The organism is Streptomyces sp. SAS_270, from assembly GCF_052543295.1.
The window spans coordinates 1-97125 of the sequence record NZ_JBMNDS010000033.1 but is presented as its reverse complement, the minus strand read 5'-3'; the positions used below and the strand labels follow the sequence as shown (position 1 = coordinate 97125).

Sequence of the window (97125 nt, the reverse complement as noted above, 5' to 3'; positions counted from 1 at the left end):
TCGCCCCGGACCCTCCCGACAGGGTCCGGGGCGAAGGGCTGTGCGGTGCGCCGTCAGGAGTCGTCGGCGGTGCGTCGGCGCGACATGCGCCACGCCACCCCGACGGAACCGACGATGAGCACGGCTCCGATACCGATCTCCTTGATGTCGAAGCCGGCGATGCTGCCGCCGACACCGGCGCGGACACCCCGCTGAACGGGCGGGATGGGCACCGGCGTCGGGTTGGTCGGGCGCCCGGTGGCGATGGTGAGGTCGGTGTGGCCGCTCTCGCTGCCGCACTGGAAGGTGACCTCGTACAGCGCACCGGGCTTGGCGTCCCAGTCGACCATGGTCGTCGCCGAGGGCTGCCCCTTGGGGATGGTCACCGTGTCGAAGACCCCCGAGGAGACCTTGGCGTCGTGCCCGCAGCCGTCCACGCTGAGCGTGACTCTGCCTCCCGCGGCGATGGTCGAGGGCTGCACACTGAAGCCGAACGACGTGATGTTGTTGTTGCCGTCACCGTGGCCGTCACCGTGGCCGTCCCCGACGACGGCCACGGGTGCGGTGAAGGTCAGGGCGGTCATGCCCAGCAGTGCGGCCGAAGCGACGCGTATCGCGCGCATGGTGAGCCTCCGGGTCCCCGAGGAGCCTTGCCGCGGACCGGTTCCGCTTGCGTCAGAAATGCACCTCGATGATCGAAACGCTAGGAAAGGGCGCGCGGGCGCGCGATCGCTGTCGCGCGAATGGGGCAACCGTGTGGTCCGCTCAGGGGAAGCCGTACGTACACCCGGGGGACGGACGCGGTGTGGCGTCCGTCCCCCGGGTGTCGAGGCCTCGCGAGGGGCCCTGCGTCGAGAAGGCCCCGCGTCCGGGTGAACCCTGGTGAGGGCCCGTCACCCGTGCAGATGCGGGAACAGGACTGTGAACGGCTCAGCCGATGCCGTGATGCCCCGGCTGTAGGGGGCGTCGAAGTCCCAGATCAGGAAGAGCAGGAAGGCGATCAGGGCGGAGAAGAGGCCGGCGAGGATCAGCTCGCGTTTCGTGCGCCGGATCTGCAGGGCGAAGATCATGCCCACGGTGACCACGGCGCCGGTGATCAGCCCGAACCACACCACTCCGGGCATGGTGGCCCCGGTCGCGTCGGCGCGGGCGTTGCGGGCGGCGTCGGCAGCGGTGACCTGGTCGAGAAGCGGCTGGTAGGCCTGGGCCTCGAAGTCCGTCTTCGGCTGGTAGTCGGTCACGTCCTGGCGGATGCGGTCGAAGAGCCTGCCGCCACTGGCGGTGACACGGCCGTCGTCCGCCATGGTCTTCCACTCGGTGGTGACGACGTGGCTGACATAGGTGTTGACGTCGTTGCGGATGCGGTCGCGCACGTCGGGCGGGTAGACGCGGACCCGCTCGGAGATCTCGTGCAGAGCCTGCGCTTCCGCCTGTACGTGGTCCTGGGCGCCGCTGCGGGCCTCCCAGACACCCGCGATGGCCAGGCCGAGAACGATGGCGTACACCACGCCGATCATCATGGTGATGTACTCGATCACGTCCGGGGTCTCGGACGGATCCTCGTCCTCGGGGGCCGAGCGGTGGCGTACGAGAGTCACGATGAGGACGACGGCGCACGCCGCCGCCATCGCGAGGGCGAGAACAAGCCAATCCGACAAGGGATGTCTCCAGGAGTCAGCGCGGGCGCAGCGCCGCGACGGCGAACACCGCGGGCACGGTGAGGATCAGGGTGAGCGAGACCAGCGACGGTCCACTGGGGGGCGTGTGCCGGTGCGCCGTGGCGCGGTACGGCGGATAGCTCACCGGGGGCGGTGACGGCTCGGGGCCCGCACGGGGAGGAGCCTTGGGTTTCGGCTTCGGTTTGGGCGTCGGGGTTGGTCTGGGTGCCGGCGTGGGGACGACGGCGGGTGCCGGGCGCGGCGCCGTGGTGACGGGCGGAGGGGGAGGCGGGGGCTTGGGCCTCGGGGTCGGTGTCGGGGTGGGTGCCGGCTTCGGCGGTGGTTTCGGTGTCGGCGTCGGGGTGGGCGTCGGTGTCGGTGTGGGGCACGGCGTCGGGGGCGGCGGGCTCGGGCAGCCGTCGCCCGCGGTGGCCACCGCGCTCGCCCCGTCGCCGCCGGGGTCCACGGAGGCGTACGCGCAGGCGTCGGCGACCGCCGCCCCGCCCGGCGCACCGCCGAGGAACCACGTGAGGGTCAACACCGTCAACACCCTTATGAGAACGGCGGATCGGGTCGATTCGGGTACATGCACGACGAAGATCATGAGTGGTACGGCACCGGCGCACGCGGTAGTGACGTGGGATTGGACCCGAACGGGGGACGCGCCCCCTCAGCCGGTTTGACGCGCCGACGTGCAGACGTCCCCATAGGGGCACAAACGTGCGAAGCGCGAAGGTCGCGGCGAGGGCGCCGCCGGCGGCGTCCACGACCTCTGTGTCACAGGGTTCGGAAAGAAATTTGCGGGTCGGTTGAACACATCCGCCACTCCCGCCCGTACCTAGGACCATGCGTGGCGCTGTAGGGCGCTGCAACACCTAAGCAGACAGCGGGAGTTATCCATGAAGACCTCCTGGCGGAGCGCCTCACTCGTGGCGACAGCTGCGGCCGTGCTGGCGTTGACGACGGCGTGCGGTCAGGACGGCGGCACTTCCACGGGCAGCCAGAACGTGGGCGCCGCCGCGGCGGCCGACGGTTACGGCTCCAGCACCAGCCCCACGGTCGGTGCCGGGGCGGGCAACGGCTACGGCGCCGATTCCAAGGACGAGCAGGGTGCGGCCCAGTCGGCGACCGCCGGCCAGCTCGCCGTTTCCGAGAACGTGAAGCTCGGGAAGGTGCTTACCGACAGCGCGGGGATGACCCTCTACCGCTTCGACAAGGACACGGCCGAGCCGCCGAAGTCGAACTGTGACGGCGACTGCGCCACGGCCTGGCCGGCAGTGCCCGCCGACGGTGCCACGGCCGTCACCGGCGTGGACAAGTCGCTGCTCGGCGAGGTCACCCGTACGGATGGAAGCAAGCAGCTGACGGTCGCGGGCTGGCCGATGTACCGGTACGCCAAGGACACGAAGGCCGGGGACACCAACGGCCAGGGTGTGGGCGGCACTTGGTTCGCGTCCGCCCCCGACGGCAAGAAGGCGGCCGTCAAGGCCGACCTGCCGGGTCTGTCCACCCGCAACGACCCGAAGCTCGGCGAGATCATCGTCGACAAGAACGGCATGACGGTCTACCGCTTCATGAAGGACGAGGCGTGGCCGAAGCCGGTCTCGAACTGCACCGGAGCCTGCCTGGAGAAGTGGCCGGTCGTCGCGCCGGTCGAAGCGAACGACACCAAGGGCGTTCAGAAGAAGGGCCTGATGGGCTTCACCCGCCCGGACGGCGCCAAGCAGATGACCGTCAACTGCTGGCCCATCTACACCTTCTCCGGTGACAAGGCCGCCGGGGACACCAACGGTCAGGGCGTCGGCGGCACCTGGTACGCCGTCTCCCCCGACGGAAAGCCGGTCGGCGCGCCGAAGAAGTAGAGGGTCACCTCCCCAGGGTTGATCGCCTCACTCGCAGCACACCGGCAACGGAACGCGGATGGGAGGGGACGAAGCCAGGCACGTGTGCCGGACGAACAGAACAGCGCGTACGACCTACGGTCCGCCCCCTCCGCACCGCACGGAGGGGGCGGGCCGCTGGGCGTTCCCGCACGTCGGCGTACGGACCGACTTTGCCCGGCCGGCACCGGGCCCTTTTGGAGTGCTTCGGAGGGGTTTCGCGGGGGCGCACGGGACGCGCGTTCAAGGGGCGTTCATCGGGCGCCCGTTCCGCATGTGCCGGAGGCAGTGACCGGGAACGGACGGTCAATTTCCGTTTTGGCTCGCCCGTTTGGCGGACGATCAGTAGCCTCAGCTCGAACACCGGATCGCCTCGCCTGCCCCCTACGCCGTGGAGACATAGATGGAGCGTCCCGCCTGGGCCCCCCGGAGCATCGACATCTCGGTGCCGAGTGTTTCCCGCATCTACGACTACTACCTGGGCGGTTCGCACAATTTCGAGATGGACCGCGAAGCGGCGCGCAGGGCCATGGAGTTCATGCCGGGACTCCCGAAGATCATGCAGGCGAACCGGGCGTTCATGCGCCGTGCGGTGCGCTTCGCGGCCGACGAGGGCATCACGCAGTTCCTGGACATCGGTTCGGGCATTCCCACCTTCGGCAACGTCCACGAGATCGCCCAGAGCGCGCGCCCCGGCGCACGCGTCATGTATGTCGACCACGACCCGGTGGCCGTGGCCCACAGCAAGGTGGTTCTGGAGGGCAACGAGGACGCGGACGTGCTCGCCGCCGATCTCCTCAAGCCACAGGAGATCCTTTCGAGCCCCCAGGTTCAGCGCCTGATCGACCTGAACCGGCCGGTCGCCCTCCTCCTCGTTGCCATACTTCACTTCGTGGAGGACGCGGACGACCCGTACAAGGCGGTGGCCGAGCTGCGCGACGCGCTCGCGCCGGGCAGCCTGCTCGTCGTCACGCATGCCTCCTACGAGGGAATCCCGCTCCCGCAGGAGCGGGCCGAGGGTGCGGTCGACGTGTACAAGAACATCCGCAACCCGCTGATCATGCGCTCGCGCGAGGACATCGCGCGGTTCTTCGAGGGGTACGACATGGTGGAACCCGGACTGGTGCCGATGCCGAAGTGGCGGCCCGACACGGCATCCGAGGACGAGGATCCCTATTCCTTCTCCGGGTTCGCCGGCGTGGGGCGCACGGCGTGACCGCCGAGCCGGACGGGCCGGAGGACAGACTGCGCAGGTTCGCGACGATCTGGAGCCGTGCGGTCTTCCCCGTCACCTCCACGTCGCTGACCCGGCCGGAGTTCGAGCTGCGCCTCGTGCCGCTCGCCCGGCGGCTGAGCGAGGCGCTGCGGGCGAGGACCTTCGACGCGGCCGAGGGCCAGGCGGTCGGCGCCGCCCTCATCACGGCGCACTGCACCGACCCGGAGGCGCTCAGCCGCACTCTCGACTGCGTCGACGCCTATCTGGTGCTCTACTGCGGCGACGACAGCCCCCAGGAGGCCCTGCGCGCCCGCTCGGCGCGGCTGCAGCACGCCATGGCCGCCGGGTTCGCGCACGCGCTGCGGGAGCGGACGCTCGCCGAGCAGGAGGCCATCTCCCGGGCGGCGTTGAACGCCCGCAGCGCGGTCGCCGAGGCGCTGCACGCGAGCGAGGCCCGCTTCCGCGCGGTGTTCGAGGGCGCGGCGATAGGGATCGGCATCGCCGACCTCGACGGGAACATCCTTCAGGTCAACGGCGCGCTGCTGCGTATGTTCGGCATCTCCGAGCAGAGTGTGCGCGGCCGCAAGGTCGTCGAGTGGACCCACCCCGACGACGCCCCCCAAGTCTGGCGCCTTTACGAGGAGTTGGTACGCGGCGAGCGCGAGCACTACCACGTCGAGAAGGCGTTCTACCGCCCCGACGGGACCGTGCTGTGGACCAATCTGACGGTGTCGCTGCTGCGCGACCCGGACGGCCGGCCGCAGTACCAGCTCGCGCTGATGGAGGACACCACCGAGCGCCGGCTGCTCAACCTGCGGCTGCGCTACGAGGCCACGCACGACGCGCTCACCGGTCTGCCCAACCGGACCCTGTTCTTCGAGCGCCTGGAGAAGGCGCTGTCCGCGGGCGAGGGCCAGCGCTTCGGTCTGTGCTACCTCGACCTCGACGGCTTCAAGACCATCAACGACAGCCTCGGGCACGCCGCCGGCGACCGGCTGCTCGTCGAGGTCGCCGACCGCCTGCAGTCCTGCGCGACCGCCCCCGGCGAGATGGTCGCCCGGCTCGGCGGCGACGAGTTCGTGGCCCTGACCACCGGTACCGACACCGAGCGCGAGGTCGACGAGCTCGCCGGGCGCATCATGAACGCGCTGGTCACCCCGATCAGCATCGACGGCCGCGAGCTCACCGTGCGCGGCAGCATCGGCATCGTCGAGGGTCCGGCGGGGGAGCGCGGCCCCGCCGAGGTGCTGCGCAGCGCCGACATCACGATGTACCGGGCCAAGTCGGCGGGAGGCAACCGCTTCGAGCTCGCCGACCCGGAGGCCGACGCCCGCGCCATCACTCGGCACGGCCTCACCACCGCGCTTCCGGCGGCCCTGGACCGGGGCGAGTTCTTCATCGAGTACCAGCCGCTGGTGCACCTCGGCGACGGCAGTGTGCGGGGCGCCGAGGCCCTGGTGCGCTGGCTGCACCCGCAGCACGGCGTGCTGGGCCCGGACCGTTTCATCCCGCTCGCCGAACACACCGGTCTGATCGTCCCGCTCGGGCGCTGGGTCCTGGAGCAGTCGGTGCGCCAGGCCCGCGAGTGGCAGGAACGGCACACCGACGCGGGCCCGTTGCGCATCAACGTCAACCTGTCGCCGTGCCAGTTGTCCCACCCGGGCCTGGTCCAGGACACCGTCGACATCCTGGAACGGGCCGGCCTCGGGGCGGAGGCGCTGTGCCTGGAGGTCACCGAGTCCGCGCTGATCGGCGCCGACGACGACCTTCTCAAGCCGCTGCGCCGGCTGGCCGAGATGGGCGTCGACATCGCCCTCGACGACTTCGGCACGGGCTACTCCAACCTCGCCAACCTGCGGCGCCTGCCGGTCAGCATCCTCAAGCTGGACCGTTCCTTCACCCAGGGCATGCAGCAGTTCCCGGCGGACCCCGTCGACCTCAAGATCGTCGAGGGGATCGTGTCGCTCGCCCACAGCCTGGACCTGGCGGTCACGGTGGAGGGCGTGGAGACGGGAGCCCAGGCGGAGCAGCTGCGGATACTGGGCTGCGACACGGCCCAGGGCTGGTACTACGCCCGCCCGGGCCCGCCGGAGCGGCTGCACGAGCTGGCATTGGTGGACGCCACGGCCTGAGCGCCCGCGGGCCCGCTACCGCCCACCGGCGGCCCCGCCGGTGGGCGTTGGCCGCCGGACCGGACCGGAGAGGACCCCGGCATGCTCAGGCCGGGCCGACCAGACGGTTCAGCGCCGGTGCGAGGACCGGGGTGAGGGCCTCGACGTAGGCCTCGGAGAGGTGGCTGTCGTCGCGGTAGACGGCGACATTGCCGACGACCACGGGACAGGTGCCGGTGCGCGTGGCGCAGACCCAGGGTTCGGGGTCGATGACCGAGGCGCCGGTCGCGGCGGCGGCGCTGCGCACGGCGGTGTGCCGGGTCCCGTCGTGGATCGCCTCCGGCAGGTGGTTCGCGCAGACGCCCAGGTGCAGGGAGTTCCTGGCGGCGCAGTCGACCGCGTCGACCTTCGGCCACGGGGTGTCGAGCACGACGGCGAGGTGCGCGCCGGAGGCGGTCAGGCCTCGGAAGGTTTCCTCGAAGCCGGCGGTCCACTGCTGGAGAGGGTCGTCGGCGGGCCGGGCCGGGTCGCCCGCGTCCGAGGAGGAGACGACGACCAGGGCAGGGTGCAGGGTGTTGATCCTCGCGACGGCGTGGGAACGCCAGGTGTCGCAAGCCGTGTACGGCTTGTGCCGGCTGATGATGGTCACGTCGGCGACCTTGCAGGAAGCCTTCGTCAGCGAGACCAGCTTCCACCCGCGCGCGATCGCGAGCCGGTGCAGGGCCGGGAACCACTGGGCCGCATGGGAGTCGCCGAAGAGCACGACGGTCCGGGAGGAGGCGCGGTCCCCGTAGACGCAGGACGGGGTTTTGGTGCTGCCGTAGCTGACATGGCAGCCGTCCCGGTAGACCGCGGACCGGGAGGCCTTCACCTGCGGCAGGGCCGGGACGAGGTTGCTCGGCAGCCCGGCGCCGGAGGACTCCAGGAGTTCGGCCAGCCGCGCCTGCGGGTCCGGCGCGCCGGCCAGTGCCTGTGCCAGGACGGGAGCGGGCCCGCCGACCTCGATCGTCGGCGGGACCGCCGCCGCCGTGAGTGACAGCACCGTGGCCCCCGCCGACAGGCCGGCGCCCAGTACCAGGGCCCGGCGAGGCCGCCCCCGGAACGCCCGGTGGAAGCGCACCGGGTTCTCGACGAGGCGCAGCGTCAGCCACGCGAGGCCCAGTGCGACCGCGCACAGCGCGAGCGAGAGCGGTACCTCGGCGATGCCGTCCGCACGGCCCAGCGCCGCCGGGACGATGACCAGCAGCGGCCAGTGCCACAGGTACCAGCCGTACGAGAGCCCGCCGAGCCGAACCAGTGGCCGCCGCCCGAGCAGCCACCCCGCGCCGTGCGGGGCGGGTGCGCAGCCGCCGGCCAGGACGAGTGCGGCGCCGAGGACCGGCAGCAGGGCGCGGTAGCCGGGAAACGGCGTCGCGTCGTCGTACCGGACCGCCGCCAGCGCGACGCAGGCCAGCCCGAGCCAGCTCAGTGGCCCCACGAGGGCGGCGGGCAGTCGTTCCAGCCGGGCCGCGGCCAGCGCCAGCAGCGCCCCTACGCCGAGTTCCCAGCCCCGGCCGGCGAAGCCGAAGTACGCCCAGGGCGCCGAGGAGTTCGTCTCCAGGACGCTGTCCGCGAACGACCCCAGGCACAGCACCACGAGCGGCACCATGACCAGCCCGCGCCGGCCACGGGCGACGCGCCAGCAGAGCAGCAGGAGCAGTGGCCACACGAGGTAGAACTGCTCCTCCACGGCGAGCGACCAGAAGTGCTGGAAGGGCGACGGCGGACTGTCCTGGGCCAAATAGTCCGTACCGGCCGCCGCCAGCCGGAAGTTGACCGCGTACAGCGCGCTGGCGAGGGCGTCGCCCGCGTACTCGGCGAGCCGCACCTTCGACAGGAACAGCCATGACCCGGCCAGTGCGGCGGCGATGACCAGGGACGACGCGGGCAGCAGCCGCAGCGCCCGGCGAGCGAAGAAGGAGCGGACCGACAGCCGCCCGGTGGTGGTGAGTTCACGCAGGAGCAGGGACGTGATGAGGAAGCCGGAGATCACGAAGAACACGTCGACGCCGACGTAACCGCCGCTGACCTGTGACACTCCTGCGTGGGAGAGGACCACGAGCCCGACGGCCACCGCGCGCAGTCCCTGGATGTCGAGCCGTAGGGAGTGGCCTCCGCGTGGCGCGGATCTGCTGCTCGCCGGGAGGGTGCAGACCTCGGCGGGCCCGGTGCTCGGCATCAGGGTCCAACTCCTTGCGGGGACGGGCATGGTCGACTACGTACTGTCCATCCGCCACTCAGGATTGAGGTGGCCACCGCCTCAACTTCACGAGAACTCCCGGCGCTCACGCGTGTGCCACGCCGTTCCAGGCGGGCGACCGGGTGCGCTCAGTGCTCCAGCAGCATCCGCTGAAGCTCCCTGGCCGCCCGCGGCGGAGCCACGTCGCTGCGGTGCGCCAGGGCGATCGTGCGGTGCAGACCGGGCTGCGCGAGCGGGGTCACGCGCAGCCCGCGTCCCGACCGGGTAGCCACCATGCGTGGGACGACGGCCACGCCCAGGCCCGCGCGGACGAACCCCAGCACCGCGTCCATCTCGCCGCCCTCGACCGCGAAGTCCGGCTCGAAGCCCTCGGCGCGACATGCGGCGACCGTCAGTTCCCGCAGGTCGTAGCCGTGCCGGAACATCACGAGACGTGCGCCCTCCAGGTCCGCGATCCGCAGGGCGCGGCGCCCGCGGCCCGGCGCGGGCGCGTCCGGCGACGACACCACCACCAGGTCCTCCGTGAGCAGCTCCAGCGTGGTCAGTGCCGGGGACGGGGTGGGCAGCGGGAGCACCAGCAGGGCGAGGTCGAGAGCGCCGCGCGCGAGTTCTCGTACCAGATCATGCGAGCCGCCCTCCTCGATCAGCAGCCGGATGCCGGGATAGCGGTCGTGGAAGGCATGCAGCACGTCCGGGAGCAGACCCGTGCACAGGCTCGGAGTGGCGCCCAGCCGCACCCGCCCGCTGCGCAGCTGGGCCAGTTCCTGCACCTCGTGGCGGGCCGTGTCGGCGTCGGCCAGGATGCGGCGGGCCAGCGGCAGCAGCGCCTCGCCCGCGTCCGTCAGCGTGATGTTGCCGCGCGCCCGCAGGAACAGATCCGCCCCCAGCTCCCGCTCCAGCGCCTTGATCTGCTGCGAGAGGGACGGCTGCGCGACATGGACCAGATCGGCGGCCCGGGTGAAGTGCCGGGTCTCGGCGACGGCCACGAAGTACTGGAGCTGCTGGAATTGCACTCGACCCACGATAGGGCATGCCTATGGAAACGAGCCGAACCATGTCTTGGACCGATTGGCCCCTTCGGCCCTAGCGTTCTGAGACATGGCTCTGGCAACGCGGACGGACCGACGACCGTCGATGACACGCACCGTGTGGGACAGCTCGGTCGGCAAGAAGACGGTCATGGCCGTGAGCGGCCTGATCATGCTGCTCTACCTGGTCGTCCACATGATCGGAAACCTGAAGATCTTCTTCGGGCCGGGCGAGTTCAACCACTACGCACACTGGCTGCGCACCCTCGGTGAGCCCTTCCTGCACTACGAATGGGCCCTGTGGATCATCCGGGTGGTCCTGGTCGTCGCCGTCGTCGCGCACGCCACCGCCGCCTACCAGCTGAGCCGCCGCGACCTGCGGGCCCGGCCCAGCAAGTACGTCCACAGGAAGCCGCGGGCGAGCTACGCGACACGCACCATGCGCTGGGGCGGGATCATCCTCGGCCTGTTCATCGTCTGGCACCTCCTCGACCTGACGACCGGCACCGTGCACACCGGCGGCTTCCAGGCCGGACACCCCTACCAGAACGTCGTCGACACCTTCTCGACCTGGTACGGCGACGTTGTCTACATCGTCGCGATGCTCGCCCTCGGTCTGCACATCCGGCACGGCTTCTGGAGCGCCGCGCAGACCCTGGGCGCCGGCAGCCGCAGCCGCGACCGCGCCCTGAAGACCGTCGCCAATGTTCTCGCGTTGCTGCTCACGGCCGGCTTCATCGCCGTACCCGTGGGCGTCATGACCGGAGTGGTGAGCTGACATGACTTCCTATGCCGAGTACGCGACCGGAGAGCCGGTCGGCGACACCAAGGCGCCCGACGGCCCGGTCCACGAGCGCTGGGACACCCGCCGCTTCGAGGCCAAGCTCGTCAACCCCGCCAACCGCCGCAAGCACACGGTGATCGTCGTCGGAACCGGCCTCGCGGGCGGCGCCGCCGGTGCCACGCTCGCCGAACAGGGCTACCACGTCGTCCAGTTCTGCTACCAGGACTCGCCCCGCCGCGCCCACTCGATCGCCGCGCAGGGCGGCATCAACGCCGCGAAGAACTACCGCAACGACGGCGACTCGGTCCACCGGCTGTTCTACGACACCGTCAAGGGCGGGGACTTCAGGGCGCGGGAGTCCAACGTCCACCGCCTCGCGCAGATCTCGGTGGAGATCATCGACCAGTGCGTCGCACAGGGCGTGCCCTTCGCCCGCGAGTACGGCGGACTCCTCGACACCCGCTCCTTCGGCGGCGTCCAGGTGTCCCGCACCTTCTACGCCCGCGGCCAGACAGGGCAGCAGCTCCTGCTCGGCGCCTACCAGGCACTGTCGCGACAGATCGCGGCCGGCAACATCGAACTGCACGCCCGGACGGAGATGCTCGACCTGATCGTGGTCGACGGGCGGGCTCGCGGAATCGTCGCCCGCGACCTCGTCACCGGCCGCATCGACAGCTACTTCGCGGACGCGGTGGTGCTCGCCTCCGGCGGCTACGGCAACGTCTTCTACCTGTCGACGAACGCCATGAACTCCAACGCCACCGCCATCTGGCGGGCCCACCGGCGCGGCGCCCACTTCGCCAACCCCTGCTTCACGCAGATCCACCCGACGTGCATCCCGCGCACCGGCGACCACCAGTCCAAACTCACCCTGATGAGCGAGTCGCTGCGCAACGACGGCCGCATCTGGGTGCCCAGGGCCAAGGGCGACGACCGGCCGCCGAACAAGATCCCCGAGGACGAGCGCGACTACTACCTGGAACGCATCTACCCGTCCTTCGGCAACCTGGTGCCGCGCGACATCGCCTCCCGCGCCGCGAAGAACGTCTGCGACGAGGGCAGGGGAGTCGGCCCCGGCGGCCAGGGCGTCTACCTCGACTTCGCCGACGCCATCCAGCGGATGGGCCGCAAGGCCGTCGAGGAGAAGTACGGCAACCTCTTCGACATGTACGCGCGGATCACCGCCGAGGACCCGTACACCGTCCCGATGCGGATCTACCCCGCCGTGCACTACACGATGGGCGGACTGTGGGTCGACTACGACCTGCAGACCACCGTCCCCGGCCTGTTCGCGATCGGCGAGGCCAACTTCTCGGATCACGGCGCGAACCGCCTGGGAGCCTCGGCCCTGATGCAGGGGCTCGCCGACGGCTACTTCGTCCTGCCGTCCACGATCAACGACTACCTGGCCCGCAACCCGCACCACGAAGAGGTCACGCACGAACACCCGCTCGTGCAGGAGGTGTTGGCCGAGACGGAGGACCGGCTGCGGCTGCTCCTCGCCGTCGACGGCGACCGCACCCCCGACTCCTTCCACCGCGAAGTCGGCGAACTCATGTGGGAGTTCTGCGGCATGGCGCGGACGGAGACCGGGCTGCGCAAGGCACTTGAACGCATCCCGCAGATCCGCGAGGAGTTCTGGCGGCGCATCAAGGTCCCCGGCACCGGCGAGGAGTTCAACCAGTCGCTGGAGAAGGCCAACCGTGTCGTCGACTACCTGGAGCTCGCCGAGCTCATGTGCCTCGACGCGCTGCACCGAGCCGAGTCCTGCGGCGGCCACTTCCGCGAGGAGTCCCAGACCCCCGACGGCGAGGCGGCGCGCAAGGACGACGAGTTCTCCTACGCGGCCGCCTGGGAGTTCACCGCCACCGGCGACGCCCCCGTCCTGCACAAGGAAGACCTCGTCTTCGAGTACGTCCACCCCACTCAGCGGAGCTACGCATGAAGCTCACCCTGCGCGTCTGGCGGCAGCAGAACGCCGACGCCCCCGGCGCGATGTCCACGTACGACGTGGACGGCATCTCGGCCGACATGTCCTTCCTGGAGATGCTCGACACCCTCAACGAGGAGCTCATCCTCAAGGGCGAGGACCCCGTCGCCTTCGACCACGACTGCCGCGAGGGCATCTGCGGTGCCTGCTCGCTCGTCATCAACGGCGACGCGCACGGCCCGGAGCGCACCACCTCCTGCCAGCTGCACATGCGGTCCTTCAAGGACGGCGACACGATCGACGTCGAGCCGTGGCGCGCCTCGGCCTTCCCGGTCGTGAAGGACCTCGTGGTCGACCGGTCCGCCTTCGACCGCATCATCCAGTCCGGCGGCTACATCACCGCCCCCACCGGCGCGGCGCCCGAGGCCCACGCCACTCCCGTCCCGAAGCCGGACGCCGACTTCGCCTTCGAGCACGCCGAGTGCATCGGCTGCGGCGCCTGCGTGGCAGCCTGCCCCAACGGCGCGGCGATGCTCTTCACCTCCGCGAAGATCAACCACCTGAACGTGCTGCCGCAGGGCGCGCCCGAACGCGAGACCCGCGTCCTCGACATGGTCGCGCAGATGGACGAGGAGGGCTTCGGCGGCTGCACCCTCGCCGGCGAATGCGCCACCGCCTGCCCGAAGGGAATCCCGCTGGTCTCCATCACCGGCATGAACAAGGAGTGGCTGCGCGCGACCCGCAGAGCGGGAAGGCGTTAGCCGTACGTCGTTCGCCGTTACGGTGCGGACGGGCGGGACCGGGAGTGGTGCTCATTCCCGGTCCCGTCTCGCTTTCCCGGGCGCCCCTGGCATTCAACATCCCCACATCCGGGCTCTCGGCGCCGGTCACGTACACGCCAATCGGCATCGGAAGAACAGAAGTGGCGGCGAACGCGCACACCCGGCCGCCGCCGCACCGCCGACCCGGCCCGTGACCAGGAGAGTGCCATGACCGGCGTATCCACCCTCGACAGCCCGCCGCAGCCCGTTGCCCCCACCCGCTACACCGTCACCCTCGCCCGCGACGAGGCCGACGTCCGAGCGGCCCAGCGGCTGCGCCACGACGTCTTTGCCGGGGAGATGGGTGCCCTGCTGGCCACCCCGCAACCTGGCCTCGACATCGACGCCTTCGACGCGTACTGCGATCACCTGCTCGTCCGCGACACCGTGACCGGCCAGGTCGTCGGCACCTACCGGCTGCTGCCGCCCGAGCGGGCCGCGGTCGCCGGGCGGCTCTACTCGCAGAGCGAGTTCGACCTCGGCCCGCTCGACGCGATCCGCCCCGGGCTCGTCGAGGTCGGCCGCTCCTGCGTGCACCCCGACCACCGCGACGGCGCGGTCATCGGCCTGATCTGGGCCGGTATCGCCCGGTACATGGTGCAGGGCGGCCACGAGTGGCTCGCCGGCTGCTGCTCCATCCCGCTCGCCGACGGCGGCGCGCTCGCCGCAGGCACCTGGGACCGGGTCCGGGCCAAGTACCTGGCGCCCGAGGAGTACCGCGTACGTCCGCTGCTGCCCTGGAGCGCCGAGGGTGTGACCCGGGCGGCGCGCACCGAGCTGCCTCCGCTGCTGCGCGGGTATCTGCGCCTCGGTGCCTGGGTCTGCGCGGAGCCCGCGCACGACCCGGACTTCGGCGTCGCCGACCTGTACGTGCTGCTGTCGATGCGCCGCGTCGACCCGCGCTATCTGCGGCACTTCCTGTCGCTCATACCGGCGTCATGAGCGTGTCGAGCGCGACGGGCGCGGCGGGCACAACCCGTATCCGCGTACCGGTGGCGCCCTGGACCCGCCGAACGTCCGTGGCCGGTACGGCTGTTGGGGCGAGCGCGTGGCTGCCCAGTGCTCCCTGCACTCCGCAGGTCTGCGTGCAGTCCACGCGGTCGGCCGCCGCGGCGCCGCGCGCCGTGCTGCGGCTGGTCGCGGTCCTGGTCACCGTCGTCGTCGGGGTCGTGCTGATGCCGGCCGTCGCACGGATCGCCGCCGCACGGCGCGACCGGATCATCCGGGCGTGGTGCCGGACGGTGGTACGGGCCTCGGGAGTGCGGATCAGGATGACCGGCGACGCCCCGCCCACCGGCGGCCTGCTGCTGGTGGCCAACCACATCTCCTGGCTGGACATCCCGCTGCTCGCCGCCGTGCGACCCAGCAGGATGCTCGCCAAGGCCGAGATCCGCCAGTGGCCCGTGGCGGGCGCGCTCACCGCGCGCAGCGGAGCCCTGTTCATCGAGCGCGACCGGCTGCGCGCCCTGACCCGCACCGTCGAACGGATCGCGGACACACTGCGCGACGGCGCCGCGGTGGTGGTCTTCCCCGAGGGCAGCACGTGGTGCGGCCGGGCCCAGGGCCACTTCCGGCGGGCCGTCTTCCAGGCCGCGCTCGACGCCGGTGTCCCCGTCCAGCCGGTGCGCCTGCACTACCGCCTCGACGGCGGAGCGGTGAGCACCGCACCCGCGTTCGTCGGGAGCGACTCGCTGCTCACCTCGGTGTGGCGGGTCGTGTCGGCGCGCGGGGTGGTGGCGGAGGTGGGGGTGCGACCGGTGCTCGCGCCGGGCAGCGCACCCGACCGGCGCGCCCTCGCCCGGGCAGCCGAAACGGCCACCGGCCTGCGGACCCGCGCCAACGCACAAGGAGGCGCGTGCCACTGACGTACCGTCAACTGTGCGCGGTACCGTCCCCGCATGTATCCCGGAGCGTACGACCCCACCAGGCCGGCCGTCGTCACCGCGGACGGCGGCCGGACCCTCACCTACGGACAGCTCGAGGAGCGCTCCCTGCGCCTCGCCGATCACCTGCGCACCAGCGGGCTGCGCCGCGGTGACCACGTCGCGATCCTCTCGGGGAACGACCCGCGGTTCCTGGAGGTCTACTGGGCCGCCGCGCGCTCCGGCCTCTACGTCACCGCCGTCAACCACCATCTGACCGCCGACGAGGCCGGCTACATCGTGCGCGACTGCGGCGCCTCCGCGCTGATCGTCTCGGGGGAGCTGGGTGAACTCGCCGACCATGTGGCGCAGTTGATGCCGTCGGCTACCCTGCGCTTCGACGACGGCTCCTACGAGGCCGCCCTCGCCGCCGCCTCACCCGAGCCGCCCGCCGAACAGCCGCGGGGCAGCGACATGCTGTACTCCTCCGGAACCACCGGCCGCCCCAAGGGAATCGAACCGGCCCTGCCGGAAGGCGACATCCGAGAGGTGCCGAGCACGTTCCAGCTTCTGTTCCAGCCGATGTACGGCTTCGACGAGGACACCGTCTATCTCTGTCCGGCCCCGCTCTACCACGCGGCCCCACTCCGCTTCTCCTACGTCGTCACCGCCACCGGCGGCACAGTCGTCCTGATGGACTCCTTCGACGCCGAGGCCGCGCTCGAAGCCGTGGAACGGCACCGGGTCACGCACAGCCAGTGGGTGCCGACCATGTTCGTACGGATGCTCAAACTGCCGCCCGAGACGCGGACGTCGTACGACGTGTCGTCGCTGAAGGTCGCCATCCACGCCGCCGCGCCCTGCCCCGTCGAGGTGAAGCGGCGGATGATGGAGTGGTGGGGGCCGGTCCTGTACGAGTACTACGCGGCGACCGAGGCCAACGGGATCACTTTCATCGACCCCGAGGAGTGGCTGCGCAAACCGGGGTCGGTGGGCCGGGGCGGACTCCTCGGTGACGTGCGGATCTGCGGCGAGGACGGCAAGGTGCTGCCCGCCGGCGAGACCGGCACCGTCTACTTCGAGCGCGACGAGCTGCCCTTCACCTATCACAACGACGACGGCCGTACCCGCGCCGCGCAGCACCCCGACCACCCCACCTGGACGACCACGGGCGACATCGGGCATGTCGACGAGGACGGCTACCTCTTCCTCACCGACCGGCGGGCGTTCACGATCATCTCCGGCGGCGTGAACATCTACCCGCAGGAGACGGAGAACTGCCTGATCCTGCACCCGAAGGTCGCCGACGTCGCGGTCGTCGGGGTGCCCGATTCGGAGATGGGCGAGGCCGTCAAGGCGGTCGTGCAGCCCGCGCCCGGTGTCGCGCCCGGCCCCGAACTGGAGCGCGAACTCATCGACTTCGCCCGGCAGCACATCGCGCACTACAAGACCCCGCGCAGCGTGGACTTCGCGGACACGCTGCCACGGACACCCACGGGCAAGCTGGCCAAGTCCGCGCTCAGGAGGGCCTATTGGGCGTGAACGGGTGGGTCGGCTGCCACGTCGACATTACGCAGGTGATTACCTGAATAATTGACCCGTGAGCGGCGAGCCGGCCGGGTCGGCGCGTCCCCGAGGAGCGGGTCCGGCTTTCGGAGAAGATCTGGCCATGACCGATGTGACGAAAGCAGTTCTCCAGGGCGGCCCTGACGATCTCACCGAGCGGATCGTCTCCGCCCCGGAGCCCGGGCTCGACATCAAGCTCCTGTTCCGTGGGGGATATGAGCACTTCAGGGCCACGACGCGTCAGCAGGAGACCTCGGAGGGCCTGTTGCCCGTGTACGAGTGGTGGGAGCGCACGGAACTCCCGGGGTAGGCGCCGTACCCGGCGGTCCCGCTGATCCTGCGCGGCTCGCAGGAGCCCGCTTGCGGGAACTCCGACGCTGAGCGCTATCCGAACAGGCGGCGCTGGATCTCCCGCCGGTAGTCCTCGAGTGTCCTGTCGAGATGTGTCGCCGTGGCCTCGGCCGCCTCGTCGGGCCGGCCGTCGCGGATGGCCCGGTAGATCTGCTCGTGCTCCACGACCGCGGACTCGGTGCCTTCACCGAGCGTGTCGTGGATCCCTATCGCGCTGGACTGCCGCTGCAGTCGTCGTGCGTCACGCACGGCGCTGACGAGGAAGGTGTTGTGCGAGGCGACGGCGACGCCCATGTGGAAGTCCTCGTCCGCCTGGTTGAACACCTCGACCTGCCCGTGGGTGAACCCGTGCCGGCACTGCTGCATGGCCACCTCGATGGTCCGCAGCTCGGCGGGCGTGGCCCGGGTGGCGGCCAGGCTGCTCGCGGCCGTTTCCTGGACCCGGCGGAACTCGAACAGCATGAGCACGTGATCGATGTCGACCGGGCGGAAGAAGCCGCCCCAGCGGCTGGTGATGAGCATGCCCTCGTCGTCCGCGACGAACAGTCCACGCCCCTTGTGCGCCCGGACCCGGCCGAGCGCCGAAAGGATCTTCACGGCTTCCCGAACCACCGCCCTGCTGGTGTCCAGCCTCTGGGCCAGGTCGTTCTCCGTGGGCAGCCGATCACCTGCCACCAGACGGGCCTCGGCGATGAACTCGAGGATCCGCTCCGCCACGACCTCGTAGCCGGGCCGGTACTCACTCCGCGCGCCCGCGCCGTTCACCGCTGCGGTCGCAGCCGTGGGTGCCTGCGTCGGCAAGGCCGCCTGGGCCGCGGGCGTGTCGTTCATCTGTCCTGCCTCCTGGCTGGCGCAACTGGGGCGGCTGATCGCTGTGGAGCCGCGCTCATCGTATCCCAAGCATCGATTAGTCGTACTCATCTGAGGCGTAGATCTACAGCATGAGGCGGGTAGGTCAAGGTGTAGATCGTGATCTATCTGCACATTTCGGGCTCATACTTGGCATCAGTACCCGCATATTGCTGGGAAAAGGGCGCACAAACTCTTGACTGGATCCCAGATGAGGCGCCTAATTTCTTCCGCGACGGCAAGCGAGACGGCCGTCTGCGGTCCCTGACGCCCGGCCGGTACGGCCACGTCGCCCGATCCTCGCGCGCCACCAGTCCATCTGCTCGGGGCGCCCTGTGAAACCAGTGGAGTCGCACATGACCGTCTACAAGCCTTCGTCCAGCCCGAAGAGAGCGATCAGCAAGAGGCGTGCGGCGTTGCTGGCCGGGTGCGCGGTCACGGTGTTGCTGACCGTGACGGCCTGTGGCGGCGGCGGCACGGCCGGTACGACGACCAAGGACGGCTTCGCTCAAGTGCCGCAGAAGGACGGCGCGTTGACCGTCTGGGTGGACGCGACCCGTATGGACGCCGCGAAGCTCTACCAGAAGCTGCACCCCGAGGTGAAGCTGAACATAGTCAGCTATGACGGCGACGCCAACGGCTCCAACTACCTCCAGACCAAGGTCCAGCTGTTCAACCGCACCCACAAGGGCTGGCCGGACGTGGTGTTCAGCTCGCAGAACAACGAGGCCTCCTGGGCGGTCGACGCGGGCTTCGCCGCTCCGCTCAACAAGGGCCTGATCCCCTCGGCGTCCCTGGGGCAGTTCGCGAAGGGCGCCAACGACGTCTGCACGGTGGGCGGCACCCTCTACTGTCTGCGCAACGACCTCTCCCAGGCGGTGCTGTGGTACAACGCCCCGCTGCTGAAGAAGTTCGGCTACGCGGTGCCGACGACGTGGGAGGAGTACCAGAAGCTCGGCGAGAAGGTGGCCAAGGACCACCCGGGCTACCTCGTGGGTGACGCCGGCGACTCCTACACGCCTGAGATCTACCTGTGGGCGAGCAAGTGCGGCGCCAACCACATCACCGGCCCGAAGGCTGTGTCGGTGAACACCTCCAGCGAGGCCTGCACCAAGATGGCCAAGCTCATGGACGTGCTGATCAAGAACAAGTCCATGTCCATCAGCGGGGTCTTCAGCACCGACTTCGGCAAGAACCAGGCCGACAAGGTGCTGCTCATGCCCGGCCCCGCCTGGTACGGCGGCGCGCTGTTCGAGGGCACCTTCAAGACGCCGGCCAAGCAGATCGCGGCCGCACCCATCCCCCAGTGGCAGGGGGAGACCTCGCCCTCCACCGGCAACGTCGGCGGCGGCACGTGGCTGCTGTCCCAGCACTCCGAGCACGTCAAGGCCGCTGCCGACTTCCTGAAGTGGGTCACCACCGACAACGCCTACCAGGGTGAGAAGGCGCCGGGCTTCCCCGCGTACGCGCCGGCGGCCGAGGCGTGGCTGAAGGGACAGGACGCCTCGGGCTACTTCGCCGGCGACCTGGGCGCGCTCAAGGCAGCCTCCTCCCAGGTCTGGAACGGGTGGGGCTCGGGCCAGTTCAGCCAGGAGGCGATCTGGGCCGCCACCGTCAAGCCCGGCATGACCCAGGGCAAGAGCGTCGTCTCGTTGCTGCCGGCCTGGCAGGACTCCATCGTCAAGTACGCCAAGTCCAACGGATACAAGGTCTCCCAGTGACCCTCGCCCGCTCCTCGACCGGCTCTGCCCGCCGGAGCCCTCGCGGCGCCGGCCGGCAGAGCCGGGCCGGCACGGCCTTCGTCGCCGCCTACGTGGTCCTGCTGATCGCCTTCGGCGTCCTTCCGACCGCTTACGCGATCTACTTCGCCTTCACCGACGCCGGGGGCAGGGTCACCGGCTTCTCCAACTTCGTGACCACGGCGCAGGACTTCCGCTTCCTGGACGCCGTGAGCCATGTCGCCATCTACCTCGCCTTCTGGCTCCTGTCCCTGGTCGTGTTCGTGGTGGCGCTGGCGCTGCTGCTGCACCGCCTGGCCTCGGGTTCCGCCGGCAAGGCGCTGCGTTTCCTCTACTACATCCCGGGAGCGCTCGCCGGCGCCGCGAGCGTGCTGGTGTGGCTGTTCATGCTCGACCCGACGGTGAGCCCGGTGAGTTCGCTCCTGGGCGTGCTGGGATTCCACACCTTCGGCGAGGTGATCGCACCCGGCAACCTGCCCGTGCTGTTCACGATCATCGCGTTCTGGACCGGTGCGGGCGGCTGGATCGTCGTCATGTACGGCGCACTCAACAACATCCCCACGGATGTGATGGAAGCCGCGCGCATCGATGGCGCGGGCGCCTGGCAGACCGCCTGGCACGTGCAGATCCCGATGCTCCGCAAGTGGATCGTGTACATGGTGATCCTGGCGTTCGCGGGCGGCGCGCAGCTCTTCGTCGAGCCTCAGCTGCTGTCCCTCGCCAGCGTGGGCGTGGCCGGACGCGACTACTCGCTCAACCAGTTGACGTACGACTTCGCCTTCCAGATGAACAACATCAACGGTGCCGCCGCGGTCTCGGTGGAACTCCTGGTCGTCAGTGTGTCGGCCGCCGCCGTCTTCGTCGCACGGTCGGGGTTCTTCGATGCCGACTAAAACCTCTGGTGGTCGAGTCGCCGCCGCAGCGAGCCCGGAACGGGAAGCGCCCCTCATGAGCCGATCTCACCACCACCGGCCGCCGCACCGCCGGCCCGTACGGCACCTGGGCTCCCGGCTGCTGACGGGATCCGTACTGGCCGCGTTCCTCGCCTTCTTCGTGCTGCCGGTGCTGTGGCTCGTCCTCGCGGCGACCAAGACCGACCAGCAGCTGGTTCACGACAATCCGCTGTCCTTCGGCTCCTTCCACGCGCTGAAGTCGAACTGGCACTCGCTCACGGCGTTCCAGGACAACGCCGTCATGCAGTGGCTCGGCAACTCGGCCCTCTACGCGGTGATCTCGCTGGTCATCACGCTCGCTGTCGCCATTCCCGCGGGATACGCCCTGGCCATGACCGAGTTCCGTGGCCGGCACACCCTGCTGATCGCGACGCTGGTCGTGATGCTCATGCCGAACGCCACGCTGGTGGTGCCGCTGTTCCTGGAGATCAACGCGGTGCACCTGATCGGCACGATGTGGTCGATCATCCTGCCGTACTCGTTCTACCCGTTCGGCGTGTACCTGACGTACATCTACTTCACCACCGCCGTACCGAAGGACCTGCTGGCGGCGGCCCGGATGGACGGCTGCTCGGAGTTCCGCGTCTTCTGGCACATCGCGCTGCCGCTGGCGACACCGGTCATCGCGCTCGTGGGCTTCTTCAGCTTCGTCGCCAACTGGACCAACTACTTCCTGCCGTACGTGATGCTCCCCGAGAGCAGCCAGATGCCCATCCAGGTGGGGGTCGGAAGCCTGCTCAGCAACGTGCCGTCCTTCAACCCGGCCGTCGGCGACCTCGCGATCGAGCGGCCGCAGCTGGCTCTGGCCACCCTCGTCGCCATCACGCCCGTGCTGGTCGTCTTCCTCTTCGCCCAGCGCTTCCTGGTCAGCGGAATGCTCGCCGGCGCCACCAAGGAATAGCGGCCCGTCCCGGCCGCCGTCTCCGGCCTGCGCCGCCCCGCCGCCCACCCCGAACGGAGATCCCCGTGCCCTACAGCTCTGCCGACCGCACCTCGGCCAAGGACGCCCCCCACGACCAGCCGGTCCCGCCACCCGAGATAGAGGCGAGGGTGCCGCTGCTCGAACCACCCGGCTGGGCCGTGGCGCAACGGTCTCTGTTCGATCTCCTCGACCACGCCTGGCGGCGCTTCGCCCGCGACTTCACCGGACCGGACGGACGACTGAACTACTCCGGCCCGCTGACCACCCGCGACGGTGTGGACGACTTCTACGAGGTGTTCTTCAACTGGCCCCAGCTCTACCTCCTGGGCGGCGCCGACGACCTGCTGCCCGCCAGTGAGAAGCACTGGGAGGGCGTGACCCGGCAGCTCACCGAACTGGACATGCTGCACGACGAGTTCGAGCGCGGATACGACTGGTTCCACCAGGGCGAGAGCCTGCTCCTGCTCTACTTCCTCAGCATGGCCGCGCCCGACCGCTGGTCGGAACGCGCCCTGCGCTTCGCCGAGTTGTACGTCGACCCGGCCAAGGGCAACTACGACCCCGAGCACCGCGTCATCACCCGCCCGCACAACGGCAGCGACCCCGAGCGCACGGGCCTGTTCGACGGTGACGTCTATCCCTGGATGCTCAAGGAAGCAGAGACGTACGGCTTCCCGCTCGACTGGATCCCCGAGGCCGAAGGCGGCCCCTACCCGCTCTCCGCGGACCCGCGTCTCGGCGCGCAGATGCGGGACCGGACGGGCGTCGGTGACACCGCGGTCAACCTCGCCGCGGCCGGCCTGGTCCTCAACGCCTGGATCCTGTCCGGCGAGGAGCGCTACCGCGACTGGATCGTCGAGTACGTCGGCGCGTGGCGGGAGCGCACCGAGGCGAACCGCGGTCTCATCCCGGACAACGCCGGCCCGGACGGCGTCGTCGGCAGCCTGCTGGAGGGCCGCTGGTACGGCGGCCACTACGGCTGGTCCTGGCCGCACGGTTGGCACAGCGTGGGCCACGCGGCCTGTGTGGCGGCGCTCGCGGCGGCCACGGCGACCGGCGACGACAGCTACCTCTCCATGGTCACGACTTCGCTGGACACCCTCATCGGCCACGGCAAGGTGATGCCCCACACCGAAGCGGACTCCAGCCTCCCCTCCAAGTGGGCGGTCGAACTCGGCCCGGACATCCACACACCCACGCCGCACCTCCCCTTCCGCCACAACGACTCGGGCTGGTTCGACTACAACCCGGCCACCCCGCCCGTCCCGGTGGCGCTGTGGCATCACACCGCCTCCGAAGCCGACCGCGCCCGGCTGGAGGGGCTGCGCGAAGCCGACGGCATCGACTGGCGCACCGTCCGGCCGTTCAGGGCCAAGGAGGAGTCCGGGCACGAGAAGGCCTGGTTCGCCTTCCTCGCCGGAGACGACCCCGGCTACCCCGAGCGGATCCTGGCCACCGCCCAGGCCCAGGTCCGCCACCGCCTGCGGCGCATCGACCGCTACCGCGAACTGGACGTGCCCGAGGCCGACATCCATGTGTGGCAGCAGTCCAACCCCGTGGTCACCGAAGCCCTGGTCCAGCTGACGTGGGGCGGCCCGCAGGTGCTGTACAACGGCGGTCTGCAGCAGGCCCGGCTGCGCTACCACGACGCCGAGGCCCGCCGTGCCGGTCTGCCGCCGGACGTGGCCGCGCTGGTCACCTCCATCGACCCCGAAGCGACCACCGTCGAGCTCGTCAACCTCTGCCCCGAGTCCACGCGCACGGTGATCGTGCAGGCCGGCGCCTTCGCCGAGCACACCATCACCACCGTCAGGTACACCACCTGCGAGGACGACACCTGGATGGGGGACATGTACGACTACGGTCACACCGAGCCGGTCGTCGCCGAGGCGGAGGAGGCCTGTGACAGTGCCTTTCTGACGGTCCGGCTGCCCGCGTCCACTCGTATCCGGCTCACCCTCCGGCTCGACCTGCGCACGAACGCTCCCCGCTACCGCACACCGTTCGACGCTCCGGTCGGTCGGCCCTCCCCGGGCAAGGAGGAGAGCACGGCATGAAGCGCGTCGCGCAGACCATCAGGCTCCGACCCGAGCACCGCGAGGAGTACCTCGAGCTCCACTCGGCCGTCTGGCCCGGCGTCGAAGCCGCCCTGCACCGGTCGAACATCCGCAACTTCAGCATCTACCTCCAAGGCGATGTGCTGTTCGCCTACTTCGAGTACCACGGCGACGACTTCGAGACCGACATGGCCGTCCTCGAAGCCGACCCCGAGACCCAGGAGTGGTGGAAACTGACCGACCCCTGCCAGGAGCCCTGGCCCGACCAGGGCGACGCACGCCAGTGGACGGAGCTCGCCGAGATCTGGCACCTGAACCCGCCAGGTGACACCACCAGCGCCTGACACACCTCGCCCCATGCCACATGGACCCCACCCGGCGTGGACCGACCCGACTTGGACCACCAGTGACCCGCACCACCGCCCCACTCATCGACGCCCACCACCACCTGTGGGACCTCGACCAGCGTCCGCAGCACTGGCTCGACGACCCCGCCCTGGCAACGATCCGCCGCACCTTCACCCCCGACGACCTGCGTACGACCGCCACCCGGCCCGTCGCGGGCCGCCGTCTGCACAGCACGGTCGCCGTGCAGTGCGTGCCGGACGTTCCCGAGACACAGGACCTGCTCGCGCTCGCGGAGCGGGAGCCGCTGATCGCAGCCGTGGTCGGCTGGGCGGATCTCACCTCCCCGGAGATCGGCGACGTGCTCGACAGGTTGCTCGCCGGGCCGGGCGGCACCTACCTGCGGTCCCTGCGTCATCTCGTACAGGGCGAGACGGATCCGGAATGGCTGCAACGCCCCGATGTCGAACGCGGGTTGGCGGCGGCCCGGGACCACGGGCTCTGCTACGACGTACTCGTCCGCAACCACCAGCTCGACCAGGCGATCCGGCTGGCCGAACGCTTCCCGGACCTGCCCCAGGTACTCGACCACGCCGGCAAGCCGTCGATCGCCGACGGTGAACTGACCGAATGGGAAAGCCAGTTGCGCCTCCTGGCCGCACACCCGCATGTGGTGTGCAAGGTGTCGGGGCTGATCACCGAGGCGAACCACGAGAGGTGGACCGTCGACGACATCCGCCCGGTGTGGGACGTCCTGCTCTCCGCCTTCGGTCCCGACCGCCTGATGTTCGGCTCCGACTGGCCGGTGGCTAACCTCGCGGGCGGCTGGAACCGCTGGGCCGCCACGGTGGACGAACTGCTCGACGGATTCTCCGCCGACGAGACCTCGGCGATCCTCGCGGGCACCGCGACCACCTTCTACCGCCTCACTCGTACGTACTGAACGGGCCTGTGGGCCGGCGCCGACGCCTCCCGCGAGGTGGACCTGCGACTCGCCCGGCACGCCGACGTCACCGTGGGCGCCCTGGGCGTGGCCGGAACCTACCCGGGTCAGGCGCGCTTCAGTGCCGACGAGGCGGCGGACGCGCTCGCCGAGGTGGCGGGCCCGCTGCCCGGCGCACGGGTGCCGGCAACGGCCTTGCGCGAGGTCCCCTCGGCCGGAGTCAACGACTGGTCCTCAGCCGCCTGGTCCGCCGAAACGGGCTTCGTCGCCGGCCCCCGGACGCCCGGACTGCACGTCCTGGACCGCATCGGCTCCGGCGACGGCTTCGAGACCGGCCTGATCCACGGCCTGCTCAGCAACACCGGCCTGAAGCAGGCATCCGCTACCAAGAACATGATCTTCCATAAGGAGTCGCAGGCATGACGACGACAGACCTCGAAGGACTCACGGCGTTGGTCGCCGGAGGCGCCCCCGGGATCGGCATCGGTGCTACCGGAAGCATCGAGGACACCGGCACCGCCCTCGCGGTCGACGGCGGCATGGCGGGCCTGCGCGTGCGACCCGAGGTAAGGCCATGACGATGCGCCAGAACATGCTCGGGCCCGGGCCGGTGCGGGTCAGTGAACTTGCCTTCGGCGCGGCAGCGATCGGCAATCTGTTCACCCCGGTCACCGACACCGAGGCCGAGGAAGCCGTCGTCGCCGCGTGGGAGTGCGGTGTCCGGTACTTCGACACCGCTCCGCATTACGGCCTCGGCCTGTCCGAACGCCGGCTCGGCGCCGTATTGCGCGGCATGCCCCGCGAGGAGTACACGATCTCGACCAAGGTCGGCCGTCTCCTGGAGCCCACTGGCTCCGACGACGGGAACGGTGATGACCTGGCCCACGGCGGCTTCGCCGTCCCCGCAACGCACCGTCGCCGATGGGACTTCAGCGCCGAGGGCGTACGCCGCTCACTGGAGGGCAGCCTTGAGCGCCTGGGCGTGGACCGGATCGACATCGCCTACCTGCACGACCCGGACGACCACGCCGAATGGGCCCTCACCGAGGCCTACCCCGAGCTGGAACGCCTGCGCGCCGAGGGTGTGCTCGGCGCGATCGGTGTCGGCATGAACCAGGCCGAGCTGCCTGCCCGGTTCGTCCGTGAGACGGACATCGACGCCGTGCTGCTGGCCGGCCGCTACAGCCTGCTCGACCAGCGAGGCCTGGCCGAGCTCCTGCCGCTCGCCGCCGAACGCGGCGTCGGCGTGGTCGCCGGCGGGGTCTTCAACTCCGGCCTGCTCGCCGACCCGAAGCCCGGCGCCACCTTCGACTACGCCGCAGCCCCCACCGAACTTCTCGCCCGGGCCACGCAGTTGAAAGAGGCGTGCGAGCGGCACGGCGTCCCGTTGCGTGCCGCCGCGCTCCGGTTCCCCTTCGGGCACCCGGCCGTCGCGTCGGTCCTGGTCGGCACCCGCAGCGGCGGCGAGGTGCGGGACGCCGCCGCGATGGTCGACCACCCCATTCCCGGCGCGCTCTGGGCAGAGCTCAAGGAACGGGGACTGCTGCCCGCCGATGTACCGACCCCGGCCGAGGAGAAGTGAATGCCGAAGCCGCCCCTTCGCGAAGGGGCGGCTTCCACATTCCGGGATCACCCTGTCACTGGATCGTCCAAACCTGGTTGGACTGGTTCAGGGGCATCCACTGATCGATGGCGGCCCCGTTCGCCGTCGATGCGTTGCTCACCTCCAGGGTCTGCCTGTTCTCGAAGTTGCGGATGAGGTACCCACCGCTGGTCTGCTCGAAGTACCACAGCTGGTTGTTCCCGCCGCCGTAGGCGTACTGCTGCAGCGTGGTCCCCTTCCAGTGGCTGCCACCGTTGATATCGAGGGCCTTGCCGCTGTTCCTGCTCACGATCTTGTAGAGCTGTCCACTCACCTGAACGATGTTCCACTGCTGGTTGGCTCCACCGGTGCTCGGCCACTGCAGGACGCTCGCGCCGTCGGCGGTGGACGCCCCGTTGACGTCCATCATCTGCCCGCTGTTGACGTTCTTGATCGTGTAGTACGTCGACGGGTTGACGGTCGGCGTGCCGGTCGCGTCCTCCAGCGCACCGCCGGCCTGCTGGACACTGAAGTCCGCGATGAAGAAGTACGCGCCGTCGGTCTTGGCGACCCGCACGTAGCGGAACTTCTGCCGGACGTCGATGTTGCTCGTGAGCGTCGAGGCGAGCGGCAGGGTGTCCGTCTGACGTCCCAGGACGGTGTAGGTGCCGAAGGACGGGTCGTTGGAGGCCCGGACCTCGAAGTTGCCCCGGGTCTCGGACTGGTCCAGGTCCTGACGGGTCGTCAGTGAGAACTGCCCGAGCTGGTAGGCCTGCCCCAGGTCGACCTGCCACCACGCCGAGGAGTCACTCCCGGTGGGAGACCAGCCGGTCGAGCCGTTGTTGTCGACGGCGTTGGCGGCCGGCGTGCCGGAGCCGTAGACCGTGGAGGAGGACGCCGACTTGTTGTAGGCGAGGTTGAGCTTCGCCGCCGGCCCCTGGTAGGCGGACTCAAGACCGGAGGCCTTGATCACCGAGTCGCCGGACGTCGTGTTGTTGGTGAGCGTGACGTTGGAGCCGTTGCGGTTCTGGTTGATGAATCCGTCGGTGTGCGACAGCACGTTGTTCGAAAGGGTCATGTTGTTCGACCCTTCGTCCAGGTAGAGGCCGTGCACGGGCGAGCCGCAGGCGGACGGCACGCGTATCACGTCGTGGATGTAGTTGCCGTTGAAGACGGTGCCCGGGTCGTTCGAGAGGTGGTAGATACCGGCGGAGTCGCACAGCCGGTTCATCACGTTGCCGATCCGGTTGTAGCTGATGCTGTTGTTCCCTTCGGCGTTGGCCGCCGACTGCCAGCCCCAGCCGAGCGAGATGCCGGCCCACGGAGTGTCGGAGATGTCGTTGTGCTCGATGGTGGTGCTGTTGACGAAGCCCGCGTTGATGCCCGCGGTTCCCAGGTAGTCCTCACCGATCCGGGTGATCAGGTTGTTCTTGACGGTGACGTTCTTGACCACCTCCCGGGCGTCCTCACCGGCCGGTGTGGTGGGCGGGTTGTAGACGCTGTGGTACTCCACGGTCGGGTCGGAGAACTTGCCGACCATGATTCCGTTGCCGGCGATGTCGGAGATGAGGTTTCCGGTCACGGTGCTGTCGTGCACGCCGTGGGACAGGTCGAGGGCGGTGGAGCCCATCTGCGTGAACGTGTTGTTGGTGAAGGAGACGCGGTCGGCGTTCGCGGCCTGGACCCCGGCCGGCGGACGGCCGACGTACTGGTTGTTGGAGTTGTCGGCCGAGATGTTGTAGTTGCCGCCCTGGGCGTTGAGGTAGCCGTTGTCGGTCGCCTCCATCCAGGTGGTCCGGGTGAAGGTGATCCCGGAAAAGCGCAGGTCGTGGGCGGGGCTGTCGAGGTTCGTGCCCTTGACGTCGAAAAGCGTCTTCAGTGTCGGCGCCTGCACGGTGGCCGTGGACATGTCCTCGCCGGGGCGGGGCTTGTAGTAGACGGTCTGCGCGGCCGTGTCGACGTAGAACTCGCCGGGTTCGTTGAGGAACTCGTGGGCGTTCTCGTAGTGCAGGGGAGAGCCGTCCGAGAGCTGGGGCCACGGGCGCTGGAACAGGATGCCCGCCTCGTGGTCCTGGATCGACACGTTGGCGGTGCCGTTGCTGGAGCTGATCGACTTCAGCCGCAGGAAGCTCTCGCCCCACTGCGTTTCCAGCGCCATCTCGACCTGGCTGAGGTGGTCCCAGTCGGAGACCTGTGAACTGAGCACCTTCAGCAGCTTGTTGGGCTTGTCACTGCCCTGCAGCTGGAAGTCCGAGCCGACGTCCGGGAAGCGGGCCCGGGTGGCGCGGACCCCGTTGACGTACAGCTGCCGGAAGTTCAAGGTGCCCACGGACGCCTTGTACTCGCCACCCGCGGTCGAGGTCCAGCCGGTGACCGCCTTGCCGCCGGTGATCACCGGCGTCTCACCGTTGTACGCCTGGTAGACGACCGTGTGGCCGTTCGTGCCCGAGTCGCTGGTGCCGAAGGTGATCGGGGTGGTGAGGGGGTAGGTACCTCCTCGCAGGTTCACGACAATGTCGTCGGACATGTTCGAGTTGGCGGCTCGGACCGCGGACTTGGCGGCCTGGACGGTCTTGAACGCCGCGGCGGTGCTGGTTCCCGAGTTGCTGTCACTGCCGTTGACAGGGTCGACGTAGAAGTTCGTCGTGGCCGCGTAGGCGGGTTGAGCGGGCAGCACGGCAGCGAAGACGACGGTTGCCGCTGCGAGCGCCTGGACCGTCCCCGCGCCGATGCGTAGGGGTCTCATCTGTGGTGTCCCTCCTCGAACCCCCGCTACTTATGAGTTGCATTTATCGATGCAGGAAGGCAGTTGAGTCAAGGTGATAGGCATACTTATTTTTCACTGGCGCAACACCGATGACATGCGGACGCATCGGGCTCGGCGCCGTACGCACCCTCGGCGGTAAGGAGATTCCCCAGGTGAAAGCATGGTTGGTTGACGGGATCGGCATGCTCGCTGCGGCCCGCTCGACTTGGCCGCCGAAATTGACGTCGAAATGAGTACTACTCATTTAAGGTGCCCTGTCGCTGTCATCCGCCAGGCGACGGCCCCACCACCGGTCGTCTCGGCTATTGGCCGGGTGGGAGCGTGCGGGCAAGGTAGGGAGCCGTCGCGCTCCCGGTCGTCCGGGCCACCTCGCCCGGCGGTCCCGTGGCCACGATCCGTCCGCCCGCGTCGCCGCCGCCCGGGCCCAGGTCGATGACCCAGTCGGCGCCCGCGACCACCGCCATGTCGTGCTCGACCACGACGACGGTCTGGCCCGCGTCGACGAGGCCATGGAGCTGGCGCATCAGTACTTCGACGTCGGCCGGGTGCAGACCGGTCGTCGGTTCGTCGAGGACGTAGAGAGTGTGGCCGCGGCGCACGCGCTGCAACTCCGAGGCCAGCTTGATGCGTTGGGCCTCGCCGCCGGACAGCTCCGTCGCGGGCTGGCCGAGACGCAGATAGCCGAGGCCGACGTCGATCAGCGTGGTCAGGCTCCGGGTGACGACCGCGGTGTCGGGGTCGGCGAAGAACTCCGCCGCGGCCTCCACCGTCAGGTCGAGCACCTGGGCGATGTTGCGTCCGTGGTAGGTCACTTCGAGGGTCTCGGGGTTGTAGCGCGCACCGCCGCAGTCCGGGCACGGCGCGTACGTGCTGGGCAGGAAGAGCAGCTCCACGCTGACGAACCCCTCGCCCTGACAGGTCTCGCAGCGCCCGCCGGCGACGTTGAAGGAGAAGCGCCCCACGCCGTAGCCGCGCCGCTGCGCCTCCTTCGTCGCGGCGAACACCTTGCGCACGACGTCGAAGAGGCCGGTGTACGTCGCCAGGTTCGAGCGCGGGGTACGGCCGATGGGCTTCTGGTCCACGCAGACGAGCCGCCCGACACCCGGCAGCTCCTCCGTCACCTCGCCGATGAGGGTGGACTTGCCGGAGCCGGAGACACCCGTGACGGCCGTGAGCACGCCGAGCGGGAACTCGGCGGTAACTCCGCGCAGGTTGTGCCGGGTCACCGGGCCGACCTTCAACTCGCCGCGCGGGGCCCGGACTTCACGTACAGGTGCGGGGGAGCGGTCGAAGAGGAAGCGGGCCGTCGCGGACCCCTCGACCGCCGCGAGCGCGGCCACCGGGCCGCTGTGCAGGACGCGTCCGCCGTGCTCGCCCGCGCGCGGGCCGACGTCGACGAGCCAGTCGGCGCCACGCATGACGTCGAGATGGTGCTCGACCACGAACACCGAGTTGCCCGCCGCCTTCAGCCGGTCGAGGACCGTGAGCAGGGCCTCCGTGTCGGCCGGGTGCAGTCCGGCGGACGGTTCGTCGAGGACGTAGACGACACCGAACAGCCCGGAGCGCAACTGCGTGGCCAGCCGCAGCCGTTGCAGCTCACCCGCCGACAGGGTCGGCGTGGCGCGGTCGAGGCTGAGATAGCCGAGACCGAGCTCGGCCACGGGCGCGATGCGGGACTTCAGATCGTCGGTGAGTACCCTGGCGGTCTCCGAACTCCCGTGCAGGGTCCCGGCCAGTTCGGCCAGCGGAAGCGCGGCCAGCTCCGCGATCGTGCGGCCCGCGAACGTCACGGCCAGCGCCTCGGGCCGCAGCCGCCTGCCGCCGCACGCCGGACACGGCGAACTGGTCAGGAACCGCTCGGCCTTTGCCCGCAGGGTCGGGCTCTTGGTGTCGGAGAACGTCTTCAGCACATAGCGCTGGGCGCTCATGTACGTTCCCTGGTAGGGGCGTTGGATGCGTCCGGCATCCCGCACCGGGTGCACGGTGACGACCGGCTGCTCGTCCGTGAACAGGATCCACTCGCGCTCCTTCGCGGGCAGCTCGCGCCAGGGCCGGTCCACGTCGTACCCCAGTGTGTCGAGCACATCGCGCAGGTTCTTGCCCTGCCAGGCGCCCGGCCAAGCGGCGATGGCTCCCTCACGGATCGACAGCGAGGAATCAGGGACCAACAACTCCTCGGTCGTACGGTGCACTTGACCGAGACCGTGACACTCCGGGCAGGCCCCGACCGCCGTGTTCGGCGAGAAGGCGTCCGAGTCGAGGCGGGCGGCACCCGCCGGGTAGTCGCCGGCCCGCGAGAACAGCATCCGCAGCGAGTTGGAGAGATTGGTGACCGTGCCGACGGAGGACCGCGATCCGGGAGCCGACCGGCGTTGCTGCAACGAGATCGCCGGCGGCAGCCCCGTGATCTCCCCGACCTTCGGCGCCCCGACCTGATGGATCAGCCGCCGCGCGTACGGCGCGACCGACTCGAAATAGCGCCGCTGCGCCTCCGCGTAGATCGTCCCGAAGGCCAGCGAGGACTTGCCGGAGCCGGAGACGCCGGTGAAGACCGCGAGGACGTCGCGCGGGATGTCGACGTCCACGCCCCGCAGATTGTGCTCGCGGGCGCCCCGGACGCGGACGTAGGAGTCATGGGGGCTGGGCATCGACGGGGCTCCTGGGGCACGGGTGGTGTGAGGCCGGGGCAAACCCCACGATTCTAGGCCGCGGCCGGTCCCGCGACCCGGGCCAGCCTCCGATAGGAGTCCAGCAGGGCGTCGCGGTCGTACGTACTGGTCGTGACCAGCACCTCCTGCGCGCCGGTTTCCTTGATCACCGTCTCCAGCTCGTGGGCGACCTGCTCCTCGGTTCCGGCGATGTGGCCGGTCAGCCCGGACTCGAAGAAGCCCCGCTCCTTGGCGCTCAGCGTGAGGTTCTCGACGCGCTCGGCGGGCGGCAGCGGCGGGAAGGTGCCACGGGTACGGGAGTGGGCCATCGACCATGCCTCGGGGAGCAGCAGGCGGTGCGCCGCCTCGGGGGTGGCGGCGACCGCGACCGTGCCGGAGATGACGACGTACGGCTGGGACGCCCAGGGGGAGGGGCGGAAGGTCGCCCGGTAGTGCTCGATGCCGCGCTGCATCTTCTCGCGGTTCCTGAGGTCCCCGATGACCATGGGGAGGCCCGCCTGAGCCGCGATCGTGGCACCCTCGCCCATCGCGAGCACGAAGGGCGGCACGGCCAGACCCTCCGAGGGACGCGCGTGCACGCCGGTCGGCGAGGTGCCGCTGAACCAGCCGAGCAGCTCGGCCAGCTGCGCCGCGAAGTCGTCGGCGTCGTCCCGGTCCCGGCCGAGCGCCTTGCGCACCCCGTCCGTGAAGCCGACGGAGCGGCCCAGCCCCATGTCGATCCGCCCGGGGAACAACGACTCCAGGACCCCGAACTGCTCGGCGACGACCAGCGGTTGGTGGTTGGGCAGCATCACGCCGCCGGTGCCGACCCGGATCGTATGGGTGGCGGCTGCGACCGCGGCAGCCAGTACGGTCGGCGCGGAGCCGGCCACACCGGGCACGCCGTGGTGCTCCGAGACCCAGATCCGGTGGTAACCGAGCCCCTCCAGGTCCTGGGCCAGACGAACGGTGTCGCGCAGCGCCTCGGCGCCTCCGTGCCCCTCGCGGGTGCGGGAGCGGTCGAGCACGGAGAAGCGGGTCCCTGCGATCACTGAGCTCACATGGGATTCAACACCTGCGGCGCGCGAAGATTCCCCGGCCCCGGCCCGGCGGGATTCACCGGGCTTCGCCGTCCGCCTGGCGGGCAGGGATCAGGGCGTCGGTGTCGATCGTCACGGGAGGCAGCAATGAGCATGCGGTACGTGAAGCTCGGGGCGACGGGCCTGGAGGTGTCCCGGATCTGTGTGGGCTGCATGAGTTTCGGCGTCCCCGACCGCGGCCCGCACGAGTGGACCCTCGACGAGGAGGCGTCGCGGCCGCTGATCCGGCGGGCGCTGGATGCCGGGATCAACTTCTTCGACACGGCGAACGTGTACTCCGACGGCACCAGCGAGGAGATCGTCGGCCGCGCGCTGGCCGACTTCGCCCGCCGCGACGAGGTCGTCCTCGCCACGAAGGTGAACGGCGCGATGCACCAGGGCCCCAACGGCCGTGGCCTGTCCCGCAAGGCGATCATGGCGGAGATCGACCACAGCCTGCGCCGTCTGGGCACCGACTACGTCGACCTCTACCAGATCCACCGCTTCGACCCGGCCACCCCCGTCGAGGAGACGATGGAGGCCCTGCACGACGTGGTCAAGGCGGGCAAGGCACGCTATATCGGGGCGAGTTCGATGTATGCCTGGCAGTTCTCCAAGGCGCAGTACACGGCCCGGATGAACGGCTGGACGCGGTTCGTCTCCATGCAGAACCACTACAACCTCCTCTACCGCGAGGAGGAGCGCGAGATGCTGCCGCTCTGCCGGGACCAGGGTGTCGGCGTGGTGCCCTGGAGCCCGCTGGCGCGCGGCCGTCTCACCCGCGACTGGGACACGGCCACCGCGCGCAGCCGGACCGACGGGTTCGGCAGGAACCTGTACCAGGAGGGCGACCGGGAGATCGTCGACGCCGTCGCCCGGATCGCCGCCGAGCGGGACGTGCCGCGCGCCCAGGTCGCCCTCGCCTGGCTGCTGCACCAGGACACGGTCACCGCGCCCATCGTCGGCGCCACCAAGCCGGAGCACCTCGACGACGCCGTCGCCGCGGTGGACCTGGAGCTGACCGAGAAGGACGTCGAACAGCTGGAGCAGCCCTACAAGCCGCACGCCATCAGCGGCCACTGACGCCGACGGTGCACGGGCACCGGCGCGTCACCGCAGCCGGCGCCCGTGCGCCGCCGTCAGGCCTGCTTCGGCCGCTCGGCGGCATACGCGGCGAGCCAGGCCAGCGGCGCGTTCCAGTTCACGGCCACCTCGTTCGTCGAGTACGAGCCGATGTCGTCGATGTAGCAGGCCGCCGGCGCGCAACCGGGCAGGTTCTCCTGCGCGACCGGGTCCTGCAGCCCGCTGTTGGGGCCGCCCGCCAGCGAGCCGGCCGGGGGATGAGGCAGCGAGGCGTCGTACTGGTGCGACCAGAAGCGGTGGTGCTCGTTCTGGGAGTACTGCTCGCCGTACCCGGTGACGTACGACTGGTTCAGGGCGTTGCGGCCCAGCAGGTAGTCCATCGACTCCAGCACGCCGGCGCGATACCGCTTCTTGCCGGTCAGCTCGTGGGCGACGGCCATGACGATCGCGTTGTCGGTGACCGCGCTGTTGGAGCCCCACACGTACCCGGTGGAGGGGATCGGGACCGCGTAGCCCTGGCCGGCCATCGTCGAGAGATAGCCGTCCGCCGCGGCCGTCACCGAGGAGCGCACGCGCGCGATGTCGGACGCGGGCAGCTTGGTGGGGACGGTCGCCAGGGTGAGGCGGCCCAGCGCGGCGGTGTCCGCCCAGCTGAAGCCCCCGGGGGTGAAGGCGTCGTTCGACGTGTGCCAGGGCGAGGAGGTGACCGCGCTGCGGTAGGTGCGCTCGCCGGTCGTGGCGTACAGCTCGGCGGCGGCCCAGTAGAACTCGTCGGTGACGCGTGTGTCGCCGTACGCACCGCCGCCCGTGCTGTCCGAATCGGGCGCGTACAGCGCCGGGTTGGCCTGCGCCGCGCTCCAGGCCCGGCGGGCTGCGGTCAGGCACCGGTCGGCGAACTTGGCGTCGTAGGCCCGGTAGACGCGGGCGCACTGGGCCGCGGTGGCCGCGAGGTTGAGGGTGGCCGCGGTGGACGGAGGGTGCAGTTCGCGCGGCTGGGAGTCCTGCTCGGGACGGGTGGGCAGACCGGTCCAGGCGGCGTCGTGCACCTTGTGGAAGGCCATTCCGGCGTAAGGCTTGCCCGCCGGTATCTGCATCCGCATCAGGAAGTCGAGCTCCCAGCGTGCCTCGTCCAGGACGTCCGGTACGCGGTTGCCGCGCTCGGGGACGCGCAGGGTCGAGTCACCGAGTGCCGAGGCGTGTCCCGCTCTCTTCGCCCGCTCGAAGGAGTTGACCACCAGCCAGGTGGAAATACCGCCGTTGACCACGTACTTGCCCTGGTCTCCCGCGTCGTACCAGCCGCCCCTGACGTCCTGGGTGTAGTCGCACACCCCGGTCTGGCAGGGCACGTTCGTGTCGCCCTGGTTCGGGGCGACACCGAGATGACCGGCCGGGCGCGCGTACGCCGGGCCGACCAGCGACGCCTCGATGGGGATGCCGCTGCGCTGGTGATAGAAGAAGGCCAGCGTGTCGGAGCGCAGCCCGTCGTAGAGGTCGGTGCGGATGTCGAAGGGTTCGCTGCTCTGCCCGTCGACCACCAGGACGTATCCCGTGCCCGCCCGCCGGTACGCGGAGAAGTCCGCCTCCTGGGTCGACTGCCCGGAGGCGGCGTCCGCGCCGTGGCTGACCGTGGAGCCCGAGGCGACCGTCGCGCCGGTCGCGTTGACCAGTCGCCAGGTGAGCGGCTGGGCGGCTGCGGTCACCACCGTCGCGCGCTTGGGGCCGTCCGGCAGATAGCCGACCTGGTTGACCCGCACAGGAGTCGGCGTCGTGGCGGCGGCGGGCGCCGCGGGGAGTGCGGCCGCTCCCGGGGCGAGCGCGAGACCGCCGGAGAGCACGGCCCCGGTCAGTAAGGCGATTGCGATGTGCGTGAAGCGACGGCGGGGCAAGGGGAATTCGGGCATGAGCGGCTCCCGGCAGGAGTGAGGTGAATAAGGCGGACACCGAACACGCGTGCGGCTGCTGCTTGGGAGCGCTCCCATAGCGGAGGATTGCATGAGCATGCCATGGCGTCAATGAGGAGTGAAAGGCCTTTTCCGGTCGGCGGAGTGTTCGCCTGGTGGGCGGCCGGCCGGCGACCTCGGACGGCCGAACAGGCAAAGGGTGCACCCGAACGTCGACGGACAGGGGAACGCGGCAGGATGCGTCCCTTCCGTGACCACCCGGAGGGATTGGGTATTTCTTTTCGGGGTGCCTTCGCTGACGTACTGTCAATGTCCACGCGTGGGGTGGGAATAGGAAATTGACAGCATCTCTTGTTTCGCCTCGGTGGCCTGTGCAAAGGTGTGCCCTGTCGGCGCGCAGTCGAATTTCTTCTCTCTGCGCGCGCGTGAAGCGCCCGTTCCCTCCTTGCTCCAAAAGGGCTGCGGAAGGGGGGAGTTCAAGGCGTCAACCCCCCATGGGTAGTCCTTCCGTCTCGTCGGGCGGGCTACATACCCATTGGTATGGACTAATTCTTGCGTTACCTTTGGGAGGAAATCGAACGTGAATGACCCAGCCCAGTCGGATTCCCCCACCCCCGGCCGGACGTTCGACATGACGGACGGACAGCTCGCGGCCGACTTGAAGAAGAACCCCGGGAAGCGGCCGTCGCACTATCCCGTGGGGGAACTTCTGGACCGGCACTGGGAAGCCGTCTTCTGCTACGCACGACTGTGCACCGACGGCGTACGCTCCGCCGGAATCCTCACCACGGCCGCATTCACCCGCCTGTTCGGGGACACGCTGCGGCAGAGCGGCCCGGCGACGGCATGGCGGCCGCAGCTGCTGGTCACCGCGCGCCGGATCGCCGCCGAATGGGACGCGGACAAGCGACAGACGCTGCTCCACCCCGAGCTGCAGTCCGGCTCGGGCGGCGAGCGGGCCGCGGACCGTCTCCTCCCGCGCGAGAACAGGCGCCTGCTGGCCCGGGCGTTCCAGCGGCTTCCGGAGCCCAGCCGCTGCCTGCTGTGGCACACAGAGGTCGAGGCCGAGCAACTGGACATACCCGCCGCGCTGTTGGGTCTCAGTGTCGACGACGCCGCCGTGGAGCTGCGGCGCGCGCGCGAACGCCTGCGCGAGGCCTGCCTGGAGGTCCATCGCGAACTCGCCCCCGAGCAGGAGTGCCGCCGCTACAGCCGCATGCTGGACGTGTCCGTACGGCGCGGCGGCGTCGACCTCGATCCCGACCTGCGGGCGCACATGGACCGCTGCGAGCACTGCCGGCACGCCGCCGACCAGCTGAACCAGTTTCACGGCGAACTCGCCGTCCCGCTGGCCGAGTCGGTCCTCGGCTGGGGCGCGCGGGCCTACCTCACCGCTCGGGCGGCTCGCGCCTCCGAGATCGTGGAGGTGACGCCGACCGCGGCCGCCGAGCCGGCCGACACGGGCACCGACCCGGGTACGGACGCGGGCACCGGCATACCCGCCGGCGCGGCCACCGCCGTACACCACACGCATGCGGATCGACGCCCACCGCGCGCCGAAGGGCGAGGAGAGGCCCGCCCGCCTGCCCACAAGGCCCCGCGTCGCTCCGCGCGCCGTCGCAACCTCACCCTGGCCGTGCTGACGGTGAGCGGCCTGGTGCTGGTCCCGCTCGTGCTGTGGTCGGCGCTCGGTTCGGGTGGCGAGGACGGGACGTCAGGCAACGCGCGCACCGGCACGGCCAGTTCGGACGGCAGCCGGCAGCCCGGCGCCAACCCCTCCTGGATCGGCAGCGGTGACTCGGCGGACGGCACCGTGCGCGGCCGGCTGCGCAACGCCGCGACCGGGCTGTGCATCGGCCTCGTCGGCAACAGACCCGTGGCCGGCGCGCAGACCGAACTCGCCTCCTGCAACTCGGCGGCGAGCCCGCAGTGGGCGTACGAGTCCGACGGGCTGCTGCGTCTGCAGGACACCCCCGACCTCTGCCTCGACTCCCACCTCGGCTACTCGGTCCAACTGGAGCCGTGCACGGGCCCGTCCAAGCCGGACACGAAGAACGTGCGCTACGACCTCACCCTTCAGGGCCTCCTCGTACCGCGCTGGAACCAGGACCTGGCGCTGACCCCCACCTCCACCAAGGAGAAGGCGTCACTCGTTCTCAAGCCCCGCGACGACGAGGCGCCGCAGAGCTGGACGCTCGACACGTCGGCCCCCGCGCTCCAGATGGAGGTGGTCAACTGGGACGGCGACGACGAGCCGGCGCCCGCGGCCTCCAGCGCCCCCCGGCCCTCGACCACACCGTCGCCCACCGCCTCCAGGGCCAAGCCCGCTCCGACCCCGTCGACGCCGAAGCCGACGGCCCCGTCCACGAGTCCCGCCTATCCCACCTATCCGGCGTATCCCTCGTATCCCGGGGGAAGCAGCAGCTGCTACTACCCCAACTACTGCTCAGGGACCGGCCAGTACGGCGGACCCGGTTACGGCGGCGGGTACGGGGGCTACGGCTATGGATCCGGTTACGGCTACTAGGGCGGGGGCCAGGGCTGACGCGGGGGCGCTCAGGCACCGGTTCCTGAGCGCACGACCGTCAGGAAGACGGACGAGGAGTTGCCGGACACGGGGACCTCGCCCTGTGTCCACGGCACCCTGAGGGAGTCCCGTTCGTCGGGCGGCGTGACGAGCAGCGCGGCGGGCGTCGCCGTACGGGCTCCGCTGATCTGCGGGTTGGAGAACGTCAGCCCGGCCGAGGCGCTCCGGCCGGGTGCCAGCGTGAGCGTGGTGGGCGTCTCCGGCGACCGTTCGGGGTCGGGGCCCAACTGCTTGCCGGACGCGTCGACGAAGGCCGCTCCGGGGTAGCCGTGCACCGTGCAGGTGCGCTGGGAGCGGTTGGTCAGGACGAGAGGGAAGTTCTCCTGCCCGGCGCCCGGATTGTTGCGGCCGACCGAGGCGCGCAGCTCGGAGGTGTGGCAGCGGGCGCCGGCGGAGCCGCGGGTGGGTGAGGCACCGGGCGGCTGCGAAGAGCCGGCGCGGGACGAGGTGAGGCTGCTGCCGGTGAGCGGTGCGGCGCTGCTCGGCGTGCGCGCGGACGTGGTCGGCGTCTGCGCGGCGGTGGCCGGCTCGCCTGTGCCGGGAAGCTTCTGAGCCTGCCCGCCCGAGCCGTCTTCGGTTCCGCAGCCGCAGAGCAGACCCAGCACCGCGGCCGCGCAGACGACGAGCGCGGTCCCGTGTGCACGGCCGGGGTCGTGGTGGGTGGTGGCCGACGCGCCGGGCCGGAAGATCGCCATGTCTTCACTCCTCGGGAATCACCGTACGCCTGTGGCGTGTGCGCACGTTCCCGTGTGCCCCGTCACCGGCTTCCGATGCGCGGGAGGGCCCGGGGAAAGAGCGGATCCCCGGGCCCTCCCGCGCTCGCGTCGGCCTTCGCTCAGCGCTGCGTGTAGATCAAGCCGATCTTGTCGACCTCGTCACCCGTACGACCGTGGAAGCCGGCGATCTGCCAGCCGGACGGCGCGGTGCGGGTCACGCAGTCGGAGGTGGTCGTTCCGGTGGCCAGGGTGCGGCCGAGGTTGGTGGTGAACTTCGCGTAGAAGATCCGCGTGCGGTTGTCCTTCGAGCCCTGGCAGAGCTGGCCGGACGTCACGTATTCGTTGCTGCCGAGGGTCAGCGAGGAGGCGGTGCCGCCGGTGCCGCCGTGCGTGAGCGTCGTGCCGTTGCTCAGGGTCAGGCCCATCTGGTCGACACGCGAACCGCCGCGCAGGGAGAGGGTGGTGGCGCGGGCACCGGCCGGGACGCGGTCGATGTCGTTGAAGTAGTCGCCGTGCGGCCCGCCGTACTGGTCGCTGAGCTGGAAGGCGGAGTTGCGCGACCAGGAGAACTTCGCGGTGATCGGGTCGTGGTCGGAGAGCATCTTGCCCTCGGAGTTGAGGAACGCGGCGTGCTCGTTGTTGTACGACGTGGCGTTGAGGGTGACGAGCTTGCTGCCGCGGTAGAGGATCTTGTCGACGACCTCGCAGGTGTTGGGCACGGTGGGCCCGGTCTGGTCGCAGACCAGCGCGTCGCTGCCCTTGGCGGGCGCGCTGCCGCCGCGTATCAGTTTCACCCAGGCGTCGGTCAGCCCGTTGGAGGCGGCGAACTCGGCGATGGTGTCCGCGGACCGGGTGTAGCGGGTGTTGGTGTCACCCATCACCACGACGGCGTTGCCGGCCGAGTGCGTGCCGATGAACGAGGTGAGCTGGTTGAGGTTGTCTGCGCGGGAGGCCTCGTCGCCGTCGTTGGTACCGGCGTTGGTGTGCAGGTTGTAGAAGTCGACGTAGACACCCTCGGCGAGGCGTTCACGCATGAAGGTGAAGCCCTTGGGGGTGAGACAGTCGCCCGAGTCGAGCTGGCAGGAGTTCCAGTGGGCGCGCTCGAAGTCGTCGCCGTCCCAGGCGTAGTTGGAGACGGTGTTGAGCCCGCTGCCGATGCCCGCGCCGCCGCTGGTCGCGGTGCGATTGGCGTGGGTGTCCGTGGAGTACAGGTAGGCGTGGTAGTTGAAGTCCTCCTGGACGTTCACGATGTCGTACGGCGCGATACGGCGGCCGATCTCCGTGGTGCTGGTGTCGCGCGGGGTCGAGGCGCTGGACAGCGACTCCGGCAGACCGGCGACGTTGTAGCTGAACACGCTGAAGGTGCCCGAGTCGGCGGCTGCAGCGGTGGGAGCGGCCGCTGTGAGGCCGCCGAGGGTGGCGGCTGTCGCCGCCAGGGTGGCGAGGAGTCTGCGAACGCGAGGCATGGAGGAGGCTCCAGGGGGTGCGGGGGGTGGACTTGAGGGCGAACCAAGGTTCAGTGGCCGACCCGGAACACGGCGTCGGACTTCTCGGTGGCCGTGGAGATCACGTCGAGGCGCAGCACGTAGTCTGCGCGCCGGACGTAACGGTCCGGGTGGTTGCGGGAACGGGAAGATGACCATGAGGCGTCGGCCGTACCCGCCGTCCGATGGAACGGCACATCCTGCGCGAACGCCGTGATGCCGTAGGGCATACGGGCCCTGGGCGTGCGGTTCGGGCTGTCGTTCATGTGCGCTCCGGGGACGTGGAGATGCTGAACGGTTGGTCGATATGTCGAACAAAGTTCGGAAAACCGGTCGGACTGTAGGGGGTGAGTGTGTGCACGTCAATAGATTGCGTGCGTGTGCCTGGCAATGAACCTCCATGGGGCAGGCGGGAGTTGGGTGGAGGGTGGTGTACGTGGTGGCGCCGCCGGCTGAGCCGGGAAGCGTGACGCTCCGCTCGGAGTGCGTGCGGTGCACCTGACGGTGAACCTCCTTGGTGCGGGCGGGAGATCGGCGGGGGAGTGGCGTAGGTAGTGGGTCCGACGGCTGCACGCCGGGAGGGGTGGCGTTCCGCTCGGAGCGCGTGCCGTGCGCCCGGCATGAACCTCCTTGGTGCGGACGGGAGTTCAGCCGGAGAGCGGTGTACGTCGCGGCGCCGTCGGCTGCACGTCCGAAGCGTGGTGCTCCGCCGGCCGTCGCGGGCGCCGAGCCGCAGGGCCCGCCTCGGCTCCCGGCGCACGGGCGTGATGGCGCGGTGCGGCGCAGGTGCGCGCTCGTCGGGGGCGCCCGCCGAGAGTCCCCGGCCCTGTCTAGGCTGGCCCGCGTGACGGAGAACAACAGGACCAGACCGCTCGCCGTGTTCGACCTCGACGGCACGCTCGCCGACAGTGCGCACCGGCAGCGGTTTCTGGAGCGCAAGCCGCGGGACTGGGACGCGTTCTTCGCGGCGGCACCGCAGGATCCGCCGCTCGCCGAAGGCGTCGCGCTGGCGCTGGAGAGCGCTCAGGAGTGCGAGGTCACGTACCTCACCGGCCGCCCCGAGCGCTGCCGCCGCGACACCGTCGCCTGGCTGGCCGCGCAGGGTCTGCCCGAGGGGCAGATCTGGATGCGGCGCAAGGACGACCGCAGGCCCGCCCGCCGCACCAAACTGGAGATCCTGCGCCGGCTCGCCCGGAACCGGGAGATCCGCGTCCTGGTGGACGACGACGAACTCGTGTGCGACGAGGCGGAGCGGGCCGGCTTCACTGTCGTACGCGCCCGCTGGGCGGCGGCGTCGGCGGCGCTCAACGTCGCGCAGGAGAGGGACGGGCGGACCTGAGGGCGTCGCGCGGGTGGTGGCGCGGCACGCCTCTGGGTGCTGTGGCGCCTTGACGCTTGCCGGCCTGCGAGGCCCTGTCGGCCGCGGGCCGGCTTCACTGTCGTACGCGCCCGCTGGGCGGCGGCGTCGGCGGCACTGAAGGTCGCGCAGGAGAGGGACGGGCGGACCTGAGGGCGTCGCGCGGGTGGTGGCGCGGCGCACCTCTGGGTGCTGTGGCGCCTTGACGCTTGCCGGCCTGCGAGGCCCTGTCGGCCGCTCTCGGGGCGGCGAGCGACAGTCGTGGCCGGGGCGATCCGCACCGGCGGGCGGCGGGCGCAGCGAAGGCTGACCCACGCGGTCGGCCGAGAAAGGCCGGCCATGTCCGCGTGGGTCATGCCCTACGGAGTCACGGGTCGTCCGCAGGCCCACCGGCGCGTGCGTCAAGCACCCGGCCGTCGAGCCGCCCGCCGCCCCGCCCTCGTCCGATCAGCCGGCGTCCTCCAGCCGGAAGCCCACCTTCAGGCCGACCTGGTAGTGCTCGACCTGTCCGTTCGCGATCTGCCCCCGAACCTGGGTGACCTCGAACCAGTCGAGGTTGCGCAGGGTCTCCGAGGCGCGGGCGATGCCGTTGCGAATGGCCTGGTCGATGCCCTCGGGTGAGGTGCCGACGATCTCGGTGACCCGGTACGTGTGGTCGGACATGCGGGAACTCCTCTCCGCCGTGGCGGGTGTGCCACGCGTCATTCCACGGTGCCCCACTGCGCGGCGGTCCGCGAGATGTCGGAGGAAATGGCGGAGACACCGGAGGCGACTTCCCTGCCGCCCCTTGGCCTGTACGGTGCCCGCGCAGGGCTCGAACGTGCGCACAGCGCCCGTACGCGGCGGCTCCACGGTGCCCATTCCGTCCCGGTGGCCGGATCCACCCTTGACGACCGGATTGGTCCATACCAAAATCCAGCACACCCGTACGAGCACCGAGCTCGTCCCCCACGTCGGGCCTCCCTTCCCCTGTCCGCACGGCGGACAAGGCAGAACAGGACCGCTCGTGAGACGTCGACTCCTCGCCCTTCTCTGTGTATCCGCCTCCCTGCTCACCGCGTGCGGTGTCCTGCCCGGAGAGGGGGCCGAGCGGCGGACCGTCACGGTGTGGCTGATGAAGGACAGTGCCTCCCCGGAGTTCCTGGACCGGTTCACCAAGGCGTTCGAGCAGGAGCACGGGGACGTGGACCTCGACATCCGTATCCAGCAGTGGACCGGGATCGGGGAGAAGGTCGAGGCGGCGCTCAAGCGTGACGACGCGGGGGCGCCCGACGTCATCGAGGTGGGCAACACCCAGGTCGCGCAGTACGTGGACAAGGGCGGCCTGGACGACCTGACCCTGGAGTCCGTGCGCGACTGGGGCTCGGACGGCTGGCTCCCCGGCCTGGCCGATCCCGGTCAGGTCCGCAACCACCAGTACGGCATCCCGTGGTACGCCGCCAACCGCGTCGTCATCTACCGCAAGGACCTGTTCGCGCAGGCCGGCATCAAACGGCCGCCGGCCACCCGCGAGGAATGGCTCGCGGACACCGAGCGGCTCAACTCCGGCGGGAACCAGGGGATTTACCTGGCCGGACAGGACTGGTACACCCTGGCCGGGTTCATCTGGGACGAGGGCGGCGACCTCGCGAAGGAGAGCGTCGGGCACTGGGAGGGCACACTGCAGACGCCGGCCGCGCTGCGCGGCATGGACTTCTACCGGCGGCTCCAGGCCCTCGGCGACGGGCCCGCGAAGGCCGACGAGGAACACCCGCCGCAGGCCGGGGTGTTCGCGCGGGGACACGTGGCGCAGCTCGTGGCCGTGCCCGGGCTCGCGCAGGCAATCGTCGGGCAGAACCCCGACCTCAAGGACAAGTTGGGCTTCTTCCCCGTGCCGGGCAAGACGGCTGCCGGGCCGGGCGCCGTGTTCACCGGCGGTTCCGACCTCGTGGTGCGCAAGAAGACCGACAACCGGCCAGGAGCCGTGGCCGTCGTCGCCGCGCTGGCAGGCGCAAAGTGGCAGACCGAGCTGGCCCGGACGATGAACTACGTGCCGAACAAGACGAGCCTCGCGGGTGCGGTGGCAGGGGAGGAGGGAGTCGCGGCCATGGCGGCGGGCGCCGCACAGGGCCGGGCGACCCCCTCCTCACCCGAGTGGGCGGCCGTCGAGGCCGACAACCCGATCAAGGACTACATGACGAAGGTCCTCACCGGATCCGACCCGGCGACCGAGGCCCGACGCGCCTCACGCCGGATCACCGAGACACTGAAGGGCAACCCGGAGTGAGCGCGGGCCCTCGGCGGCGTCGGCGGGCGCGTCACCCGGCCACGCTCAGCGACAGCGCGAACCGGCCTGCCTCATCCGTCCACCAATGGGTCAACTCCAGTCCGGCCGCCGCCAGTTCGGTGCGCACGCCCTCCTCGCGGAACTTCGCCGAGATCTCGGTGCGCAGTTCCTCGCCGTCCGCGAAGTCGACGGCGAGGTCGAGGGCCGGGATCTTCACGGTCGCCGCGGTCCGTGCGCGCAGCCGCATCTCGATCCACTCGTGCTCGGCGTCCCACAGGGCGACATGGTCGAAGGTGTCGGGGTCGAAGTCGGCGCCGAGTTCACGGTTGACGACGGAGAGCACGTTCTTGTTGAACGCGGCCGTCACCCCGGCGGCGTCGTCGTAGGCAGCCACCAGCACCGACTCGTCCTTGACCAGGTCCGTGCCGAGCAGCAGGGCGTCGCCCGGTGACAGCAGGGACCGTACGGAGGAAAGGAACGCGGCGCGTTCGGCGGGCAGCAGATTGCCGATCGTGCCGCCGAGGAACGCCACGAGCCGCGGCCCGGGCGTGCCCGGCAGAGCCAGACCGCCGGTGAAGTCGGCGATCAGCGCGTGCACGGCCAGCTCCGGGTGCTCGGCGATCAGGACATGCCCGGCCTGTGTGAGCGCGCTCTCGCTCACGTCGACCGGCACGTACGTGTGCAGTCCCGGCAGTGCGTCGAGCAGGTACCGGGTCTTCTCCGACGAGCCGGAGCCCAGCTCGACGAGCGTGCGGGCGCCCGTCGCCGCGGCGATCTCGGCGGCCCGGGCGATCAGGATCTCGCGCTCGGCACGCGTGGGGTAGTACTCGGGCAGTTCGGTGATCTTGTCGAAGAGCTCGCTGCCGTGCGCGTCGTAGAACCACTTCGGCGGCAGCGTCTTGGGCGTGCGGGTGAGGCCGTGCAGGACGTCGGCGCGCAGGGCCGCGTCGGTGGCGTCCTCGGGCAGGGTGCGGGTGAGGAGGAACGGGCTCACGTACGGGGCTCCTTGGGTGTGACGGGTGCCGTGCGCGCGTGCGGGGCGCCTTGGTGGGGCGTGTCGCCGCGCCGGTGCGGGCCGTTCGGTTGGTACGGCTCCTTGAGCGGGGTGAGCAGGACGTCGGTGCGGCTCGCCGCGAGCAGCGTGCGGTCCGGCACCTCCTGCCAGTGCGGGTCGTCGTCGTAGGGCTCGGAGGCCACGACGGTGCGACGGCCGGGCTCGGAGAGATACCAGAGGGTGTCGCCCCAGGCCGTCGCGGTGATGGTCTCGCCGTCGGTGAGCAGCAGGTTGAGCCGGGAGCCCGGGGCCGCCTCGGCGACCTCGGTCACCGTGTCGGCCAGCGCCTGCCCCGCCTCGTCACCGCCGCGCAGCCTGTGCAGCAGCAGCGCCCACACGAGCGCCGAGTCGCAGCGGGCCTCCAGCGAGAGCAGCTCGCCGGACGGCAGGGTCGCCGCGAGCGGGGCGAGGGAGCGCGGCCACCCGATGATCGCCCCGTTGTGGCTGAACAGCCAGGGGCCCGCGGCGAACGGAGCCGCCGCCGCCTCCCCGTCCGCGCCCGCCACGGTCGCGTCCCGCACCGCGGCGAGCAGCGCCCCCGAGCGCACCACGCGCGCGAGGTCGGCGAAGGACTGGTCACCCCAGATGGGCCCGGTGCGCCGGTAGCGGGCCGGAACGGGGTCTCCCTCGGCATACCAACCCACCCCGAAACCATCGGCGTTGACGGTCCCGTACCGCTGGCGTCGAGGTGCCCAGGACTGCCGGAACAGGCTGTGCGGCGGCTCCGTGAGAAGTCGGCCGAGCGGCTCCTGCGGTCCCAGGAACGCCAGGTGACGGCACATCAGACATCCTCCGAGGAGCGGGCCGTACGGAACCCGGAGAAGATCTGCCGCCGGATCGGATAGTCCCAGTTGCGGAACGTGCCACGGCAGGCCACCGAGTCCACGGCGAACGAACCGCCGCGCAACACCTTGTACTCCGGCCCGAAGAAGACCTCCGAGTACTCCCTGTACGGGAACGCCGAGAACCCCGGATACGGCAGGAAGTCGCTCGCCGTCCACTCCCACACGTCGCCGATCAACTGCCGTACGCCGAGCGGGGATTCGCCGCGCGGGTAGCTGCCGGCCGGCGCCGGGCGCAGATGCCGCTGCCCGAGGTTGGCGTGCTCGGCAGTGGGGTCGGCGTCGCCCCACGGGTAGCGCCGGGAGCGGTCGGAGACCGGGTCGTGGCGGGCAGCCTTCTCCCACTCGGTCTCGGTGGGCAGCCGGCGCCCCGCCCAGCGCGCGTACGCGTCCGCCTCGTACCAGCACACGTGCAGCACCGGCTCGTCGGGCGGGACTACCTCGGTGACGCCGAAGCGCCGCCGCAGCCACTGGCCGCCCTCGCGGCGCCAGTACAGCGGTGCCTCGATCCCGTGCGTGCGGATGTGGTCCCAGCCCTGCGGGGTCCACCAGCGCTCGTTGCCGTAGCCGCCGTCCTCGACGAAGGCCTGGTATGCGCCGTTCGTCACCGGCGTGGTGTCGATGAAGAACGGGGCGACCTCGCGCCGGTGCGCGGGCCGCTCGTTGTCGAGTGACCACGGCTCGGCGGACGTGCCCATGGTGAACGGGCCGCCGGGAACGAGGACTTCGGCCGGACCGGTGAACGGGGGCGCGGGCGCGGGGTCCGGCGCGGTGAGGGCGGCCGGGCCCGTGCGCAGCTGATGGGTGATCAGCATCGTTTCGTCGTGCTGCTGTTCGTGCTGCGCGATCATCCCGAAGGCGAAACCCGCCTCGGTCAGCCGCGAGCCGTCGAAGCGAGTGCTCTCCAGCACGTCGAGGGCCCGTCCGCGTACCTCGGCGACATAGCGGCGGGCCTCGTCCGGCGGCAGCAGCGGCAGCGAGGGCCGCTCGGCGCGCGAGTGCTCGAAGGCGTCGTAGATCCCGTCGATCTCGGGCCGCATCGCGTCACGCCCCGCGACCCCGCGCAGCAGCCAGAGTTCCTCCTGGTTGCCGATGTGCGCGAGGTCCCACACGAGCGGGGACATCAACGGCGAGTGCTGCGCGGTCAGTTCGGGCTCCTCCACACAGGACGTGAGAAGCGCGGTCCGCTCGCGAGCCGTGGTCAGCGTGTCCCGGGCCCGTTCGCGGAGCGCCTCGGGATCCGTGAGTGCATCGGGGGCGGTCATGTGAGGCTGTCCTTCCCATGGAACCGGCTGAGCAGATCGTCGGCGGGGCAGCGGCCCCGGGCGACGTAGCGGTCGGTGAACTCCGCGACGGCGTCCTGCACTTCGGCACTGGCGCCGAGTCTGGGCAGGGCCTCGGCCGCGGCCGCGAAACAGGTGACGGCGGCCTCGTGCAGATCCGGATCGGCGAGCCCGGTCCGGGCGGCCGCGTCCCACAGCGGATTGCACGGGGCGGGCCGCGAACCCGCCCGCTCCGCGAGGGGTTTCACGGTCCGGTACGCCGTCTCCGCGGCCTCCGCGTCGTCGAAGAGCGCCGCCGTCACCGCGAGCGGCACGATCCATCCGTCGTCGCCCGGCTGGGCGTCGATCATCCGGAGCTCCAGATGGCCGCGCGGACGCACCGGCGGGAACAGGGTGGTCAGGTGATAGTCCAGATCCGCCCGGTCGGGCGGCGTGTCGGAGCGGGTCCAGGAGCGGAAGCTCATGCCGTCCGGCACACCCCACGGCCCCTCCGGCTCCCGTACGCACATCACCGGCGCGTCCAGCACGCGCCTGGCCCAGGCGGCGCGCGGGTCGCCGTGCAGGGACGGGGCGCTGCTGCGGCCGGGATCCATCGCGGCCCACAGCGACTGCCTCGTGGAGCGCCAGCCGGTGCAGCGGCCCTCGGCCATCGGGGAGTGGGCGAACGCGCCCACCAGCACCGCGCCCAGCTGGTGCGCCAGCCACCAGCGCCGCCCGTGGCCGAGCGGACCCGGCTCCTCGTACCCGGCGTCCAGGCACACCTGCACGGAGGCGGAGGAGCACATCATGGCGCGGCCCTCGGGCCCGGCGCGGTCGAGGTAGCGCTCCATGGCGTCGTAGCGCGGCTCATGGAGATACCGGCGCGGGGGGTTCCAGGGATCCTGGCCGTGACCACTGAGGCCGAGATCAGCCTCGCGCAGGATCGCGCGTACGGCGTCGAGGTCGGCGGAGACGGACCCGATGCACTCCATCAGGGAGTCGGCGGGCCGGGAGCTGAGCTCCAGCTGGCCACCGGGCTCGACGGTGAGCGCCGAACGCAGGGGCAGGGTCCGCAGAGCGGCGTAGGCCGCTTCGAGTCGTGCGGGCAGAACGGGGAGCTGCGGTAGCCGCAGGTCATGTACGAGCCATTCCACTTCGACACCGAGGGAGCGGGGCGGGCCGGTCTTGAAGCAGATGCCGCGGACCAGCGCCTCCACCTCGGCCTCGGTGACGACGGAGCGTTTCTCCGTACAGTCACTCACCGAATCTGACATGTCGGGATCCTCCTGAGATTCCACCATGCCGCCGACCCGGCTTTTCGGGGGCCGAACCGGCACAGCTTGTCCCACCCAAGACCACGCGACCGGGTTCGCACAAGGGTGCAGATCCGCTCTTTCGGGGCCGGGTCACACTGTTCGCGGGGCCGCGAAACTCTGTTGCGCCGCATGACCAGCATCGCTCACGATGCGTTCATGAGCACGACGGGGGAGATCGCGCGGCGCGCGTTCGAGGCGTCCACGGGGGTGGCGCCATGAGCGCGCGCCTTCGTGCGATCGCACAGGAAACGGAAGAGATCGTCGCGGCGGGTGCGTACCGCGCGCCCGGTGGGCGCGAGGTTCCGATCGCCGCGGCGGTCGAGGCCGCTCGCAGCGGAACGCGGATGGTCGGGCCGGGCCCCGTGCCGATATCGCCGGCCGATCCCGTGGACACATTGTTCGAGGTCACCGGCGAAAGCAGCCTGGAAGCGGCCCGCCGGCTCACCGGCTCCGACCCCGTCGCCGTCCTGAACTTCGCCTCGGCGCGCAATCCCGGCGGCGGCTACCTCAACGGGGCGCAGGCCCAGGAAGAGGCCCTGTGCCGGGCCTCGGCGCTGTACACGTGCGTACTGCGGGCGAGGGAGTTCTACGACCACCACCGCGCCCACCGCGACCCGTTCTACACCGACCGTGTCATCCACTCACCCGCCGTGCCCGTCTTCCGCGACGACCGCGGACGACTTCTGGACGAGCCGTACACCGCCGGATTCCTGACCGCGGCGGCACCCAACGCCGGAGTGGTCCGGCGCACCACCCCCGAGCGCGCGGCCGAACTGCCGGGTGCCCTCGCCCTGCGAGCCGAGCGGGTACTGGAGACGGCCGCCGCGCACGGATACCGGCGGCTGGTGCTCGGAGCCTGGGGCTGCGGGGTGTTCCAGAACGACCCCGGGCAGGTTGCCGGGGCCTTCCGGACCCTGCTCACCGACCGGGGCCGCTTCGCCGGGCGTTTCGACCACGTGGTGTTCGGCGTCCTGGACCGCACGGCGGGGGCGTCGGTCCGGTCGGAGTTCGAGCGGGTGTTCGCCCATGAGGTCGCTGCGCGCCTGCCGTAGCGTCCGGCGGCCGGGGTGCCTGGAGAGGTGCCCGATCGGGCGGTCGGGCGGTGTGGGGGGTTTGCGTCCGGGGGCGCTGAGCGTCGGCCATCGGGCTAAGCGCCGTTCGAGCAGCTGGTTGCCCGGAGGGCTGCTCGGACCCTCCCGGGGTGTGGCGGTGGCCGCCGGGAAGCCGAGCCGCCTCCCGCCACAGAGCCTCACCGTGGCCGAAGGCGCCCGGAACGCCGTTCAGCGCCAGCCGTAGCGTTCCCGCAGCCGGTGCACCACCAGGTTGAACCGCATCCGGTCCAGGGCGCAGGCCTCGCGCCGCATGCCGTCCTCGTGCAGCCGCAGCACCCGGTCCACGTCCACCCACGAGTCGCGCCCGGACCGGTCCCACGGCCCGCTCCCGATCGCCACCCACTCGCGGTCACCGTCGTGCCGCTTGCTGGAGAGCTGGACGGCGAGGAACGTACCTGTGGCCTCGCGGGCCACGACGAGCACCGGGCGGTCCTTGCCCCGGCCGTCGTTCTCCTCAAAAGGCACCCACGTCCACACGATCTCGCCGGGGTCGGGGTCGCCGTCGTGCGCGGGGGAGTACTCCGTCCGCACCCGGCCCACCTCACGCGGCTCGGCCTCGGTGGTCGCGGAGGCCCCGTGGCGGCCGGGGATCTCTGCGTCGGTCTCATCGGTATAGGCAGTCACGCGGGTCACGTTAGAGGCTGTCCGGCCCAACCCGCCGCGCGGGTCCGTGTGATGGCCCACAGGCTCGCCCCATGGTGAGACGACACGCATGGCGCACCCGGGCCAACTGGGGAGCCCTCGCACTGGCCCTGGCAGCCCTGACCCTCGCACCCGGACCGGCGCCCGCACCCGCATCGGCACCCCCAACGACACCCACGCCGGCACACGGAACGGCCCCACCATCCCGTACCGTCTCCGCCTGGCTGCCCTGGTGGGACCAGCGGGCCGCGTACGACAACGCCCTCAGCCACGCCGCCCAACTGCGCACCATCAGCCCGTTCTGGTACGAGGCCAAGGGCGCCGACCGCATCGACGGCCATCCCGGTGCCGGCGAGCGGCGCATCATCGCCGGACTGCACGGCGCGGGCATCCAGGTCGTTCCCACCGTGATGGAGCAGCTGCGACCCGGCGCCCTCGCCGCCGTCCTGGCCCGGGCGGACAGCCGCGCCACCCACATCCGCGCGCTCGAACGCCTCGTCCTCAGCCGGGCGTACGACGGCATCGACCTCGACTACGAGTCCATCGCCCCCACGGGGGACGCCGCGTACCAGAAGGTCCGCGCCGACTACGCCACCTTCGTCGCCGGCCTCTGCCGCCGCCTGCACGAGCTGCACAAACAGTGCTTCGTCACCGTCTCCCCGCAGACCGCGAACACCGGCCGTGTCTGGGACTACCGCCGACTGGGCGCCGCCGCCGACCGGCTGCGCATCATGGGGTACGACCTGCACTGGTCCGGCGGTCCGTCCGGCCCGCTCTCCTCGCCGGACTGGTACGACGACATCCTGCGCCGCGCCACCGCACAAGTCCCGGTCCGGAAACTGGAGATGGGTCTGCCCGCGTACGGCTGGGACTGGGCCGCCGACACCGTCGGCCACGCCCGCCACGTCACCTCGAAGGAGGCCGAAGCCCTCCGCCGTCGCGTCAAGGCCCCCTACAGCCTCGACCCGATCTCCCGCACCCCCCACTTCACATACGAGGAGAACGGCACCCGCCGCACCGTCTGGTACCAGGATGCCCGAGGGATCGCCGAGGACCTGCCGGTGCTCCGCAAGTACGGCGTGACGAGCACGGTGCTGTGGGCCCTCAACTTCGAGGACCCTCAGTTGTGGCGCACTCTTGCCTGATCGTCAGGCAGGTCCCCGAAGTCACGACGGCAATGAGGACATGGACTGGCCTATATGCCTCCTACGGTCGACCCATGACCACTTCGCCGCAGAACCCGGCCCCCTTTCCTCCTGGTGAACAGGGGGAGCTGCTGCAAGCACTCGCGGAGCAGCGGGAGTTGCTGCTGATCACCGTTCGCGGCATCGGCGACGCCCAGGCCGCCGAGCGCACCACCGTCAGTGAACTCACCCTGGGCGGGATCCTCACCCATCTTGTCCGGGGCGAGCGGGTATGGATGCAGATCATGGTGAAGGGGGACGGTGAACTCCCGGAGGGCATGCTCGACTTGGAGCAGTACCGCATGGCGGAGGGTGAGACGCTCGCCGGGCTGGTGCAGCAGTACGAGAGGGTCGCACAGGCGACGGAAGCGGCCGTGGCCGCCCTGCCCGACCTGGACCGGAGTGTGCCCCTTCCCAGGACCCCGTGGTCCCCGCCAAAGACCGTCCACTGGTCGGCCCGCCGGATCCTGCTGCATCTGATCAGGGAGACGGCCCAGCACGCCGGGCACGCGGACATCATCCGGGAAACCCTCGACGGCGCCAACAGCACCGCCCAACGGTGATCCCACGGGCGAGCGCCCTCCCCGGACCGTCCGACGGCCGGGAAGGGCGCTCAACGAGCACTCACCAGGAAGCGGGTGAGAGGCCGCGGAGAAGCCGGTGGGTCACTCCTCGTCCTTCTCGACCGGAACCTTCTCCGTCCGAGGCGCCACGAAGCCGTTCAGGCCGGCGTTGCCCGGTGCCACGACATCGTTCTGGTTCATCGAGGCGAGGAGCTGGCGGGCCAGGCCGAGGCCCGTGCCTCCCATCGTGAGGGCCTTGGCGAACATGTCCGACATGCCGTCGGCGCCGTTGAGCAGCACCATGTGCTCGACGTTGCCGAAGGCGCTCGCGCCGGCCTGGACGATCTCCGGCCAGTTCTCGGCGAGTTGCTGGGCGACCACGGCCTCCTGGTTCTCGGCGAGGGCGGCGGCCCGGGCCTTGATGGCCTCCGCCTCGGCGAGACCCTTCGCCCGGGTCGCCTCGGCGATCGCGAGCCCGTTGGCCTGAGCGGCCGCTGCCTCGGCCTCACCGGTGGCCCGGGTCGCCTCCGCCGCGGCCAGACCTCGCGCCTTCGTCGCCTCGGCCTCGGCGCCCGCGGCCGTCTTGACCCGGGTCGCCTCGGCCGCCGCCGCGAGTTCGGTCTCCTGGGCCTTCGCCTGCGCGGCGGAGATCCGCGCGTCGCGTTCGGCCTCGGCCCGGGCCCGGGTCTCGTACGCCTTGGCGTCCGCGGGCTTGCGGACGTCCGCCTGAAGCTGCTGCTCGCGGCGGTGCGCCTCCAGTTCGGCGACGCGTGTCTCCTGCACGACGACGTCCTGCTGGGCGGCGGCGTGGGCGAGCGGCCCGGCCTGCTGGGCCCGGGCGGCCGCCTTGTCCCGCTCGGCCTGGTAGCCGGCCTGGAGGATCTCGCTGTCCCGGGTCGCCTCCGACATCCGGGCCGCGGCCGCCTGTTCGGCCTCGGTGGCGAGACGGTTCGCCTCCGCCTGCGCGATGCGCGCGTCGCGCTGTACGGCGGCGGCGTGCGGCATGGCGAGGTTCTTGATGTAGCCGGTCGGGTCCTCGATCTCGTGGATCTGCAGCGAGTCGACGATCAGACCGAGCTTCTCCATCTCCGTCCCGCACGCGGCCCGCGTCTGACCGGTCAGCTTCTCCCGGTCGCGGATCATGTCCTCGACGGTCAACCCGCCGACGATGGACCGCAGATGACCGGCGAACACGTTGTGCACCCGCTCGGACATCATCTTCTGCTGGTCGAGGAAGCGGCGGCCCGCGTTGGCGATCGACACGAAGTCGTCGCCCACCTTGAAGATGACCACGCCCCGCACCTTGAGCGGAATGCCCTGGGTGGTCGCGCAGTCCACGGACAGCTCGGTCTCCTTCAGATCGAGGGAGAGCCTGCGCACCGCCTGCACGCCCGGAATCACCAGCGTGCCGCGTCCCGTGACGATGCGGAATCCCATGCCTTCTTCAAGGCCTTCGGTCCGGTGTTTCGAACCGGAGATGATCAGTGCTTCGTCGGGCTCCGCGACGCGCCACATGAGCTTGAAGACCACAACGATGCAGACCAGTGCGAGGACAACTGCCCCCGCTACGACGCCGACAATCATCGGCATACGCCCCCTTTGAATGGTGCCCTTTCGGCACCGAACGAAGGGAGTGTGCTCCTGCGCGAGACCCGGGTACAGCTGTTGACGAATCCTTGTTGCAATCTTGATGCGTACGGCTCTCACCTGGCAGGACGCGCGCTCAGGTGTCGTATGACGCGGCGTCAACTGCCCTACTGCGCCGATCAGTCGTCGTAGGCGGCCGACACGTACACCGTGCGCGGCGGCAGGTACTCGACCACCATCACGACCGTGCCCCGCTCCAGGCGGTCCTTCGCCGCGGCCGGGTAGGCGAGGAAGTGCTCGGCGCCACCGCGCACCCGGACGATCACCTCGCCGACGAGCCCCGGCCCGACCGTGCCGGTCACCCGTCCCATCAACCCGACCATCGGAGCGTCACCCATGGTCACAGCGTACGGTCTTCTCCCGCCTGCGCGGCCGCGTCCGTGGCGGCCTGCTGCGGCGGCCACCGCTCGTACCAGCGCAGGTCGGCCTCCAACTGCGCGGCCAGTGACACGAGCAGCGGCTCGCTGTTCGCCGGGCCGAGGAGCTGCGCGCCCACCGGAAGGCCCCCGTTGACGAAGCCGGCGGGGACGTTGACGCCTGGCCAGCCGAGGATGTTCCAGGGCCAGGCGTAGGGGCACGCGGCGATCATCGCGCGGTCGGTGGCCAGACCGCCGAGGCTGAGCATGGAACCGATCCTCGGCGGGGGAGCGGCCGTTGTGGGCGCCAGGATGACGTCGTACGTGTCGAAGAGCGCCCCGACGCGTTGGTGCAGGGTCGCCTCCGCGCGCCGGGCCGCCCGCAGCGGGGCGCCGCCCAGCAGCCGGCCCAGCCGGGCGGCGTCGCGGGTGCGCCGGTCGAGGAGTGCGGGGAAGGGGGCCTCGCGGACCCGTTCGGCGAGCCCGGCCGTGGCGCGCGGGATGAAGGTGAGCCCGATCTGCCCGTACGCCGGGTCGGCCTCCTCGACGGTGTGCCCCAACGCGGCGAGCTTGTCCGCGAGTTGGATGATCCGGGCACGTACGTCGGGTTGCAGCCGTGCGGGCAGCGCGGTGAACGGCGGCTTCAGGGCGAGTGCGATGCGCAGCCGGCCCGGCTCCCGGCTCGCCGCGTCCGAGACGCGCAGGGCGAGCGGCCGGTGCAGGTCCTGCTCGTGGTTGCCGCTCGCCGCGTCCAGGAGCAGGGCCGCGTCCGCGACCGTACGGGCGAGTGTCCCGTTGACCGTGATGCCCTGGAACGACTCCGGGCGCGGCCAGGTCGAGATGCGGCCGCGCTGCGGTTTGATGCCGATCAGATGGGTCCAGGAGGCTGGGATCCGGACCGACCCGGCGCCGTCCGAGCCGAGGGCGGCCGGCACCAGACCCGCGGCGACCGCGGCTGCCGAACCGCCGGAGGAACCGCCCGGCGTGTGCTCGGGGTTCCACGGGTTGCGGGTCACCCCGAACGCGGGGCCCTCGGTGAACGGCCACTGCCCGAACTCGCAGGTGTTGGTCTTGCCGAGGATCACCGCGCCGGCCGCGCGCAGCCGCCGTACCGCCTCGCCGTCCTGCGTCACCGGCGGGAACGTGCCCTCGCAGCCGAACGCCGTGGGCTCGCCCGCCACGTCCATGTCGTCCTTGACCGCCACCGGCACGCCCAGCAGCGGTCGCCGCACACCGGCCGCGAGTTCCTTGTCCGCGGCGTCGGCCTCGACGAGCGCCGCCTCGGCCCGCACGACCCGGAAGGAGTTGATGGAGGACTGCGTCGACTCGACCCGGGCGAGGGCCTGTTCGACAAGGGCGCGGGAGGTCACCTCGCCGGCGGCAAGGGCGCGAGCGCACTCGGCCAGACCCGCGGCACGGTCGAGAGTCATGGGGGCACCTCCGGAAGCACGATGTCTACCGAACGGTAACGTCCGCGCGCGGGCCGCGGTACGGGAAGGGGAACTTCCCTTCGGTGAAACGGAGTTCGTGCCTCAAGTCGGCGCACCAGGAGCAACACAGGGTTCACACAGTGGCCATCCGTCCCTGTGGAAAGCATTGACGCGCACAGGGCCCACCCTTACGGTCTGACCGAATTTCCGAACCACGTTCGGCATGCCGAACCTCTCTGGGGAGTTGCACGTGACCGCATCGGCCAACGCCGGGCCTGCCAGGTCCCTCCCGCCGTCCCGCCGCAGCCTGCTGCGCGCGATGGCCGCCCTGCCCGCCTCGGTGCTCGTCCTGGGCGAACTGCCCGGCCTGCTCGGCACGGCCGCGGCCGCCGCACCCCCCGGAGGCTCCGCAACCCGCTACACCATCGTGCCGTTCCTCAACAGCAACGACGGCACCGTCAACGTCTACCAGTCCGACGACGCCACCGACTTCCGCCTCGTCAAGGCCTCCGCCTACACCCCACCCAGCAACCGGATCCGCGACGCCAGCGTCTTCAAGCACACCAACGGCTACTACTACCTGACCTACACCACGCACACCTGGCAGGACACCAGCACCACCATCGGCTTCGCGCGCAGCTCCGACCGGGCCAACTGGACCTTCCTGTACGACTACACGGTCCCGCTCACGAATCTCTCGCGCGCCTGGGCCCCCGAGTGGTTCGTCGACAGCGACGGCAGCGTCAACGTCATCGTGTCCTGCTCGACCACCGACGACGAGTGGATCTTCACGCCGTATCTGCTCAAGGCCACCAACTCCGCTCTCACCGCCTGGAGTTCACCGGTCGCGCTCTCGGGCATAGGCAGCAACCACATCGACACCTTCCTGGTGAAAGTCGGCTCCACCTACCACGCCTTCACCAAGAACGAGACGACCAAGTACATCGAGTACGCCACCGCCACCCGTCTCACCGGCCCCTACACGATCAGCAAAACCGGCGACTGGGCGGGCTGGGGCAGCTACCGCGAGGGCCCGGCCCTGGTGCAGCTCGACAACGGCGGCTGGCGCATCTTCTTCGACGGCTACAGCGACGGCAGTTACTACTCCAGCGACAGCTACGACTCCTTCGCCACCTGGAGCGCCCCCGCCAAGCTGCCCGTCATCTCGGGCACCGCACGCCACTTCACCGTGGTCAAGGAGACCGTCTCCGGAGGCGTGACCCTCCCCACCGGCGTCACCCGATCCTTCCGATCGGCCAACTACTCCACCCGCTACTGGCAGGAGCAGTCCTCCCTCCTCAACCTCCCCGTGGTGAGCAGCTCAAGCACCACGGCCGAGAAGCAGGCCGCCACCTTCACCGTCGTCGCGGGCCTCGCCGACGCGAACGCCTTCTCCTTCCGCGACGCCGCCGGCAACTACCTGCGCCACTACGGCTTCCGAGGCCGCTTCGACGCCAACGACGGCACGGCGAAGTTCGCCAAGGATGCCACCTTCACCGCCCGCACCGGCACGACCTCCGCCGCCGTCCGCTTCGAGTCGTACAACTACCCCGGCTACTACCTGCGCCACTACAACTACCAACTCCGCGTGGACCCGACGGACGGCACGGACCAGTTCCGGCAGGACAGTTCATTTGTGCCGGTGACGGCCTGGGCCTGACCTGCATGCCCCCTGACCTGGGGTGTTCCGTGGGAGGCCAATCTGGAGTTCCCTCGATTTCCCGGGAGTTCCCGGGGAAATGTGCAATAGATGTGCAATGATCATGGTGTCTGGCAGCTGTCCCTGCCTCGCTGTATGGCCGCGTGAGGGGACCAGATGACGGGGCTTGAGAGACAGGTTGCGCACCCTGCTGGTCGGCGCGTCATCGACCTTGAAGCATGGGTGCGGCCTGGGTTGCCGATGTGTTCGCTTCGGTGTCGGGCGGATCAGCGGCGGCCGGGCGGACGATGTGTGGGGGGTCCGGCGACGGCGCGGATCGCTTCCGTCACCGCCATGGCCCGGGCGCCCTCGGCGCCCGCCGGCGGCTACGGCGTCGCCCGGTCCGGTGGATCGGGCCGACGGCCGCGACCAACAAGGCGACGACGAGGCGAACGACGCGAGGGCTCGTCACCGCGCCCCGGACTTGCGCGGCCACCGCTGCCCGACAGGCCCATTCGCAGGGTTCACGGGCGCCCGCGGAGCAACCACCAGGGGGGTTCCTGAGCCGCTGCCGCCGCTCTGCCGCTCCGCAACGTCCCATGCCGGCCTAGCTCCGGGCGGGCGCCTACACGGCGCGCGCCCCGAGGGAGGCGTCCGACCGTCAGCGGAGGACCACCGTGCGCCTGCCCTGGACGAACACCCGGCCTTCGCAGTGCCATCGGACCGCTCGGGCCAGGGCCGCCGACTCCGCGTCGCGGCCGATGGCGGCCAGGTCGTCGGGGGTGTGGCTGTGGTCGACGTCTATGACCTCCTGGGCGATGATCGGGCCCTCGTCGAGGTCGGCGGTGACGTAGTGGGCGGTCGCGCCGACGAGCTTGACTCCGCGGTCGTGTGCCTGGTGGTAGGGCTTGGCACCCTTGAAGCTCGGCAGGAACGAGTGGTGGATGTTGATCGTCCAGCCGGCCAGTCGGCTGCACAGGTCGTCGGAGAGCACCTGCATGTAGCGGGCCAGCACGACCAGGTCGACGTCGAACGAGTCGATGATCTCCACGAGCCGGGTCTCGGCCTCGGGCTTGGTCGCGGGCGTGACCGGCACGTGGAAGAACGGGATGCCGTGCCAGGCGACGAGTTCCTCGTGGTCGCGATGGTTGGAGACCACCGCGACCACGTCGATGGGCAGGTCGCCGCTGCGGGTGCGGAAGAGCAGGTCGTTGAGGCAGTGGCCGTAGCGGGACACCATGATCAGGACGCGGCGCCGGGTGCTGACCGTTTCGAGGTGCCATCGCATGGCGAAGGGGGCGGCCACGGCGGCGAAGTCGCGGCGCAGGGCCTCCGTGCTGTTCTCGCTGCCGGAGGTGGCGAAGCGCACCCGCATGAAGAAGTGGCCGTCCCGGCGGTCACCGAACTGGTGGTTGTCGATGATGTCGCTGCCGTGCTCGAGGAGGAACCGCGAGACGGCGTGCACGATGCCGGGAGCCTCGGGGCAGTCGACGGTGAGCACGTGCTCGACGGGCTCGGTGGCGGAAGCTGCGAGATCAGTCATGTCAGCACTCGATTACGTTGACGGCGAGGCCGCCGCGGGCGGTCTCCTTGTACTTGACCTTCATGTCCCGGCCGGTGTCGCGCATGGTCTTGATGGCCATGTCCAGGCTGACCTTGTGCGTGCCGTCACCGGCCAGGGCGAGACGTGCCGCGTTGATGGCCTTGTTGCTCGCGACGGCGTTGCGCTCGATGCAGGGGATCTGGACCAGGCCGCCGACCGGATCGCAGGTGAGCCCCAGGTTGTGCTCGATGCCGACCTCGGCCGCGTTCTCGACCTGCGCGGGTGTCCCGCCGAGGACCTCGCACAGGGCCCCGGCCGCCATGGAGCAGGCCGAGCCGACCTCGCCCTGACAGCCGACCTCGGCCCCGGAGATGGAGGCGTTCTGCTTGAACAGGATGCCGATCGCGGCGGCGGTCAGCAGGAAACGGACCACACCGTCGTCGTCGGCCCCGGGTACGAACCGCGTGTAGTAGTGCAGTACGGCGGGGATGATTCCGGCCGCCCCGTTGGTCGGGGCGGTCACGATGCGGCCGCCCGAGGCGTTCTCCTCGTTGACCGCCAGCGCGAACAGGTTCACCCAGTCCATGACGTGCAGGGGATCCGGGCTGCCGGCGTTCGCGCTGAGATCCTGGAACAGCGCGGGCGCGCGGCGGGGCACCCGCAGGCCACCCGGCAGCACCCCTTCCCGCCGGCATCCGCGTTCCACACATGCCTGCATGACGGACCACAGGTCCAGCAGTCCCGCGCGCACGTCGGCCTCGGGACGCCAGGCCTGCTCGTTGGCGAGCATGACGTCGCTGATGGAGAGGTCTTCCCGTGCGCAGTGGGCGAGCAGTTCGGCCCCCGAGTCGAAGGGGAAGCGCACCCGGGTGGTGTCCGCGACGACACGGTCGGCGCCGGTGGCGGCCTCGTCGACGACGAAGCCGCCACCCACGGAGTAGTAGGTCCGCTCGTCCAACAGCCGCCCGTCGTCGGCGAAGGCGTGGAACATCATGCCGTTGGGGTGCGCGGGCAGGGACCTGCGTCGGTGCAGCACCAGGTCCACATCGCTGTCGAAGCCGATGCGGTGCTTGCCGGCCAGGAGCAGGGTCTCGCTGTTCCGCACCTCCGCGACCCGGTCATCGGCCCGGTCGGTGTCCACGGTGGCGGGGTCCTCGTCCTCCAGTCCGAGCACGACCGCCTTGTCCGAGCCGTGGCCGTGCCCGGTCGCGCCGAGCGACCCGAACAGTTCGGCCCGCACCCGGCCGACGGAGGACAGCAGGCTCTCGCCGTCCAGGCGCTGGACGAAGCGTCGGGCCGCCCGCATCGGCCCCACCGTGTGGGAGGAGGAGGGGCCGATGCCGACCGAGTACAGGTCGAACGCGCTGAGCGCCATCAGGGGACCTCGGGGCGGCGGTACTCGCTCATCGCGTCGATGAGCCAGCGGGCCAGGTAGTCGGCGAACGAGGACCGGGGGAACAGCCGGTACGTGGGCGTGTCGTCGACCTGCCAGAGCAGTACGGCGATGGGGCCCACCGTGGTCGACACGGCCTGGCCGGCTGCGAACGCGCGGGGATGCAGGTCCAGCGGGCAGCCCTTCTCCAGGACCTCGCGGGCGGCCGGGCCGCTCAGCTCCAGTGCGGTGCGGTTCGCCGAGACGTCCACGACCGAGCCCGGGTCCGTCCCGAGTGCCTCCCGCAACTCGGCCGTCACAGCGGCCACTTCGGCCTGGGACACGACGAGCCATTCGTCGGGGCCGAGCCACAGGACCGTGTGCGGGCCGGCTGTGGTGGTGTGGCCGCACTCGCGGGGCAGTGCCGCGCCCAGGGTCTTCTCGATGCGGTCGGCCGCTTCGGAAGCGGGGGCGACGCGCAGGTTCACCATGGTGAGGAACGGCCACTCGGTCAGCGTGACGCCGCGGGCGCCGGTGACGGCGGCGGTCCGCATCCGCTCTTCCAGGTGCGCCAACGGGCTCACCCGTGCGTCGATCGTGGACTCAGCCATCGCGCTTGGTCCCTTCGGGGTCGTAGAGGACGAAGTCGGTCACCTCGACGGGCACCAGGGCCTCGCCCACCGGGGCCAGCAGGGTCTGACCCTTCCTGGCCTGTCCGTCGGCGACGAGGGCGAGCGCGAAGGGCCGGCCGAGGGCGGGACTGTGGTAACTGGAGGTGACGTGGCCGAGCATCGGCACCGGCACCGTCTCCAGGGAGACGTCCGGCGCGACGAGCTGGGTGCCCTCGGGCAGCCGGGTCGTGCGGTCGCTCGGCAGCAGACCGACCAACTGCTTGCGGTCGGTGCGGGCGGTGTCGGCACGGGAGTAGGACCGCTTTCCGACGAAGTCCTTCACCTTGGAGACGACCCAGGACATGCCCGCGTCCTGCGGGGTGACCGTGCCGTCGGTGTCCTGGCCGACGATGATGAAGCCCTTCTCGGCCCGCAGGACGTGCATCGTTTCGGTGCCGTAGGGGGTGATGCCGTAGGGCTTTCCGGCCTCGTGCACCTGCTCCCAGACGGCCAGGCCGTACCAGCCGGAGACGTTGATCTCGTAGGCGAGTTCGCCGGAGAAGGAGATCCGGCAGATACGGGCAGGGACGCCGGAGGCCAGGGTCGTCTCGCGGAAGGCCATGAACGGGAAGGCCTCGTTGGACAGGTCGATGTCCGGGGCGAGATGGGCGACGACCTCGCGCGACTTGGGGCCGACGACGGCGATCGTCGTCCACTGCTCGGTCACCGAGGTGCAGTGCACGTCGAGTTCGGGCCATTCGGTCTGCAGCCACTCCTCCAGCCAGTCCAGGACCCCGGCGGCACCGCCGGTCGTGGTGGTCATGAAGTAGCGGTTGTCGTCGAGGCGCAGCGTCACGCCGTCGTCGAAGATCATGCCGTCGGGCTTGCACATCACGCCGTAACGCGCCATGCCGGGCTTGAGCTTCTTGAAGGCGTTCGTGTAGATCCGGTTGAGGAACTCGCCCGCGTCCGCGCCCCAGATCTCGATCTTGCCGAGGGTGGAGGCGTCCATGAACGCCACCCCCTCACGGGCCGCCCGGCACTCGCGCGCAACGGCCGCGTCCATGTCCTCACCGGTCTGCGGGTAGTAGCGCGGGCGCTTCCACTGCCCGACGTCCTCGAACTCGGCGCCGTGCGCCACATGCCAGGCGTGGACGGAGGTGGTGCGCTCCGGGTCGAACAGCTCACCGCGCTCACGCCCGGCCAGGGCGGCGAAGGCGATCGGCGTGTACGGCGCCCGGTAGGCCGTGGTGCCGATCTCTCCCAGCGAACCGCCGAGGGCCTCGGCGATCACACCGATCGCGTTGACGCCGGACGTCCTGCCCTGGTCGTTGGCCGTGCCGAGCGAGGTGTAGCGCTTGACGTGCTCGACCCCGCGCATGCCGGCGCCGGTGGAGCGCCAGACGTCGGCGACTGTGACGTCGCGCTGGAGGTCGACGACATGGGTGCTCCAGGTGGCGGGTTCGCCGTCGGGGGCGGGCACGAGCCACAGGGCGCGCGTCGGGCCGACCGCGGACGGCACACCGACGGCGGACGGTACGGTCACCGGGAACCCGGCCTCCGTCGCGGCCAGCGCGCCGGCCCGCGCACCCTCGGCCCGGCAGCCGTCGAGGTCGTACGTCCCCCGGGCCGCGCCCACGACCTGCTGGTCGCGCACCGTGCCGTCGGGGACGAAGGCGACCAGGTCCTCGTTCCAGCGCAGCTTGCCCTGGCGTTGGCTGTGCAGGTGTACCACCGGGCTCCAGCCGCCCGAGACCGCGAGCAGGTCGCAGTCGAACGGCTGTGGTGCGCCGGTGAGTTGCCCCTCGGCGTCGAGCGCCTGGACGGTGACGCCGGTGAGCCTCCGGTCGCCCGAGGTGTCGACGACCGCGCTGCCCGTCAGCACCCGCGCGCCGGTTGCGACGGCGACCTCGGCGGCTCGGTGGGACAGTTCGGGGCGCGCGTCGACGACGGCGGCGATGTCGATGCCTGCCGCGTGGAGGTCGGCAACCGTGTCGTAGGCACTGTCGTTGGTCGTGCTCACCACGGCCCGCGAACCCGGCGCCACGCCGTACCGGTTGAGGTAGGTGCGCACCGACGCGGCGAGCATCACCCCGGGGCGGTCGTTTCCTGCGAAGACCAGCGGACGCTCGTGCGCGCCGGTGGCCAGGACGACCTGGCGGGCCCTGATGTGCCACAGCCGCTGGCGTGAGACACCTTCGGGAGCGTCGGTTCCGAGGTGGTCCGTGCGTCGCTGGAGGGCCAGCACGTAGTTGTCGTCGTACGAGCCGAACGCCGTGGTGCGTGGGAGGACCACGACCTCGGGGGCGGCGTCGAGTGCCGCACGGACCTCGGCGACCCACTGGAGGTCGGCCTGCGCGCCGGAGAGCAGCGAACCGCCGGGCTCGGGCTGGTCGTCGACGAGGACCACGCGCGCGCCGGAGCCGGCCGCGGCGGCGGCGGCCGCGAGGCCTGCCGGTCCGGCGCCGACGACCAGGACGTCGGCGTGGGTCCACTTCTTGTCGTAGGCGGCGGGGTCGGGGGTGGGGTCGAGCCGGCCCATGCCGGAGAGCGTGGTGGCGGACAGGCCGTCGTACAGCTCGACGGTCGTGGCCGGGAGCATGCCCTCCGAGCACGAACCGCCCAGCTGCACCAGGGCGTTGGGCTCCTCGACGCCCGCGGCGACGATGCCGCGCGGGCGGCCGCGGTAGAGCGAGGGTGCGACCTCGGCGAGCCCGTTCGCCAGCATCGCGGAGGCGAGGGTGTCGCCGGGGTGGCCGGTCAACTCCCGGCCGTCGACGGTGAATCGCAGGCGGGTGCCGCGGTCGACTCGGCCGCCTCGAGGCAGCCGGAAGTGCTGGTCGGTCATCGGTTCCCTCCGGCCTGGGGCATCTCGGGGCGTGGCTCGTCGAGCCGGTACGAGGTCAGCACCTCGTGGGTGGCGGTGTCGCGCAGGACGTTGAACCAGCGGCGGCAGCCGATGCTGTGCATCCACCGTTCCGCGAACGGGCCCTTGGGGTTGTCGCGGTAGAAGACGTACTGGGCCCACTGCTCGTCGGTGAGGTCGGCGGGGGACTCGGGGTGGGGGACATGGGCCTGTCCGCCGTAGTGGTACTCGGTCTCGTTGCGCGGACCGCACCATGGGCAGTTGATCAGCAGCACGGTGTCCTCCTCAGTGAGCCACGGCTGCTGCGCCGTGTTCGTCGATCAGCGCGCCCGTGGTGAAGCGTTCAAGGGCGAACGGGGCGTTCAGCGGATGCGGTTCGCCCGTGGCGAGGGTGTGCGCGAAGGTCCAGCCGGCGGCCGGGGTGGCCTTGAAACCGCCGGTGCCCCAGCCGCAGTTGACGTAGAGGTTCTCCACGGGGGTGGCGCCGATGATCGGGGAGGCGTCCGGGCTGACGTCGACGATGCCGCCCCAGGTGCGCAGCACATGCGCCCGCGCGAAGATCGGGAACAGCTCGACGGCGGCGGCCATCTGCTGCTCGATCACATGGAACGAGCCGCGCTGGCCGTAGCCGTTGTACGAGTCGACGCCCGCGCCCATCACCAGCTCGCCCTTGTGGGCCTGCGACACGTAGACGTGTACGTGGTTCGACATGACCACTGTGGGATGCACCGGCTCGTGCAGCTCGGAGACCAGGGCCTGCAGAGGGTGGGACTGCACCGGCAGCCGTACGCCCGCCCGCTCGGCCAGCACGCTGCTGTGCCCGGCCGCCGCGAGGCCGACCCGTCCCGCGTGGATGCGGCCGCGGTTGGTGTCGACGCCCACGACCCGGTCGCCGTCCTTGAGGAAGCCGGTGACCTCGCAGCCCTGGATCAGGTCCACGCCCAGCTCGTCGGCGCGGCGCGCCAGCGCCCAGCCGACGTGGTCGTGCTTGGCGATGCCGGCCCGGGGCTGGAAGGTGGCGCCCAGCACCGGGTACCGGGTGCGGGAGGAGACGTTGAGGATGGGGCAGACCTTGGCGACCTCGTCCGGCTCCAGCCATTCGGCGTCGACTCCGTTGAGGCGGTTGGCGCCCACGCGGCGCATGCCTTCGCGGACGTCCTGCAGGGTGTGCGCGAGGTTGAGGACGCCGCGCTGGCTGAACAGGAAGTCGTAGTCCAGCTCTTCGGGGAGCTGTTCCCACAGCTTGAGCGCGTGCTCGTAGATCGCCGCGCTCTCGTCCCACAGGTAGTTGGAGCGGATGATCGTGGTGTTGCGCGCCATGTTGCCGCCGGCGAGCCAGCCCTTCTCCAGGACGGCGACGTTGGTGATGCCGTGGTTCTTGGCGAGGTAGTAGGCGGTGGCCAGACCGTGGCCGCCTGCGCCGACGATGACGACGTCGTACGACCGCTTTGGGTCGGGGTTGCGCCAGAGGAAGTCCGGGTGTTCCGGCAGCGGTTCGGCACTCATGCCGGGCCTCCGTCGAGGTGGGGGTAGAGGGGGAAGGCGGTGGCGAGTTTCTCGACCCGGGCACGCAGTTCGTCCTCAGCGCGTTCGCCCTTCAGGGACTCCGCGATGATGTCGGCGACCTCGCGGAACTCCGTCTCGCCGAAGCCGCGGGTGGCCAGGGCGGGCGTACCGATCCGCAGGCCCGACGACACCATCGGCGGGCGTGGGTCGAACGGGACGGCGTTGCGGTTGACGGTGATGCCGATGCGGTGCAGCCGGTCCTCGGCCTGTTGTCCGTCGAGCGCGGAGTTCCGCAGGTCGACCAGGATCAGGTGGACTTCGGTGCCACCGGTCAGCACGGTGATCCCGGCCTCGGCCACGTCGTCGGCCAGCAGCCGTCCGGCGAGGATCTTCGCGCCCCGCAGCGTGCGTTGCTGGCGCTCCTTGAATTCCTCGCCCGCCGCCAGCTTGAAGGCGACCGCCTTGGCCGCGATGACGTGCTCCAGGGGGCCGCCCTGCTGGCCCGGGAAGACCGCCGAGTTGATCTTCTTGGCCAGGTCGGCACGGCTGAGGATCACACCGCCGCGCGGGCCGCCGAGGGTCTTGTGCGTGGTGGTCGTCACGACGTCGGCGTACGGCACCGGGCTCGGATGGAGGCCCGCGGCCACCAGCCCGGCGAAGTGCGCCATGTCCACCATCAGATACGCGCCCACAGTGTCGGCGATCCGGCGGAACGCGGCGAAGTCCAGCTGGCGGGGGTAGGCCGACCAGCCCGCGACGATCATCTTGGGCCGGTGGGCGAGGGCCAGCTGCTCGACCTCGTCCATGTCGACGCGCAGGTCGGACTCGCGCACGTGGTAGGGCACGACGTCGTACAGCTTGCCGGAGAAGTTGAGGCGCATGCCGTGGGTTAGGTGGCCGCCGTGCGCCAGGTCGAGGCCGAGGATCGTGTCGCCGGGCTTGAGCAGCGCGAACATCGCGGCGGCGTTGGCCTGCGCGCCGGAGTGCGGCTGTACGTTCGCCGCCTCTGCGCCGAACAGTTCCTTCACCCGGGTGATGGCCAACTGCTCGATGACGTCGACGTGTTCACAGCCGCCGTAGTAGCGGCGGCCCGGGTAACCCTCGGCGTACTTGTTGGTCAGGACCGAGCCCTGGGCCTCCATCACGGCCGCCGGGGCGAAGTTCTCCGAGGCGATCATCTCGAGCGTGGACTGCTGACGGTGCAGCTCGGCGTCGACAGCGGCGGCGATCTCAGGGTCGAGCTCGCCGAGCGGGAGGGAGAGAGGAGAGGTGGACGTGGTGAGCGACGTTTGCGTTGCCATCTGTGCACCGTCCTGATAACCGACTAGTGAGCAACTGATATATCAAACTCTGCGGTAAGGTATGGGAGCTTGCCGGACAGGTCAAGGGGGCATCCATGCAGCAGACGGCGCTCGAGCCCGTCGACGAGGAGTTGACCCTCGCCGAGCGCGCCTACCGTGCCATCCGTGACCAGCTGGTCATGCTCGAGATCCGTCCGGGCGCGCCGATCAATGAGGATCAGCTGGGGCAGGCTCTCGGCGTGGGACGGACACCGGTGCGTGAGGCGCTCAAGCGGCTCCAGTACGAGCGCCTGATCACGACCTATCCGCGGCGTGGGACCTTCGCCACCGAGGTCAACATCACCGATCTGGCCCATATCTCCGAGGTACGGCTGGAGTTGGAGCCCCTGGCTGCCACCCAGGCCGCGCGTCGCGCCACGGCCACGGACCGAGCCGGCCTGACGGCGCTGCGGCGGGAACTGGACAGCGCCGGGGCGCCTGGGCGGGACTCCGCCGACCTCATGCGCCTGGACCTCCAGGTCCACCGGGCCGTCTACGCCGCCACGCACAATCCGTACCTGGAGGACACCCTCGTCCGCCACGACAACCTGGCCACCCGCATCTGGTGCCTGTTCATCGACCGTCTGTCCGACATGGCCGGCCACGTGGAAGAGCACGGACCGCTGATCGACGCCATCGTCACCGGTGACGCCGACAAGGCGGCACGCCTTGCCCGCAGCCACGTCGAGGACTTCGAACGGGCCATTCGCGGGGCCATCTGAGCATCAGCGCTCACCGTGCGGTGCCCGCTCTCCGCATCCGCCGAGGACCGTGGTGCCGCACACCGTCGACGGCGCCGGCCGGCCACGGGACAGGCTGGCGCGCTGTCACAGGATGCTGTTGATGAAGGTGCGCGTGGACTCATGGACGGGTGCGTCGATCACCTGGGACGGCGGCCCCTTCTCGACCAGCCGGCCCTCGGACATGAAGACCACCTCGTCGGCGACACCGCGGGCGAAGCCGATCTCATGGGTGACCACGATCATCGTCATACCGCTGGTCGCCAGCCGCTTCATGACGCTCAGGACCTCACCGACCAACTCGGGGTCCAGGGCCGAGGTCGGCTCGTCGAACAGCATGACGCTGGGCTTCATGACCAGCGCCCGCGCGATTGCCACGCGCTGCTGCTGGCCGCCGGACAGGGTGCTCGGGTAGACGTCGGCCTTGTGGGCCATGCCCACCTCATCGAGTGCCCGCAGCGCGTCACTCATGGCCTCGGCCTTGTCCACGCCCTTGACCCGGCGCGGCGCCTCGATGAGGTTCTCCATGACCGTCATGTGCGGGAAGAGGTTGTAGGACTGGAAGACCATGCCGGTTTTGGTGCGCTGCTTCGCGATGGCCGACGGCGGCAGTTCGTGCAGCTTGTCGCCCTTGAGGCGGTAGCCGATCACCTCGCCCTCCACGATGACGCTGCCTTTCGACGGGCGTTCGAGGTGGTTGATACATCGCAGCATGGTGCTCTTGCCCGAGCCGGATCGTCCGAGGATGACGACCACCTGGCCACGGCGTACCTCCAGGTCGACGCCCTTGAGGACCTCGACCGGGCCGAAGCTCTTGTGGAGGTCGATGATCCGGACGATGGGGTCTGCCGTCGAGATGTCGGTACTGCCGGGTGCGGGGGTTGTTGCGCTCATCAGGTGTTCACCGGTCCTTTCGTCATGCCGGAGTCGGGTTGTCCTTCGACCGGGACCGCTGCGAGAGCCGAGGGCCGAACGACCTGAGCTTCGCGAGGCCGCCCGGCCGGAGCGGGCCGACCTGCACGCCGCGCCCGTAGTGACGCTCGATGTGACTCTGGGCGTAGGACAGGACCGTGGTGCACAGCAGGTACCAGAGGGAGATCACGACGAGCAGCGGGATCGTGCGGAAGTTCTGCGAGTAGATCAGCTGCGCCGAGTACAGAAGGTCGGCGAGAGCGATGATGCTCACCAGCGAGGTGTGCTTCAGCATGCCGATGACCTGGTTGCCGGTGGGCGGGACGATGACTCTCAGGGCCTGGGGCAGGACCACCCTGCGGAAGGTCAGCCACCGGTTCATGCCGAGCGCGACGGCCGCCTCCTGCTGGTGCCTGGGCACCGAGAGCAGCCCGCCACGCACGATCTCGGCCATGTACGCCGACTCGTTGAGGGTCAGACCGATGATGGCCACGGCCCACAGACTCAGCACGCTGTTGGTGGCCGCGCCGGCGATCTCAGGACCGCCGAACGGCACGCCGATCGACAACCGGGGGTACAGGGCGGAGAGGTTGAACCAGAAGATCAGCTGGACGAGGAGCGGTGTGCCCCGGAAGAACCACAGGTAGGCGCCTGACAGATAGGAGAGAACCCGGTTCTCCGACATCCGGCAGGCGGCCAGGACGATGCCGAGGACGATGCCCAGCGTCATGGCCACTGCGGTGAGGAGCAGTGTGGTGCCGAGACCCTTCATGATCTCGTGGTTGAACAGATACTCCCGGACGACGGGCCATTCGAAGTTGTCATTGGTGAGCACGGAGTAGCCCAGACTCGCCGCGGTCAGGAGAACGAGCAGGGCGGCGAGGCGCCGTCCGGGGTACCGCATCGGCACGAGTTCCGTGGGCGGGGTGGCTGACGGGTCCACACGGGTGGGGTCCATGGCGGTGGCCGGGTTCATCAGTTGCTCCCGGTGGCCGGAAGGATCTCGGCCTTCGTGATCAGCCCCTGACCGGCGTTGAACTTGTCGAGGATCTTCTGCAGTTCACCGTTCTCGACAAGGTGGTCGGTGGCCGCCTGGACCGCCTTGGCGAACTTCTCGGTGTCACTGTTGCGCGGCAGCACGAAACCGGTCTTGTACTTGGGGGCCCAGGGCAGTTCGACCAGTTTGAACTGGCCCTTGGTCTGGCTCATCACGTAGGCCACCTGGCTCGCGCTGCTCACCGCCGCGTCGACCCGGCCGCCGCGCAGGGCGAGGTTGACGTTGGCCTGGGAGTCGAAGGTCTTGACGGTGATCGCGCCCTTGCCGGCGCTCTTGCACTTGCCCGCGATCTTTTCGGCCAGGGCCGCCTCGGCGGAGCCGAGCGACGCGGCCAGCGTGTGACCGCAGAGATCCGTGTCCGAGGCGGCGGTGGTGATCTTGCTGCCGACCGGCACCATGAGGGCATCGGCCGACACGTGGTTGGTCACGAACGTGACGGTCTCCGTGCGTTCGGCCGTCGCGTAGATCTCCCCGGTCGCGCCGTCATAACGGCCCGCCTGCAGACCCGCGATGATGCCATTGAACGGGACGATCCTGACCTTGACCTTCAGACCCATGACCGCGGCGATCCGGTTCACGTTCTCGACGTCCCAGCCGGTGGGCGTCGCGCCGTTGGCGGGCTCGATCACCGCGGGCGGGTAGGTGGCAGCGGCGATCGTCAAGGTCCCCTTGTCGGCGATCGACTTCGGGACCATCGCGGCGATCGAGTCGACCTTCTTCGTCCCGCCCCCCGACGCGGCAGTGGACGAACTCGCGTCGGCGGACGAACCGCACGCGGCCGTCGAACCGACCAGGGCAACGGAACCGACAATCGCCCCGAAGCGGACCAGACGTGAATCGCGTAGACGCTTCATGACTCTCCCTGTGGCTGAAATGCCCGAGGTGGATTAATCACGACATAGGCCCTGTTTCAGATGAGGTAGGGCGCGGTGATGGCAGGTAACTTCGCACCTTCGTCGAGGTCTGACAAGATGTGATCACAGATCTTTTTTGCATCGTTGTCGGCGAAACCTGCTCCGACCTGGGAAATCACGCCGGTGAGGAATTTTCAGGCAGCGAGCGCCGGGTCGATCGCGACGATCGAGACGCCGAAACGGGCGGGCGGGCGCACGGCAGCCCGCCCTCATTACCTACGGCCCGTCCAGGTCGTGCAATTCGTAGCAAATGGGCAATCGGCCCGTAATCGATGGGGCCGAAAATGGGGCACGCATGCCTGGCGCCGCACCGGCCGGATCATCGCTTCGCGGCGCCGAAGTCCCCAGGCTGCACCTCGGCGACCGGAGCCGGTCCCAGGAGGCGTCTACCGCGAAACCAGCTGCGCCTTGATCCGGTCGGTGGCGTTGGCCAGCGACTCGTTGTTGATGGTGGCCGCCGCCTCGGCGTCACGCGCGTGGGCGGCCGTGAGCAGTTGCTCCTGGTATCGCCAGAGCGAGTCGTCCCCGGCTGTGTCGAGGGACGCCCGGGCTCCGACGATTTTGTAGGCGCGGCAGTGCTCCCAGAGGGTGCGGATGGTGTTCAGCAGCACGGGGTTGCCGGCCGCTTCGTAGAGAATGGCGAGCAGAGCCTCGTCGTGGTCGAGGTACGCGACGACGGCACCCTCGTCGATCGCGCGGCGCATCAGCTCGAACTCCTCACGCATGCGCCCGACCCCGGCCTCACCGATCTGCGCGGCACCCCGGCGCGCTGCCTCGACCTCCAGGATCTGGCGCGTGTCGTAGATGTGGAGCAGTTCGGTGGGGTCCTGGCCCTTCACCACCGAGCCCCGGTGCGGGACGCGTTCGGCGAAGCCCGCCTCCTCAAGGCGCCGGATGGCCTCGCGTACCGGCATCACGCTGGTTCCGACCTCGGCGGCGAGATCACGGATGCGCAGGCGGTAGCCGGCCGGATACTCGCCGCTGGTGATCGCCTCGTGCAGCACCGCGTACACCCGGTCGGTGAGAGAGAGCGACGGCTCGACACGTTTGGACATACGCACGACTGAATCATAAACGGCCTGGTCGGTGGCAGAGGTTGGACGAACGCTCATGTCAGCCGCGCCGCCCGTCGGTGAACCGCCCTTGGGAACTCCACCTGAATTCCACCCCAACCCATTGTGTGATCTGTGATCACATCCTAAGGTGGCGGGCACCACCCAGGCGAGCTGCCCGGGCACGCGTGACGACTTCCCCCGCCCGGTCGACCGGCTTGCACCGGAGCATCAGGACCGGGCGTCTGCCACGAATCCTCAAGACATCAACACCGACGTGGCCCGGACCTACCCTGTAAGGGCATGCCCGGGAACCGCTCCCGGAGGCTGTGATGACCGTGAACGCAGGACCGAACTCAGGAAATCGGCTGGATGACGCGCCCCTGTCGCGCTTCCACAAGAAACTCGCGCTGTACTCCTCCGGGGGCCCGTTTCTCGACGGCTACGTCCTGAGCATCATCGGCGTCGCCATGGTGCAGATCTCCGACCGGCAGAACCTGTCCGACTCCGCGCAGGGTCTCATCGGCGCGTCCGCGCTCATCGGCATCTTCCTCGGCGCGTTCGTGGGCGGCCGGCTCACGGACCGCTTCGGCCGACAGCTCCTCTACACCATCGACCTGATCGCCATCATCGTCTGTTCCCTCGCCCAGTTCTGGGCCGACGATCCGGTGTGGCTGTTCGTGCTGCGGCTGCTGATCGGCGTGGCGGTCGGCGCGGACTACCCCATCGCCACCTCGCTGCTGGCCGAGTTCACCCCGCGCCGCTACCGCGGTCCGCTGCTGGGCGGACTGGTCGTCATGTGGTTCGTCGGCGCGGCCGCGGCGTACATCGTCGGCGAGATCATGCTGTCCTCGCTCGGCGACGACGCCTGGCGGTGGATGCTCGCCAGCGCCACCCTGCCCGCCACGATCATCGTCCTTCTGCGTCACGGCACCCCCGAGTCCCCGCGCTGGCTGGCCAACAAGGGCCGCACCGAAGAGGCCGAGGCCGTGCTGAAGAAGGTCTACGGCCCCGACGTGACCATCGCCGACCTGTCGGACGAGGCGGAAGAGCGCGAGAACGTCGACCTCAAGGCGATCCTGCGCACGGGCTACGGCGGGCGGATGCTCTACATCTCGGTCTTCTGGACCTGCTCCATCGTGCCGCTGTTCGCCATCTACGCCTTCGGCCCCAAGATTCTCGACGCGCTCCAGCTCAAGGGCGGGCTCGCCAACATCGGCGAGGCCATGATCACCGTGATGTTCCTCCTCGGCTGTGTCGTCGCCCTGTTCTGTGTGAACCGCATGGGCCGGCGCCCTCTGGTCATCCACAGCTTCGTCTGGTCGGGCCTGGCCCTGTTGCTCCTCGGGATCTTCCCGGACGCGCCGTCCGGCGTGATCATGACCCTGTTCGCCCTGTACGCCATCATCATCGGCGGCACCCAGATCCTGCAGTGGGTCTACCCCAACGAACTCTTCCCCACCGAGGTACGTGGCTCCGCCGTCGGCCTGGCCTCGTCCGCCAGCCGTATCGGCGCAGCCGTCGGCACCTACCTCGTTCCCATGGCCCTGACCGGCTGGGGAGTCGGCGGCACCATGCTCGCGGCCGCCGCCATCAACGCCGTCGGCGCCGTCGTCTCCGTCCTGTGGGCGCCCGAGACCCGCGGCATGGCCCTCCACGAGGCCGCCGCGCTGAAGCCCCGGCCCCAACCCGCGGTCCGCCCCGCGAACATCTGACCTGCCGACCGGGCCCCACTGGTGGAGGCCCGGCGCCCTGGCCGCACGACCAAGAACTTCGTGCACGCATTCCTCACCCGTGAACCCGCAGGAGGGTACCGATGAAAGATGTAGTGATCGTGGGAGGCGGCATCGCGGGCCTGTCCGCGGGCTGGCGACTGCGGCACTGGGACACGCTCCTGCTCGAGTCGGAGGGACGGGTCGGCGGACGTATCCGATCGGAGCGCCGCGGACCGTACTGGCTCAACTGGGGCGGGCATGTGTACGCCGGCGGGAACTCGGCGACGTCGTGGCTGCTGAACAACACCGGCGTCGACTCGGTACCGGTGCCCGGCTCGCTGGCCGGACTGTCGATGAACGGCAAGCTGCTGCTCAAGGGTCGCGTGGAGAGCTATCCGTTCCGCATCCCGATGCCGATGTCGGCACGGGTGGGCATGGTCAAGGCGGGCGCCAAGGTCGCCCTGCACGTGGCCCGCTACGCCCGCATCGTGCAGCTGCGCAAGGGCGAGACCGAGGCCCAACGCCAGCAGCGGGTCTACGACTTCATGAACGACCGCTCCTTCAAGGACTTCATCGGCGACCTGCCCGAGGACGCCGAGGCCCTGTTCAAGCCCACCGTGACCCGCTCCGCCGCCGATATCGACCAGCTCTCCGCCGGCGCGGGCGTGGGTTACTTCAGCCTGGTGTGGAACATCGGCGCCGGCCTCTCGCAGAGCATCCTCGGGGGGCCGTCCACCCTCACCGAGAGCATTGCCGCGGCACTGGGTGACCGGGTGCGGCTGAACGCGAGCGTCGACGAGATCGTCCAGAAGAACGGCTCGGTCGTCGTCCGTTACCGCCAGGACGGCGTCGAGCAGGAGGTCGAGGCCCGCTGCGTGGTCCTGGCCACCCCGGCGACCGTCACCCACCGGATCGCCGTCGACCTCGACCCCGCCGTCCGCGAAGCCCTGTCGAAGATCGTCTACGGCCCCTATGTGAGCGCGGCGTTCCTCAGCGACGAGACCGAGCGCCAGGTCTGGGACGACGCCTACGGCATCGCGACGCCGAAGCGCTCCTTCAATGTCGCGCTGAACATGTCGAACGTCGTGCACGGGTACGAGCGGGAACGCACCCCCGGCAGCAGCATCATGACCTTCTCACCGGGCAGCCTGGCACGGGAACTGCTGGAGCACGACGACGACAAGATCCGCCGGATCTACCTGGACGACCTGGACCAGGTGCTGCCCGGTTTCGCCGACAACGTCGTCGAGGCGGAGATCCAGCGCTGGCCGACCGGTGCGCCGTACTGCTTCCCCGGCCGCGGCAAGCTGCAGCAGACGCTGACCCGACGCACCGGCCGCGTCCTTCTGGCCGGTGACTACCTCGGCACCCTTTACACCGAGACCGCGATCCAGAGCGGCCTGTCCGCCGCGCACGAAGCGCGGAGCCTGCTGGCCACCGAACGGCAGACCGCAGGCCGTGACCTGACCCCGATGGCTTCGTAAGTCCACCCCCGCCTGTTCACCATGCGCAGCTTCCCCCGAGGAGATTCAACAATGTCGTCACAGCTCAGCGGTGTCCTGACCGCCCTCGCCACACCGTTCGCACCGGACGGAGAGATCGACGAGAAGACGCTGCGCCGCCTGGTCGACCGCAGCATCGTCGGCGGGGTCGACGGCGTCGTCGCCTGTGGATCCACCGGTGAGTTCGCGGCCATGAGCGGCGCGGAGCGGCGCCACCTCGTCGAGACCGTCATCGACCAGACGGCCGGACGCGTGCCGGTCGTCGCGCAGACCGGTGCGCTGAGCACCAGGGAGGCGGTCGAACTCTCCCGCCATGCCGAGGCCGCCGGAGCTTCGGTGCTGATGGTGGTCGCCCCGTACTACGAGCCGCTCACGCGCGAAGAGACCCTGCGCTACCTGCGCACGGTGGCCGACGCCGTCGACATCCCGATCATGCTCTACAACCTGCCCGGGGCCACCGGCGTCAACCTCTCGCCGGACACCGTCGGACAGCTCGCCCGCGAGGTCGAGAACATCCAGTACATCAAGGACACCAGCGCCGACATGGCCCAGGCGGGTCAGCTGATCCACCGTCACGGCGACGTCATCTCCACCTTCGTCGGCTGGGACAGTCTCCTCCTCACGGCGATCTCCGAGGGCGCCGCCGGCGTCATGGCGGGGACCGCGAACGTGATGGCCGCCGAACTCGTCTCCATCCACCGGGCGTTGCGCTCCGGCGACCTCGACCGCGCGCGGGCCGAGTGGGCGCGGATCTACCCTCTGATGGACGCGATCATGTCCGCCCCGTTCATCCCGGCGGTCAAGGCCGCCCTGGACGCGGTCGGGTTCCCGGTCGGAGGCCCGCGTGAGCCGGTGCTCGGACTCGACGCCGCCACCACCGCCACGATCTCCTCCCTCGTCCAGACGCTCTCCCAGCCGTCCGAGTCCCACTGACCGACCGCCCGGCAGAACTGCGGTCCGCTGCTTGCCGCCAGTGCGCGAGCCGAGAGGGCGGAGCCGGCCGTCGTCGAACTCGGCCATGTCCTGACCGGCGACGCCGGCGGCCGCTACAGCGACGACGACGTGGTGACGTACCTCAGCGCCGGCCTCGGCGTCCAGGACGCGGCGGCCGCGTGGAGCGTCTACCAGCGGGCCGAAGCACACGACGTCGGCCGCGGTCTCGGACCCACCCATCCCGACCCCGCCCCCTCACATTCCGGCTGTTCCACACGGCCCTTCTCAGGGAGTCACTGCTCATGACCACTTCCACCGGCCCCACGACAGCCACGGTTCGACGCGCGGCGGACGCACCCCCTCTGATCACCACGGCCGACCTTCCTCCGGCCCGGCATTTCGTCGACGGGAAGTTCCTCGACGGATCGCCCGAGCGCCTCATCGACGTCGTCGACCCGAGCACGGAGAACGTCATCGCCCAGGTCCCCGAGGGCACCGCCGAGGACGTCGACCGAGCGGTCGCCGCCGCCGCCCGGGCCAAGGACCAGTGGGCACGGCTGGTCCCCAAGGCCCGCTCGGAGGTGCTGCACGCCATCGCCGACCGGGTGGCCGAGAACACCGAGATGCTGGCCAGGCTGGAATCGGCGAACACCGGAAAGCCGTTCGCGGTGTCGCGGGACGACGTCGGCATGACCGTCGACACCTTCCGCTTCATGGCCGGTGCGGTGCGCGCGACCACCTCCATGGCCGCCGGTGACTACGCCGAGGACCATCTGTCGGTCATCCTGCGCGAACCGCTCGGCGTGATCGGCGTGGTCACCCCGTGGAACTACCCGCTGCTCATGGCGGCCTGGAAGATCGCGCCCATCCTCGCCGCCGGCAACACCCTGGTCCTCAAGCCGTCCGAGCAGACCCCGCTGACCACCCTGAAGTTCGCCGAACTCGTCGCCGATCTCCTGCCGCCCGGCGTTCTCAACGTCGTCAACGGGTACGGCCCGGTGGTCGGTGCCCGGCTCGCCGAGCACCCGGACGTGAACATGATCGCCCTGACCGGATCGGTGCCCAGCGGTCGAGCCGTCGCCCGGGCCGCCGCCGACACCCTCAAGCGGGTGCACCTCGAACTCGGCGGCAAGGCCCCGGTCGTGATCTTCCAGGACTCCGATCTTGCGGCTGCCGCGTCGTCCCTGCGCGTGGCGAGCTTCTGGAACTCCGGCCAGGAGTGCGGGGCCGCCTGCCGCGTCCTCGTCCACGAATCGGTCGCCGAGCAGTTCGTCGAGCATCTCGTCGGCGAGGTCGGAGCCCTGGTCGTCGGTGAACCGAGCGCCGGCGATGACGTCGAGGTCGGCCCCATGGTCTCGAAGGCCCACTTCGAGCGTGTCACCGGGTACTTGGAGCGAGCGCAGAGCGAAGGCCTCCGCGTGGCTGTGGGAGGCGGGGCACTCGACGGGCCGGGTTACTTCGTGGCCCCGACCGTGCTGGTCGACGTACCCGAGGGGGCCGAAGCCGCCCGCGAGGAGATCTTCGGCCCCGTGGTCACGGTCGAGACCTTCACCGACGAGGACGAAGCGGTACGGCGCGCCAACGATGTCCCCCTCGGCCTGTCGGCTTCGGTGTGGACCGAGAACGCCCGCCGTAGTCACGACGTCGCCGCCCGCCTCGACTTCGGAACCGTCTGGGTCAACTCCCATCTCGTGCTGGCCGGCGAAGTCCCCTGGGGCGGGTTCAAGGGATCCGGCTACGGCCGGGACCTGTCGATCTACGCGCTCGACGACTACTCGCGCACCAAGCACGTCATGCACAACCACGGGCGCTGATCGCGTCGTTCCCCTGGAGGTGCGGAGTGTCCCTGACCGAGCCCCTGATGAGTCCGTTCGTCCGCAAGAACCTGACCCTGCGCAACCACATCGTCAGCACATCCCACGAACCGGCCTACAGCGAGGACGGTCCGCCCAAGACCGCTACCGCGCGTTCCACGTCGAGAAGGCCCGTGGCGGCGTCGGATTGACCATGATTGGAGTGCAGCGCCCTGGTCAGCCGTGACAGCGCACCCGTACGGCCCCGAGCTGCCCAAAAAGGTCCGTGACGGTCGCACGGACCGGCTCCGTCCCTGTGCCGGCGCCAACATGTGCATCGACGGCATCAACGGCTCCGGCACGGCGTTCTGCATGCACAACCCGTCCACCGGTCGCGAGCTCGAGGTTCCGCGGCGGATCGATCGCGCCGACACGACCAAGCGCGTGGCGGTGGTCGGAGCCGGCGCCGAGGTGGGCGGACAGCTGTTGCCGGCCTCAACGGCTCCTCGCCGTCGCGATCTCCGCGGAATCATCGTCCGGAGGACCGACGAGTTCGCCCGCCTGGGCGCTCCGATCTCGTTGAACGCCTACGTCGAGGGAAGGACACTTGTCCTGCGAATGGTGATCTTGGTTGAGGTCATGCGCTGTTGGCGGGCAGTGCCTGGTAGCCGGTGTAGCCGTGGTGGTCGCCGCCGTAGAAGGTGGACGGGCCGGGGGTGTTGTAGGTGCCGTCGGCTGCGAGGCGGGCGGGCGGGCAGGTCGGGGTTGGCCAGGAACAGCGCGCCGAAGGCGATGATGTCTGCGGTGCCGTCCTCGATGTGGGCGAGAGCGCCGGGGCCGGTGAGCTCGGTGTGGGTGAAGGGGTTGAGGATGAACGCCGTCGGCCAGTCCTTGCGCAGCCGGGTGGTCAGGTCGCGGTCGGGGCTTTCCTGAGGCCGCGGGCCGAAGGCTGCTGAGGCGGATGTGGCTTGGAGGGAGGGTTCCCGCCCTCCAGGTCCGGCCCTAGACTGCGACCGCTCCGAAACTGGTGATCTTCGGGAGGGTGTGCAGGATGAACCGAGCACTCATGGCCGTACTGGCGGCAGTGGCGTTGGTCGCGTCCGGGGGCGGCACCGCCTCCGCTTCCGATGCCCCGCCGCGAACCACGCATGGCCCCTGCCAGTACACCCAGACCCCGGACGAGCCGGCGGCGCGGCCGGTTCCACTGCCGCCCGACCCGCGACACACCCCCAGTCACGGCGCGGTCGACATGGCTGTCCCGACCAGCCAGGGCCCGCTCCCGCTGCGCCTGGACCGGGCGAAGGCGCCGTGCACGGTCCAGAGCTTCGTGCACCTGGCGCAGCACCGCTTTTACGACCGTACGGTGTGCCATCGGCTGACGGCGTATCCGACGCTGAAGGTCCTGCAGTGCGGCGACCCGACCGGCACCGGCGAGGGTGGGCCGGGATACAAGTACAAGGACGAGCTGCCGGTGGACCTGCCGCCGGCACCGAGTGACCCGACCGGCGTCCGTCGCCTCTACGGGCGCGGCCTGCTGGCGATGGCCAACGCCGGGCCGAACACGAACGGTTCGCAGTTCTTCGTCGTCTACGGCGACTCCGCGCTGCGACCGAACTACACGGTGTTCGGCACGGTCGGCGCCACCGGTCTGGAGTCGCTCGACAAGATCGCCGCCGGCGGTATCGAGCCAACTGCGGAGGACCCGGCACCTGTCGACGGCACGCCCGTGCTGCGGACCGAGCTGCGCAGCGTCCGGCCGTCCTGCCGGCCTTGACGAACTGTGGCGCGGTCAGCGCGGTCCAGCTACGTGACTGACCGTGCCACGGAGGACGAAGCGATCGCCGAAACCACGCCCGGGCTGGCTGTACCTCGGCCTGCTCGAAGCCCACACGCTGCCCAGGCCAGACCCCGCGGTACATGGGGCATGGGTTTCAGCGCGTCGGGCGTCGGGTGCCGTTCCGGAGCAGCCGACGAACTCGCCGCCCGTGACACCGGCCGACGCGGCGGCCCCGAACCCGAGGCCGTCGCACTCGCCACCTCCGGACGTGCCCTCCCCGAAGTTCGACCTTCACACCTACGACGCCACCACGCTGGTCCCGAGGGCAGCATCATCGTCACCACGCCGGACAAAGGCCGACGGCGGCGGTCCCGGCTTCGTGCAGTCGCAAATGCGGTGGTGCGGCCGATGCCGTAGGTGTCGGCCGGCCCGGTGGGGTACCTCGGGGCTCGGTTGTTGCACTGTGAGTGCCGGAGCACACTGAGTTCATGGAGCCCGCGCGTGAGGACGACGGACGTGCGCTGGTGGAGCAGGCGTTTCGCCAGGCGACCTTCTCGATGTCGATGTTCGGCACAGACCAGCGTTACCTACGGCTCAACAAGGAGGCGTGCCTGGTCATGGGGGTCGGGGAGGACGAGCTGCGGGGGCTCACCTACCCCTACGGGGTTCCGTCGGACGTGGACCACCAGGGCATGCTGCAGGCACTGCGGGATGTGGCCGCGACGGGCAGGCCCACCCAGTACGAGAGCTTCACCCGGGCCCCGTCCGGCATTCGCGAGCACGCCTGGAACCTGAAGTTCTGGCCCATCCGCGACGACGCGGGTGACGTCTGCGCGGTGGGCCTGGCTGCCTTCGACAGCAGCGAGCAGCACTGGGCACGGCAGCGGCTCGCCGTGCTCGACGAGGCGGCGGTCCGCCTCGGCAGGAACCTCGATCTCACGCGCACCGCACAGGAACTCGTCGACCTGGTCGTGCCCCGCTTCGCGGACTTCGCCAGCGTTGACCTGTTCCAGTCGGTGATGGAGGGCGAGGAACCCACGTCCGAAGGCTGGTCCGACCTGGTCACACTGCGTCGCGTTGCCCACCTGTCTCTCGAGTCCGGTACCCCGGAGGCGGTGATCGAACTGGGCGGCACGGATGCCCACCCTCCGCACTCGCCGCTCGTGCAGGCGCTGCGCACCGGGGAGGCGGTGCTCAGCACCGGCGGCGACCCAGGCCTCGAACGCTGGCTGCAAAGCGTGCCGGCGCGGGCCGCGAAGCTGCGGGAAGGCAGGGCGCGGGGCCTGACCGTCACGTCCATCCTCGCGGTCCCGCTCATCGCGCGCGGCACCACGCTCGGTGTCGCAGCCCTTCTGCGCACCCGGCCGGACCCGTTCAACCAGGACGATTCAACGTTGGCCAGGGAGCTCGCCGGCCGGGCGGCCCTGTGCGTGGACAACGCGCGCCGTTACACCCGCGAGCGCACCACCGCATTGACACTGCAGCGCAGCCTGCTGCCGCGCGGTCCCGTCCGGCAGTCCGCCGTGGACGTCGCCTGCCGTTATCTGCCCTCCGACGCGCGGGCCGGCGTCGGAGGTGACTGGTTCGACATCATCCCGCTGTCCGGCGCGCGCGTCGGTCTCGTGGTCGGTGACGTGGTCGGGCACGGCATCCAGGCATCGGCGACCATGGGCAGGCTTCGTACCGCCGTCCAGACACTCGCCGACGTCGACCTTCCGCCCGACGAACTGCTGGCGCACCTGGACGACCTGGTGCTCCGGGTGACCGCCACCGACGAAATCGGCGATCGCGCCGGGGCCGACGGGGGCGGCGAGACGGGTGGTACCTGTCTGTACGCCGTCTACGACCCGGTGTCACGCACGCTCACGACCGCCAGCGCCGGGCACCCGCCGCCCGTGATCCTGGAGCCGGGCGGCGCCGCCCGCGTCCTCGACGTCAGTGCCGGTCCGGTGCTCGGCGTGGGTGGTCTGCCGTTCGAAGCGACCGAGGTCGAACTCCCGGAGGGCAGCCTGGTCGCGCTGTTCACGGACGGTCTGGTGGAGGCCGCCGATCACGACCCCGACGCCGGTATCGCACGGTTGTGCGATGCGCTGGCGGGCCCGGACACTTTGCTGGAGAGCCGATGCGACGCCGTGCTCACCACGCTGCTTCCGGAGCACCCCCGTGACGACGTGGCCTTCGTCCTCGCGCGCACCAGGGCGCTTCACGCAGGGCAGGTCAGGGTGTGGGACCTGTCCGCCGACGTCGAGCTGGTCGCCGAGACCCGTCGGCTCGCCCTGGCTCAACTGGAGGAGTGGGGCCTCGGAGAGGCCGCGTTCGTCACCGAACTCGTGGTGAGCGAACTGGTCACCAACGCGATCCGCTACGGCGCCGAGCCGATCCAGTTGCGGCTGATCCACGACCGTACGCTCATCTGCGAGGTCTCCGACGGCAACTCCACGTCACCTCACCTGCGCCGGGCCCGCATGTTCGACGAGGGCGGTCGCGGGCTGCTGCTGGTCGCCCAGCTCACCAGCAGCTGGGGCACACGGCACACGGCGACGGGCAAGACGATCTGGGCGGAGCAGGAACTGACCTGACCGGTCCGCCGTCGCACTACTGGCACCAGGTCACGGGGGTGGACCTCGCCGTGTCACTGGGCGGATGCCTGGTGGCGGCCGCCGAAGAAGACGGCCGGAAGGAGCGAGAGCCGGCCATCGAGCCCGGCTCCCGCCCCGAGGGGCACCTGTCAGGTGCGGTACGCGTAGTACGCCGCGTTCGGGTAGGAGGCGACGAGGCTCGCCACCGACCTGCGGAAGGTGTTGTTCGAGTGGTACGTCACGTAGGGCACACCGCCGCTCTTGGACGTGACGATCATCGTGTGGTCCTTGGACCCGTTCTTGTCGAAGTCCATCTGGAGGACGTCGCCGACCTCGAGCTGGAAGACGTTGGCGAGCGGCTTGGTCCGCTTGGAGTTCTGGGCGAACCAGGACCACTCGTTGACGCCGACGAAGGAGTCCGACTGGATGTCGGCGTTGCCGAACCACTTGGTGTAGTCGTACACGTAGCCGGGGACGTGCTTCCAGCCGCCCGCCTTCAGGGACTGGCTGACGAAGTTGGTGCAGTCGCCGCCGTCGGCGTGGCCGTTGTAGTTCGGATAGTCCGTGTTGTAGACGCTCCAGTACTTCTCGGCATACGCCGCCATCGCCTTGTAGTTGTAGGCGGTGCCGGTCTTCGGAACGGCGACCGGGTTGCGGGTGGTTGCCGCGCGCGGGGCGTTCGGCATGGTGTCGTCCGCGGTGGTCGCCTTGACGGACGTCGGCTTGGAAAGCGTGTTCACCGCGAGACCACCCTGGTCGGTGTCCTCGACCTTGGTGAGCTGCCAGGTGCCCTGCTCGTCGGCCTTGAAGGTCAGCTCGTGCTGGGCCTGGAAGCCGGTGGTCCTCGGTGCGCCGCCGCGGGCCTGCGCGTACGTCAGGGTGGTGGTCTCGGTGACCGCGGCCTTCGCCGTACGGCCCGTCACGCGCGTGGCGTTCAGGGTGACGGTGGTGGTGGACTTGCTGTACTTCTCGCCGGCCTTCGCCAGCTTGTCCTTGCGCCGGCCCAGCGAGGACAGGGTGGCGTCCTCGGTGCGGGCGGTGCCGGAGGACAGGCGGACGTGGCCTGAGAAGCCGCCGGCCAGCGGCTTTTCGCGATCCCCCTGCTTGCCGTCGACCAGGGCGTCCGTACGGTCGGTGAAGACCGCGTCGGCCAGCCGCTGGAAGGTGGCCTTCGTCTGCGCGTCGACGGTGGGGTCGTCGACGACGGCCGCACCGGCGCTCCAGTTGGGCAGCAGTGCCACTCCGGCGACGACGGAGGCGGCGGCTGCCCCGAGTATGGTGGCGCGGCGCCGCGTACGGCTCAATTTCCTTGACTTCACTGAAGATTCCCCTCTTCACCGGCACTGGGGACGCCGGGAAGCGCATCTTCGCACGCCCTGTGTGCGTGTTGTGAAGGGGGATGAGGTTGAGGTTTGGTTACTGCGCTACAAGGGCGCCGGGGAAGAAGCACCGGCGATCAGCCGGCGAGGGGTGCCCGTCCCGTCCGCGCGCACCGTCCACAGATCGCTGCTGCCGACCTTGCCGTCGGCGGGGAGGGCATAGGCGACGGTGCGGTTGTCCAGCCAGGTGGCCTGGTCGTCGACGCTGTGACGCTCGGCGAGCGCCGTCTCCTTGAGAGTGCCCAGGTCGAGGACGTACTCGCGCCACAGGTCGGTCCGGGACAGGACCCGCTTCTTGAAGGCGACGCGGGTTCCGTCGGGGGAGAGCGAGGGGCACTCCACGTTCTGGAGCAAGGTGGTGACCGTACGGCGGGAGAGGGAACCGCGCACCAGGTAGGTGCGGTTGGCGGTGTTGAGGGTGGCGTAGAAGGTGTCGTCGTCGGAGGCGAATGTGACGCCCCAGAAGTTGATGTCCGAGGCGTGGTAGGGCTTGCCGTCCAGGACGACGGAGAACTTCTCCAGGCTGGGCGTCAGCTTCATGGTGCGGGTGTCCAGGATCGAGGTCCGCGTGGAGAAGAAGGCGGACGCGTAGGACTCACCGGAGACGAAGACGGTCCAGGCGACGAAGCGGCCGCTGGGCGAGACCCGGGCCCGGCTGGGCGTGCCCGCGAGCGGGAAGGTGCGCCGGGTGCGGAGGTCGGCGTCCAGGAGCAGGGCACGGTTGCTCTGCTTGAGGACGCCGGGGTTGGACTGGAGGCAGACGCCCGTGCCGGCCGCCGCGTAGAAGCGCGCGCACTTCACGTCGGAGGCGGTCCGCCCGCCACCGGTGTCGGTGGACGGGACCGAGGCGACCGCGGTGCGGTGCGGGCCGGCGGCCGCGTTGAGAAACGTCAGGCGGCCCTTCTGGTCGAGCGTCAACTTGCCCGTACTGACGGCGGGTCCGCCCGGTTGCGCCTGGTTCGCCCGATCCGCGCGGGCGGCGGCGTGCAGGACGACGCCGGTCGCCAGGCCCGCGAGGAGCAGCCCCGCGGTGAGGAGTATGAGCAGGCGGCGGCGCAACGGTGTCATCCGGATCCTTGTGGCTGTGGTGGTCATCGGGTCCCGCCGGTCGGCCGCAGCACCATACCCGCGACGATCGCGCAGCACAGCAGGCCTGCCGCCGAGCCGGCCAGCGCCGGGCCGTCTCCCCACACCGTCCAGGCGGCGCCGAAGGCGAGCGAGCAGCAGAACCGGGCGAGCGCCTGGCTGGTGCCGACGATGGCGAGGCCGCTGGCGCGCAGTTGCGCGGGCACGACGTCGGCGAGGGCGGCCGGGAGTACGCCGTCGGTGGCCGCGTAGAACGTGCCGTGCAGGGCGAGCACGACGAAGGGGAGTACCGGCGTGGCCGGGGCCCACAGGAGGAGCGCGTAGCCGGTGAGCAGAGCTGCGTGCCCGGTGAGGAACACGGCGCGCCGCCCGACCCGGTCGGCCAGCGCGCCGACGGGCACGGCCAGCAGCAGGAACACCAGGGCGGTGCCCAGCGGCAGCAGCGTGAACCACTGTTCGCCGATGCCCGCGCGCCGTTGCAGGAGCAGGTAGACGAAGGCGTCGCTGACGGTGGTCAGGCCGAGCAGCGCGGCACAGCCGGCGAGCGCCCGCAGACGCGGCAGGCGCAGCAGCGCCAGTGCTTCGCGTATGCGGACGGGCTGCCTGCCGTCCGCCGCGGCCGCTTCGTCCGTCGGCGCGCCCTGCCGTTTGCCGGGTACGAACAGCACCAACACGAGCACGCCGAGAACGGCGACGCACGCGCTCACGCCGAACACGGCGTCGTAGCCGTCGGTCGCCGCGCGCAGGATGAAGAAGGCGGCCAACGGGCCGAGCATCGCGCCGGTGGTGTCCATGGCCCGGTGCACGCCGAAGGCCCGGCCCTGTCTCTCGGGAGGTGTGGACAGGGAGATCATCGCGTCGCGTGGGGCGGTGCGCAGCCCCTTGCCGGTCCGTTCCAGGGCGAGGACGGTGCCGAGCGCACCGACGCTGCTCACAAGAAGGAGCAACGGCTTGCACAGCGCGGACAGTCCGTAGCCGAGTCCGGCTATCAGCTTGTGGTTGCGCACCCGGTCGGCGAGGTGGCCGCCGGTGAGCTGGACCAGCGCGCTCACGCCGTTGTAGACGCCGTCGAGGGCGCCGAATCCCAGGGGGCTGAAGCCGAGCGTGGTGACGAAGTAGAGCGGCAGGACGGCGGTGACCATCTCCGAGGAGATGTCGGTGACCAGGCTGACCGTGCCCAGCACGAGTACGACCGGGGCGACCTTGGACGCAGATCCGCGTCTTCGGCCCTGTTCGGTGTCGGCGCCCGCGGGAGCGGAGCGGTCGGTGAGATACATGATCAAGGACTCCAGGTGCGGTGCGGTCAGTTCTGCCGACTGCTCTCGTCCCGTAGCCAGGTGCCGAAGTCCTGTGCCCGGATGGCCTTTTTGGCTCTCCGCCGTGCGACGACCGCCGCCGCGGCGAAGACCGCGACGCTTACGACGAGCCTCGGCTCCGTGCGGAGCATGGCTTTGAGATCTGCCGTGCTGGTGCGCGCCGACGCTTCTTCGGGTGACTGATGCTGTTCGACCTGCGCTGTGGACACCGCGGCCCTGATCCGGCGTTTGATCAAGTCCCGCCAGGTGCGCGGCGGGTGGACCACGACGCGGGCCGCACCGACCACGAGCCGCTCCTCGGGGGCGAAGGCCAGCGACGCGGCCAGATCGTCCGCCATCAGCGGAGGCAGCGCGGCGATCCGGGCGTGCCCGGCCTTCGACACCGCGATGACTCCCCGGCCGAACAGCCCTTCCCGTACGGCGGGCAGGCGCTGCCACACCCGATAGTAGGCACGCACCCGCCATGCGCAGGCGGCCAGCGGGATCTGCCGCTCGGGGGCGGTGGCGAGGATGCCCGAGGTGTCGTCGCCGAGGGGCTCGGTGAGCGCCCGTACGTCGGCGCCGGTGAGCAGGACGTCGGCGTCCACGTAGAGGCGAGGGAAGCCGCGCGCGTGATCGTCACCCGCCCGCAGGGCAGCGTGTTTTGAGGGCACGGGGATTTCGACGACGTGGACGCGCGGGCTGTGAGCAGCCGCGATACGCGCGGTGTCGTCCGTACAGCCGTTGCACACGACCACGATGTCGGTGTCGTCCTCGAAGGAGTCGGCCAGCAGGGAATCGAGGAGCCGGCCGATGACCTGTGCCTCGTTGTGGGCCGGGATCACGATGCTCGTCACCTGGGCAGTATGTCGTCGGTGTCACCCTTGCGAGGTGTGTTTCGTCCAAGTGTTCCCGCGACTGCGTCCCGTGGTCTAGATTGAGGTCCGCCGCACCGGTTTGGGTGGGGAACATGTTCCGAGTGCGCTTCATGTCATGGCACGTGAAAGCGGATGCGGAACAGGCAGTGCCAACATGCAGGGAGCATGAGGCGGTTGGGGAACCGCCGAGGCTCCGTCGATATCGGGTGCCACTGCGTGGAAGGCGCAGCGGCGCTGATTCAGCTCCCGGGCCACGGACTTGAGGCCGTTTGCCCGGTGTCGTTCGGTCAGGGGTAGCCGCGCATGTGGTGGGGGGCGCATGACCATTGAGGTCACGCATGAGCAACTGGCTGTGGATCACAGAAGTCCAGAGGCTCGACGAAGACGCTGGGAACAGAAGTATCGTTTAGTCCTGCTGGTCGCGGACGCCTTCGCAGCCGTGGCTGCGGCCCTGGTGATCCATGCGGTGTACGGCCGCTGGACGGTGGCCCTGGTGCTGCCCCCGACGTGGATCGGGGCCATGCTCGCCCATCGCTCCTACGACCGCAGTGCCCTGGGTCTGGGGACCGAGGAGTGTGTGCGGGTGTTGCGCGGTGCTGTCGCACTGCCGGCGCTGGCCGTAGCCGTGTACTGGTTCTTCATGCACGACTCGGGGCTCCTGCATGACATGATCATGGCGACTGCGCCGACCGTGGCGATCGCCCTGCCGGTCCGCTACGCGCTTCGCCGCCGCCTGCACAGGCGATGGGCACGAGGCCGGGACCGGAGTGCGACGCTCCTGGTCGGGCCTTCGCAGGGCATCGTGGAGCTGGTCACCGTGCTGCGCCGCGGCAGCGCACATGAACTGCAGGTCGCCGGAGTGTGCCTGAGCGATCCGCAGAACGCCACGGAGGTCCGCAAGCTGGGGCTCCCCGTCCTCGGCGGCGTCGACACCATGAACGACGTCATCCGGGCCCTCGGCATCAGCACGGTGGTGGCGCTGCCCGCGCCCGAGTTCGACGCCTCCGTCCTGCGCCGGATGTCCTGGACGGCGGCCGTGCAGGGTGTCGACTTCCTGCTGGCCCCCATGCTCACCGACGTGTCCGCCTCCCGGCTGGCGGTACGGCCCGCCAACGGGACGCCGCTGCTGCGGATACAGGCGCCGAACCTGTCCCGGATCTCCCGGCTGCCCAAGGAACTGCTGGACCGCACCCTCGCGGCACTGCTCCTGACGGTCCTCGCCCTGCCCATGCTGTGCATCGCCCTGATCGTCCGGCGGGACAGCTCCGGTCCCGCCCTGTTCAGGCAACAGCGGGTGGGCCGGTACGGCGACCACTTCACCATGCTGAAGTTCCGCACCATGCGGCAGGACTCGGAGGCGCTGCGGGCGGAACTGGAGCACCTCAACGAGAACAGCGACGGCCTGCTGTTCAAGGTGAAACACGACCCACGGATCACCAGGGTCGGCTCGCTGCTGCGCCGCTCCTCGCTCGACGAACTGCCGCAGCTGATCAACGTGATCAGCGGCCACATGTCGCTCGTCGGCCCCCGCCCCCCGCTGCCCGAAGAGGTGGAGGCGTACACGCCGGAGGTCAAACGCCGGCTGCTCGTGAAGCCCGGCCTCACCGGACTGTGGCAGGTCAGCGGTCGCTCGGACCTGCCCTGGGACGAAGCGGTCCGGCTCGATCTCGGATACGTGGACAACTGGTCGACGAGCCTCGACCTGTCCATCCTGCTGCGCACCGCGTCGGCGGTCGTGCGGGGAACAGGGGCCTACTGATGGACCAAGGGGAGAGGAACACAGTGACGCAGACCACGGAGCCCTTGGGGGTCGCGGTCGTCGGGGCCGGATACTGGGGCCCCAACCTGGTACGCAACTTCCAGGCCAGCCCGCAGTTCCGGCTGCACTGGCTGTGCGACCTCGACGTGGACCGGGCCCAGCGGGTCCTCGGCGGCTACTCGACGGTCCAGGCCACCTCGGACTACGCGGCCGTCCTCGCCGACCCGTCGGTCGCCGCCGTCGCCGTCGCCACGCCCGCCGGAACCCACCTCGACATCGCCCTGGCCGCCCTGCGCGCCGGCAAGCACGTCCTCGTGGAGAAGCCCCTCGCGGCGACGTACGCCGACGGAATGCGCCTGGTGACCGAGGCGGAGGAGCGCGGCCTCACCCTGATGTGCGACCACACCTACTGCTACACGCCGGCAGTCGGCCGCATCCGGGAGCTGGTCCGCTCCGGCGAACTCGGCGAGATCCACTTCGTCGACTCCGTCCGCATCAACCTCGGACTCGTCCAGAAGGACATCGACGTCATGTGGGACCTGGCCCCGCACGACCTGTCGATCCTGGACTTCATCCTCCCCGACAACGTCGAGCCGGTCGCCGTCGCCGCCCACGGAGCCGACCCGATCGGCGCGGGACAGGCCTGCGTGGCCTATCTGACGCTCCAGCTCAACACGGGGGCCATCGCCCACGTGCACGTCAACTGGCTCTCGCCCACCAAGGTGCGGACCACCATGGTGGGCGGCGCCAAACGCACCCTTATCTGGGACGACCTCAACCCCGCCCAGCGCGTGGCGATCTTCGACCGCGGGGTGGACCTGGCCGCGCCCCAGGAGATCGGCGCGGACGAGCGCCGGGACATGCTCATCTCGTACCGCTCCGGAGACATGGTCGCTCCCGCCATCGGCGAAAAAGAGGCCCTGCGCAGCATGGTCGACGAGTTCGCCGACGCGATCAGGGAACGCCGGGCGCCACTGACCGACGGCCGGGCGGGCCTGCGGGTGCTGGACATTCTTGAGGCGGCATCCCGGAGTCTGGAATTCCGGGGCGCGGTCGTCGGCCTGCGTGCCGGGCGTTGACCGTTCATTTCACTGAGAGGGCAAGGCAGTTGAGCAGCGTACGAGGCAAGAAGATCCTGGTCACCGGCGGAGCGGGCACCATCGGCTCCAACCTCGTCGACCTCCTGGCCGAGGGCGGCGCCCGCGAGATCGTGGTGCTCGACAACTTCGTGCGCGGGCGGCGGGCCAACCTCGCCCAGGCCCTGCCCAGCGGCGTGGTGGAGGTCGTCGAGGGCGACATCCGGGACGCCGACACCGTACGGAAGGTCACCGAGGGCGCCGACCTGGTGTTCCATCTCGCCGCGATACGCATCACCCAGTGCGCGGAGGAGCCCCGCCTCGCCAACGAGGTCCTGGTCGACGGCACCTTCAACGTGCTGGAGGCGGCGGTCGAGGCCGGGGTGGGCAAGGTGATCGCCTCCTCCTCGGCATCCGTCTACGGCATGGCCGAGACCTTCCCGACGACCGAGCGCCATCACGCGTACAACAACGACACGTTCTACGGCGCGGCAAAGGCCTTCAACGAGGGCATGTTGCGCAGCTTCCACGCCATGTACGGACTGGACTACGTGGCGCTGCGCTACTTCAACGTCTACGGCCCCCGGATGGACATCCACGGTCTCTACACCGAGGTGCTCATCCGCTGGATGGAGCGCATCGAGGCGGGCGAGCCGCCACTGATCCTCGGCGACGGCACCCAGACCATGGACTTCGTCGACGTCCGCGACATCGCCAGAGCCAACGTGCTTGCCGCGGAGTCGGATCTGACCGACGAGGTGTTCAACGTCGCGAGCGGCACGGAGAGTTCGCTGCGCGAGCTCGCCGACGGCCTGCTGGAGGCGATGGGGGCCTCGGACCTGGAGCCGGTGCACGGGCCCGCCCGCGCGGTGAACGGCGTGAGCCGGCGACTCGCGGACACCGTGCAGGCCGCCGAGCGGCTCGGCTTCACGGCGCGCATCGACCTGCGCACGGGGCTGCGGGACCTGGTGGAGTGGTGGCGTGCCGAGCGCGCCGCCGACGCCGCCGCGGCGCCGGAGGCCTCGCGATGAGCGCCGACCGCATCCCGGTGATGATCCCGTGGCTCGGCGAGGAGGAGGCCAAGGCCGCCTCCGACGCGGTGCTGTCCGGGTGGGTCGCCCAGGGCCCCCGGGTCGCCGCCTTCGAGCGGGCCTTCGCGGAGCGGGTGGGCGCCGAGCACGGCATCGCCGTCAGCTCGTGCACCACTGCCCTGCACCTGGCGCTCGTCGCGCTCGGCCTGGGGCCCGGCGACGAGGTCGTGGTGCCCTCGCTGTCCTTCATCGCCACCGCCAACGCCGTGCGTTACGTCGGCGCCGAGCCCGTGTTCGCCGACGTCGAGGCCGCCACCGGCAACCTGACCGAAGCCACCGTGGACGCGGTTCGCACCGCCCGCACCAAGGCCGTCCTCGCCGTCCACCAGGGCGGTGTGCCCGCCGATGTGCACACGCTGCGCGCCGCCTGCGCCGAGTGGGACCTTCCCCTGGTCGAGGACGCGGCCTGCGCCATCGGCTCGACCGTCGGCGGCAAGCCCGTGGGCCACGGCGCGCTGATCGCCGCCTGGTCCTTCCACCCCCGCAAGGTGGTCACCACGGGCGAGGGCGGCATGGTCACCACCGATGACGCCCAGTGGGCTGCGCGCCTGCGCCGGCTGCGCGAGCACGGAATGAACGCCTCGGCGGCGGAACGTCACGCGAGCAACAAGCCGGTCCTGGAGAGCTACCTGGAGGTCGGCTACAACTACCGGATGACCGACGTCCAGGCCGCGATCGGCCTGGTCCAGCTCGGGAAACTCGACGCGATGATCGCCCGTCGCCGCGAGCTGGCGGCCCGCTACGACACGCTGCTCAAGGACGTCCCCGGCCTCACCCCCGTACGCGACCCCGCGCACGGGCAGAGCAACTTCCAGTCCTATTGGGTGCTCCCGGACGAGGACTTTCCCGTCGGCCGTGACGACCTGTTGGCGGCGCTCGCCGAGGCCGGCGTCTCCGCCCGGCGCGGGATCATGGCCTCGCATCTCGAACCCGCCTACGCGGGCCACCCCTGCGCGCCGCTGCCCGTCACCGAGCGCATCAGCCGCGACTCGCTGATCCTGCCCCTGTTCCACACCATGACCGAGGCCCAGCAGGACCGCGTCGTGGCCGCGCTGCGCGAACAGGCCCGAAGATGAACGAACTTGTGATCATCGGCGCGGGCGGCTTCGCCCGGGAGACCGCCCAGGCCGTACAGGACGCGGGCGAGTTCAAGCTGCTCGGGCACCTCGACGACAACGCCGCCCTGCACGGCACCGAGGTGGACGGCATCCCGGTCCTCGGCGGCGGCGACCTGGTGCACGACCTGCCCGAGGCCCGCGTGGTGATCTGTGTGGGCAACCCCCGGGACTACGCGGCCCGGGCCCGGCTGGTCCGCAGGCTCGGCCTGCCCGCGGGCCGCTACGCCACCGTGATCCATCCGACGGCGGTGGTGTCGGCGACCTCCGAGGTCGGACCCGGCTCGGTCCTGCTCGCGCACTGCGCGCTGACCGCCGCCGTACGGGTGGGCGCGCACGTCGCGGTGATGCCGCACGTCGTCCTCACCCATGACGACGTCGTCGAGGACTACGCCACGATCACGTCCGGCGTCCGCCTGGGCGGGGGCGTACGGCTGGAGCGGGGCGCCTACGTGGGTTCCGGGGCCCTGCTCAGGGAGGGCACGACGATCGGCGCCTGGTCGCAGATCGGGATGGGGAGCAGTGTGCTCGGCGACGTTCCGCCGGGCGAGGTCTGGGTGGGGAGCCCGGCCCGAAGGCTGCGCGAGGCCGGGGCGCCCGCGCTCGATGAACTGTTGACGCAACAACTGGGGGGACCAGTCGCATGAACCAGATTCCGCTGGTGGACCTCAAGGCGGCGCACGCCGAGGTCGCCGACGAGGTACGGGCCGGATTCGAACGGGTCCTGGCCGACACCGCGTTCATCGGAGGCGATGAGGTCCGCCTGTTCGAGCGCGAGTACGCGGACTTCGGCGGTGTCGCGCACTGCGTGGGCGTCGCCAACGGCACCGACGCCGTCGAACTCGCCCTGCGCGCCGTCGGGGTCGGAGCCGGCGACGAGGTCGTGGTGCCCGCCAACACCTTCATCGCCACCGCGGGCGCGGTGGCGAGAACCGGTGCGCGGCCGGTCCTGGCGGACTGCCTGCCCGACAGCTACCTGCTCGACCCGCAGGCCGCCCTGGACGCGGTCGGCCCGGCCACCCGCGCGGTCGTGCCCGTACACCTCTACGGGCAGATGGCGGACGTGACGGCGCTGGCCGGCCAACTGCCCGGCCACGTAAGGGTCGTCGAGGACGCCGCGCAGTGCCAGGGCGCGACCCGCGACGGCAGGTCGCCGGGCAGTGGCCGGATCGCGGCCACCAGTTTCTACCCGGGCAAGAACCTGGGCGCCTACGGAGACGCGGGCGCGGTGCTGACCGACGACGAGGAACTGGCCGGCCTGGTGCGCGCGATCGCCAACCACGGCGGCGTCGCCAAGTACCGCCATGACGTGCCCGGGTTCAACAGCAGGCTGGACGGGCTGCAGGCCGTCGTTCTGCGGGCGAAGCTGGCGCGGCTGGCAAACGGAAATGCGGCCCGCCGGGCGGCCGCGGCCCGCTACGACACGCTGCTCGCCGACCTGACGGGCGCCGGGCGGATCGTGCTGCCGACGACGGCGGTCGGCAACGTCCACGTGTGGCACCTCTACGTCGTCCAGGTCGCCGGAGCGGACCGCGACGACATCGTGGGCAAGCTCAACGCGGAGGGCATCGGCGCGGGAGTGCACTATCCCGCCCCGGTCCACCTCACGGCGGCGTACCGCCATCTCGGCCACTCCCGGGGCGACTTCCCGAACGCCGAGAAGACGGCCGACCGGATCCTGTCGCTTCCGCTGTACCCGCAGATCACCCCCGACCAGCAGCAGCGAGTCGTCGACGCGCTCACGGACGCGCTCCGAGGCTGACCGGTCCCCGCTTCACGCACCCCCCGACTTCACCTGTCGGTCTGGCACAGCACCGCTGAGAGGTACACATGAACAGATGGAGCAGACGGCTCCGGGGCGGCCGCCTCGCCGTCGCAGCAGCGTTGATATGGGCGGTGCTGCCACAGGCCGTGCCGGCCCAGGCGGCATCGGATCCGTGCGGATCGGGCTCGAACCCGATCGTCTGCGAGAACTCCAAGGCGGGCAGCCCGAAATCCGACTGGTTCTCGCCCAACGCCTACGGTGACATCAAGGGCTTCTCCACCAAGGAGAGCGTCCAGGCCGGTGACAGCGTCCAGTTCAAGATCCAGTCGCCGGTTTCGTACAACGTGCAGATCTACCGGCTGGGCTGGTACGGCGGCGACGGCGCGCGCCAGATGTCTACCGCGGCGCAGGCGGCCGTGACCTACCCCGCCAACTACACGTCCAAGGCCGCCAGTTGCACCACCAAGGCCAGCACCGGCCTGGTCGACTGCGGCAACTGGCCCGTGACCGCGAACTGGACCGTGCCCAGCGACGCCGTGTCCGGCCTGTACATCGCGAACCTGACGCAGACGGACGGCGACGGCCTGATGTCGTACCCGTTCGTCGTCCGCAGCGACTCCAGCACCTCCGACATGGTCGTGCAGACCAGCGACCAGACCTGGCAGGCCTACAACGACTACGGCGGCCAGGACTTCTACGGCGGCACGGGACCCGCGCCGGACGCCCGGGCCTACGAGGTCAGCTACAACCGGCCGCTGGACATCGGCGGTGACAACGGCATCTACGGCTCCGAGTTCATGATGCTGTCCTGGCTGGAGCGCAACGGCTACGACGTGAGCTATCTGTCCGGCGTGGACGTTTCGTCGACCAACGGCGCGACCCTGCTGAAGAAGCACAAGGTGTACATGTCGTCCGGCCACGACGAGTACTGGACACAGAGCCAGTACTCCAACGTCCTGGCGGCGCGGAAAGCCGGCGTGCGGCAGGGCTTCTTCAGCGGCAACGAGGTCTTCTGGAAGACCCGGTTCGCCCCGAGCATCGACGGCACCAACACGGCCGATCGCACCCTGGTCTGCTACAAGATGACCAAGATGGCGTTCAACAACGGCATCGCCGACCCCAGCGGCACCTGGACCGGCACCTGGATGGATCCGACCAGCACCAACTACGGCCAGACCTACCAGCCGCCGAACATCCTCACCGGCTCCATGTTCCAGGCGAACGGCTACCGCAACGACGCGATCACCGTCCCCGGCTCGTACGGCAAGAACCGGATCTGGCGCAACACCTCCGTCGCCGGTCTCAACGCCGGCCAGACCGCGACCTTCCCGACCGGCACGCTCGGTTACGAGTGGGACAGCGACCTCGACAACAGCACCAGACCCACCGGACAGATCGACGTGTCGTCCACGACCGTGGACATCACCGACGGCACCTACCGGCTGGACTGGGGCAACCTGTACGGCAACGGCACGGCGACGCACAATCTCGTCGAGTTCCGCGACCAGGACTCCGGGGCCCTGGTGTTCGGGACCGGGACCGTGCAGTGGTCGTGGGGTCTGGCCAACGTGCCCACCTACAACCCCGATGACACGGTGGTCACCGAGGACTCCCGTATGCAGCAGGCGACGGTGAACATCCTGGCCGACATGGGGATTCAGCCGAAGTCCCTGCAGAGCAACCTCGTCGCCGCCACCGCCTCCACCGACACCACCGGCCCCACCATCCACGTGACCAGCCCGGCCTCCGGGGCCACCGTCCCGGCGCTGAAGCCGGTCAACATCACCGGCACCGCCACCGACTCCGGTGGGGGAGTGGTGGCCCGCGTGGAGGTGTCCACCGACGGCGGATCGACCTGGCAGGCCGCCAAGGGTCTTGCGTCCTGGAGCTACAGCTGGACGCCCACGAGCCCGGGCTCCGCGTCCATCAAGGTCCGCGCCGTCGACGACAGCGTCAACATCGGCGCCGTCACCACCGTCCCGCTGACCGTCGGCCCCCAGGCCTGCCCCTGCACCATCTGGCCAGCCTCGGCCGTGCCCGGCACCGTCAACGCCGGCGACGGCGGCTCGCTGGAGCTCGGCGTCAAGTTCCGCACCACGGTGGCCGGTTCGATCACCGGTGTCCGCTTCTACAAGTCGCCCGTCAACACCGGCACTCACACCGGCAGCCTGTGGTCCGCCTCCGGCACCCGCCTGGCCACCGGCACCTTCACCGGCGAGACGGCCTCCGGCTGGCAGCAGCTGAACTTCTCCACCCCGGTGACCGTCAAGGCCAACACCACCTACGTCGCCTCGTACTTCGCCCCCAACGGCGGATACTCCCACGACACCTCCTTCGCGAGCAGCGACGCCGGCCTGGCGCCACTGACGGCCCTGAAGACCGGCACCGACGGCGGCAACGGTGTCTACCACTACGGTTCGACCAGCGCCTTCCCGTCCTCGCAGGCCTCCGGCAGCAACTACTGGGTCGACGTGGTCCTGGACACCTCGACGGCCAGCACCACCCCGCCCACCGTCACCTCGACCTCCGCGACGTCCGGGGCGACCGGAACGTCGATCACGGCACCGGTGTCGGCCACCTTCAGCGCGGCCGTCGACACCGACAGCGTGACGTTCACCCTGAAGGACCCGGACGGCAACGCCGTGCCGGGGGCCGTCACCTTCCCCGCGTCGAACAAGGCGACCTTCACTCCGTCGACGGAGCTGGAGCTGAGCACGAAGTACACCGCTTCCGTCCAGGCCTCCGACGTGTGGGGCAACGCCATGGCGGACCCGGTGACCTGGTCGTTCACCACCAGTTCCACCCCGCCCGCGGTGACCTGCCCCTGCACGCTGTGGAGCTCCTCCGCCGTGCCGGCGAACACCGACATGACCGCCGACCCCAACTCCGTCGAGCTGGGCGCCAGGTTCACGTCCTCTGCGGCCGGCTGGGTCACGGGCGTCACCTTCTACAAGGGCACCGGCAACACGGGCGTCCACACCGGCAGCCTGTGGACCGACTCCGGCACACTGATCGCCGGCGGCACCTTCACCAACGAGACGGCGTCCGGCTGGCAGACGCTGACCTTCGCCACTCCGGTGGCGATCACCGCCGACACCCCGTACGTCGTGTCCTACCACGCGCCGAACGGCAACTACGCGGTGGACGGCGGCTACTTCGCCGCGGCTCACAAGTCCTATCCGCTCACGGCGACGGCCGACACCGTCACGCACCACAACGGGCTCTACAAGTACGGCTCCGACGCGGCCTTCCCCAATGGTTCCTACGGATCCGCGAACTACTGGGTCGGCCCCGTCTTCACCGCCGACAACCCGAGCGCGTCCCTGGCGACGGCCACCGCCTCGGAGGTGACCGCGTCCTCGGTGGCGCACACCGCCGACGCGGCTAGCGCCCTCGTCACGACCGTGCCGGCCAAGGCCGAGGTGTCGTCCGTGAAGGCGACCGTGACCATCCTGCGCGGCTCCAAGGACGCCAGGAAGCTCCACGTCACGGGCGTCGTCTCCTATGACCGGGCCACCCACAAGGTGTCCGTCCATCTGTCCGCCCCCTTGCCGGACGGCACCCGGTTCAAGGTCACGGTCACGGCCAAGGACAAGCACCACCACACGGTGAAGTCCCACAGCTGGACCCTGACCAGCAAGACCGTCTTCAAGAAGAAGAACTGACCCGTCCCCACACACCGTCGATGGTCCGCACCCGGCCGGGTGCGGACCATCGAC

General features: G+C 70.2%; 80 protein-coding genes and 1 pseudogene. 43 read left to right on the top strand and 38 right to left on the bottom strand.

Annotated features, from left to right (window positions below):
• Positions 1-53: 53 nt before the first annotated feature.
• The 3 genes from ACN6LB_RS22425 to ACN6LB_RS22415 all read right to left on the bottom strand — a co-directional run bounded on the left by ACN6LB_RS22425 (position 54) and on the right by ACN6LB_RS22415 (position 2178).
• Positions 54-602 (bottom strand): hypothetical protein, encoded by a 549-nt coding sequence (locus ACN6LB_RS22425; RefSeq protein ID WP_445027477.1) that lies wholly within the window; start codon positions 600-602, stop codon positions 54-56.
• Positions 603-872: 270 nt separating this feature from the next.
• Positions 873-1637 carry a bestrophin-like domain gene (locus tag ACN6LB_RS22420; protein WP_356134653.1) on the bottom strand — a complete coding sequence of 255 codons (765 nt, stop codon included), beginning with the start codon at positions 1635-1637 and terminating at the stop codon, positions 873-875.
• A 16-nt stretch (positions 1638-1653) separates the two neighbouring features.
• On the bottom strand, positions 1654-2178 hold the full coding sequence (locus ACN6LB_RS22415) for a hypothetical protein (RefSeq protein ID WP_445027476.1): 525 nt from the start codon (positions 2176-2178) through the stop codon (positions 1654-1656).
• Positions 2179-2536: 358 nt separating this feature from the next.
• On the opposite strand from ACN6LB_RS22415, the gene ACN6LB_RS22410 reads away from it, so the two are divergent.
• From ACN6LB_RS22410 to ACN6LB_RS22400, 3 genes are all read left to right on the top strand, one after another.
• The gene (locus ACN6LB_RS22410; protein WP_445027475.1) at positions 2537-3499 is read left to right on the top strand and encodes an SCO0930 family lipoprotein; all 963 of its coding nucleotides are present in this window, start codon (positions 2537-2539) and stop codon (positions 3497-3499) included.
• Between the two features lie 421 nt (positions 3500-3920).
• Complete coding sequence (locus ACN6LB_RS22405; protein WP_445027474.1) at positions 3921-4733, top strand: SAM-dependent methyltransferase; 813 nt, start codon at positions 3921-3923, stop codon at positions 4731-4733.
• Positions 4730-6865, top strand: coding sequence for a putative bifunctional diguanylate cyclase/phosphodiesterase (locus tag ACN6LB_RS22400; protein WP_445027473.1), 2136 nt, complete (start codon positions 4730-4732; stop codon positions 6863-6865). The genes ACN6LB_RS22405 and ACN6LB_RS22400 overlap by 4 nt, the downstream gene beginning before the upstream one ends.
• An 85-nt stretch (positions 6866-6950) precedes the next feature.
• Here ACN6LB_RS22400 and ACN6LB_RS22395 read toward each other — a convergent pair whose 3' ends face one another.
• Together ACN6LB_RS22395 and ACN6LB_RS22390 are read right to left on the bottom strand one after the other, a co-directional pair.
• Positions 6951-9062: an acyltransferase family protein gene (locus ACN6LB_RS22395; RefSeq protein WP_445027472.1), complete on the bottom strand. Its 2112-nt coding sequence runs from the start codon at positions 9060-9062 to the stop codon at positions 6951-6953.
• A 149-nt stretch (positions 9063-9211) separates the two neighbouring features.
• A complete protein-coding gene (locus ACN6LB_RS22390) occupies positions 9212-10096 on the bottom strand; it encodes a LysR family transcriptional regulator (RefSeq protein ID WP_445027471.1) in 885 nt (294 codons plus the stop codon).
• Positions 10097-10217: 121 nt separating this feature from the next.
• On the opposite strand from ACN6LB_RS22390, the gene ACN6LB_RS22385 reads away from it, so the two are divergent.
• The 7 genes from ACN6LB_RS22385 (at position 10218) to ACN6LB_RS22355 (ending at position 17384) form a co-directional block, all read left to right on the top strand.
• Entirely contained in the window at positions 10218-10889 is a 672-nt protein-coding gene (locus tag ACN6LB_RS22385; RefSeq protein ID WP_356134636.1) for a succinate dehydrogenase, read from the top strand.
• Between the two features lies 1 nt (position 10890).
• Positions 10891-12840: a fumarate reductase/succinate dehydrogenase flavoprotein subunit gene (locus tag ACN6LB_RS22380; protein ID WP_445027470.1), complete on the top strand. Its 1950-nt coding sequence runs from the start codon at positions 10891-10893 to the stop codon at positions 12838-12840.
• A complete protein-coding gene (locus ACN6LB_RS22375) occupies positions 12837-13586 on the top strand; it encodes a succinate dehydrogenase/fumarate reductase iron-sulfur subunit (RefSeq protein WP_356134632.1) in 750 nt (249 codons plus the stop codon). Before ACN6LB_RS22380 ends, ACN6LB_RS22375 begins: the two co-directional genes overlap by 4 nt.
• 228 nt (positions 13587-13814) lie before the next feature.
• A complete protein-coding gene (locus ACN6LB_RS22370; RefSeq protein WP_356134629.1) occupies positions 13815-14588 on the top strand; it encodes a GNAT family N-acetyltransferase in 774 nt (257 codons plus the stop codon).
• Positions 14585-15511: a lysophospholipid acyltransferase family protein gene (locus ACN6LB_RS22365; RefSeq protein ID WP_445027469.1), complete on the top strand. Its 927-nt coding sequence runs from the start codon at positions 14585-14587 to the stop codon at positions 15509-15511. The genes ACN6LB_RS22370 and ACN6LB_RS22365 overlap by 4 nt, the downstream gene beginning before the upstream one ends.
• 33 nt (positions 15512-15544) lie before the next feature.
• Positions 15545-17050: an acyl-CoA synthetase gene (locus ACN6LB_RS22360; RefSeq protein WP_445027468.1), complete on the top strand. Its 1506-nt coding sequence runs from the start codon at positions 15545-15547 to the stop codon at positions 17048-17050.
• Between the two features lie 127 nt (positions 17051-17177).
• Entirely contained in the window at positions 17178-17384 is a 207-nt protein-coding gene (locus ACN6LB_RS22355) for a DUF5988 family protein (RefSeq protein WP_445027467.1), read from the top strand.
• Between the two features lie 74 nt (positions 17385-17458).
• Here the strand turns inward: ACN6LB_RS22355 and ACN6LB_RS22350 are convergent, their stop codons facing one another.
• Entirely contained in the window at positions 17459-18256 is a 798-nt protein-coding gene (locus ACN6LB_RS22350) for a FadR/GntR family transcriptional regulator (protein WP_445027466.1), read from the bottom strand.
• 374 nt (positions 18257-18630) lie between these two features.
• Here ACN6LB_RS22350 and ACN6LB_RS22345 point away from each other — a divergent pair, with 374 nt between their 5' ends.
• The 9 genes from ACN6LB_RS22345 (at position 18631) to ACN6LB_RS22305 (ending at position 26815) form a co-directional block, all read left to right on the top strand.
• Positions 18631-19995 carry an ABC transporter substrate-binding protein gene (locus tag ACN6LB_RS22345; protein WP_445027465.1) on the top strand — a complete coding sequence of 455 codons (1365 nt, stop codon included), beginning with the start codon at positions 18631-18633 and terminating at the stop codon, positions 19993-19995.
• Positions 19992-20906: a carbohydrate ABC transporter permease gene (locus ACN6LB_RS22340; RefSeq protein WP_445027464.1), complete on the top strand. Its 915-nt coding sequence runs from the start codon at positions 19992-19994 to the stop codon at positions 20904-20906. Before ACN6LB_RS22345 ends, ACN6LB_RS22340 begins: the two co-directional genes overlap by 4 nt.
• A gap of 55 nt (positions 20907-20961) precedes the next feature.
• Positions 20962-21867 (top strand): carbohydrate ABC transporter permease, encoded by a 906-nt coding sequence (locus ACN6LB_RS22335; protein WP_445027463.1) that lies wholly within the window; start codon positions 20962-20964, stop codon positions 21865-21867.
• A 65-nt stretch (positions 21868-21932) separates the two neighbouring features.
• Positions 21933-23945, top strand: a complete 2013-nt coding sequence (locus tag ACN6LB_RS22330; protein ID WP_445027462.1) for a hypothetical protein — start codon at positions 21933-21935, stop codon at positions 23943-23945.
• Entirely contained in the window at positions 23942-24289 is a 348-nt protein-coding gene (locus ACN6LB_RS22325) for an L-rhamnose mutarotase (protein WP_445027461.1), read from the top strand. Before ACN6LB_RS22330 ends, ACN6LB_RS22325 begins: the two co-directional genes overlap by 4 nt.
• A gap of 62 nt (positions 24290-24351) precedes the next feature.
• The gene (locus tag ACN6LB_RS22320; protein WP_445027460.1) at positions 24352-25233 is read left to right on the top strand and encodes an amidohydrolase family protein; all 882 of its coding nucleotides are present in this window, start codon (positions 24352-24354) and stop codon (positions 25231-25233) included.
• A gap of 36 nt (positions 25234-25269) precedes the next feature.
• Positions 25270-25656 carry a hypothetical protein gene (locus ACN6LB_RS22315; protein ID WP_445027459.1) on the top strand — a complete coding sequence of 129 codons (387 nt, stop codon included), beginning with the start codon at positions 25270-25272 and terminating at the stop codon, positions 25654-25656.
• Positions 25653-25811 carry a hypothetical protein gene (locus tag ACN6LB_RS22310; RefSeq protein WP_445027458.1) on the top strand — a complete coding sequence of 53 codons (159 nt, stop codon included), beginning with the start codon at positions 25653-25655 and terminating at the stop codon, positions 25809-25811. Before ACN6LB_RS22315 ends, ACN6LB_RS22310 begins: the two co-directional genes overlap by 4 nt.
• A 2-nt stretch (positions 25812-25813) precedes the next feature.
• Complete coding sequence (locus tag ACN6LB_RS22305; protein ID WP_445027481.1) at positions 25814-26815, top strand: aldo/keto reductase; 1002 nt, start codon at positions 25814-25816, stop codon at positions 26813-26815.
• A 55-nt stretch (positions 26816-26870) separates the two neighbouring features.
• Here ACN6LB_RS22305 and ACN6LB_RS22300 read toward each other — a convergent pair whose 3' ends face one another.
• The 3 genes from ACN6LB_RS22300 to ACN6LB_RS22290 all read right to left on the bottom strand — a co-directional run bounded on the left by ACN6LB_RS22300 (position 26871) and on the right by ACN6LB_RS22290 (position 33291).
• Positions 26871-29561 (bottom strand): RICIN domain-containing protein, encoded by a 2691-nt coding sequence (locus ACN6LB_RS22300; RefSeq protein WP_445027457.1) that lies wholly within the window; start codon positions 29559-29561, stop codon positions 26871-26873.
• 323 nt (positions 29562-29884) lie between these two features.
• Positions 29885-32230, bottom strand: coding sequence for an ATP-binding cassette domain-containing protein (locus ACN6LB_RS22295; RefSeq protein ID WP_445027456.1), 2346 nt, complete (start codon positions 32228-32230; stop codon positions 29885-29887).
• A gap of 53 nt (positions 32231-32283) precedes the next feature.
• Positions 32284-33291 (bottom strand): LLM class flavin-dependent oxidoreductase, encoded by a 1008-nt coding sequence (locus ACN6LB_RS22290; RefSeq protein ID WP_445027455.1) that lies wholly within the window; start codon positions 33289-33291, stop codon positions 32284-32286.
• Between the two features lie 132 nt (positions 33292-33423).
• On the opposite strand from ACN6LB_RS22290, the gene ACN6LB_RS22285 reads away from it, so the two are divergent.
• A complete protein-coding gene (locus tag ACN6LB_RS22285) occupies positions 33424-34392 on the top strand; it encodes an aldo/keto reductase (RefSeq protein WP_445027480.1) in 969 nt (322 codons plus the stop codon).
• Positions 34393-34448: 56 nt separating this feature from the next.
• Here the strand turns inward: ACN6LB_RS22285 and ACN6LB_RS22280 are convergent, their stop codons facing one another.
• The gene (locus tag ACN6LB_RS22280; protein WP_445027454.1) at positions 34449-36293 is read right to left on the bottom strand and encodes a glycoside hydrolase family 9 protein; all 1845 of its coding nucleotides are present in this window, start codon (positions 36291-36293) and stop codon (positions 34449-34451) included.
• Between the two features lie 580 nt (positions 36294-36873).
• Between ACN6LB_RS22280 and ACN6LB_RS22275 the strand changes: the two genes are divergently transcribed.
• The gene (locus ACN6LB_RS22275) at positions 36874-38820 is read left to right on the top strand and encodes a ricin-type beta-trefoil lectin domain protein (RefSeq protein ID WP_445027453.1); all 1947 of its coding nucleotides are present in this window, start codon (positions 36874-36876) and stop codon (positions 38818-38820) included.
• A gap of 29 nt (positions 38821-38849) precedes the next feature.
• Here ACN6LB_RS22275 and ACN6LB_RS22270 read toward each other — a convergent pair whose 3' ends face one another.
• From ACN6LB_RS22270 to ACN6LB_RS22260, 3 genes are all read right to left on the bottom strand, one after another.
• Positions 38850-39575 (bottom strand): DUF4232 domain-containing protein, encoded by a 726-nt coding sequence (locus ACN6LB_RS22270; RefSeq protein ID WP_445027452.1) that lies wholly within the window; start codon positions 39573-39575, stop codon positions 38850-38852.
• Between the two features lie 140 nt (positions 39576-39715).
• Positions 39716-41062, bottom strand: coding sequence for a jacalin-like lectin (locus ACN6LB_RS22265; RefSeq protein WP_356134597.1), 1347 nt, complete (start codon positions 41060-41062; stop codon positions 39716-39718).
• A gap of 50 nt (positions 41063-41112) precedes the next feature.
• Positions 41113-41346 (bottom strand): AbfB domain-containing protein, encoded by a 234-nt coding sequence (locus tag ACN6LB_RS22260; RefSeq protein ID WP_445027451.1) that lies wholly within the window; start codon positions 41344-41346, stop codon positions 41113-41115.
• 578 nt (positions 41347-41924) lie between these two features.
• On the opposite strand from ACN6LB_RS22260, the gene ACN6LB_RS22255 reads away from it, so the two are divergent.
• Positions 41925-42419 carry a phosphatase domain-containing protein gene (locus ACN6LB_RS22255; RefSeq protein ID WP_445027450.1) on the top strand — a complete coding sequence of 165 codons (495 nt, stop codon included), beginning with the start codon at positions 41925-41927 and terminating at the stop codon, positions 42417-42419.
• 465 nt (positions 42420-42884) lie between these two features.
• On the opposite strand, the gene ACN6LB_RS22250 is transcribed toward ACN6LB_RS22255, so the two are convergent.
• The gene (locus ACN6LB_RS22250) at positions 42885-43100 is read right to left on the bottom strand and encodes a dodecin (protein ID WP_445027449.1); all 216 of its coding nucleotides are present in this window, start codon (positions 43098-43100) and stop codon (positions 42885-42887) included.
• Positions 43101-43443: 343 nt separating this feature from the next.
• On the opposite strand from ACN6LB_RS22250, the gene ACN6LB_RS22245 reads away from it, so the two are divergent.
• Entirely contained in the window at positions 43444-44703 is a 1260-nt protein-coding gene (locus tag ACN6LB_RS22245; protein WP_445027448.1) for an extracellular solute-binding protein, read from the top strand.
• Positions 44704-44734: 31 nt separating this feature from the next.
• Here the strand turns inward: ACN6LB_RS22245 and egtD are convergent, their stop codons facing one another.
• From egtD to egtA, 4 genes are read right to left on the bottom strand one after another with little or no spacing between them, the layout of a single operon-like run.
• Positions 44735-45697 carry an L-histidine N(alpha)-methyltransferase gene (egtD, locus tag ACN6LB_RS22240; protein WP_445027447.1) on the bottom strand — a complete coding sequence of 321 codons (963 nt, stop codon included), beginning with the start codon at positions 45695-45697 and terminating at the stop codon, positions 44735-44737.
• Positions 45694-46539: an ergothioneine biosynthesis protein EgtC gene (egtC, locus tag ACN6LB_RS22235; RefSeq protein ID WP_356134585.1), complete on the bottom strand. Its 846-nt coding sequence runs from the start codon at positions 46537-46539 to the stop codon at positions 45694-45696. The genes egtD and egtC overlap by 4 nt, the downstream gene beginning before the upstream one ends.
• On the bottom strand, positions 46539-47864 hold the full coding sequence (egtB, locus tag ACN6LB_RS22230) for an ergothioneine biosynthesis protein EgtB (RefSeq protein ID WP_445027446.1): 1326 nt from the start codon (positions 47862-47864) through the stop codon (positions 46539-46541). Before egtB ends, egtC begins: the two co-directional genes overlap by 1 nt.
• The gene (gene egtA / locus ACN6LB_RS22225) at positions 47861-49135 is read right to left on the bottom strand and encodes an ergothioneine biosynthesis glutamate--cysteine ligase EgtA (RefSeq protein WP_445027445.1); all 1275 of its coding nucleotides are present in this window, start codon (positions 49133-49135) and stop codon (positions 47861-47863) included. Before egtA ends, egtB begins: the two co-directional genes overlap by 4 nt.
• A 257-nt stretch (positions 49136-49392) precedes the next feature.
• Here egtA and ACN6LB_RS22220 point away from each other — a divergent pair, with 257 nt between their 5' ends.
• Complete coding sequence (locus ACN6LB_RS22220; protein WP_445027444.1) at positions 49393-50229, top strand: TIGR02452 family protein; 837 nt, start codon at positions 49393-49395, stop codon at positions 50227-50229.
• Positions 50230-50457: 228 nt separating this feature from the next.
• On the opposite strand, the gene ACN6LB_RS22215 is transcribed toward ACN6LB_RS22220, so the two are convergent.
• A complete protein-coding gene (locus tag ACN6LB_RS22215; RefSeq protein ID WP_445027443.1) occupies positions 50458-50913 on the bottom strand; it encodes a type II toxin-antitoxin system PemK/MazF family toxin in 456 nt (151 codons plus the stop codon).
• 71 nt (positions 50914-50984) lie between these two features.
• On the opposite strand from ACN6LB_RS22215, the gene ACN6LB_RS22210 reads away from it, so the two are divergent.
• Both ACN6LB_RS22210 and ACN6LB_RS22205 read left to right on the top strand, forming a co-directional pair.
• The gene (locus tag ACN6LB_RS22210) at positions 50985-52076 is read left to right on the top strand and encodes a glycosyl hydrolase family 18 protein (RefSeq protein WP_445027442.1); all 1092 of its coding nucleotides are present in this window, start codon (positions 50985-50987) and stop codon (positions 52074-52076) included.
• Positions 52077-52150: 74 nt separating this feature from the next.
• On the top strand, positions 52151-52678 hold the full coding sequence (locus ACN6LB_RS22205) for a DinB family protein (protein ID WP_445027441.1): 528 nt from the start codon (positions 52151-52153) through the stop codon (positions 52676-52678).
• A 102-nt stretch (positions 52679-52780) separates the two neighbouring features.
• Here the strand turns inward: ACN6LB_RS22205 and ACN6LB_RS22200 are convergent, their stop codons facing one another.
• The 3 genes from ACN6LB_RS22200 to ACN6LB_RS22190 form a co-directional block, all read right to left on the bottom strand.
• Complete coding sequence (locus ACN6LB_RS22200) at positions 52781-54268, bottom strand: SPFH domain-containing protein (protein WP_445027440.1); 1488 nt, start codon at positions 54266-54268, stop codon at positions 52781-52783.
• Positions 54269-54444: 176 nt separating this feature from the next.
• Positions 54445-54663: a hypothetical protein gene (locus ACN6LB_RS22195; protein WP_356134569.1), complete on the bottom strand. Its 219-nt coding sequence runs from the start codon at positions 54661-54663 to the stop codon at positions 54445-54447.
• A gap of 2 nt (positions 54664-54665) precedes the next feature.
• Positions 54666-56111: an amidase gene (locus ACN6LB_RS22190; protein ID WP_445027439.1), complete on the bottom strand. Its 1446-nt coding sequence runs from the start codon at positions 56109-56111 to the stop codon at positions 54666-54668.
• 319 nt (positions 56112-56430) lie between these two features.
• Here ACN6LB_RS22190 and ACN6LB_RS22185 point away from each other — a divergent pair, with 319 nt between their 5' ends.
• On the top strand, positions 56431-57771 hold the full coding sequence (locus tag ACN6LB_RS22185; RefSeq protein WP_445027479.1) for an AbfB domain-containing protein: 1341 nt from the start codon (positions 56431-56433) through the stop codon (positions 57769-57771).
• A gap of 640 nt (positions 57772-58411) precedes the next feature.
• On the opposite strand, the gene purU is transcribed toward ACN6LB_RS22185, so the two are convergent.
• From purU to glyA, 7 genes are read right to left on the bottom strand one after another with little or no spacing between them, the layout of a single operon-like run.
• Complete coding sequence (purU, locus tag ACN6LB_RS22180; RefSeq protein ID WP_445027438.1) at positions 58412-59293, bottom strand: formyltetrahydrofolate deformylase; 882 nt, start codon at positions 59291-59293, stop codon at positions 58412-58414.
• A 1-nt stretch (position 59294) separates the two neighbouring features.
• Positions 59295-60668: an L-serine ammonia-lyase gene (locus ACN6LB_RS22175; RefSeq protein ID WP_445027437.1), complete on the bottom strand. Its 1374-nt coding sequence runs from the start codon at positions 60666-60668 to the stop codon at positions 59295-59297.
• Positions 60668-61276 (bottom strand): sarcosine oxidase subunit gamma, encoded by a 609-nt coding sequence (locus ACN6LB_RS22170; RefSeq protein WP_445027436.1) that lies wholly within the window; start codon positions 61274-61276, stop codon positions 60668-60670. Before ACN6LB_RS22170 ends, ACN6LB_RS22175 begins: the two co-directional genes overlap by 1 nt.
• Positions 61269-64124, bottom strand: coding sequence for a sarcosine oxidase subunit alpha family protein (locus tag ACN6LB_RS22165; RefSeq protein ID WP_445027435.1), 2856 nt, complete (start codon positions 64122-64124; stop codon positions 61269-61271). The genes ACN6LB_RS22170 and ACN6LB_RS22165 overlap by 8 nt, the downstream gene beginning before the upstream one ends.
• Complete coding sequence (locus ACN6LB_RS22160; protein WP_445027434.1) at positions 64121-64417, bottom strand: sarcosine oxidase subunit delta; 297 nt, start codon at positions 64415-64417, stop codon at positions 64121-64123. The genes ACN6LB_RS22165 and ACN6LB_RS22160 overlap by 4 nt, the downstream gene beginning before the upstream one ends.
• 10 nt (positions 64418-64427) lie before the next feature.
• On the bottom strand, positions 64428-65648 hold the full coding sequence (locus ACN6LB_RS22155) for a sarcosine oxidase subunit beta family protein (RefSeq protein ID WP_445027433.1): 1221 nt from the start codon (positions 65646-65648) through the stop codon (positions 64428-64430).
• On the bottom strand, positions 65645-66949 hold the full coding sequence (gene glyA, locus ACN6LB_RS22150; protein WP_445027432.1) for a serine hydroxymethyltransferase: 1305 nt from the start codon (positions 66947-66949) through the stop codon (positions 65645-65647). Before glyA ends, ACN6LB_RS22155 begins: the two co-directional genes overlap by 4 nt.
• A gap of 95 nt (positions 66950-67044) precedes the next feature.
• Between glyA and ACN6LB_RS22145 the strand changes: the two genes are divergently transcribed.
• A complete protein-coding gene (locus ACN6LB_RS22145) occupies positions 67045-67710 on the top strand; it encodes a GntR family transcriptional regulator (RefSeq protein WP_445027431.1) in 666 nt (221 codons plus the stop codon).
• Between the two features lie 105 nt (positions 67711-67815).
• Here the strand turns inward: ACN6LB_RS22145 and ACN6LB_RS22140 are convergent, their stop codons facing one another.
• The 4 genes from ACN6LB_RS22140 to ACN6LB_RS22125 form a co-directional block, all read right to left on the bottom strand.
• Positions 67816-68622: an amino acid ABC transporter ATP-binding protein gene (locus ACN6LB_RS22140; RefSeq protein WP_445027430.1), complete on the bottom strand. Its 807-nt coding sequence runs from the start codon at positions 68620-68622 to the stop codon at positions 67816-67818.
• Between the two features lie 22 nt (positions 68623-68644).
• Positions 68645-69616 (bottom strand): amino acid ABC transporter permease, encoded by a 972-nt coding sequence (locus ACN6LB_RS22135; protein ID WP_445027429.1) that lies wholly within the window; start codon positions 69614-69616, stop codon positions 68645-68647.
• The gene (locus ACN6LB_RS22130) at positions 69616-70551 is read right to left on the bottom strand and encodes an ABC transporter substrate-binding protein (protein ID WP_445027428.1); all 936 of its coding nucleotides are present in this window, start codon (positions 70549-70551) and stop codon (positions 69616-69618) included. The genes ACN6LB_RS22135 and ACN6LB_RS22130 overlap by 1 nt, the downstream gene beginning before the upstream one ends.
• A gap of 446 nt (positions 70552-70997) precedes the next feature.
• On the bottom strand, positions 70998-71666 hold the full coding sequence (locus ACN6LB_RS22125) for a GntR family transcriptional regulator (protein WP_445027427.1): 669 nt from the start codon (positions 71664-71666) through the stop codon (positions 70998-71000).
• 329 nt (positions 71667-71995) lie between these two features.
• Between ACN6LB_RS22125 and ACN6LB_RS22120 the strand changes: the two genes are divergently transcribed.
• From ACN6LB_RS22120 to ACN6LB_RS22095, 6 genes are all read left to right on the top strand, one after another.
• A complete protein-coding gene (locus ACN6LB_RS22120; protein ID WP_445027426.1) occupies positions 71996-73378 on the top strand; it encodes an MFS transporter in 1383 nt (460 codons plus the stop codon).
• 101 nt (positions 73379-73479) lie between these two features.
• On the top strand, positions 73480-74862 hold the full coding sequence (locus ACN6LB_RS22115; RefSeq protein ID WP_445027425.1) for a flavin monoamine oxidase family protein: 1383 nt from the start codon (positions 73480-73482) through the stop codon (positions 74860-74862).
• 51 nt (positions 74863-74913) lie between these two features.
• A complete protein-coding gene (dapA, locus tag ACN6LB_RS22110; protein ID WP_445027424.1) occupies positions 74914-75813 on the top strand; it encodes a 4-hydroxy-tetrahydrodipicolinate synthase in 900 nt (299 codons plus the stop codon).
• Between the two features lie 27 nt (positions 75814-75840).
• The gene (locus tag ACN6LB_RS22105) at positions 75841-76119 is read left to right on the top strand and encodes a hypothetical protein (RefSeq protein ID WP_445027478.1); all 279 of its coding nucleotides are present in this window, start codon (positions 75841-75843) and stop codon (positions 76117-76119) included.
• Positions 76116-77627 carry an aminobutyraldehyde dehydrogenase gene (locus tag ACN6LB_RS22100; protein WP_445027423.1) on the top strand — a complete coding sequence of 504 codons (1512 nt, stop codon included), beginning with the start codon at positions 76116-76118 and terminating at the stop codon, positions 77625-77627. The genes ACN6LB_RS22105 and ACN6LB_RS22100 overlap by 4 nt, the downstream gene beginning before the upstream one ends.
• Before the next feature lie 47 nt (positions 77628-77674).
• Positions 77675-77818, top strand: a complete 144-nt coding sequence (locus tag ACN6LB_RS22095; RefSeq protein WP_445027422.1) for a hypothetical protein — start codon at positions 77675-77677, stop codon at positions 77816-77818.
• Between the two features lie 425 nt (positions 77819-78243).
• On the opposite strand, the pseudogene ACN6LB_RS22090 reads toward ACN6LB_RS22095, so the two are convergent.
• Positions 78244-78535: pseudogene (locus ACN6LB_RS22090) on the bottom strand (alkene reductase); the annotation flags it as partial.
• A gap of 122 nt (positions 78536-78657) precedes the next feature.
• Here ACN6LB_RS22090 and ACN6LB_RS22085 point away from each other — a divergent pair.
• Both ACN6LB_RS22085 and ACN6LB_RS22080 read left to right on the top strand, forming a co-directional pair.
• Positions 78658-79380, top strand: coding sequence for a peptidylprolyl isomerase (locus tag ACN6LB_RS22085; RefSeq protein ID WP_445027421.1), 723 nt, complete (start codon positions 78658-78660; stop codon positions 79378-79380).
• A 491-nt stretch (positions 79381-79871) separates the two neighbouring features.
• Positions 79872-81962 (top strand): SpoIIE family protein phosphatase, encoded by a 2091-nt coding sequence (locus ACN6LB_RS22080; protein WP_445027420.1) that lies wholly within the window; start codon positions 79872-79874, stop codon positions 81960-81962.
• A gap of 149 nt (positions 81963-82111) precedes the next feature.
• On the opposite strand, the gene ACN6LB_RS22075 is transcribed toward ACN6LB_RS22080, so the two are convergent.
• The 4 genes from ACN6LB_RS22075 to ACN6LB_RS22060 all read right to left on the bottom strand — a co-directional run bounded on the left by ACN6LB_RS22075 (position 82112) and on the right by ACN6LB_RS22060 (position 86579).
• Positions 82112-83266: an amidase domain-containing protein gene (locus ACN6LB_RS22075; RefSeq protein ID WP_445027419.1), complete on the bottom strand. Its 1155-nt coding sequence runs from the start codon at positions 83264-83266 to the stop codon at positions 82112-82114.
• A gap of 120 nt (positions 83267-83386) precedes the next feature.
• Positions 83387-84409: a TolB-like translocation protein gene (locus tag ACN6LB_RS22070; RefSeq protein ID WP_445027418.1), complete on the bottom strand. Its 1023-nt coding sequence runs from the start codon at positions 84407-84409 to the stop codon at positions 83387-83389.
• Between the two features lie 23 nt (positions 84410-84432).
• A complete protein-coding gene (locus ACN6LB_RS22065) occupies positions 84433-85704 on the bottom strand; it encodes an MFS transporter (RefSeq protein WP_445027417.1) in 1272 nt (423 codons plus the stop codon).
• Positions 85705-85730: 26 nt separating this feature from the next.
• Entirely contained in the window at positions 85731-86579 is an 849-nt protein-coding gene (locus ACN6LB_RS22060; RefSeq protein WP_445027416.1) for a glycosyltransferase, read from the bottom strand.
• A gap of 460 nt (positions 86580-87039) precedes the next feature.
• On the opposite strand from ACN6LB_RS22060, the gene ACN6LB_RS22055 reads away from it, so the two are divergent.
• The 7 genes from ACN6LB_RS22055 (at position 87040) to ACN6LB_RS22025 (ending at position 97071) form a co-directional block, all read left to right on the top strand.
• On the top strand, positions 87040-88359 hold the full coding sequence (locus ACN6LB_RS22055) for a sugar transferase (RefSeq protein WP_445027415.1): 1320 nt from the start codon (positions 87040-87042) through the stop codon (positions 88357-88359).
• 23 nt (positions 88360-88382) lie between these two features.
• Positions 88383-89438, top strand: a complete 1056-nt coding sequence (locus tag ACN6LB_RS22050) for a Gfo/Idh/MocA family protein (protein ID WP_445027414.1) — start codon at positions 88383-88385, stop codon at positions 89436-89438.
• 29 nt (positions 89439-89467) lie between these two features.
• Complete coding sequence (locus ACN6LB_RS22045) at positions 89468-90466, top strand: NAD-dependent epimerase/dehydratase family protein (protein WP_445027413.1); 999 nt, start codon at positions 89468-89470, stop codon at positions 90464-90466.
• The gene (locus ACN6LB_RS22040) at positions 90463-91602 is read left to right on the top strand and encodes a DegT/DnrJ/EryC1/StrS family aminotransferase (protein ID WP_356134547.1); all 1140 of its coding nucleotides are present in this window, start codon (positions 90463-90465) and stop codon (positions 91600-91602) included. Before ACN6LB_RS22045 ends, ACN6LB_RS22040 begins: the two co-directional genes overlap by 4 nt.
• Positions 91599-92288: an acetyltransferase gene (locus ACN6LB_RS22035; RefSeq protein WP_445027412.1), complete on the top strand. Its 690-nt coding sequence runs from the start codon at positions 91599-91601 to the stop codon at positions 92286-92288. The genes ACN6LB_RS22040 and ACN6LB_RS22035 overlap by 4 nt, the downstream gene beginning before the upstream one ends.
• On the top strand, positions 92285-93403 hold the full coding sequence (locus tag ACN6LB_RS22030; RefSeq protein ID WP_445027411.1) for a DegT/DnrJ/EryC1/StrS family aminotransferase: 1119 nt from the start codon (positions 92285-92287) through the stop codon (positions 93401-93403). Before ACN6LB_RS22035 ends, ACN6LB_RS22030 begins: the two co-directional genes overlap by 4 nt.
• Before the next feature lie 68 nt (positions 93404-93471).
• On the top strand, positions 93472-97071 hold the full coding sequence (locus ACN6LB_RS22025) for a DUF4082 domain-containing protein (protein ID WP_445027410.1): 3600 nt from the start codon (positions 93472-93474) through the stop codon (positions 97069-97071).
• Positions 97072-97125: the final 54 nt, after the last annotated feature.

Excerpts from the sequence above, each read along its gene's own strand:
- ACN6LB_RS22425 (WP_445027477.1), bottom strand. The coding sequence starts at position 602 with ATGCGCGCGATACGCGTCGCTTCGGCCGCACTGCTGGGCATGACCGCC.
- ACN6LB_RS22410 (WP_445027475.1), top strand. The coding sequence starts at position 2,537 with ATGAAGACCTCCTGGCGGAGCGCCTCACTCGTGGCGACAGCTGCGGCC.
- ACN6LB_RS22405 (WP_445027474.1), top strand. The coding sequence starts at position 3,921 with ATGGAGCGTCCCGCCTGGGCCCCCCGGAGCATCGACATCTCGGTGCCG.
- ACN6LB_RS22395 (WP_445027472.1), bottom strand. The coding sequence starts at position 9,062 with ATGCCGAGCACCGGGCCCGCCGAGGTCTGCACCCTCCCGGCGAGCAGC.
- ACN6LB_RS22385 (WP_356134636.1), top strand. The coding sequence starts at position 10,218 with ATGACACGCACCGTGTGGGACAGCTCGGTCGGCAAGAAGACGGTCATG.
- ACN6LB_RS22380 (WP_445027470.1), top strand. The coding sequence starts at position 10,891 with ATGACTTCCTATGCCGAGTACGCGACCGGAGAGCCGGTCGGCGACACC.
- ACN6LB_RS22375 (WP_356134632.1), top strand. The coding sequence starts at position 12,837 with ATGAAGCTCACCCTGCGCGTCTGGCGGCAGCAGAACGCCGACGCCCCC.
- ACN6LB_RS22370 (WP_356134629.1), top strand. The coding sequence starts at position 13,815 with ATGACCGGCGTATCCACCCTCGACAGCCCGCCGCAGCCCGTTGCCCCC.
- ACN6LB_RS22365 (WP_445027469.1), top strand. The coding sequence starts at position 14,585 with ATGAGCGTGTCGAGCGCGACGGGCGCGGCGGGCACAACCCGTATCCGC.
- ACN6LB_RS22360 (WP_445027468.1), top strand. The coding sequence starts at position 15,545 with ATGTATCCCGGAGCGTACGACCCCACCAGGCCGGCCGTCGTCACCGCG.
- ACN6LB_RS22355 (WP_445027467.1), top strand. The coding sequence starts at position 17,178 with ATGACCGATGTGACGAAAGCAGTTCTCCAGGGCGGCCCTGACGATCTC.
- ACN6LB_RS22350 (WP_445027466.1), bottom strand. The coding sequence starts at position 18,256 with ATGAACGACACGCCCGCGGCCCAGGCGGCCTTGCCGACGCAGGCACCC.
- ACN6LB_RS22345 (WP_445027465.1), top strand. The coding sequence starts at position 18,631 with ATGACCGTCTACAAGCCTTCGTCCAGCCCGAAGAGAGCGATCAGCAAG.
- ACN6LB_RS22335 (WP_445027463.1), top strand. The coding sequence starts at position 20,962 with ATGAGCCGATCTCACCACCACCGGCCGCCGCACCGCCGGCCCGTACGG.
- ACN6LB_RS22325 (WP_445027461.1), top strand. The coding sequence starts at position 23,942 with ATGAAGCGCGTCGCGCAGACCATCAGGCTCCGACCCGAGCACCGCGAG.
- ACN6LB_RS22310 (WP_445027458.1), top strand. The coding sequence starts at position 25,653 with ATGACGACGACAGACCTCGAAGGACTCACGGCGTTGGTCGCCGGAGGC.
- ACN6LB_RS22305 (WP_445027481.1), top strand. The coding sequence starts at position 25,814 with ATGCGCCAGAACATGCTCGGGCCCGGGCCGGTGCGGGTCAGTGAACTT.
- ACN6LB_RS22300 (WP_445027457.1), bottom strand. The coding sequence starts at position 29,561 with ATGAGACCCCTACGCATCGGCGCGGGGACGGTCCAGGCGCTCGCAGCG.
- ACN6LB_RS22295 (WP_445027456.1), bottom strand. The coding sequence starts at position 32,230 with ATGCCCAGCCCCCATGACTCCTACGTCCGCGTCCGGGGCGCCCGCGAG.
- ACN6LB_RS22285 (WP_445027480.1), top strand. The coding sequence starts at position 33,424 with ATGCGGTACGTGAAGCTCGGGGCGACGGGCCTGGAGGTGTCCCGGATC.
- ACN6LB_RS22280 (WP_445027454.1), bottom strand. The coding sequence starts at position 36,293 with ATGCCCGAATTCCCCTTGCCCCGCCGTCGCTTCACGCACATCGCAATC.
- ACN6LB_RS22270 (WP_445027452.1), bottom strand. The coding sequence starts at position 39,575 with ATGGCGATCTTCCGGCCCGGCGCGTCGGCCACCACCCACCACGACCCC.
- ACN6LB_RS22265 (WP_356134597.1), bottom strand. The coding sequence starts at position 41,062 with ATGCCTCGCGTTCGCAGACTCCTCGCCACCCTGGCGGCGACAGCCGCC.
- ACN6LB_RS22260 (WP_445027451.1), bottom strand. The coding sequence starts at position 41,346 with ATGAACGACAGCCCGAACCGCACGCCCAGGGCCCGTATGCCCTACGGC.
- ACN6LB_RS22250 (WP_445027449.1), bottom strand. The coding sequence starts at position 43,100 with ATGTCCGACCACACGTACCGGGTCACCGAGATCGTCGGCACCTCACCC.
- egtC (WP_356134585.1), bottom strand. The coding sequence starts at position 46,539 with ATGTGCCGTCACCTGGCGTTCCTGGGACCGCAGGAGCCGCTCGGCCGA.
- egtB (WP_445027446.1), bottom strand. The coding sequence starts at position 47,864 with ATGACCGCCCCCGATGCACTCACGGATCCCGAGGCGCTCCGCGAACGG.
- egtA (WP_445027445.1), bottom strand. The coding sequence starts at position 49,135 with ATGTCAGATTCGGTGAGTGACTGTACGGAGAAACGCTCCGTCGTCACC.
- ACN6LB_RS22220 (WP_445027444.1), top strand. The coding sequence starts at position 49,393 with ATGAGCGCGCGCCTTCGTGCGATCGCACAGGAAACGGAAGAGATCGTC.
- ACN6LB_RS22210 (WP_445027442.1), top strand. The coding sequence starts at position 50,985 with ATGGTGAGACGACACGCATGGCGCACCCGGGCCAACTGGGGAGCCCTC.
- ACN6LB_RS22205 (WP_445027441.1), top strand. The coding sequence starts at position 52,151 with ATGACCACTTCGCCGCAGAACCCGGCCCCCTTTCCTCCTGGTGAACAG.
- ACN6LB_RS22200 (WP_445027440.1), bottom strand. The coding sequence starts at position 54,268 with ATGCCGATGATTGTCGGCGTCGTAGCGGGGGCAGTTGTCCTCGCACTG.
- ACN6LB_RS22195 (WP_356134569.1), bottom strand. The coding sequence starts at position 54,663 with ATGGGTGACGCTCCGATGGTCGGGTTGATGGGACGGGTGACCGGCACG.
- ACN6LB_RS22190 (WP_445027439.1), bottom strand. The coding sequence starts at position 56,111 with ATGACTCTCGACCGTGCCGCGGGTCTGGCCGAGTGCGCTCGCGCCCTT.
- ACN6LB_RS22185 (WP_445027479.1), top strand. The coding sequence starts at position 56,431 with ATGGCCGCCCTGCCCGCCTCGGTGCTCGTCCTGGGCGAACTGCCCGGC.
- purU (WP_445027438.1), bottom strand. The coding sequence starts at position 59,293 with ATGACTGATCTCGCAGCTTCCGCCACCGAGCCCGTCGAGCACGTGCTC.
- ACN6LB_RS22175 (WP_445027437.1), bottom strand. The coding sequence starts at position 60,668 with ATGGCGCTCAGCGCGTTCGACCTGTACTCGGTCGGCATCGGCCCCTCC.
- ACN6LB_RS22170 (WP_445027436.1), bottom strand. The coding sequence starts at position 61,276 with ATGGCTGAGTCCACGATCGACGCACGGGTGAGCCCGTTGGCGCACCTG.
- ACN6LB_RS22165 (WP_445027435.1), bottom strand. The coding sequence starts at position 64,124 with ATGACCGACCAGCACTTCCGGCTGCCTCGAGGCGGCCGAGTCGACCGC.
- ACN6LB_RS22155 (WP_445027433.1), bottom strand. The coding sequence starts at position 65,648 with ATGAGTGCCGAACCGCTGCCGGAACACCCGGACTTCCTCTGGCGCAAC.
- glyA (WP_445027432.1), bottom strand. The coding sequence starts at position 66,949 with ATGGCAACGCAAACGTCGCTCACCACGTCCACCTCTCCTCTCTCCCTC.
- ACN6LB_RS22145 (WP_445027431.1), top strand. The coding sequence starts at position 67,045 with ATGCAGCAGACGGCGCTCGAGCCCGTCGACGAGGAGTTGACCCTCGCC.
- ACN6LB_RS22140 (WP_445027430.1), bottom strand. The coding sequence starts at position 68,622 with ATGAGCGCAACAACCCCCGCACCCGGCAGTACCGACATCTCGACGGCA.
- ACN6LB_RS22135 (WP_445027429.1), bottom strand. The coding sequence starts at position 69,616 with ATGAACCCGGCCACCGCCATGGACCCCACCCGTGTGGACCCGTCAGCC.
- ACN6LB_RS22130 (WP_445027428.1), bottom strand. The coding sequence starts at position 70,551 with ATGAAGCGTCTACGCGATTCACGTCTGGTCCGCTTCGGGGCGATTGTC.
- ACN6LB_RS22125 (WP_445027427.1), bottom strand. The coding sequence starts at position 71,666 with ATGTCCAAACGTGTCGAGCCGTCGCTCTCTCTCACCGACCGGGTGTAC.
- ACN6LB_RS22120 (WP_445027426.1), top strand. The coding sequence starts at position 71,996 with ATGACCGTGAACGCAGGACCGAACTCAGGAAATCGGCTGGATGACGCG.
- ACN6LB_RS22115 (WP_445027425.1), top strand. The coding sequence starts at position 73,480 with ATGAAAGATGTAGTGATCGTGGGAGGCGGCATCGCGGGCCTGTCCGCG.
- dapA (WP_445027424.1), top strand. The coding sequence starts at position 74,914 with ATGTCGTCACAGCTCAGCGGTGTCCTGACCGCCCTCGCCACACCGTTC.
- ACN6LB_RS22100 (WP_445027423.1), top strand. The coding sequence starts at position 76,116 with ATGACCACTTCCACCGGCCCCACGACAGCCACGGTTCGACGCGCGGCG.
- ACN6LB_RS22095 (WP_445027422.1), top strand. The coding sequence starts at position 77,675 with ATGAGTCCGTTCGTCCGCAAGAACCTGACCCTGCGCAACCACATCGTC.
- ACN6LB_RS22085 (WP_445027421.1), top strand. The coding sequence starts at position 78,658 with ATGAACCGAGCACTCATGGCCGTACTGGCGGCAGTGGCGTTGGTCGCG.
- ACN6LB_RS22080 (WP_445027420.1), top strand. The coding sequence starts at position 79,872 with ATGGAGCCCGCGCGTGAGGACGACGGACGTGCGCTGGTGGAGCAGGCG.
- ACN6LB_RS22070 (WP_445027418.1), bottom strand. The coding sequence starts at position 84,409 with ATGACACCGTTGCGCCGCCGCCTGCTCATACTCCTCACCGCGGGGCTG.
- ACN6LB_RS22065 (WP_445027417.1), bottom strand. The coding sequence starts at position 85,704 with ATGTATCTCACCGACCGCTCCGCTCCCGCGGGCGCCGACACCGAACAG.
- ACN6LB_RS22040 (WP_356134547.1), top strand. The coding sequence starts at position 90,463 with ATGAGCGCCGACCGCATCCCGGTGATGATCCCGTGGCTCGGCGAGGAG.
- ACN6LB_RS22035 (WP_445027412.1), top strand. The coding sequence starts at position 91,599 with ATGAACGAACTTGTGATCATCGGCGCGGGCGGCTTCGCCCGGGAGACC.
- ACN6LB_RS22030 (WP_445027411.1), top strand. The coding sequence starts at position 92,285 with ATGAACCAGATTCCGCTGGTGGACCTCAAGGCGGCGCACGCCGAGGTC.
- ACN6LB_RS22025 (WP_445027410.1), top strand. The coding sequence starts at position 93,472 with ATGAACAGATGGAGCAGACGGCTCCGGGGCGGCCGCCTCGCCGTCGCA.